The sequence below is a fragment of the Mesorhizobium sp. WSM3860 genome (genome assembly GCF_002294995.1).
Taxonomy (GTDB): Bacteria; Pseudomonadota; Alphaproteobacteria; order Rhizobiales; family Rhizobiaceae; genus Mesorhizobium.
On the sequence record NZ_NSGF01000014.1, the window covers coordinates 54,570 to 165,462 of the forward strand.

Genomic DNA, 110,893 nt, shown 5'->3' on the forward strand with positions numbered 1-110,893 from the left:
CGATCCCTTGGGCCAGATCCGGTCCGTTCGATTTAGAGTGGTCTTGAGCCATCTTCTTCTCCCTGCGCTGTTCGATTGGGGTCCGACCGAGCCAGACTGACTCCTGACGCTGGTTTGGGCAAATCAAGGATCGCCCGGCCTGCTTTGCGCCTGTCGATGAGCAAATGTTCGAGGCCTAGCGCGACATCGACACCCCATCCTTTGATGATGCCGGCCGACGAATGATTTGATGAAGTTTCGTCAGATCGGTTTCCAACGGACCGACAAATTTTCGCAAGCTCCGGCCACACCGGGTTAGATCGAAGCGCAGAAGGCAGCGTAGGGGACAGCCCATTCGGCTGGACTTGTGGACAGCCTCGACCCCGATGGGGAAGCGGGCGGACCGTCGCACCCGCCTATCCATAACCGATGCGCCGTAAGTCGCTGAAATCCTTAACGCGATTTTCATTCCGCTCGTTTAGTTCACTTGGCACATGAGAGATACCGACCAGCCTGGCCCTGGTGCAGCCCTTCAGGGGCAAAGCGACGCCGTGGAAGCGGGAATTCTGCGGGATCAGTTCGCTGACCTGAAGAAGGGCCTTTTCATCTCGATGCCCATCGGCACGGTTCTCTCGGCCCTGATCCTGGCCGTGCAGATGCTCTCGGGCGGTGGCCCGGTGGCGGTGCTGTGGTTTGCGGCGGTCACCATCATCAACGGCGCTCGCATAGGACTGGCGCTCGCCCAGCCGGAAATTGCCTTTAATGGGCCCGATAGCCGGTCGAAGCGGGTCGATGCGCGACTTTCCCTTTACGGGCAGTTGGCGTTGGCATCGGGCATCGCCTGGTCTTTTCTGGCCGTGCTGTCGGATGGATACACCACTCCCCAGGCGCCGCTCTATCTGATCGTCCTCGCCGGCCTGTCGGCCGGTTCGGTCACCTATGGTGCGTCATACGCGCCGGCTTCGATCAACTTCTTGACATTGCCGCTTCTGATCGCCGCAGGATGCGTGTTGGCGAAAGGCAATATCGAGAACTACGTCCTCGGCTTCACCGTCCTGCTTTTTCTTGGAGGCATGATTAGAACCTCGCTGCTCGGGCAGGCCCGCTTCAAGGAGACGAGCCGCCTCAAATACGAGGCGAGGGCGTTCGCAGCCCGGATGGAACGGAACTCCAGGTGCGATCCGCTGACGAACTTGCTCAACAGGCACGGGCTCGAGCACGCAATTGGCGAGATGGGTTTTTCCGACGGTCCGTTCGTGACCATGCTGATCGATCTCGACGGCTTCAAATCCGTCAACGACACCTATGGTCACAATATCGGCGACGACCTGCTGGTCAGGGTCGCGCGCAGGATAGAGAACCACGCGCCGCCGAGGGCAACGATCGCGCGCATCGGCGGCGACGAGTTCGTGCTGCTCTTTCCCGCCGCAAGCTCGCAGCACTCGATAGACGAGCTTGCGTCGTTGATCATCGCGGCCATCGCCAATCCGGATCCGGCATTGAAATCGGTGCGTGTCGGCGCGTCGATCGGTATCTACGCTTCGGAGACACCGCGACTGACGGAGATGCTGCTGCGCGCCGACTTCGCGCTTTACGCGGCCAAGCGCAGCGGCAGGAACGAATACTGTATCTTCGATGCCGAGCTCGATCACGGGCTCGAACGCAAGCACTGCATCGAGCGCGACCTGCGCGCAGCCATCGAGAGAGGCACGCTTTGCTCATGGTTCCAGCCCATCGTGCGGCTGGACACGCAGGCGGTGGTCGGCTTCGAAGCGCTGCTGCGGTGGCAGCACCCGGTCCACGGGGCCATTCCCCCGCCGGAGATCGTGACAGCGGCGCGTGAAACCGGTCTGCTTTCCCTGCTGACGGAGACGGTGTTTCTCAATTGCTGCTCCATGATCGAGGAACTGGCGAGAAAAGGGCGCCAGGATGTGCGTGTTGCGATGAATCTGTCGCCGCGTGAGCTCGAGGCAGGCAATGTCGACGATATGATGCTGGACATCCTGAAGACGAGGAATGTCCCCGCCTCCATGCTCGAGATAGAGATCACCGAAGAGGCGCCCGTGGATCGCGCCAGGGTCGACGAAAAGCTGGAACGCCTGGCGGACGCGGGCATATCGATCGTGCTGGACGATTTCGGCACCGGCTTTTCGACCCTGGTTTCGCTGAAGGACAGCCGGATCCGCAAGATCAAGATCGACAAGGACTTCGTTCGCGATCTGGCCAAGTCGGTGGAAGATCAGGCGCTGGTCAAGGCCGTCATCGATCTCGGGCGAACGCTTGGCATAGAGGTCATGGCGGAGGGGGTCGAAACGGACGCCGATCGCCTGATCCTGCGCTCGCTCGATTGCATGATCGCGCAGGGCTTCCTCTTCTCGGCAGCACTTCCCATGCAAGACGCGCTCGCCTTCGAGCCGACGCACTTCGAGAACTCTGGCAAAGCCCTATTCGATCCCGCAGGGCTGCGTCGCGCCGAACCGGCAGCGCTGCGTAGGAGGTGAGCGGCTGCGGCTGCCCAACTCCTACGTCAGCGAGCCTCGAAGACCACTGTCGGCGGCTTGGATATCAGACCGGCAAGCCGTTTTGCTTTCGCAGGCTCTTATCGAAGGCGGATTCGGGAACGAAACGGCGCAGGAAGCTGATCTGGCGAGCGATTTTTCCGGCCGCATAGCGCCTCCGTGGAACGGAGGCGGTCGCCGCTTGCAAGACCGTCTTGGCCACGACCTCGGGCGCATCGCCTGTCTCGATGGCTTTCCGCAGAACCACATCCATGCCGGCGCGCGCGGTGCTATAGATGTCCAGCAACTGATCGGGCCGGGCGAGATTTTCTTCAAACGACGTGCGGGTGTAGGCGGGCTCGACCAGCACCACGCGAATTCCGAACGAGCGCAGTTCATGGTCGAGCGATTCGGAATAGCCTTCGATCGCATGCTTGGTCGACGCATAGAGGGCGGAATAGGGAGCGGGAATCAGGCCCAGCACGGAACTCAAATTCACGATTCTGCCGCTGCGCTGGCGTCGCATTGTCGGCAGCACCGCGTTGGTCATTCGGATGACACCAAAGACATTGACATCGAAGAGCGCCTGAGCCTGCGCAGTCGAGGATTCTTCCGCGCCGCCAAGCAGGCCGATGCCGGCATTGTTGACGAGCAGATCTATGCGCCCTGTTTCGGCCAGCACCTCTTCGACCAGCTTCGATACGGACGCGTCATCGGTCACGTCGCCGGTCAGCATGGTAACGCCGTCGGACTGTTCGGAGACCGCGCGACGGCTGGTTCCGAACACGCGAAAGCCCGCGTTCCGGAGGGTTGCGGCCGTTGCACGCCCGATGCCCGAGGATGCCCCTGTGACGAGGGCGACGCCAGGATTGGTCTTGTTCATGAGATCACTTTCTTGCGGCTGGAGTGGGGAAACAGGAAGGCCGAAGCAGAAGCGTCAGCCAGCAGCGGCTCGACCGGTTCATCCCTGTCCGTCCCAGCGCCGGAACAGCGCGCTGGCGTTCACACCTCCGAAGCCAAAACCATTGGCGATCGCGTAGTTCATTTCCATTGGTCGGGCTTGGTTCGCGACGAAGTCTATCCCGTCGCCGGCCGGATCGGGCGCGCCCAGATTGAGGGTTGGCGGCGCCACCTGGTCCCTGAGCGCCAATATCGTGAAGATCGCGCCGAGCCCGCCGGCGGCGCCGAGCAGGTGTCCGGTCGCCGACTTGGTTCCGCTGACGGCGATGGAGAAATCCGCGCCGAAGACCTTTTTGATCACTTCGATTTCGCCCAGGTCGCCCACCGGCGTGGAGGTCGCATGCGCATTGAGGTGGCGGATCTCACGTGGCGAAATGCCGGCCTGGACAATCGCGATCTCCATGGCACGTCGCGCTCCATCGCCGTCCTCGGGACCGGAAGTGACGTGATAGGCATCCGCCGTGGTGCCGTAGCCGACGACCTCGGCGAGCGGTTTCGCGCCGCGAGCCAGCGCATGGCTCAATTCCTCGATGACCAGGATGCCGGCGCCTTCGCCCATGACGAAACCGTCCCGCGACATGTCGAACGGGCGAGAGGCCTGATCGGGGCGGTGATTGAAGGAGGTCGAAAGCGAGCGTGCCGCTGCGAAGCCGCCCAAGCTTACGGTGTTCATGCATGCTTCGGTGCCGCCGCACAAAGCGATATCGGCCTCGTTGGCGCGGATGATACGAGCCGCATCGCCGATCGCCTGGATGCCGGCGGCGCATGCGGTTACCGGTGCGCCGATGTGGCCTTTGAAGCCGTAGCGGATCGAGATGTGGCCAGCCGCGAGGTTCACCAGGAAAGACGGTACCGTGAACGGCGAAAGACGCCGAACGCCGCGCTGGTCGACGGTCCGCACCGCCTCGGTGATGGCGGGAAAACCTCCGATACCCGAAGCGATGATCGTCGCCGTGCGAACCCGATCGTTTTCCGAGGCCGGCTTCCATCCCGCCTGGGCAAGCGCCTCTTCCGCCGCGGCCAGCGCGAACAGGATGAACCGGTCGACCTTACGCTGATCCTTCGGCGCCAGGAACGCGTTCGGATCGAGGCCGGCTTCGGGATCTTCCTCCAGGGACGGAACCACGCCGCCGACCTTCGCCGGCAGGTCTCCCACCATTTCGTCGGGAAGCCTGCGAATGCCCGAGCGACCGGCCAGGAGACGCGACCAGGACGCCTCGACATCCGCGGCAAGCGGCGTGACCGCGCCCATGCCCGTTACAACAATCCGTCGCATCGATACTCCTGTTTGGTATTCAAGGCGCGGCCGGCGAGGCCGGCGCCGCAGCGTCCATTTCGTGTGGGCATCATTGCTTTTCGCGCAAGATCAGGCATGTCGACGTGCCATGAGCGTAGAGCCCGCCTTGCGAATTCTCGATCCTGCCCTCCAGCGTGATGATGGTCCGGCCGCGCGAAACGACATGGCCGATGACGCGCATTACGCCGGAATCGACGAATATCGGACGGACGAACTTGGCGGAGGTTTCGTGCGACGGGCACAATTCGCCAGGGGCGAGGGTCGTCTGCGCGGCAAGTGACATGGCAGTATCGAGCATCGTCATGATCCAGCCGCCATGGATGCTATTGGTCAAATTGCAAAAACGCGCCTCGGGGGTGACCAGAAGCTCGACCTTGCCTTCCTCCGGCGGAAGCAAGGTGAATGGGAGCGTCTCCGCCATTGATGGGCGGCGGATACTCCCGTCGGCCAGCCCGGCAACGAACTCGAACCCGGAGCACCTCGTCGACTCGATGATGGAGGTTGGAGGACCCATCGTCATTGGGGTGGCTCTTGTCGGAGATTGCCGGCGGACGACATCATGTGCACGCCGTTAGCGGCCGCTTGCAGGAACTGCTCCGACAGCTTCTCGTCGTTGACCGCTCGCGAGAGGATGACCGCGCCGACCATCGTCGAGAGAATGGCCTTGGCCTTGCCCTTGGATTCCTCGCCGTCGGCCTCGCCGACCCAAGGGCCTAGCATCTCGAGATATTCCCTGATGCCGGCTTCGAACGAGGCCTTCACCTCGATGCCCTGCCTCGCGGCGTCCGAGCCGAGCGCCACGACCGGGCAGCCGTCCATCCTCTCTTCGCGGTGCCCCGTGCTGAGATAGAAGTCGATCACCGCGCCAAGCGGATCCTCGGGTTTCGCCGCGACCGCGGCCGACCACCGGTTCGCGGCGCTTTCCAATGCCCGCCTGGACGCCTGTGCCACCAAGTCGTCCTTGGAGGCGAATTGTTTGTAGAACCCGCCTTGGGTGAGCCCGGCGCCCTCCATCAGATCCTTGACGCCGATGCCGTCGAATCCACGTTCGCGAAAAAGCCGGCTTGCCACATCGATCACGGTTTGCCGGTTTTGCTCTGCTTGACTGCGACTTAAGCGCATCGCCAGTCTCCTTTTTTAGATTGCATTCGTAATCAATAGCAGATATAGAGTGCGAACGCAATCTATTTCGACATGAGGCGATGGGCATGAAAAAGCGACTTGTCATTGGGCTGGGAAGCATCCTGGTCGCGGGGTTGGGGGTGGCCGCATTCGTCACGCTGCCCATTCGTACGCAGGCAGCAGCCGTGGCCGATCCCAGGCAGGAAGCGCCGATCGTCAGGCTGGTGACGGCGGCGGTGGTGGCCGGATCCGAACGCGGCTTTACGGGGACGATTGCCGCGCGGGTGCAGAGCAATCTTGGTTTTCGCGTACCCGGCAAGATCATCGAGCGCCTCGTGAATGTCGGTGAACGGGTCAAGGCGGGCCAACCGCTGCTGCGGATCGACGACACCGATCTGGCCCTTGCGCTAACCGCCAAGCGCAACGCTGTCGCTGCGGCACGCGCCGTCCTGGTTCAGGCGAGTGCGGACGAAAAGCGCTATGCCGTTCTGGTTCAGAAGGAATTGGCCGCAACCCCGCAACGCTACGAGCAGGCGAAGGCAGCACTTGATACCGCGACCGCACAGCTTGCCGCTTCGGAAGCGGAAGCGAAGGTCGCTGAGAACGAGGCGACCTACTCGGTCCTGGTGGCGGACGCGGATGGAACGGTGGTCGAAACGCTTGGCGAGCCGGGACAGGTCGTTTCCGCCGGCCAGACGGTGGTTCGGATCGCCCAGGCCGGCCCCCGCGAAGCTGTGGTTGCGCTTCCCGAAACGATCCGGCCGGCGATCGGTTCGCATGCCGAGGCAGGCGTATACGGGGTCGACAGGCGCTATACAGCGCATCTGCGGCAGTTGTCGGACGCCGCCGATCCCCAGACCCGCACCTATGAGGCCCGCTATGTGCTCGACGGGGAAGCCGCGGCAGCACCGCTGGGTGCGACCGTGACCATCCGGATTGCAAGCCAGGCGAGTGAGCCCGAAGTCCAGGTGCCGCTGGGAGCGGTGCTCGATGACGGTGGCAAGACCGGCGTTTGGGCCCTGGATCGCGCCGCCTCGACCGTGCACTTTCGGCCCGTCAGCCTTGTTCGTGTGACCAGCGAAACCGCCGTGATCTCCGGACTGAGTTCTGATCAACCGATTGTTTCACTTGGCGCTCATCTCCTGAAGGAAGGAGTTCGCGTCAGAACTGCTTCCGAAAGCGGGAGCAATTGACGATGAACCTCAATCTTTCAGCGCTCGCCGTTCGCGAACGCGCCGTCACCCTGTTCTTCATCCTCCTGCTGGTGGCCGCCGGCGCTTACGCCTTCCTTATGCTCGGCCGGGCGGAGGACCCCAACTTCACCATCAAGACCCTGACGGTCACGACGGCGTGGCCGGGCGCGACGGCGCGCGAGATGCAGGACCTTGTCGCCGAACCATTGGAGAAGCGCCTTCAGGAACTGACCTGGTACGACCGGGTGGAGACGACAACACGGCCGGGCTATGCGTATATGACGGTCACCCTGAAGGACAGCACGCCGCCATCCGCCGTCCAGGAAGAGTTCTACCAAGCCCGCAAGAAGCTCGGGGATGAAACCCGCAACCTACCTTCCGGCGTCTACGGCCCGTTCATCAACGACGAATATTCCGACGTCAGCTTCGCTCTCTACGCGCTCAAGGCCAAAGGCATGCCGATGCGAGAGCTGGCCAGGCAGGCCGAGGCGATCCGCCAGGACCTCCTGCACGTGCCCGGCGTCAAGAAGATCAACATTCTCGGTGAACGACCCGAACAGATTTTCGTCGAGTTCTCCTACGCCAAGCTGGCCACGCTCGGCGTGTCCGCCCAGGACATCGTCGCCGCCTTGCAGCGGCAGAACACCGTAACCCCGGCGGGCTCGATCGATACTGAGGGGCCGCAGGTCTTCATTCGAGTCGATGGCGCTTATGACAGTGTCCAGGCGATCGCCGACACGCCGATCGTCGCCTCGGGACGGACGCTGAAACTTTCCGACATCGCCGAGGTCCGTCGCGGCTACGAAGATCCTCCCACATACCTCATCCGACGCCAGGGCGAGCCCACCATCATGCTCGCGGCCGTTATGCAGCAGGGCTGGGACGGTCGCGCACTCGGCAAGGCGCTGGAGGACAGGACGGCGGGCATCGTCCGGACATTGCCGCTCGGGATGACGCTCGACAAGGTGTCCGACCAGGCCGTCAACATTACCTCGGCGGTCGACGAATTCATGATGAAGTTCGCGATGGCGCTCGGCGTGGTGTTGCTCATCAGCCTGCTCAGCATGGGTTGGCGCGTCGGCATCGTCGTGGCGGCCGCTGTTCCCCTGACGCTCGCCGCCGTGTTCCTCATCATGCTGGAGACCGGCCGGTTCTTCGACCGCATCACGCTCGGCGCCCCCATCCTGGCGCTCGGTCTTCTCGTGGACGACGCCATCATCGCCATCGAGGTAATGGTGGTGAAAATGGAAGAGGGCATGGACCGTATCGGTGCGGCGGCCTATGCGTGGAGCCACACCGCGGCGCCGATGCTGTCGGGGACGCTCGTGACGATCGCCGGCTTCCTGCCGGTAGGCTTCGCACGCTCGACCGCCGGCGAATATGCCGGCAACATCTTCTGGGTCGTGGGATTCGCGCTCATCGTCTCGTGGATCGTTGCCGTGGTCTTCACGCCCTATCTCGGCGTCAAGATGCTGCCCGAGATCAAACCGATCGAAGGCGGACACCACGCGATCTACGACACGCCGAACTATCGGCGTCTGCGGCGGCTCATCACCTTTGCCGTGCGCCACAAGTTCGCGACCTCCGGCATCGTCGCCATCGCCTTCGCGCTTTCCGTTGCAGGCATGGGCGCCGTCAAGCAGCAGTTCTTCCCGACATCCGACCGCCCGGAAGTGCTTGTCGAGGTTCGCCTGCCGGAAGGCACCAGCATCGAGACGACGACCGCCACGGTCGAGAAGCTCGAGCACTGGCTGAACGGCCAGCCCGAGGCCAAGATCGTCACAAGCTATGTCGGCCAGGGCGCTCCGCGCTTCTTCTTCGCGATGGCACCGGAACTGCCTGATCCTGCCTTTGCCAAGATCGTCGTGCTGACCCCGAACGCCGAGGCGCGCGAGGCGCTGAAACACCGGCTCAGGGAGGCCGTGGCACAGGGGGTCGCGCCGGAAGCCAACGTCCGGGTCACGCAGCTCGTGTTCGGCCCCTACACGCCGTTCCCCGTCGAGTTCCGGGTCATGGGGCCTGATCCCGCGCAGCTCTACGGCATCTCAGAAAAGGCCCTCGAGATCATGCGAAGCGTCCCGGACGTGCGGCAGGCCAGCCGCGACTGGGGCAACCGCACGCCTGTGCTTCGCTTCGTCCCCGATCAGGATCGGCTGAACCTCATCGGCCTGTCGCCGGCGGAGGTGGCTCAGCAGCTGCAGTTTCTCCTCACCGGCATCCCCGTCACGCAGGTCCGCGAGGACATTCGCAATGTCCCCGTCGTGGCTCGCAGCGCCGGCGCCGAGCGGCTGGATCCATCGCGGCTGGCGGATTTCTCGCTGATGAGCCGGGATGGCCGCCAGATTCCGCTCGACCAGATCGGTCACTCGGAAGTCCGCCTGGAAGAGCCGATCATGAAGCGACGCGATCGCACCCCCGTCATCACGATCCGCTCGGACATCAACGAGGCGACCCAGCCTCCGGAGGTCTCAAAGCAGATCACGAAAGCCCTTCAGCCGCTGATCGCGTCCCTTCCGGCCGGCTATAGCATCGAAATGGGCGGATCGATCGAGGAGGCTGAAAAGGCCAATACCGCGTTGGGTAAAATCTTTCCGGCCATGATCGCCGCCATGCTGATCGTCATCATTCTCCAGGTGCGATCTTTCTCGACGATGTTCATGGTCGTGCTGACGGCACCGCTCGGCCTCGTCGGTGTCGTGCCCATGCTGCTCACCTTCAACCAGCCCTTCGGGTTCAACGCCATTCTGGGCTTGATAGGGCTGGCCGGCATCCTGATGCGTAACACGCTGATCCTGACCGAACAGATCAAGGAGAACCGTGCAGCCGGCCTTGACGACTATCACGCCGTCATCGAAGCCACGGTGCAGCGCGCGCGGCCCGTGATCCTGACTGCGCTCGCAGCGGTGCTGGCCTTCATACCCCTCACGCACTCCGTCTTCTGGGGATCGATGGCCTATACCCTGATCGGCGGCACGGCGGTGGGCACGGTGCTGATCCTCCTCTTCCTTCCCGCGCTCTATACCGCGTGGTTCCGGATTAAACCGACAGCCGATGAGGTCCAGGAGGTTTCGACTGAGCAGCTGGAAGTGCCAACAGCAATGGCGGCCGAGTAGGGCTCTGTTGTCGAAAAAGAAGGTTCAAGGCTGTGGTGTCGGCTTTGCCTGACACAGGCAAGCCAACGGCTCGAACTTGCCGCTTACCGATGATCGCCCACGCGGGTCCGGCAGGTTCGCGCTTTCGTCAATGCTGGAGGCATCGATGAATCGTCCGGTCCGAACGCGCACGGATCCCGTCGAGATGCGCGCGCGAATCCTGGATGTGGCGGAGGCGCACTTTCGCCGTTTCGGTTCCCAAAAGACGTCGGTCGCCGACATTGCTTCCGAACTCCGCATGAGCCCGGCAAACGTCTACCGCTTTTTCCCCTCCAAGGGTGCGATCACCGCGTCAATCTGCGCGCTGGCCGTCAACGAACTCGCCGAGATCGCCTCCACGATCGCGCAGTCGAGCGCGCCGGCCCCGGAGAAACTCGTCCGTCTTCTCACTGCGGTTCATCACCACGGCAAGACGACCCTGGTCAAGGAAAAGCGCATGCACGACCTCATTGTCGCCGCCATGCGGGAGAACTGGGCGATCATCAAGGCGCACATAGAGCGGATGTTAACGATCTTCGAGGCGATCATCCGCGAGGGCATCGAAGCGGGCCAATTCAAGGTGGAAGATCCTGCGGAGGCGGCGCGTGTCGTAAATACCGCGTTCACGGCGTTCCTCCACCCGATTCTGATCGAGCACCGCGTCCAACACGGCGAAGACACCGAAGCGGGCCTGCGTGAGCAGATTCGCTTTAGCCTGAAAGCTCTCGGCAAGCCGGACTAAGCAACATATGACACGAGCTGCTTGGATCGACTTTAGGACCGAGCTACGCAAGGGGCTGTGCAGGCGCTCCTAAGCCAGCGCTGGAAGATGTTCCAGCTCTCATTCGATACCGCAGCGCGTCGACCGCCACCGGCTTGGATAGTAGAGATGATATCCCGGCTCCAGTCGCCGAGCACGAGCCTGAGCCGGCCCTCGGCCACGTGCTGGCTGACACGGTCTTCCCGCACATAGGCGATGTCGTAGCCGGCGAGCGCGGCATCGACCACGGGATGGTTGTGTTGAAGGTCAGATGGCCGTCCACCCGCACCCGAAGCTCGGGCCCTGCTGCCCTGCCTCGCTGCGACCGGAAAAGCGAATCTGTGCTCTCAAACCAGCATCGACTGCTGGGCGAAGATGCCCGCCATCGCGCCTTGCCATGATGCCGTGGTGACCGAGGGAATGAGGGGGTTGGTGAGGTCCCCCGCGGCGTAGATGCCGGGCATGCTGGTTTCACGGCGCTCGTCGACCTTGAGGACGATGCCGAGGGGTGTATCGAGCGTGGCGAGGCCCAGTGATTCATGCAGGCTTGCGGCCGGCTTGTTGCGCGGATGCGCGAACAGGATGTCGACAGCGACATCGGGGCCGATATCGAGCTTGAGGGTGGGATTATGGCCCCCATGACGGGCGATTTCAGTGATCCGGCCGTCGACGATAGGTGTGTTGCGACGCTCCAGATCGGCCCGGATATCGGGCGGAATGTCGTGACCATCGGCGAAGACCGTCAACCTGTCGGTCCAATCGTGGAACAGCCTGACCTGATTGTGCGACTGCGGGCCGGACCAGACGAGGCCCCAATGCTGGCCGGCGACTTCAAAGCCGTCGCAATAGGGACAGGGCACGATGGACGTGCCCCAGCCTTCGGCAAAGCCCGGCACATCAGGCATCTGGTCGATGATGCCATAGCTCAGGATCAGCCGGCGCGCCCCAAGGCTTTCGCCATCGCCAGTGAGGACGGAGAAATCATCGATGGCGCCGGAGACGCTGTCGGCCCGGGCACTGACCAGCCTGATCGCGGGATAACGCGCCAACTGCCGCCGCGCCTCGGCCAGGATGTCCAGCGGCGGCTTGTGATCGTGGCCGAGCAGGCCATGCGAGTGGCCGGCGAAGCGATTGCGCGGCAGGCCGGTATCGAGAACGGTGACCTTGCGGCGGGCACGGCCGAGCTGCAGGGCGGCTGCGAGACCGGCAAAGCTGCCGCCGATGATGATGACGTCATCCATGGTGATGGGCTCCGTGTTGTGGATGGAGGGGGTTGGGCTGGGCCTGGCGCGCTAATTTTCCTCTTGCGGTGAAGAGGTTTCCCAGGGCCGGTTCTCGACCGGGCCGCGGGACTCGGCTGGAGAAACCATCGTCATCGGAGCTGTCCTTTTTGGGCAGCACCGGCAGACAACCCGATCACGCTCTTGGCGGCCTCGTGCAAAAACTGCTTCGACAGCTGCTCGTCGTTGACGGCGCGCGAGAGGACCATCGCGCCGACCATTGTCGAAAGAATCGCCATGGCCTTGCCGCCGGGCTCCTTGCCCTCGGCTTCGTCAACCCAAAGGCCGAGCATATCGAGATATTCCCTGATCCCGGCTTCGAATGACGCCTTTACGTCGGCGCCCTGTCTGGCTGCGTCCGAACCGAGTGCTGCGACCGGGCAGCCGTCCATCCGCTCTTCGCGATGTTGCGTGCTGAGGTAGAGCGCGATTACCGCGCCAAGGGGATCGTCGGGATTTGCCGCGGCCGCGGCTGACAAGCGGTTGAAGGCGCTCGCCATCGCCCGCCTGGACGCCCGCGCGGCCAGGTCGTCCTTCGATGCGAACTGCTTGTAAAAGGCGCCCTGGGTCAGGCCGGCGCCCTTCATCAGGTCCTTGAGGCCGATGCCGTCAAACCCGTGCTTCCGAAAAAGCCGGCTTGCCACATTGATCACGGTTTGGCGGTTTTCCTCGGCCTGCACCCGGCTGACGCGCATGATCGACCTCCGTATTTAGATTGCGTACGAAATCTATATCTCATGTAGGGACTGACCGCAATCCATTCAAGCGGCATCCGGGAGAGGCGGCTCGCCTCGTCGGGGGCGTAGGTTTGCTGCAGGCCAAATGCGCCCCCGTTTTAGATTGCATATGAAATCTAAACGGTATAGAGTTCAATCGAAATCTATCCAGAGGAGAATGCAGATGATCCGCAGAACCCTTAGCGCATCGCTTCTGGCCGCGCTGTCCATGGCGACGCCGGCCCTCGCCGAGGAAGTCACCATCGGACGCCCCACCGAAGCGGGCAGCCTGCACAAGGGGCGTCTCGACATGGTGGTCTATTACGTCCCAATCGGCGGCGGCCTTCTGGAAGTCACCGCCACCTTCGCGCCGAAGGGCGGAGGCGATCCGCAGCGCGTAGTCATGGGTCTCGCCGACCGGGATTCCGTGACCTTCGCCATGCCGGGCTACCGCGAACAGCTCTACGCGTTCTCGAGATCCGGCGGGGAGGTGACGGTCTCGACCGAGGCCGACATGCATCTGCGCGCCAACACGCTGCCGGATTAACCCGCCACAGATGGCAGCCTGCAGCTGCCGGACAGGGGTGGATCTCAGTGCGTAGGCCAGGACCTAAGAAAAGACGCGTGAACCAGAGGACCTGTTCGAAGGCTCTTTCTCGAACTCAATTCCCCGGCCGCAGCGCCGGCGAACCACCGCCGTCGCCGGCAACTACGCCGGCGTTGGGCGTCACCGGCGTGCGAAGCTGAAGGCGAAATGGCTGCCGCGATGATAGACGGCGGCATAGACGACCGGGGTCCCGGTCGCATCGAAGCAGGTTTCCGTAATGAGCAGCGCCGGCCCAAAATCGCGCAGGTCGTTGCGCTGCACGATTTCGTCCGGCAGCGTCACGGCTGAAACCGAGGCGGCCGACATACGCGGCTGGTGGCGATGTTTTTCCAATAGCGCGAGCAGCGAACCACTCCATTCGATGTCGAAAAGGCGGCCGGGCAAAAGGCTGCGCGGCACGTAATCCAGCGAGTAGATGAGGGGCACGTCGTTGTGCAGGCGCAGCCGTTCCAGCCTAATGACGCGCTCTCCGTCCGCCAGCCGCAATTGCTGCTGGATCACCGGCTCGGGCGTTTCCTCGGCGATGGACAGAACCTTGTTGATGGTGTCATAGCCATAATGGCGTGACATGTCGGTCACGCTTTCGAACATCGTGATCGGCCGGTCGACCTGCACGGCAGAGCTGGCTGTGACGAAGCGGCCGAGCCCATGGGTGACGGAAATGACGCCGTCCTGTTCGAGAAGCTTCAGCGCTTCCCGCAGGGCAGGGCGCGAGATGCGGAAGCGCTGCGTCAATTGCGACTCGGTCGGCAGCCGGTCGCCGGGCTTGAGCCCCTCGCTCCTGATCAGGTCGGCAAGGCGGTCGCGGAGTTGGACCGCCAATGTGCGCGCATCCCGAAGCGGCTCGTCCAAGTCCCTCATCCCCATTGTGCCAACTCTCCTTTTGTTGTCGGACAATCGGGGCTAGGTCAAGCGGCGGTATGTCGAGGCGCCCCACATGCGGCATACGACAATTTATGGGAGCCGGTTCGCGAAATTTCCCTTGAAATGCGCCCGCCGGGATGTCAGTTGTCTTACAACTAAAAGCGATCGAGGAAACGATGCTCAATTTCGACGAAGCCCGGTTTGTGCGCATTCAATCGGGGGCGGTGGCTTTGCGGGAGCGCATTGAAACCGCCGTTGCGCAATGCCTTTCCTCCGGTGCACAAAACATCTTCTTCCTTGGCACCGGCGGCGCGGCGATCCTGATGCATCCGGCCGCGCAATTGCTGCAGCGCCGATCCGGCTTTCCCGCCTTCGTCGATATCACTGCCGAGCTGCAGCTTGCCCAGTCCGTGCACCTCACCGAGAAGTCGATCGTCGTGCTGCCTTCGCTCTCCGGCACCACCAAGGAAAGCGTGGCGCTGCTGGCCCGGATCAAGGAGATCGGAGCGACGGTGATCACGCTGGTCGGGCATGAGGAGACGCCGCTCGGCAGGGGCGGGGACCACGTCTTCGTCAACTTCGCTGAGGATGACACCTCCTGCGAGTCCTTCTACCTCCAGTCGCTGTTCATCGCGCTTTCGGTGCTGAAGCACCGCGGCGAGCTCGCCGAATCCGAACGCATTTTCGCCGAGCTGGCGCAGTTGCCGCAATTGCTGCTGGAGGTGAAGCGGAGCTATGAAAAGCAAGCCGCCGACTTCGCTCAAAAACTGGCCGCCTCCGACTATCACATCATAACCGGCGCCGGGAACGTCTGGCCGCAGGCCTGGTATTACGGCATGTGCATCCTGGAAGAGATGCAATGGATCCGGACCCGTCCCGTGCATGCCTCAGATTTTTTCCACGGCACGCTGGAGCTGGTGGAAAAAGATGTGAGCGTGGTTCTTTTCAAGGGCGAAGACAGCGCCCGGCCGCTGGCCGAGCGGGTCGAGAACTTCGCAGGTAACTACACGGACAAGACGACGGTGCTCGACACGGCCGCCTTCGAACTGCCCGGCATTTCTGCGGATGTGCGCGCGCTGGTTTCGCCGATCGTGCTGGCCACCGCCCTCGAACGCGTCAGCGCTCATCTCGAGGTGATCCGCAACCACCCGCTGACGACGCGCCGCTACTATAAGCGCGTAGCCTATTGAGCGCCTGCCTTCAGCGGCAGCGCTTCATGGCGTAGCAGTGGATATGACCCAATTTCGATTTGCCGCCGTCGGCGACAATTGCACTGACCGCCTCGGCTTGCCGATCGGACGCTCGCTGGTCGGCGGCAACGCGCTCAACGTCGCCGTCCAGCTCGCCCGGCTTGGCCACAGGAGCTTCTATTTCGGCGCCGTCGGCCGCGACGCCGAGGGTGAGCGCACCCGCGCCGAGCTCGAAGCCAATCGGGTCGTGGTCGACCACCTGCGCGTCGGCGAACGCACCACCGCCTGGACCGACATCAAAGTGTTGCCGTCCGGTGAGCGGCTGATTGCCGCCGAGGATTTCGGCGCCTGCGCCGGATACGCGCCGCACGAGGCCGAGCTTGCGATCCTGGCAGCGATGGATCACGTCCATATCGGCTGGCTGGATGACGGCGGCGACTTGCGCAGGCGCCTGTCGCGGGCAGGCGTCAGCGTCTCGCAGGACATTTCGGTCAACGCCGATCCGGCCAATCTGGGCGTCGAGGGGTTGAGCGTAGCCTTCTGCTCGACCGGCGAACCCCGTGATGCCGCGGCGGCAATGGCGGCGCATCTTCTGTCGCGCGGCGCGGGCTGCGCCGTCGTCATGCGCGGTGCCGAGGGATCTTTGGCGCTGACGGGCGGCGAACGCGCCGAGACCGGCATCCGTCCGGTCGAGGTCGTCGACACGACCGGCGCCGGCGACAGTTTCATTGCCGGCTTTCTCCACGCCTGGCTGGCCAAAAAGCCGCTGTTGCAATGCCTCGAAAGCGGCCGCGACCGCGCCGCGCTGACCTGCTGCCATCTCGGCGGCTTCCCCCAGGAGGGGATGCCGCACTGAAGTTCAGCGCTTCAGCGAGCGCCCGAACCGTTCCTCGATGCGGGACTGCAGGAATTCGAGCCCGATCGACAGCAGCCAGTAGATCATCGAGGCGGTGATCAGCATCTCGATGTGCCGGAACTCGGTCTGGCCCTGCGTGCGCGCCAGATACATGATCTCCCATACGCCGACCACCGAAACCAGCGAGGAATCCTTCAGCATCGCGATGAATTGGTTACCGGTCGGGGGCACGATGACGCGCATCGCCTGCGGCAGGATCACCAGGAACATCGTCTGGTTGGGGCTGAGGCCAAGCGCGGTGGCGCCCTCCGTCTGGCCGCGCGGAATGCTTTCGATGCCGGCCCGGAAAATCTCGGTCATGTAGGCGCCGTAGCAGAGCGACAGCGCCATGATGCCGGCGGGTACGGCCCCGATCACGTAACCGACCTGCGGCAGGCCGAGATAGATGAGATAGATCTGCATCAGCAATGGCAGCCCGCGAAACAGCGAGGTGTAGAACGTTGCCAGGCCATAGACGACGCCGTTCTTGGAGAGCTTGGCTATAGCGCCGATGAAGGCGATGACGGTGGCGATGGCGATCGAAATGGCGGAGATGTAGAGCGTCGTCACCACGCCCTGCGAGATGAGGAAGCCGATCTTCCTGGCAATGAAAGACAACGACAGGTCGAAGGAATAGAAGAACAGCATCAGCAGCGTGAACAGCTCGATCCATACGGCCACGATCTGCTGCTTGCGCCCGAGCTGCTGCAGGGCTTTCCAGTTGGCCGCCGCGATCAGCGCGATCAGCACCGCCGAAACGCCCCGCGCTGCCGTGGGATTGACGGCGAGCCATCCGAGGGAACTCGGGATCAGCTTGCCGATCCAGTCGGCTTTGATGCCAAGGCCGTAGAGGCCTGCGGCGAGCGCGGCGAGCGCCAGGCACACGCCGATGCGGCGCGCGGCGTCCGGATAATTGAGCAGCAATCTGCCGATCACCTGTCGATCTCCCTGTGGTCAGCGGGGGCGTTCGCGCCACCAGTCTTGCGCCTGTAGCTTCCAATAGGTGAGTTGCGCCGCGGCAAGCCCGACCGGCCCGCCCGCCCAGGTCAGCCCGAAGCGTTCGAACAGCCGGTACCGGTCCGACTGGCCGAGAATCGCCTCGGCCACCACCTTGCCGGCCATGGCGGTGGTGTTGATGCCGTGGCCGCCAAACGCGGTGAGATACCAGACGCCCGGCTGCAGCTGCCCGATCTGGGGCATCAGGTGCCGGGCGTAGGCCATCAGCCCCGACCAGGCGAGTTCGGTCTTGAGCGCAGCGAGCTGAGGGTAGGTTCCGACCATCTCCCGGCGCAATTCCCTGGCCAGCGCCGCCGGCGAAGCGGCCCGCGTGCTGATGCGCCCACCCCAGAGCAGCCGCCTCCCGTCTTCCACGACGCGGTAATAGTCGCCGGCGCGGCGGTTGTCGCCTATGCCATCGGTCGTCGCGATGGCGCTGGCGATGAGCTCCGGGGCCTCTTCGCTCAGCATCACATAGGTCGCAATCGGCAACATGGCCCGCCTCAACTGGCCGAGCAGCCGTCCTGTGTACCCGCCGGTGGCGAACACCGCCTGCCGCGCGCGTACTTCGCCGTTTGCGGCGCGTATGGTTTTTTGCGGGCCGTCGAGTCTCGCCTCGAGGGCACTCGACGCCTCGTGGATCCTGCCGCCCAGCCGCTCGATCTCGTGGGCGACAGCGCGCAGGTAGTTGAGCGGATGCATGTGGAAGGCGTTGGCGTCGCGCAGGCCCTGAAAGTAGCGATCGGAATGCAGCACCGCGCGCACCTGGTCACGCTCGAGATATTCGAGCGGATAGTCGAAATCCCGCGCCAGCCGTTCGGCGTGGGCCTTCAGTTCGGCGCCGCCCTCATGGCGCAGCACGCCGATAATTCCGGGGCGAGGCTTTGCCGCCTCGATGCCGAGATCCTTGATCGTCTGCCGCACGAATTCGACGCCTTCGATCGACAATCGGTGCAGCTTCTGTGCCGCCGCGGCGCCGGCCATCGAGGCGATATTGTCGCTGCCGGTGGCGAAGCCGGGGCTGACGAAGCCACCGTTGCGGCCCGAGGCGCCGAAGCCGACGCGCTCGGCTTCGAGCAGGACGATCTCGCGTCCGGCGCGGGCGAGCTGCAGCGCCGTCGTCAGACCGGCCAGTCCGCCACCGACAATGATTGTGTCGCATTCTGCCAGACCCGCCAATGGTGGTCTGACCTTCGCGTCGGCAAGCGTGCGGCGATAATAAGTATCGGGATAGGTCATGATGAATCGCATGAGAGCGGGCGGCCTTGAGGGCCGCCCGCGACGAGCGTCAGTCGGCGCTGTAGTTCTTGCCGTACCACTTGGTGGTCAGCGTGGCGAGCGTGCCGTCTTTTTTCATCTGGTCGATGATGCCGCCGATCTTGGTGGTCCACTCGGCGTCGCCCTTGTCCGCGATCACCACCAGCGGCTCGCGGAAGGCGTAGTCGCCCTCGAGGATGCGCAGCGGATACCCGTTCTTGATGGCGTTCTGGGCGGTCTGCTCGGGCGCGATGACTGCGTCGAGCCTCACGCCGTCCCCAAGTCTCAAATCGTCGAATGGCAGCATGGAATCGGCGAAGGTCCGGATCTCGCCCGGTTGCAGCTTGTATTCGACTGGCGGAAGGCCGGGAGCGTCGATCTCCAACTGACGCCGGATGAAATCTTCCGAAGTGGTGGCGGTTTCGACCCCGATTACCTTGCCGTTCAGGTCGTTTACGGACTTCGCCTTGCTGTCCTTGTGGACCACATAGACATAAGGGCTGTAATAATAGATGCCGGCGAAATCGATCACTTTGGCCCGGGCTTTGGTCGGCGTCACCGAGCCGACGCCGAGATCGTAACGGCCCTGCCAGTGGCCGCCGGTCATTGTGGCCCAATCGGGCGTCTCGAAGCTGACCTCCACGCCCAGGCGCTTGGCGATCTCTTTCGAGACGTCGATATCAAAGCCCACCAACTGATTGCTTTCGTCGAGAAAGCTCTGCGGCGGCCAGCCGCTGTTGGTCGCGACCACCATGGCCTTCTTGGATGTGACGCGATCCAGGGTTTCTCCCGCCCGCGCTGCCGACACAAATGCGAGCGCGCCGGCAGCCAGCGCGAAACAAGCGATCAATTTCCTCACGAAACCTCCCTCGTATGTAAGATGTCTGACAACGCAAATTGTCCCGAAGCGGCAGGGCGAGTCAAGCATCTTTTGTCGGGGCATTGCCGAGTTCAGCCTGTAGTGGGCGTCCAGCGCTGGGGGCTCGTGCCGCTCCCCGCCCCAGCCTCAGCTCCGTTGCCGCAGTGCCTCGACGACGACCGCCATCGCCGGCGAAAGCTGCCGTCGGCTCGGGTAGTAGAGGTGGTAGCCCGGGAAGGGCAGGCTCCAGTCGTCGAGCGCGAGCGTCAGCCGCCCCTCCGCGATGTGGCGGCTGACGAGGTTTTCGGGGACATAAGCGATGCCGTAGCCGCTTAGCGCCGCGTCGATCATCGGCAGGGTTGAGTTGAAGGTCAGCTGGCCATCGACCCGGACCCGAAGCTCGCGGCCTCGTTTCTCGAACTCCCAGGCATAGAGCCCGCCAAACGTCGCCTGCCGCAAGCCGATGCAGTCATGCCCGACCAGATCCTGCGGTATCCTCGGGGCGGAGCGGTGCGCGAAATACTCCGGCGAGGCGACGGCCACCAGCCGCCAGTCCGGACCGATCCGCACCGCGATCATGTCCCGGTCGACGCTCTCGCCAAGCCGCACGCCGGCGTCGAAGCGCTCCTCCACGATGTTGCGCATGCCGTTGTCGCTGTAGAGCTCGATGCGCAAGTCGGGATAGTCGCAGAGCACCGGCTCGAGCTTCGGCCAGACCGTCGTCTGCAGCGCATGGTCGGACAACGTGATGCGCACCGTGCCAGCGGGCTTGTCTCGGAAGGCGACCAGGCCCGCGAGATCGGCCTCGATCTCCTCGAAGCGCGGGGCGAGCGACTGATAGAGCCGCTCGCCGGCTTCCGTTGGCGCCACGCTTCGCGTGGTGCGGGTAAGCAGGCGCACGCCGAGGCGGGCTTCCAGCTGCTTGATGGTGTGGCTGAGCGTCGACTGTGATGTGCCGAGCTCCGCCGCGGCCCTGGTGAAGCTGCGCTCCCGGGCGACAGCCAGGAACCACAACAGATCTTTCATGTCGCCGCGCTGCATGCGGAACCTCCTGGCCAATTTATATCACAGATCGATAAGTCCATACGGATTATCTGCTCTATTCGAATTGGTTGCGCTGCAATATCTTCCGGGCAGGTCGCGGCGGCCGTGAGCGATTCCGGCGCCCCGCTTGCAAGGATGCCCCCGCCATCCCGGGTTGATCAGGCTCGGCCGCTTCGACCAGGGCCTGCACACGCGCGGCGAGTTCCCGCTGCGCATCGAACGCATGTGAGAACGCAAAGGAGATCACATGGACATTCTTCGCGCTGGCACGAGGCCGTCCGGCAAGGGTCCTTCGGACTGGTTCACCGGCCCGGTCCGGATCGATCCGCTCTTCAATCTCTTCGATGCCGCGCGGGTGCAGGGTGCGCAGGTCACCTTCGAGCCCGGCGCCCGCACGGCCTGGCACACGCATCCGCTCGGGCAGACGCTGATCGTCGTCTCCGGTCGTGGCCGCGTGCAGCGCGAGGGCGGGCCGGTCGAGGAGATCCGCCCCGGCGACGTCGTCTGGTTCGCGCCCGGCGAGAAGCATTGGCACGGCGCGTCGCCCGAGACCGCCATGACCCACATTGCCCTCCAGGAGGTCAAGGACGGCAAGGTCGTGGACTGGCTGGAACATGTCAGCGACGCCGACTACGGCGCCTGATCACCGATCGAACGAAAGGAAAGCAAAATGCTCGCAACTGTTCTTCATAAGCCCGGCGATATCCGCTGCGAGGAAATCGAGGACCCGAAGATCCTTCGCCCGACGGATGCCATCATAAAACTTTCCGCGAGCTGCATCTGCGGCTCGGATCTGTGGCCGTATCGCGGGCTGCAGCCGGTCGATCGCCCGATGCATATGGGCCACGAATATTGCGGCATCGTCGTCGAGGTCGGCGCAGAGGTACGCAACGTGCGCCCCGGCCAGTTCGTCGTCGGCTCCTTCTGCCTCTCCGACAACACCTGCCCGCATTGCCGCTTCGGCTTCCAGTCCTCCTGCGTCCAGCGCGAGTTCATGTCGGGCGCCCAGGCCCCTTACGCCCGTGTGCCGCTGGCCGACGGCACGCTGGTGGCGACGTCGGAGGTTCCGCCGGCAGACCTAGTGCCTGACCTGTTGGCCGTCTCGGATGTGCTCGGCACCGGCTGGTATGCCGCCGATGCGGCCGAGGTGCGCGAAGGATCGACGGTTGTCGTTGTCGGCGACGGTGCCGTCGGCCTGATGGGCGTCCTCGCGGCGAGCGAGATGGGCGCCGAGCGCATCATCGCTATGAGCCGGCACGAGAGCCGGCAGAAACTCGCGCGCGAGTTCGGCGCGACCGACATCGTGGCCGAGCGCGGCGAGGAAGGCATTGCCCGCATCAAGGAACTCACCGCGGGCGTCGGCGCGGATTCGGTGCTGGAATGCGTCGGCACGGCCGAATCCTTCGACCAGGCGCTGGCCTGCTCGCGGCCAGGCGGCACGATCGGCTATGTCGGCGTGCCGCATGGCGTGAGCTTCGACGGCCAGAAACTGTTCTTCGGCCAGAAGCGCATGCTCGGCGGCCCGGCGCCGGTGCGCCGCTTCCTGCCCGACCTGATGGAGCGCGTGCTCAAGGGCCGGATCAAGCCCGGCAAGGTCTTCGACCTCAAGCTGCCGCTGTCAGAGGTCGCCGAGGGCTACCGCGCCATGGATGAGCGCCGCGCCATCAAGGTCATGCTGTCGGTCTAGGTATTGACGATGGCCGCGACCGACACTGCACCCGTTCGAAGCGGGACGATGGCGAGATTGCTGCCCATCATGGCTGCGGTCTTCGCCGGCTTCCTGCTGATCGGCCTGGCGCTGCCCGTCCTGCCGCTGCACCTGCATGACAGGCTCGGCTTCGGCCCGTTCGCCGTCGGACTGGTGACGGGCAGCCAGTTCGTCGCCTCGCTGCTCTCGCGCATCGGTGCCGGAAACTATGCCGATCTGCGCGGCGGCAAGCGGGCCGTCGTGGTCGGCCTTGTCGCCGCCGCGCTGGCCGGGCTTGTCTATCTCGGCTCGCTGGCCTTTCTCGGTCAGCCGGCCGCGTCCGCGACGGCACTCTTCGTCGGCAGGGCGGTACTGGGCGCGGCCGAGAGCTTTATCATCACCGGCGGCGTGGCCTGGGGCCTGGCGCTTGCCGGCGGACAGAACTCCGGCAAGGTCATCGCCTGGATCGGCATGGCGATGTTCGCCGCGCTGGCGTTCGGCGCACCGATCGGGTCCGCGCTCTATGGAGCCGGCGGCTTCGCCGCGATCGCTCTCGCCACAATGGTCCTGCCCCTTGCAACGCTGCTTGCCACTCTGCCGATGCGCGGCGTCAAGGCCGCCGGCAGCGTCGCGCGGCAGTCCTGGACGCGCGTGGCGCAAGCGGTCTGGCTTCCGGGCGTCGGAGCGGCCCTCAGCAGCCTCGGCTATGGCGCAATCCTGTCCTTCGCAGCGCTGCTCTTTGCCGAGCGCGGCTGGCAGCCGGTCTGGCTTCCGTTCACCGCCTATGCGGCGGCGCTGATCGCGGCAAGGCTGTGCTTCGGCCACCTGCCGGACAGGCTCGGCGGCGCCGGCGTCGCCGCGATCTTCGTGGTCGTCGAGGCGGCGGGCCTTCTATCGATTTGGCTGGCCCCGGGGCCGCTCGTCGCAGCCATAGGAGCGGGCCTGACGGGGCTCGGCTACTCGCTGGTCTATCCCGGCCTCGGGGTAGAGGCAGTCGGCCATCTCCCCGCAAGCAGCCGCGGCCTTGCCATGGGGCTCTACACCGTCTTCCTCGATGTGGCGCTTGGCTTCGGCAGCCCGGCGCTCGGCCTGATCGCCGCGTCCGCCGGGCTGCGGTTCGTCTTCCTCGCCGCCGCCACGGCGGCCCTTCCGGCTTTGGCCATCGCGCTTTTGCTTCGCCGCAGGTCAGCCTCGGCAAGGATGTAACGGCAAGCGCCGCTGCGCCGTTTCTGCAGGCGTCGGATAGGCCTCAGTGCCGGGGCACGTCAGCCCACAAACGGACGGCAAAGCCGCGCTTGTCGAGCACCCAGGTCTCGCCGGTTACCATCGCCTTGCCGTCCAGGCATTTATAGGAATAGACCGCGTCGTGACCCGTCGCGAAGGCTGGCACGACGTCGTCATTCGGGTTGGCCTTGCAGAATTCGTCCGCGCCGGGATTGTCGCGCGCGGCGTTCATTTTGGCGCAGGGCAGGTTTGCCCCAATGAAGCAGGCCAGGACCTTGCCGTCCATGCAGCGGTAGCTAGCCTGCGTCTGCAGTTCCGATTCCGGCGGCGTGTCCTTGGCGTCCGGAAAGAGCTTCTTGAACGCCTTGGCCGTGCCGCCGTAAAGCTCGTGCGAGTAGGGGCGGATCGTATCGTCGTTCTTCACTTGGCGGCACAGTTGGTAGAGATTTTGGGCCTTTGCCACGCTGCCTGAAGCGAGGACCGGGAAGGCGGATGCCGAAAGCAGCACCGAAACGAAAACGCCGATGGTCGAAAGGCGGAATGCACGCATTTTGAACTCCTCGGGAAGGCGCGGCCATTGCTGGCGTCGCGCATACGACGCCGGCAACCTCCGGCAGCTTGAGCGCTGCGATGCCGGGAAGCAATCCGGGTCGCTAGTGCCGCGAGCGGGCGTCGGCACCTCTGGAACCAAGGCTGTCCCCAAGGGTTGAGTTCGGTCGGCCAAGGCCGCAAGGCGTTGCAAGCGGTACTTATGGAGGCCCGGCTTTGAGCATTGTCGAGAACATCAAGAAAGCAGCGGAGAAGCTGACCGGGATCGCAAGACCGGGCACGTCCAGGCTCGCGGATCTGGTAAGGCAGAGGAAAGCCAATGCCTTCCGCTTCAAGGACGACGGCCTTGTTCCGAGCCATCCGTCCTGGCCGCTGATCGTTTACCGCGGCGCCGTGACATTGCCGGACGGTCTCGATCCGGCAGCCGTCTTCGAGGAGCTTTTCAAGGCGAATGGCTGGGGCGACAGCTGGCGAAACGGCATCTACGACTATGTCCACTATCACTCGCGCATCCATGAGGTGCTGGGCATTGCGCGTGGCACGGCCAAGGTGCGCTTCGGCGGCGACAAGGGCCGCGCGCTCACGGTCAAGGCCGGCGACGTGGCGGTCCTGCCGGCTGGCACCGGTCACCAGCGGCTCTCGGCTTCCGACGATTTCCTCGTCGTCGGCGCCTACCCGCCCTCCGGCACCTATGACGAATGCACCAAGCCCGAGCAGCACGCGGAAGCGCTACGCACGATCCCGAAGGCGAGCCGGCCGCGCAAGGACCCGGTCTATGGCCGCGACGGACCGTTGCTGAAGGCGTGGGGCGAACGCTGAATGCAAGCGCCGTCGCCATCGAGCGTGGCCATCCCCACCTACGCCTTCAGCAAGGAAGCAGCGGCCGGCGATTTGAAAGCGTAGCGGCGGCGCTTCGCCTACGGGTACTGCGCCTTCTTCGGCGCGTAGATTGCCGGATCGAAATCCAGTTCCTTCGGCAACGGCTGGCTTGAGCACTGCAGATGCATCTGCCGGGCGAGAAGCCGTCGCTGCTGCTGCTCATGCTCCTTCACCGCTGCCACCATCCCCATGCTGTACGGTCCGAGCAGGACGCCAAAACCCCAGCCGGGGTGCTCCTTTTCGCGCGCCTCGTAGTCCGAGGCCGCAATGCGGGCCTGCTGGCAATCCGGCGAGGCCCATTTCGGGTCCTGCTGCGATAGCTTCGCTCCGTAATCGACCGGAGAGGTCACGCATCCAGCCAGCGCCGCGCCCAGCGCGAGGATCATTGCGATTCGCATCCACAAGCCTTTCCTAATGTGCGGGCGAGAAAACACAGAAGGAGGCTTCGGGCAAGCATCCGCCGGCGAGAACCAAAATCGCTTTCGAGCTGCAACCGGCCTGCGGGACGCGCGTTGTCCAAGCAGCCTACCTCATGGAGCCCACACCAATGCCCGCCAAGCGTTTCTCTCAGCCCGTCGCAATCTTCGTCGGGCTCGGCTTTCCGCGCGACATTAACACCGTCTTCGAAGCCTATCAGTTTCTCGACGATTGGGCGGGGAGCCGCAGCCCGACCTACGCGACGACCGTCGCGCTGTGCCGGGCGGCGCTCGCCGGTGAACAGGATGCCGAAGCCGCACGCGTCGCCTTCGAAGCGTTCGCGAGGTCGCGCGGCATTCTCGCTGCGGAAGCGATGGAACTCGCCGCGGCGCGCGCCGCGCAGGAATGGATGGCTGCGTGACCGATCGCTATCGATCTCTCAAAATTTCCGGCTGACATAAGGCGATCCGCCGAGGCCGAACCGCCACTGGGCCTCCACGCCCTTGGTGATGCCGATCCTGCGTCCGCTCAGGATGGCGGCCGCGTTGGTTTCCGAGGCGGCAAACTCGAAGGGCGGCGCGATGAGCGACAGGCCGTTATGCGAGCCGTCGACGCCCATCGCCTGGCAGAGCTTGCCCGGGCCGGAGCAGAGCAGCCTGTCATCGTCGGTTCCCCGCCTGTCGCGCATGGCGGCGATGCCGGATTGCGGCTGGATCGCGCGGATCAGCACCGCGCTGCCCGGCAGGCACACCGCATTCAAGCACCAATGCAGGCCGTAGGAGCGATAGACATAGGCCGTGCCGGGGGCGCCATACATCGGCGCGTTGCGCGGCGTGCGGCCGCGATAGCTGTGCGAGGCCGGATCGTCGGGGCGATAGGCCTCGGTTTCGACGATGATGCCGCCGACGCCGTTGAGGCCGAGCCGCGCGCCGATCAACGCGCGCGCCACAGTGACGGCTTCGCGCGCGAAGAAATTGTGGTGCTGGTCGGCGTGAGCGCTAGGCGGCATGGCGGTCAACGTTCGTCAGGTAGGCCATGATCATCCTGCGGCACTGATCCATCGCGTTCGCCGGCGACGCTGACCGGGTGCCGTTCGATGGCGCGGTGGACCACGTTCTCCAGGAGCGTCTCGATGAGCGCCGCCGCGTCGCCGAGATCGAGGTCGGGCGCGATCTCGCGCCGGTGTCGATCACGCGGTCATCGAGAAACCGGAGCACGTTCGGCCGGGCTATTGCCTGCGCTGCCGTGCTGAGATTCAAATCCTCGGACCTGCCGAACGATCGGCGGCCTGCTCGCGACGGCAAACACAATCCGCGCTAAGCCAATCCCTATGAGGCCGGCCGCCGCTTTCACGAGCGCATCCTGGAGCCGAGCGTGCCGGCCGGGATCGACCGCCTGCAGCAGTTCCAATACGCCGGCCGCGGCGCAGACAAGCAGCATTGTATGCATCAGGCGGGCGCGGAATCCGAACGCCAAGGCAAGGCCGAACAGGGCATAGGCCAGGGCGCGTTCCATGTTCGCCTCACCGAGGTGCGGCCGCATTTGGATAGGTGAGAGCGTGGCGAACGTGATGGCCGCCAGCAGCACGAGCGCGGTAAAACGGGAGATCGAGGTCATCTCCGCTCATACAAGCGAAAAGCCGACATAACAACAGGCGCCGTGCAAGGATGCGAATGAGGAGTGAGGACCGCCGCCTTCAGCTCGCTCACCCCAGCAAATTGCGCGCTGTGCGCATGAAGATCTTCGAGCCGATCGGGATCAGGTCGTCCGGGAAATCGTAGTCGGGGTTGTGGAGCGCCGGGTAACGCTCGCCGGCGCCGAGGAAGAACATCGCCGACTTGGCGCTGTGGCCGAAGATGCCGAAATCCTCCGAGGCGCGCATCGGCAAGGCTTCCTCGCCGCGCGAAACGCCTTCCTCGTCCAGCGCGCGCTCGAGATGCTCCACCGCGTCCGGCGCGTTGACGCTGGCCACAAAAATCTCGTGGTAGTCGTGGCGGACGGAAAGGCCGTGTTCGGCGGCGATCTTTGCCGCCAGCGCCTCCGCCGCTGCAACCAACGCCGCCATGCGCTCGTCGCGGCGGGTGCGCAGCGTCGCCCACACTTCGGCGTAGCCGGGCGCGATGCCGAACACCGCTTCACCCATCGAGCAATGGGTGACGGTGACCATAGCGAAATCGTCGTCGGCGAAGGTGCCGCACCCGAGCGCCGGCAGCTGCGGCATCAACTCACTCACCGCCAGCATCGGCGAGCTGCCGGTTTCGGGCATGGAGGAATGCGCGGTCTTGCCTTCAAGCACGATCCGCAGGCCGCGCGAGGCGCAATTCACCACGCCGGGTTTGAGCCTTACTTCGCCGAACGGCACGCCCGGCAGATTGTGCAGCGAGAAGGCGAAGTCAGGCTGGATCTCGGCAAAGCGCGGATCGGCGACGACGCCGGCCGCGCCATTGCCGGTCTCTTCCGCCGGCTGGAACATCAGCACCACGCGGCCACGCGCCGGCCTTTGGCGCCCGAACTGGCGACCGAGCGCAGCCAGGATCGCGGTATGCCCGTCATGGCCGCACATATGCGACTTGCCGGGCACCTGCGAGGCATGCGCGACGCCCGAAAGCTCATGGATCGGCAGCGCGTCGAGCTCGGAGCGAAACAGCACCGTCGGCCCGGCTAGCCCGCTGTCATAGACCGCCGCCACGCCGTGGCCGCCGAGCCCGATCAGCACCTTGTCCGGCCCGGTATCGGCGAGGAAGTCGACGACCTCCTTTGCCGTCTTCTCCTCCTCGTTGGAGATTTCCGGCTGCCGATGCAGCTTGCGCCGCCATTCCGTCAGCTCGACCAGGTCTCGATTGGTCAGGGTCACGTCCGTCTCCGCGCGATTTGCAGCTCACACAATCACAATAGGGTTCTGCTCGCGCCGTGCCATGCCGATCAATTCAAATAGTCCATGGGCGAATTCGCTGACGCAGTTTGACACCTCCAGCGACTATCCCGACGATTTTCCTTGCCAAAGCTGCAAGCGCCGCCGTCGTGGCGTCGGTTTTGGCGCGGGAAGCAGAAATGAGCGATGCGCAAGAACAGCTCGACCTAAAGGAAATTAACGTAATCCGCGCCTTGCTGGCGTCGAGGCCGCGGCCGGTGGGCTGGGACGAACGCCGGGCGCGGCTCGACGAGGTCGGCTCGTCCTGGCCGGTCGCGGACGACATTCGATGCGAGGCGGTGACTTTCAGCGGCCTCGCGGCCGAGTGGTCCTTGGCGCCCGGGTCCGACACGGACAAGGCACTGCTCTTCTTCCATGGTGGCGGTTACTGCTCCGGCTCGATCAAAAGCCATCGCCGGATGGTGACAGAGGCTGGCCGGGCAATGGGCATGCGCACGCTTGCGGTCGGCTACCGGCGCGCGCCGGAACATCCTTTCCCCGCCCAGCACGAAGACGCGCTCGCGGCGTGGCGCTTCCTCGCCGGGCAGGGGATCGCGCCGGATCGCATCGTTGTCGGCGGAGACAGTGCCGGCGGCAATCTCAGCCTGTCACTGGTCGGCCGGTTGCGCGCGGCGGGCGAGCAGTTGCCGGGCTGCCTTTGGGTTGTCTCACCCTGGACGGATCTTTCGATGTCCGGGGCGACATTGTCAGCCAAGGACGCGATCGACCCCATCATCCACCGCGCTTATCTGGAGGAACTGGCGGGCGCCTATGTTCCCCATGATGTGGACCGGCGCGATCCGCTGATCTCGCCCTTGTTTGCCGATCTGAGCGGATTTCCTCCGATGCTGATCCAGGTCGGTTCGGCCGAGACGCTGCTGTCGGATGCGACGCGGCTTGCCGAGGCGGCCGGGGTTGCGGACGTTAAGGCACGCCTCGAAATCTGGCCGCATATGATCCATGCCTGGCCGGTCTGGAATGCTGAGTTGAGCGCCGGGCGGCGCGCGCTTCTGAGCGCGGGCAGCTTTGCCCGTGAATTTGTGTAGTCTAACTGGCGGGCTGACAGGATCCGTTTATTCCGACTTGCCCGATTCGAGCAGCTCGATGAACGACATCTGTGGCCCGCGTCGCCTGGCCGGCCTGGCCGCTTGCGGACATTTGGGGGCGAGCCATACGATCGTCACCGGAGGAACGAACTGCGGTTTCCCGCTGCAGCTCGAGCCAATTCGCTTCGGAGAACCATGCCGCATTATCCAGACGCAATGCCTCTATCGAAAACCCTGTTCGAGCGAGCCAAAAAGGTGATGCCGGGCGGGAACACGCGCACCACGGTCTTTGTCGACCCGTTTCCGATCTATGCCTCGCGCGGCGAGGGGTGCAGGGTCTGGGATGTGGACGGCAACGTCTATTACGACTGCATCAACAATTTCACCTCGATGATCCATGGCTACACGCAACCCGATGTGGCCGCCGCGGTGATCGACCAGTTGCCGTTCGGCACGGCCTTCGGCACGCCGACGGTCAGCGAGATCGAGCTTGCCGAGCTGCTGGTCGGGCGCCTGCCCTCGGTCGAACGGATCCGCTTCGCCAACTCCGGCACCGAGGGCGTGATGATGGCCATCAAGGCCGCGCGCGCCTTCACCGGGCGGCCGAAAATCGTCAAGATCGAGGGCGCCTATCACGGCTCATACGACTTCGCCGAGGTCAGCCTGGACAGTTCTCCCGCCAATTGGGGAGACATGCCGAATTCGACGCCCTATGCGCGGGGCACGCCGCGCGGGGTGCTGGACGATGTGATCGCCGTGCCGTTCAACGACAGCGAAGCATTGCGCGCGGTCTTCGCCGCTGAGCGCGATACTATCGCCGGCGTGCTGATCGATCCCATGCCGAACCGCGCCGGTCTCATTCCGGCTCGGCAGGATTATCTGCGCGCCATGGTCGAGATCGCCCATGCTGCGGGTGCCCTGGTCATCTTCGACGAGGTGATTTCGTTCCGCCTCGGCTATTCGGGCGCGCAAGGGCTGTGGAGCATCACGCCTGACCTGACGGCGCTGGGCAAGATCATCGGGGGAGGCTTTCCCGTGGGCGCCGTCGGCGGCCGGGCCGACATCATGGCGGTGTTCGATCCGACCCAGGGCAAGCCCGCTTTGCCGCATGGCGGCACCTTCACCGCCAATCCGGTGACGATGCGCGCCGGGCTTGCCGCGATGCGGGCGCTGACCAAGGAAAGCTTTGCCCATCTCGATCGCCTCGGCGCGTTGTTGCGCGACGGGGTCGCCGCCTCATTGGGCAAGCATGGTCTTGCCGGCCAATGCGTCGGGCTGGGCTCGCTCTTCAAGGTCCATTTCACGTCGCATCCCGTCACGGATTACCGGTCCGTCTATCCCGGCCAGGCCGAACGCAGGAAGCTCGATGCCTTCCACAAGGGCTTGCTTGGCCGCGGTGTCTTGTCGGCCAGCTATGGCCTGTTCGCGCTGTCGACACCGATGACCGAGGCAGACGCCCGCAACATTCTGCAGGCGATCGACCAGACCCTGGGCGAGATCGCCCGCCGGTCCTGAGACAGGCGGGCAGGAGGACCACAGATGACAGCTTCTCCTCATGTGGTGGTGATCGGCGCCGGCACTTTAGGTTTGTGCTCGGCCCTCCACCTGGTCGAACAGGGCGCGCGCGTCACCGTGCTTGAAGGCCAGTCGATCGCCTCCGGGTCGAGCGGCAGGTCGGTCGGCGTGGTCGGGTCGCAATTCACCGATCCGTTCGAGATCATGCTTCGCGTTCATGCGCTGCGCCGCTTCCGCCGATGGGAGAGCCAGGGGCTTGGCTTCAACCATATCGGTTACCTGCGCCTGGCGCGCACGCAGAAGCAGATGGAGCTGTTTGCGAAGTCGGTGGAAATTCAGGAAGAGGCCGGCCTGCGCTCGCGACTCTATCGTGCGAACGAGCTCAAGGAACTCGTGCCGCATATCAACCCGGATGGGCTGGAGGGTGGGCTGTTCGGGCCCGACAATGGCTTTCTCGACCCTCACGAGATGTGCACCTTCCTGGCGCAGATGGTCCGCGCCCAGGGCGCCGAAATCCGCCAGTATCGCAAGCTGCTCGGGGTAAGGCGGCGGGCGCGCGGCTACACGCTGAAGACCAGCGGCGATCCGATCGATTGCGATGCCGTGGTCAATGCGGGAGGAGCTTGGGCGCCTCACGTGGCCGAACTCTTCGGCCAGCGCCTGCACATTTGGCCCGAGCGTCACGAGGCGGTCGTCATCCATCTCGACGAGCCGCTCGGCTACACGATGCCGATGGTCATGGATCTGGTGAACGGCGAGGGAAGCGGGCTCAATTTCCGCCACGAAAAAAGCACCGAACTGATCGCCGAGATCCACAAGGTGGACTCGCTCGCGCCGGCGGACCCCGACAACTACAACGACCAGTGCGAGGAACAATCGAAGGTCAGACTGGCGGAGCTTCTCCTCGAGCGGCTGCCCGATCTGCCGGGCGCGAGGCTTGGCCGCGGCTGGGCCGGCCTTTACCCGGTGACCGCCGACCATCGCCCCTTCGTCGGTCCGATCGATGCTTCCGAGCCGACACTGGTGACCGCTGCCGGCGCCGGCGGCTACGGCATCCAGCTGGCCCCGGTGATCGGGCAGATCGCGGCCGACTGGGTTCTTCACGGCGCCCCGGTTTCCGCGCCCGGCACGGAGAGCCTGCTGCCGTCGGCAGCGCGAAATATTGCTCTTAGGTGATTGAGCGGTGGAGCTTGGCAGGATGTCGAAGTCGGCGTCACGCGCCTAGGGAACGCGCCGGCGTCTTCTGAGCGTCGGGTCGCATGCTCGAAACACTTCTTAGGCCATCGGCGCTTCGCGCGGAACCATCGGATCGAGAGCAGGTTGGTTGTGCATCTCAGTTTGAGAGACAGTCACAGCTCAAGGGAGAACCCGATGAAACTTCCGTGCAGAACTACAGCCGCCGCTGCTGCCTTGCTATTCATGAGCGTCCCGGTCCTTGCCCAGACAAGTGCTGCGCCGGAGCCCACGCCGATTCCGCAGAAGCCTGGACCGGCCGCGACACCGGAACCCAACGCTCAACCCGCAGGTCCGACGCGCGAGATGATCCGCCAGATGATCGACGACGCGCTCCAGGAGAAGCTGCAGGAAGATCGTTCGGCTGAACAGGGAGCCCGGCATGGCGGACGTTGGCACCGCGAGGACAGACAAGCGCGGCGCGACGCCGACAGAATGGCCGGCAGGCCCGATCGGATGGGACCGCGCATGATGCACCGCGCCAGGATGCAGATCATGTTCGCGATAATGGATGCCGACGGCGACGGCGCACTCTCGCAGGGCGAAGTTCAGGATATCGTCGGCAGGATCTTCAGCGCTGCCGACGAGGATGGTGACGGCAGCCTCGACCTGGACGAGCTCCAGGGCTTCATGCATGGCCCCGGTGGTGGGCACATGCGCTAGCAGCTCCGAAGCAAGATATCGCAGCCCGAGGCAGGCCACCTTGGCGACCGCTATCCATGGGACGCGCATATATGTGACAGTCAGGGATTGAGATATATTGCCGCCACGTCCTTAGGTCGCTGACGTTCTTTGAACGGGGGCATGACATGCAGGCGGTGCCGATAGCTCATCCGGCGGAACAGTCCGCCGTCGCCTCGATACCTTCGATCTCCGGCTATCCGGCCGCGGTGCTGTGCTGGCTGCTGTCGGCCGGCGTCTATATCGCGGCGAAATGGGTGGCGCCGGAAATGCCGCCCTGGGGGCTCTGCTTCTGGCGGCTTGCGCTCGCCTGCGCCATTCTGCTGCCGATCGTGCATCGCCATCACGGCGCGATGATCGCGCTTGTCAAATCCCGGCCGCTGGAGATCGTCGCCGTCGGAGCGATCGGTCTGACGCTCTGCCAGGGCATGATCTACCGCGGCCTCGCCGATACCGACGCGACCACTGCCGGCATCATCATGGCGCTGTCTCCGGTCATGACGATGGTGCTCGCGCGTTTCGTGCTTGGCGAGCCGCTCGGGCTTTGGCAGGCGCTCGGCGCGCTGGCAGCGCTAGCCGGGATGCTGGTGATTGTCGCGCATGGCGACCTGACGGCGCTGCTCCAGCTCCAGTTCAATCTGGGTGAACTGTGGATCGTCGGCAGCGCGTTCTGCTGGGCGCTCTACACCGTGCTGGTGCGCCATTCCAAATTCGGCATCGAGCTGTTGCCGCTGGTCGTGCTTCTGCTCGGCGCCGGCGCTGTCGTCGCCCTGCCTTTCCATCTGTGGGAACTGGTCAACGACGAACGCTCCGCCTTGAACGTCCATGGCTGGCTGGCGCTCGCCTACCTGGCGGGCCCGGGCGGCGCCCTGATGTACTATCTCTACAATCGCAGCGTGGCGACGCTCGGCGCCAGCCGGGCGAGCATGCTGCTCTATCTGCAGACGATGTTCGTCGCCATCCTCGCCTATCTGCTGCTCGGCGAGAGCCTGCATGACTACGATCTCATCGGCGCCGCCTTCATCGTCGCCGGCATCGTGCTGGCGACGGTGTTGAAGCCGCACGCGGCTCGCGTCGCGTAGCCCAAGCCCCCGCCAGGAAAGCTCTTACTGCATCGGCGCGGTCAAACCGCAATGCCCGACGTCCATCGGGGTTCGAATGAAACGGTCCGCAGCCCTGCCTTGCGCACCCGATCCACGAACACATCGTTGACGAACACCAGCGACGCCCGCATCGGCAGCTTGAACACTTCGGCGCTGCCGATCTTGTCCGCATCGAACGCGTAGCGCTCGATCGCGAGAATGTCGCCGTCGTCGAAATAGACGATCTTCGACCGCTTTCGGTCCAGCGCGTCGATCACGTTGGTGACGTTGAAGAGCCAGACCTTCTCGCCGCGCAATGGGATTAGCTCGCCATAAGGGCGCAGCGAGGCCTGCAGCGCATCGACGGCCGGCTTGCGCAGGAGTGGCGCGTGTCCGCCGAGCCAGGGGAAGTCGGAATAGACCGGATCGCGGTCCGCCACGCGCTGCATGACCGCCGGCTCCCAGGCGCCCAGTGGTCTTCCGTCGAGGGCTAAGAAAACTCGTAGTAGCTGTCATCGACCGGGAGCACCCATTCCTGACCGTCCACGACCGCGAACTCATAGATGGTCGTCATCGCTCGACGCTCCCCCATTTTGGCGCCCGGGTGCTGCCGCGCGACGTTGATCTGCGGCAGGTCGCGGGTCAACCGGCGAAAGCCGACGCCGTAATGGACATGTACCCTTAATGCGACTTCCAATTCAGTAATCGCTAATATAATCTGCAGCGGTACGGGGCGATTTCAATGCATCAGCCACGAAGGCGTATGGCGTTGGCTTGGCTGGTTTTAGCCGGCAATGCGGACGCTCACGACTGGTACTCAAACAAGACTGATCCGATCCTTCATCTTCAGTGCTGCGGCAACAAAGACTGCCACCCGATCGATTCCAGCAATGTTAGTCCAACTAGAGACGGCTATCTCGTAAGGCAACCTCAACCCTACTATAGGAATGATCCGCCTACAGGAACGTGGTTTATCCCAAGGGATCGCGTACAGGCTGCGCCGGATGAACGGTATCATATCTGCGAGACTTTGATGCAAACGGCTCGCGTCGGCAGATACAGGATGACATGGACATGTTTCTTTGCGCCCATGAGCACGGGCTCCATCGCGCGGACGGACCAGTCGGTGCTTTACGGCTTGTCGACACCCTGACACGGGAGCGGCCCGGAGCCCTTGTGGGTTTGGTGGCGAAAGGCAAGGGCCACCGGGCCTAACCGGCGGGGACCTAGTACGGGGACTTCGCTAAGAGGGCACCGGCTGATAGAAATATGCGCTAATGCTAATACAATTGAAACGCATCCCTAAGGACGATGGCCGGACTGGCCACCTTAGGTAAATATTGGCCGTGCGCATCGCATGCTCGGCCATTCGGACGACGGCAAGGGGTCGACGCCTATCTGATCTGGAACCCATGCGCGAGCGGATCGCGATCGTCCACGAAGATCGTATTGTGGCCGATAATTTGCGCCCATCCGCCGACGCTTGGCCGAATGCCTTTGAAGGGGCCAACGTCAACCTCCGCCTCGACACGGCCCTCGAAGACAGTGCCGATCAGGCTTTCCTGGCGGAAGCTATCGCCGACGTTCAGGCGGCCCTTGCCGTGAAGTTGGGCCATGCGCGCCGACGTTCCCGTGCCGCCCGGCGAACGGTCGATCGCCTTGTCGCCATAGAACACCGCACCGCGGCCGTCGGCATCGCTGCCCGAGGGCTTGTCGCACCAGATGGCGTGGTGGACTCCGCTTATTCTCTCGTCCTCGGGATGGACCGGATTGCAGTCATGCTCCAACGCGTCACGCAGACGCCGGCTGAGGTCGACGATGTCGCTGGCCGAAATGCCGTCCAAACCCTGCCAGTTTTCCTGCGGCTCGACCACCGCGTAGAAATTGCCGCCATAGGCGATGTCGACGACGAGCCGGCCGAGCCCCGGAACATCGACGCCGACATCGGCTGTATGCAGATAGCTCGCGACATTGAACATCCGCACGGCATCCACGAATTCGCCCGGCTTCTCGTACTGGATATCCACTCTTCCCGCCGGCGTCTCGATCGACAGCCTGCCTGGAACCCGCGGCGTAACGAGCCCTTCTTCCAGCGCCGCCGTAACCAGGCCGATCGTGCCGGCGCCGCACATCGGCAGGCAGCCGCTGACCTCGATGAAGATGACGGCGAAATCGCAGTCCTCGCGGTAGGCGGGATAGATGATGGCGCCCGACATGATGTCGTGCCCGCGCGGCTCGAACATCAGCGCCCGCCGGATCCAGTCATGCTCGCGCACGAAGAGCTCGCGTCGCTCGGCGATCGGGGCGTGCGGCAGCAAAGGGCCGCCGCCGGCGACCAGCCGAACGGGATTGCCGCAGGTGTGGGCGTCGATGCAGAAGAAGCTGCGGCGCATGATCTCTCCGTTCAGGCAGGCTTGGCCGCGCCGGGTGCCCGGCTGCGCTGCAGCGCGCCCCTCGACAGCCGGTCAAGGAAGATGGCGATCGCCACGATCGACAGGCCGGCCCGCAGGCCGAGCCCCATCTCCATGCGGGTCAGCCCCCGCGTCACCTCCGCGCCCAGGCCTCCCGCTCCGACGAGGCCGGCCAGCACGACCATCGCTAGTGAGAGCAGAATGCACTGGTTGAGGCCGACCAGCAGGGTGGGCGTGGCGGAGGGGATTTCTATCTTGAACAGGATCGATCGCGGCGAAGCGCCGGTTGCCTGCCCGAGTTCCAAAAGGTCCTTCGGCACCTGGTTGAAGGCGAGCGTCGTCAGGCGCAGCATCGGCGGTATGCCGTAAACGATCGTGGCGATGATCGCCGGCACGCGGCCGAGGCTGAAGATCATGACGGCAGGGATGAGATAGACCCACGGTGGCACCGTTTGCATGATATCGAGCACCGGCCGGATCGCGGCCTCGAAACTCTTGTAGCGCGATGCCAGGATGCCGAGCGGGAACGCGATCGACACCGAGATGATCACCGCCACCGTCACCAGCGCCAGCGTCTGCATCGACGCGGCCCAGAAGCCGGCCAGCAGGCAAAAGAGAAGCGCTACGGCCGTCACGACGGCAACCCTGATGCCGACGAGAAAGAAGGCCAGAGCAACGGCCAAGACGATCGTCACATAGGCGGGCGGGTAGAGCAGGGCGGCTTCGATGGCGCTGAGCACCGCCTCGATCAGTCTGGCCACGGCATCGAAAAACGGATGGAAGTTGGTGTTCAGCCAATCCACGGCAGGGGCAAGGTAAGCCCCCGGCGAAAAGCGGAGCAGATCGAAGTTCATCTTACGCCTCCCTTGGCGCGGCTGGCCGCGCTTTGCGTGAGCCTGTCGAGCACCATGGTCAGGATGACGATGGCGATGGCGGCATTGATCGAGGTGGCAATGTCGAGCGTGCGCACGGCCGAATAGATCGTCTCGCCGAGACCGCCCGAACCGACGATGCCGGCGATGACCACCATGCCGAAGGCCATCATCAGGCTCTGGTTGATCCCCGCCATCACGCTCGGGATGGCGAAGGGGAGCCTGATCTTGACGAACATCTGCCATGGCGTCAGGCCGGTCGCGTGTCCCAGCTCCACGAATTCGCGCGGCGTCATGCGGATGCCCAGCGCAGTGAGCCGGATGGCAGGAGGCATCGCGACGATGAAGGTGGCCACGAGCGCGGTCGCCGGTCCGTAACCCAGGAGCGCGATCGCCGGAAGAAGATAGATGTAGGGCGGCAGCGTCTGGATAAGGTCGAGTATCGGCTCGAGGAACCGGTCGAACGCCCTGACGAAACCCGCCACGATGCCGATCGGAATGCCGAAGAGCAGCGCCAGTATGGTGGCGGTAATCACCAGGGCGAGCGTGCTCATGGTCTCGGCCCAGAGCCCCATGACCGCACAGAAGACCAGGGCAAGCCCGGCGAGAACGCCGGCGAGGGCGTTGATCAGCCGCCACGCGAGCAGCGCCGCGACGATCGCGATCACATAGAATGGCGCGAACTGCAGCAGCCAGAGGACGCCGTCATAGGTTCCTTCAAGCCCGGCTCTCAGCGTTTCGAACAGCCAGTCGCCATTGTCGCTGATCCAGCCGAGAGCCGTATCGGTCCAACTGTCGAACGTGTCGGTGATGGTCGAGATGTCCATGGTGCTCCTCCCGAGCTATGCCGCCACGAGTTCCCCCGCAGGCTTGCCGGCAACGCCGCGCAGCAGGCCGCGTATGGTGACGACGCCGACGACCGTTCCGCCCTCGACCACCGCGACGGCATCGCGATCGGACTGCGTGGTGAGGTCGATAAGCGCGCCGATGTCGGCCTCGGGCGACGTTTGGGGCAGGGCGTTCACGTCGCTATGCGGCTGCGCGCTCTTGTATTCGCTCACCGGCGTCATCACGGAGTGCGCCTTGACCAGATGAATCCTGGAAATGCCCGCCACGAAATCGGAGACGTAGTCGTCCGCGGGTTTTGTCACGATGTCCTCGGCCGTCCCGACCTGGACGATGACGCCGTCCTTCATGATGGCGATGCGGTCGCCGATGCGGATGGCTTCCTCGAGATCATGCGTGATGAAGACCGCCGACTTGCCGAGCGACTTCGTCAGCTGCCGGAACTCGTCCTGCAACTGCCGGCGGATGAGCGGGTCGAGCGCGCTGAACGGCTCGTCCATGAGGATGATTTCCGGGTCAGCCGCCAGGGCTCGGGCGAGGCCGACGCGCTGCTGCATTCCGCCGGAAAGCTCCGAGGGATAACGCGATGTCCAATCGGCGAGCCCGACCTTTTCGAGGGCAGCGCGGGCGATCTTGTTGCGTTCTTCCTTGGCGACGCCTCGCACTTCGAGGCCGAAGCCGGCGTTTTCGAGAACCGTGCGGTGCGGCAGAAGTGCCACGCTCTGGAACACCATGCCGATATTGCGGGCGCGCATGTCGCGCAGCTCGGCGGCATTGAGCTTGGCGATCTCCTTTCCCTTGACCGTGATCTTGCCGAGGCTGGGCTCGATCAGGCGATTAAGCAGCCGGATCAGCGTCGACTTGCCGCTCCCCGAGAGGCCCATGATGCAGAAGATCTCGCCGCGGCGGACCTGGAGCGTGGCGTCGGCAACACCGACCACGCAGTTGAACTCCTGCAGCACCTGCTTTTTGGAAAGCCCGCGCTCGGAGATCGCCTTGACGGCGGCCGAGGCGCGGCTCCCGAAAACCTTCCACACGGATTTGCAGTCGACCAAGACTTCGTTGGGGGCATTCACGGTCATGTTCATTGCCTTCCCCATGGGCCACCAAATGGCCATCGTGTTTGGAGGCGGGCAGCCGGTTGGGCGGCCCGCCGTTGGTGTGGTTACTCGGCCTTGATGTTTTCCCAGCGCTTCAGGAGGTCGGCGTGGGCGTCGGTCCAGGCCTTGACGGCTTCATCCATCTTCTTGCCGTCGCTGACCGCGCCGTTGATCGCGGTGATATCGGCGAGCGGCACATAGACCGAGGCGATCACCTCGCGGGCATGCGGATGGTCGGCCGAAAAGCCCTTCTTGGCGATCCAGTAGTAGCTCTGCGGCGGCGGGAAGATGCCCTTCGGATCCTTGAGGAATTTCACAGGATATTTCTGCATCATCCAGGACGGCTCCCAGATGGTGACGGCAATCCATTCCTTGCGGTCGACGGCCGACTTCAGCGCTGCGGTCATCGCGGCGGTGCTGCCTTCGACCAGCTGGAGCTTCAGGCCGTATTCCTTGACCGCATTGGCGGCGTCGCGCATCAGGCCCGAACCCGGTTCGATGCCGACGATCTTGCCGCCGAACTTGTCGGCGTTGTCGTTGAGCTGCTCGGTCGAATCGATGGTCACATAGTTCGGCACGGCAATCGCCTGGTAGAGGCCGTGCGAAACCGGAGAGATCTTCTCGAGGCGCTTCTTGTTCTTGTCCCAGTAATCCTGCGCGACATAGTCCGTCTGCGAGGCGAGCAGTTGAATATCGCCCTTGGTCAGCGCGGCGTAGGCGATGCCCCATTCGGAAAAATCGACCACCTTGACGGTGTAGCCGGCGTCCTCCAGCACCTTCTTGGTGATGCCGGTGATGGGGGTAAGATCCTCCCACGACATCGTGCCAACGGTGATTGTCTTTTCTTCCGCCTGAGCGGACAGCATGGTCATCCCGACCATCGCGGCAGCGCAGAGCGCTTTCCACAACGTCTTCATGTTTCCTCACTCCTTAGTTATCGTTTCCATTCCCGTTCGAAGACTTCGCGGTCTGCTCGGTCTTCACATTGCGCGGCGAGAGCTCATCCCTCGCGGCCAGCACGCAATTCCTGCAAGCGGATCACCGTGTTGATGCCCATCCACGCGAACGGCTCGGGAGGAAGCCGCGCGGGTTGGGGTTGATCCGCATATTTGTCGAGCATGTTCGAGCGGGTGCCGGTCGCGAGATCGGCGGCCATGACGCCCGCGAGCGTGCTTTTGACGGTCCCAAGGCCGTTCTCGCAGCACGCCGAGTAGAGGCCTTCTTCGATCTCGCCGAAGGCCGGCACGTGGTTGCGGCTGAGGCAAAGCCGTCCGGCCCAGACATATTCGAACGGCACGTTCTTGAGGTCCGGAAACCTGGCATCGAGTGACGACCGCTGCTCGGCGGCGATGCCGGCCAGGCGCCTCTCGCTGACCCGAACGGGCCAGTCATAGGTGAACCGCGTCCGGATCACGACCCGCGAGAGCCCGTCGCTGGTTATCTTCCTGACCGTGGCGCCCATCGGATCGGCCGGAAGCAAGGCCCACCGGTCCTTGCCCGTTGACTTCGCGGTGAAAGGGGCGGTCATGGACGCGTAGGTGAAGATGTGCATCAGGCGGCCGCGGAAATGGCCGAAATCGTCGATATGGCCGTTGACGCCGAGGATGACTCTCGGCGCGGTAACGCTTCCGGTGCGCGACACCGCCTTCCACGCTCCTGCGGCCCGGGTCAGCTTGAGCACCGGCGAGTGCTCGAAGATGTCGACTTTCGGTGCGAGCCCCGCGGCGAGCCCGCGGATATAGTCGGCCGGCTGGATCATCACCGCGCCGGGCGTGTAGAGGCCGGCGAGGTAGTAGGACGACCCGGTGATTTCCTTCATCTCGTCCGCGTCGAGGAAGCGATGCTTTTCGCCGATCGCCTTGAGCGAGCGGCCGTAATTGGCATTGAGCTTCAGCCCGCGCTCGGTCGCCGCAGCATTGATCTTGCCCGACGGATCGAAGGTGCGCGCGGACATGCCGTATTCCGCAGCCGCCTCGGCGGCGAAGGCGATCGCGAAGCGGTTCTCGGCAATCTCGGCCTTGGTTTCGGCCTCACCGGCGACCGAATATTCGCCCGAGGACAAATTGTGCGGGGTGTCGATCATATAGCCGGAATTCCGGCCGGCGGGGCCTTTGGCGACCTCTCCGGCTTCCAGCAGGACGATCCTGTCGCCAGGCCGCAACTGGGCGAGCCGCCGCGCGGCGGAGAGGCCGGCGAAGCCGCCGCCGATGATCAGCCAGTCGGCCTTGATGTCGCCGTCAAGCGTGCGGACGGGGAAGCAGCGTCTGCTGATCGCCTCCCAGCCAGAGATTCCGGATTCAGCCGGAAGCCGCTTGACGACGAGATCGCTCACCGGACGGTCTCGTCGACCGAACGGTCGGAGACGTCGATCCAGACCGTCTTCAACTCGCAGTAATTGTCATGCGCGAAGACCGACTTGTCGCGCCCGCCGAAGCCGGATTCCTTATAGCCGCCGAACGGTGTCGTCGCGTCGCCTTCGCCGAAGCAGTTGACGGTGACGACGCCGGCGCGGATCTCGCGCGAGAGCTTGATCGCCTTGCGCAGGCTCCCCGTATAGACGGACGCGGTCAGGCCGTAATTCGTGTCGTTGGCGAGCGCGATCGCCTCGGCCAGCGAGGTGAACGTCGTCACCGAAAGGATCGGCCCGAAAATCTCCTCCTGGAAGAGGCGGCTCGCAGGCGTGACGCCGTCGACGACGGTCGGCTCGATATAGGCGCCCTTATGCGTGGCGCCGCCATGGGCGACCGAGAGCTTCTCGGTCTTCACGTCGCCGAGGAAGGATTTCACCTTCTCGAAATGGGTCTTGCTGACCAGCGCGCCGATGCGGTTTTCCGGATCGAGCGGATCGCCGGTCTTCCATTCGCGCATGTAGGCGCCGATCCGCTGCAGCAGCTCGTCCTTGATCTTGGCGTCGACGATGAGGCGCGAGGTGGCCGAGCAGTTCTCGCCCATGTTCCAGAACGCGCCGTTGACCACCTGTTCGGCGACGAGGTCGAGGTCTTCGGCGTCGTCGAGAACCACGGCCGGGTTCTTGCCGCCGCATTCCAGCACGACGCGCTTGAGGTTGGAGTCGGCCGCGTAGCGCAGGAAACGGCGGCCGGTCGGCGTCGATCCGGTGAAGGCCACCATGTCGACGCCCATATGCATGCCGATCGGTTCGCCGACCTCGTTGCCGCCGCCCGGCACGACATTGAATACGCCGGCCGGGATGCCGGCCTCATGGGCGAGCTCCGCGACACGCAGCGTGGTCAGCGTCGTCTCCTGGGCAGGCTTCACGATGACCGAGCATCCGGCCGCAAGCGCCGGGCCGATCTTCCAGGCCAGCATCAGCAGCGGAAAGTTCCACGGCAGGACGCAGCCGACGACGCCGACCGGTTCGCGCACGACCATGGTCAGCGCCTTCGAGCCAACGGGCGCGGTGTTGTCGTAGAGCTTGTCGATCAGCTCGGCATGCCAGCGGATGGTATGGATCGTGTCCGGCACATCGACCGTCTGGCATTCCCGGATCGGCTTGCCGCTGTCGAGGCTTTCCATGACGGCAAGCTCGTGGCGGTTGCGCTCCAGAAGCTTGGCGAATTTGAGCAGGACGGCCTTTCGCTCGCCAGGCGCGAGATGCTGCCAGCGTCCGTCGTCGAAGGCTTCCCTGGCCTTGGCCACGGCGAAGTCGACATCGCTGGCGTCGCAAGCCGCGATCTCGGCAAGCACGTCGCCGGTCGCCGGATTCGTCGTCTTGAAGGTCTTGCCGGAATTCGCCGGGCGGAAGGCTCCGTCGATGAAGGCGTTGGTCGGGAATTGAATCTCGGCGGCGAGCGCCTTGTATTCGGCGGCGGTCAAAGGCTCATGCATTGGTTTGCTCCCGACGTGATCTGGGCGACCGTGCGCTTCAGCGTGGCGACGACAGTCTGGAGGGATCGCTTTTCTTCCGAATTGAGAGGCCGCAGTGGCGCGCGCACGCCGCCTGTCTTCAGGCCGATCAGCTCGCATCCATGCTTGATCGACTGGACGAACTTGCCGCATTCGAGAAAGTCCATCAGCGGCAGCATCGCGCTCATGATGGCGCGGCCCTTGTCGAAGTTCTTTTCGAGCACGCAGGCCTCGTAGAGCGCGACGTGCTCGCGCGGCAGGAAGTTCGAGCCGGCGCAGACCCAGCTCCTGGCGCCCCAGGCGAAGAATTCCAGCGCCTGGTCGTCCCAGCCGCAGGAGAGCGAGATGTGCGGGAACTTGCGGGCAAGCCGGTGCAAATTGCCCATGTCGCCGGAGCTTTCCTTGATGGCGACGACGTTGCGGGATTTGCCGACGCGGGAGAAATACTCCTCGCTCATCATCACGCCCATGCGGGCTGGATAGTTGTAGAGCATGATCGGCAGGTTGGCCGCGCGGTCGACGGTGAGCGCATGAACAGCATTCTCGCGCTCCGTCGGCAGGGCATATGGTGGCGACGAGACGAGGATCGCGTCGGCGCCGATCTCCTTCGCCGCCTTGGCGTATTCGACCGAATCTTCGGTCCTGGTAGCGCCTGTGCCGATGACCAGCGGAAGGCGGGTGCCGATCACCTGCTTGGCGTAAGCGCCGAGGTCGAAGCGCTCCTGGGCGCTCTGGGCGTAGTATTCGCCGGTCGATCCGCCGACGATGATGCCGTGCACCTTGGCTTCGATCAGTGACTCGAGAACGTCGGCAAAAGCGGCGTTGTCGATCTGACCGTCCGGACCGAGCGGCGTCACCGCCGGCGTGTAGATGCCCTCAAACTTCAAGACATTTCTCCATCGATGGAGTGGCCGTTTCGACCAATGCGTCATTCGGCAAAACGAAGGCCATCCGCGAATTCCCAAGCGGGAATTCGCAGCGCTCGAAACCGGTTGATCGCGTTTGATGACGCGGAAGATTGCACGTCAGCATCCGAGAGTCAACAGATTGTATAATTTGCGTACACATAAAAAATATGGCACGAGTACAATCCCGAGAGCGCGCCGCCACCCGGCCCGTGGCGCGGGGGGCGTTCGCTAGTTGGAGGACTCGCGGGACCAGCCGATCCGATAGATCCGCCCGGTCTGCGCCCCTTCGATGCTCTTGACGTATCCGAGGGCGGCTTCACTGGCCGGAACTGCTTTCGTGCCCCGGAAGTAAGGGGCATAGATTGGCAGCGACTCCTCGATCACCGTCGGACTGACAAGGTTGATCCGCAGCCCTCGCTTCATCTCTATGGCTGCGCCGCGAACGAACCCCTCGAGCGCTCCGTTCACCAATGCAGCCGACGATCCTTGAGGCACCGGGTCGTCGTTGGTCAGTCCCGACGTCAAGGTGAAGGACCCTCCATCGCGAATGTATTCGAGCCCGTAGGTCACCAGATTGACTTGGCCCATGAGTTTGCTTTGCAGGCCGATTTCGAACTGTTCTGGCGTGAACTGGTCCAGCGGAGCGAAGTGGACTTCCCCCGCCGTACAGACCAGCGCGTCGAAGCTGCCGATTTTCTCGTAAAGGTTCCTGATCGAGTCGGGCTTGGAGATATCGACGCGCAAGTCGCCCCTGGTGCGACCCACGCGAACCACTTCATGCCGGGAATCCAATTCGGCAGCGACTGCCGCGCCTATCGTGCCACCGGACCCGACAACGACGACTTTCATCACACGGCCTCTCGACAAAATGATGAGTTGGTTCGTGGCCCTGGGGCTGCGCCCGATTCCTGACTGACATCGCAGGCGACGATTGCCGTCGCCGCCTGCGCAGCCGAACTGGGCTATTTTTCAGCCATCACCGACCAGCGGTCGACCAGGTCCTTGTTCTGGTTCCACCAGTCGTCGACGGCCTGATCGAACGTCTTGCCGTCCTTCACCTCGCCATTGATGGCGGTGATGTCCTCGATCGGCACGTAGACGCTCGCCAGCGCCTCGCGGGCATGCGGATCCTTGGCGGAGAAGCCTCGCTTGCCGATCCAGTAATAGCTCTGCGGCGGAGCGAAAATGTGCTTGGGGTCCTTCAGGAACTTCACGTCGTACTTCATCACCATCCAGGATGGCTTCCACAGCATCGTGACGATGGGTTCCTTGCGTTGCATGGTCGACTGCAACTCCGCCGTCATGGCGGCGGTGCTTCCCTCGACGACCTTGTAGTTCAGGCCATAGGCCTTGACGGCTTCGCCGACCTCTCGCATGAGCCCCGAACCCGGCTCGATGCCGATGATCTTTCCGCCGACCTTGTCGCTGATCTGATTGAGCTGGTCGACCGAGTCGACGGGCACGTAGGACGGTACGACAAGGCCCTGGAACAGGCCGTGCGAGACGACAGAGATCTTCTCCAGCTTGGTCTTGTTCTTCTCCCAGTAGTCGGATGCGACATAGTTGATCTGCGAAACGAGAATGTCAGCGTCGCCCTTGCTGAGGGCGCCGAACGCAATGCCCCATTCGGAGAATTTCACGAGCTCGACCTTGTAGCCCTCTTTCTCCATGAATTTCTTGGTGATCAGGCTGACCGGAAGCAGATCTTCCCAGCCCATCGTTCCGATTGTGATGGTCTTTTCCTGCGCCTGCGCCTGCGCGGACGCGACGGCCACGAATGTGGCCACAACAAGTGTCAGTTTTCTTATTATGTTACGCATGCACGTTCCCTCCCATTAGGGCCGATGATAGGACCTCAGCCAAGCAGAGGCCCGAGCGAATGCCGCAGAGCCGCCTCTTGCTCGGACGAGAGCCTCCTTAGCGGCTTGCGGACGTTTCCGGTGCCGAAGCCGCGCAGCTGCGCTGCCCTCAGCACCGATGGTGTGTATGGCCCTCGCCAGATGAAAAGCAGCGACGGCAGCACCCGCTGCCAAAGCTGGAACGCCTCGTCATACTGTCTGGCGGTCACCAGCTCGTACAATCTGACTGCTTCGTAGGGCATGTAATTGGCTGCCCCCCAGATCACGCCGCGAGCACCGGCCAAGAGCGCGTAAAGCGTGGTCGTGTCGCAGCCGTTGAGGACAGCGCCTCGCGTGCGCAGGAACTCCTGGTGCACGGTGAAGTCGCCGGCGCTGTCTTTGATGTATCTGAAGTTCTTGAGCCCGCTGAGGCGGTCGAAAAGCCCCGCCGATACCGAAATCCCGGTCGCCTGCGGAATGTTGTAGCCGACGATGTCGATGCCGACAGCCGCATCGATTTCCTCGTAGAAGCTGAAAATGCCCTGCTCGTCGGATGGACCCTCGAAGTAGGGCGGCAGGATCATCAGGGCGTTCGCCCCGACGCACTCGGCTTGCCGAGACCGCCGGATCACCTCCTCCACGTTGAGCGCGGAGCTTTGGCAAATCACATTGCATCGGCCGGCCACGAGCTTGACGCCAACCTCATAGAGACGGTTGCATTCGCTTTCGGTCAGGTAGGGGTGCTGTCCGGTGCCGGATCCCAGCACCAGGCCGTGCACGCCGGCGGCAACATACTTTTCGACCAGTTCTTCGAAGATCGCGAAGTCGATCGCTCCATCCTCGTCGAATGGAGTCTGCATCGCCAGATTAATGCCCTTCAGGTCGCTCATTCCATTCCTCTTCGATTTGACTAAACCTCTGCGCCCGCCTGCTTGAAGCGAAGCGCCGTCACGAGGCGGACTCCCATGGCGGTGATCAGTCTTGGATAGGGTCTGCTTGGCTGGGCCCGGCCTTTCAGAATCTCGATCACCGGCGATGAAAGACCGGCAGCGACTTCGGCAACCGCCTTTCCGAACGCGGCGCCCCTGGCCACGCCCGTTCCGTTGCAGAAAGCGGCTCCATAGACGTTCTCTCCCAACTCGCCGAAGACCATGCCGCCGTTTTGCGCCAGCGTCAGGAGACCGCCCCAACTGGCCTCGAAACCGATGTGCGAAAGTTCGGGCCAGCGACGCTCGAACGCCACCTGCTGTTGAATTCGGGCCCTTTCGACGTCCTTCGCGGTCGTCTTGAAATCACGCGCGTAGGCGTAGACGTTCCGCAGGAAGAGCCTGTTGTCGCTGGTGCGCCGTACCGTCGTTCCGAAGCTGTTCGCCGGTATCAGTCCGTAAGCCTCTTTGTTGCCGACTAGCGAAAGCTCCCGCTCGGTTAGTTGCCTGGTCATGCTCGCGAAGGTGTAGAGCGGTATTGCGCGGTTTTCGAAAAAGCCGAACTTCGTGAGATAACCCGAGGCGCAGATAATTACCTTCGAGGCTCTTATCGTGCCGGTAAGGGTCTCGCAGACGTGCTTCGGAGTGCCAAACTGCACCGCCGTAATTGGGGTATTCTCGTGCACCGTCACGTTTGCCGGCAGTCGTTTTGTAGCGCTCTTCATATACTTGGCCGGCTGGACAAGTATCGTGCCGGGATGGTGTATCGCCTTGATGTAATGCCTGCTGCCGGTGATCGCGCGAATTTCCTCGCGCTCGGTCCAGCTGTACCTTTGTCCGAGCACGTCAAGGGCTTCGGAAAAGCGTCGTAGGTCCTCTACACCGTGGGCAGTGGCAGCACTATGGTACTTGCCCTGCGGATCCCAGTCGCAGTCGACGCCGTGGTCCTCAATGGCGCTTCGGATGTAGGCGATGCCGTCGAGGTTGACGAACAGTTCCTCCTTGTTGCCCTTGATGTCTTCGACGAAGTCCTGCTTGCGAGGGTTGTGGGCAAGGTCGATAACGAATCCCATGCATCGCCCTGACGCGTTGTTGCCGATGCGGCCAGCGTCAACCAAGATCACGGAGGCATCAGGGTTGAGTTCCGCAAAGCGGCGCGCCGCATGAAGCCCCATCCAGCCGCCGCCAATGACGAGACAGTCACAGACTGTATCGCCCTTTTGCGGGACAAGTGGGAGTTCGGGGCCTGATGCCAAGTACCACCCGGAATCGGTCGGTTCCGGATTGGGCAACTCGACGACCCTGCGTTCCTTCAACACTGTCCGATTGAGTGAATTCATGAGCAGCTCGCGACGAATGAGAGGACCTGAGCTTGTACGGTCCGCTCAAGCTCGCTTTGGATCGCCATTCGAATAGCCTAGCCAGCGCTCATCTCGTAGACGAAAAAGATAGCGTCTGATATCAATCAGCTTCATGTCGAAGCTCAGAAGCCTAGTTCCGTCCACACATTCCCTGTTTGTTTTTGAAGCAGCCGCTCGCACGTTGAGTTTCAAAAGCGCGGCTGCTGAATTGAACGTCACCCAGCCTAGCGTCTCTCACACGATCAAAACATTCGAGAGGCACTGCGGTACCGCGCTCTTCGCGCGAGACAATCGGGGCGTGCAGCTGACCGAGGCTGGGCGGCAACTCTATGACGAGGTTCGAACCAGCTTTCGTCGACTGGAGCAGAGGCTGGAGGCGATATCGGACGGGGGCACCAAATATATCACCTTCGCCGCATCCACGTCGCTTGCCGCTCACTGGCTGGCGCCGCAGCTCTATCATTTCCAAGAAGTGCATCCCGACGTCAGAATCAAGGTGGTGGCAACCGACCGTGACATCGAGCCCGACCATGAAGTCGACGTCACGGTGTGGGTTCGGCCCCGCGATTTCGAGCGAAGCAACAGCTGGTTCGTATGCGATGAGATCGTGTTCCCAGTCTGCTCTCCAGGATACCTGCTATCGCATCCCGCTCCCACCACAGTCGACGACTTGACCCATCACAAGCTGATCCACTCCTCGGACGCTTTTCGCAAGCGAATGAGCTGGGCCGAGTGGGTCGAGCTTGCCGGCGGCATCGGTAGTGAGATCAAGGAAGACATAGTTTTCAACGACTATCAGCTCACGCTGCAAGCGGCCCTCGCTGGCGAAGGGATATCGCTGGGCTGGTCTTTGACGGCCCAGCACCTCCTAAACAGGCGTCTTCTCGTTCGCCCGATCGAAAAGACGATTCAGACCGACAGAGCTTTTTTCCTGCTTTCTAGCGATGATGCCACGAGGAACAAACGGTGCAAGGTCCTGGTCGACTGGTTCCTGGCGCAATCGCGCGAACTTCGCACCGGGGACAAGCTGCCGCAGGCAATCGAATATCCCTCCCAGACATAAATTGGGTTTAAGGCCAACGCAAACTTTTGCGCATTCTCACAACCAGTTCCCACCCCTATCATTCCTTCCCATGAATTGAGGGCCGCTTCTGCGCCCCGCCCAGGGAAGCTACGAGAATGGATACTGATGCTCCGGTAGTCCGGCGCCGCGGAGGGCGATCTTCGGTCGTTGCTGCACGGGAGATGGAAAAGAGGCCTCGCGTTTCGACCATCAAGTACGGCATCAAACCGGTAGAGGCGGTCAGCGCCGAGCAGCTCGAACGGATCCACCAGGCTTCGCTGGCCATCCTGCGTGAAATCGGCATCGAATTTCGCGACGAGACCGCCATCCGGCAATGGAAGGATGCCGGCGCCGATGTCCGTGACCACCGCGTGCGCCTAGGGGGCGACATGGTCATGGACCTTCTCTCCAAGGCTCCGTCAAGCTTCGAAATGACGTCTCGGGATCCGTCGCAGCGCTTCACTATCGCGCCCGACACGATGACATTCGGAGCCATGCAGGGCGCTCCGAACATCCGTGACCTCCAAGGTGTCAGACGCGCCTCCACGATCGAAGATCTGCGGAACATGAATCGGCTGACGCAGATGCTTCCCGGTTTTCATATCGCCGGCGGCTTCACCTGCGAGCCGACCGATATAGCGGTGCCATGGCGCCACTTGCATATCAATCACTCGAGCCTGGTCGAGACCAACATGCCATTCTTCGGTCTCACAACCGGGCAGCAGCGCGCCGAGGACTCGATAGCGATGGGTCGCATCGTCCACGGCAAGGCGTTCATGGACGACAACGCTGTGATGATCGGACACGTCTCGGGAAACTCGCCGCTCGTCTGGGACGCGACGATGCTCGAAGGCCTGCGCGCTTTCGTCGAAGCGAACCAGGTGGTGCTGCTTTCCCCCTTCGTGCTTGGTGCGGCCAACACTCCGGCGGACATTCCAGCCACCATCGCACAGTTGAATGCAGAGGCGCTCGCCGCCCTCGCATACACTCAACTGGTCAAGCCCGGCGCCAAGATGATCTACGGGCAATACTCGGTTTCTGTGTCGATGCGTAGCGGAGCCCCGATGTCTGGCATGCCGGAGGTCACGCTGATCAACGCGGTGATCGGCCAGTTGGCGAGGCGGTACGGCGTGCCGTGGCGAACCACCGCGTCCCAGTCCTCGGCCAAGACTTTCGATGCGCAATCGGGCTATGAATCGGCGGTCGCCTATATGTCAGGCGCCAGCGCCAACGCAAATTTGATGATGCATGCGGGCGGCTGGGATGAGGCAGGGCTGGTCTGCTGCATGGCCAAGTTCGTCGCCGACGCCGAGCAGAATTTGCTGATCGAGAAGTACGCTCAAGGCATAACTTTCGATCATTTCGACGACGCGCTCGAAGCCGTGCGGCGCATCGGCCCCGGGGGGCACTATCTCGGCGACTCATTCACCCTAAAACGTTTCAAGGACGCCTTCATCGCACCCGAAATCCTCGACTACCTCAGCTACGAGCAGTGGAAGGTACAGGGATCGAAGGACATGGCGCAACGTTGCCGCGACAAAGCGAAGGCGATCATCGCGAGCTATGAACAGCCTTCGATGGACCCTGCGGTACGCGAGGAGCTCGACGCCTTTGTCGCGAAACGTCAGGAGGAGATTTCACCGAGCATCGCCTAGTCGCGGCGAGGGGATCGCGTTCGATTGGTCGCTGACGGCCCAATATCTTCTCGCAAACAAGCTTCTCCTGCGCCCGTTGCCGTCGGAAATAAGAACCGACAGGGCCTTTTTTCTGCTGACCAACGATCGTGCGGGCCAAGGCCGAAAATGGCGCGAGCTCGTGGATTGGCTCATGTCCCAGTCGAAAGAGCTTCGCGTGGAACGCGATTGACTCTCCGAGCTGTGCGACCGCCGCCGGACCGGATCATAGGCTCGATGAACGGCGAAAGCTTGCTTGGCGGCCGCCTGTCTCTCGGCCGGCCGCATCACGGCTTTCCGATCCGCCTGAACTGCTTGGGCGTCATCGAAAAGTGCTTCTTGAAGGTGCTGCAGAAATGTGCGCTGTCGCTGAACCCGGTTTCATAGGCGATCTCGGTGACGCTTCGCCGCCGGCTGGCCAGGAGCTCGCGCGCCGCGAGCAGGCGTATCCGACGCCAGAATACGGCTGGTGCGGATTGGAGATCGGCCAGGAAGGCCCGGTTCAGGCGCGCCTTGGAGGTGTTCAGGGAGCGCGCGAGCTCGTCGATCGAGCACGGCGCATCGATCCGCGTTTCCATCACTTTCACGGCCTCCACGGTCAGCCGCGACGCCGCCCCGAGCGCCTCCTCGTAAGGTTTCGTCCTGAGGACAATCCGAGGCTCCTCGGGTTTGAAGAGAAGATAGTTGAGGGCCTTTTGAGCCCTGCCGGCATTGCTGTAGTGGGCAATGAGGAACGCCGCGACCTCGATGGCCACGACGCTCCCCGGGCAAGTGACTATGTTGCCGTCGATGACATAGTTTTGGCTGGTGATCGGGCTGACATCCTGAAACCTGTCCACGAACTCGCCCAGAGTGTCGAAGTGCAAAGCGCATTCCCGATGCTTGAGAAGGCCGGCCTGCGCCAGCACGAAGCTGCCTGTGCATAAACCGACCATGGGAATGCCGCGCTTGCTCGCGGCCTGCAGATAATCATACGTCCCCGCCGCGATGTCTTTCATATCCCGCAGGAGCCCGCCGCACACGGCCAGGCAGTCATACGCGCCTGGATCGTCCAGATTTCCGTTCGGCACCATCTCGAGGCCGCAGCTCGCGCGCACCGGATGCTGCCCTGCCGAAATGAAATCCCACGCGAAATAGACCTGCCGGCTCTGATCCTCCCTGTCGGCGGCCAGCCGAAGCGCATCCACGAAGCTCGCCATCGGCGTCAGCGTGAAGCTCGGACAAAGGATGATGCCGATCTTCAGGTAGGGAAGTCCTACGCGATCCGGCGCTTTCAGCGCGGGTGTCAAGGCAAGCTCCTTCTCGCTTACGATAGCCTGCTCCAATTCTTATGAAAAACGTATCGAAATCGCAATTCGTGAATTTCGCGAACCGCTAATGTTCGGTCATCCCAATCAGGTGAGCGCTCACGGCGCGGAAACCAAAGATGACGCTGAAGCCGGCTTTCCCGAAAATCCTCGAGCCGCTTCAACTGCGCCACAAGACGCTGCGCAACCGGATCAATTTCGGGGCTCACACGGCCAACATGGCCGAGGACGGTCTGCCTGGAGCGCGGCACCTGGGCTACTACCTGGAGCGAGCCAGGGGAGGCGCGGCCATGATCGTGGTCGAGCCTATGCCGGTCCATCGCACGGCTCGGCTGACGCGCGGCAATTTCCGTCACGACGACGATGCGGTGATCCCCGGTTTCAGGGCCATCACCGATGCATGCAAGGCCGAAGGCGCGGTGATGGTTCACCAGCTTTACCATGTCGGCCAGCATGGGGATTACGACAATTCCTACTCGGCCAACTGGTCTCCATCCGGGCTGCCGTCTTACCACGATGGAGACGGTAGCCATCGGATGCGGCAAGCAGAGATCGAGGAGATCATCGAGAGCTTCGTTGGCGCCGCTGTCCGAGCCAGGGAATGCGGTTTCGATGGTGTGGAATTATTCGGCCCCTACAATTCGCTCATCGAACAGTTTTGGCTTCCATGGTCGAACCGGCGCGACGACCGCTGGGGCGGCTCGTTCGAAAACAGGATGCGATTCTCGACCGAGATCACCTCGCGCATTCGTGCGGCCGTCGGTGAAGAGTTCATTATCGGCCTCGCCTCGAGCATCGATACCTCTGTCGACGTGGGGATGAACACGGGACTGCTCCAGGAGATCGCCGCGTATCACGATACGCGGGCGCTGATCGATTACATCAGTTGCGGCACGGGCAGCTATTTCGACCACTCCTCGGTGATGCCGACCTTCCTGTTTGCCGACAAGCTTGGCGCTCCCAACGCCGAGGCGCTGAAACAAGTCTGCAAACACACCCGCGTCCAGGCGGAAAGCCATATCCGGACGCCAGAGAATGCCAACGAGGTCATCTCGTCGCGGCAGGCGGACATGATCAGCATCGTTCGCGGACAGATCGCCGATCCCTATTGGGTGAGAAAGGTGGAGAGCGGCAGGGACGCCGACATTCGCGGCTGCATCTCGTGCAACCAGATGTGCTGGGGAAGGCGGTCGAGAGACTATTGGATCTCGTGCCTCGTCAATCCTTCGGCCGGCCGCGAATTCGAGTGGAGCGGCGATCGCTTCGGCCCGGCCGAGTCGCCGAAGCGTGTGCTGGTGGTGGGAGGCGGCCCGGCCGGTCTTGAAGCGGCTCGCGTCGCCGCCGAGCGAGGTCACAGCGTGACGCTCGCGGAGGCCGGCTCTCAACTCGGCGGGCAGTTCAGGCTTGCGGGCTTGCAGCCTCGCCGGTCTCAAATCCTGGAGCTGATCGACTGGTACGAACGACAGTTGACCGGACTGGGCGTGACCGTTTTGTTCAATACCCCGCTCGATGCTGGGGAGATTGCCAGCCGCGACTTCGAGGAAATCGTCATTGCGACGGGCTCGCAGCCAGCAGGAACCGGTTTCCAGCGTGGACTGCCTGGGCAGGACCGCCTTCCGGGTGTGGACTTGCCCAACGTCTGGTCCGTCGAGGACGTCATGACCCGGACGGCACGGCTGGGCGACCATGTGCTCCTCATCGATGACACCGGTGATTGGCGGGGTCTCGGCACCGCTCTCGAAATCGCGGCGTCTGGCCATCGCGTCACAGTCGTCACCTCCTGGCCGGTGCTCGGACGTTACCTGCAGCGGACGGAAAGCGACGGCGTGGCGCGGGCCAAGCTCAGGAGCGCCGGCGGCGACTGGATAACCGACTCCGTAGTCAAGGAATGGCATGGCGACCGCGCGACGGTCAGGTGCCACCTCGACGGCGCCGAAACCGTCATCAGCGCCGACACACTGATCCTTGCGACCACCAACGTCTCGGACACGTGGGTGCTGGATGATCTCGAAGATCTGGCACCTGCGCTGAAGCCGAAGATCATCGGCGACGCCTTGGCGCCGCGGCTCGCAGTGGCTGCAATCTACGAGGGGAGGGTGCTTGGCCAATCCATCTAGGCCGCAGCCAACGGCCGGACAACGCCAGCAGTCGCCCCTCTTCGGCCAGCGACGCATCGAACTGGCTGGGCAACGCGTGAGAGACAAAAACCGTCAACAGGGAGCATTCGAAATGAAGTTTTTCAAAAGCGGAGGAACCCGCGTACCAAAAGCGATAACGCGCATGGCCAAGGACGCTCGTGAGGGCCTCATGGACCGGCGCGAATTCCTCGCGATTGCCAGTGCGTTCGGCGCATCGACCGCGGTCGCTTACGGCATGGTCGGCCTGGCCGCGCCGACACCGGCGCTCGCCGAGGAAGGCAAGAAGGGCGGAACGCTTCGCGTCGCCATGGTCGTGAAGCAACAGAAGGATCCGCGGACCTATGATTGGGTCGAGATGGCCAATATCAGCCGCACCTGGCTGGAGCCGCTGGTCAGGTATACCCGCGAATTCACCTTCGAGCCGGTTCTTCTGGAGAGCTGGGAGGTCAACGGCGACGCCACCGAATATCTGCTCCATGTCCGCAAAGGCGTAACCTGGAACAACGGCGACACCTTCAACGCCGACGATGTCGTCTACAACTTCAGCCGCTGGTGCGACAAGAACGCGCCGGGCAATTCCATGGCGGCACGGGTCAACAGCCTTGTCGACCCGAAGACCGGCAAGGTGCGCGAGGGCGCCGTTACCAAGGTCGATGACTACACCGTCAAGCTTTCGCCGAGCGACCCGGACATCGCCATCATCGCCAATATCACCGACTATCCGGGCCTGATCGTGCACCGGAATTTTGACGCCGACGGCGCCAATCCGGTCACGAAGCCGATCGGGACCGGTGCGTTCGAGCTCGTCTCCTACGACGTCGGCCAAAAGGCCGTCGTTAAGCGGCGCGAGAACGGCAAGTGGTGGGGTGGCGAGGCGTTGCTGGATGGGATCGAGTTCATCGACTACGGAACCGATCCAGCCGCGATGGTAAGCGCCTTTGAGGCCGGCGAGGTTGATCTCAACAATGAGACCGGAGCGGACTACGTCGAGATCCTAGACAAGATTGGGCTTCACCAGACGGAGATCCAGACCGCGACCACACTGGTTGCCCGTACCAATGTCACGCAAAAGCCCTATGACGACCAGCGTGTGCGCAACGCTCTCCAGATGGCGGTCGACAATAACGTCGTGCTTCAACTCGGCTATGCGGGGCGCGGCACGGTGGGCGAGAATCATTTTGTCAGCCCAATTCACCCCGAATACTATCCCTTGGCCAAGAAAGCGCGCGACCCGGCAGGAGCGAAAAAACTCATGGCGGAGGCGGGCCAGGCGGATTTCGAGCACGAATTGATCACCGTCGACGATGACTGGAACAAGAGCACGGGGGATGCGATCGCCGCTCAGCTTCGCGACGCGGGCATCAAGGTCAAGCGCACGGTGATGCCCGGCTCGACCTTCTGGAACGACTGGACGAAGTACCCTTACTCTCTGACCGTCTGGTACATGCGTCCCCTGGGCGTCCAGGTTCTGGCGCTGGCGTTTCGCACGGGCGAGGCCTGGAACGAGACGGGCTACTCCAATCCGGAGTTCGACAAGAAGCTCAAGGAGGCCTTGTCGGTGAGCGCGCCCGAAAAGCGGCGTGAGGTGATGAAGGATATCGAGACCATCATTCTGGACTCGGGGATCATCATCCAGCCTTATTGGCAGAAGCTCTACAATCACATGAGCAAGAAGGTGAAGAACTACTCCATTCACCCGACGTTCCAGATGGATCTGCAAACGGTCTGGCTGGAACAGGCCTGACCGATCGGTGCCCCGAGGTGGCGGCCGCGGAATCTGCTTCTTGAGAGGGAGGTTTCGCTGCCGGCACCGGGCTCGTCAGCCGGCGTTCTTGTCTCGGCCGCAAGCGCTTTCCTAAGCGGCCGTCAGTTATCGCCGACCAGGGCGTCCGCCTTCATACCCTGGGGTGCGATGAACATTTCCATGTTCTCGCGCGACAGTTCCCAGTGCTCGAACACCAGGTCGACGACGGCGTCCTCATTATGCGCGCCGATGGCTGAGATGAAGCCGTCATGGTGTTCGACCGCCGTCTGCAGCCGCTTGCGCATGTCGTCATTGCGCGGGCGAAAGAAGGTGTGGCCGATGCGGGCGTGGTCGATCAGCAGCCTGCCGAGGCTTGGCTGAAGATAGGCGTTGGCGGACATCTCGCCGATGATCTCGTGAAACCTGTTGTTCTCGACCACCATGGAAAGCGCGTCGCCCGACTTGCTCGCGGCACGGAAACGCTCCTGCGTGTCCTTCAGGTCAACCATCTGCGAAGGCTTGAAATTCTGCACGGCCAGCCGGCCGATGGCGGCGTAGACCATCGGAGCGACCAGGAAGAATTGCCGAAGGGTCGAATGGTTCATCGGAACGACCCTGGCGCCCCGGTTCGCGCGGATTTCAATATAACCTTCGCCTTCCAGCCGGCGGAAGATTTCCCTGACCGGGGTCCGCGACAGGCCATAGCGCTCGCTCAGCGCCACTTCGTCCAGATCCTCGTCGGGATCGAGCTCCATTGTCAGGATGCGACGCTTCAGATCGTCGTAGAGACTGCCCTTGCTTCCCTTCATGGCGCACCTTCGGAATCATCTCTGCCAATCGACATATCCGGCACGGTTGGAAGAGTCGCATGCACATGCAAGTGAGTCAACGGATTGTATTTTCTTGGTACACAATATATGACCGGATGGATCGGTGGCTCGCCCAAATGACAGCCAGGACGGCGATCTTGTCTGAATGAGCTTCGGATAACGCGAGGGTCGGCAAAGCATGGCCAAGAAGTTTGCGTTTCTCCTGGTGCGCGATTTCACTTTGTCGCCGCTGTCGCTGTTCATCGACACGCTGCGCCTGGCCGGCGACGAGGGCGATCGCAGCCGCAGGGTAGAGTTCGACTGGCAGATCGTCGGCGAGCGCGGCTTGCCGATCAGGGCGAGCTGCGGCGTCGAGCTATTGCCGACCAGGGCGATCGGCAATCCGGAGGATTTCGACAACGTCGTCGTGGTCGGCGGCCTGCTCGACACCAACCGCAACCTCAGCGCTGAAAAGGAGGCCTTCCTTGTCCGGGCCGCCGACAAGGGCGTGCCGATAACCGCGCTGTGCACGGGAAGCTTCGTGCTGGCGCGCTACGGCTTGCTGGACGGCTACAGCGCCGCCGTCAGCTGGTTCCACATCAAGGATTTCCGCGCCGAATTCCCCGATGTGAATGCGCATGCCGACAGCCTCTATTCCGTCGACCGCGGCCGCGCGACATGCGCCGGCGGCACGGGTGCTGCCGACCTCGCCGGCTATTTCGTGTCGCAATTCATCGGTCAGAAGGCGGCGGAAAAGGCCGCCAAGATCCTTGTGCTCGATCGCATCCGCAACATCCGGGACGTGCAGCCCGTCGGCGACCTGTTTCCCGAAGCGTCGAGCCGTGCGGTGAAGCGAGCCTTGCTGCTGATGGAAAGCAGCCTGCAGGAAAAGATATCGGTCACCGAGATCGCAAGCCGGTTGAATTGCTCCAGGCGCCAACTCGAGCGTCTTTTCGCGACCGAGCTGGGCACGAGCCCGATGGCCGCGTACCTGGCGCTCAGGGTTCACTACGCCAAGTCGCTGCTGGAAGGCAGCGACCTGCAGATAGGCGACATCGCCTACAGATGCGGCTTCGAAAATGCCGGGCACTTCAGCCGGGTATTCCGCCAGCACACCGGCATCACGCCGACCAATCTCAGGCATCCCGGCCGCTTGGCTGCTCAAGCGGCGAAGCAGTGAATTCCTGAAGGCCGGATGCGGACGAGGGGCATGGTACCTTACGAAATTCGCTGCCCGTTCTCGTCGAGCAAAACACAGCTGCTCGGATCGAACCCGACCTCGATGGTCTCGCCCTCTCGGACGATGCGGCCGTTGATCGGCGCGTTGGCACGGATGCTCGTCTTGCCGCCGATGTCGATTTCGTAGATGGCGCTGCCGCCGAGATACGAGGTCGAGACGACGCGGCCGGAGAGCCGGTTGGCGCCTCCTGCAGGACCGACCGACAGTTTCTGCGGCCGGACCACCACGGTGACCCTGCTGCCGGGCTTAAGCGGCCGCGGCGATGTCACATTGACCGTCTGGCCAGCGGCGAGCGCGACCGCCGTCGTCCCGTCGGATTTGCTGACGGTGCCGGCAAGCATGTTGGCCTTGCCAAGGAAATCGGCGACGAAGGCGGTGGCGGGCCGCTCATAGACCTCCTCCGGCGCGCCGATCTGCTCGACCGAGCCGCCGTTCATCACCACGATGCGGTCCGACATGGAGAGCGCTTCTTCCTGGTCGTGTGTGACGAAGATGGCGGTGATGCCGGTTGCCTTCTGGATCTTCTTGATCTCGACGCGCATCTCCTCGCGCATGTTGGCGTCGAGCGCCGACAACGGCTCGTCGAGCAGCAGCACCTGCGGCTCGAAGACGATGGCCCGCGCCAGCGCGATGCGTTGCTGCTGCCCGCCCGACAATTGCGAGGGCAGTTTCTTCTCGCTGCCCGGCAGCCGCACCATGTCGAGCGCCTGGCCGACCCTGCGCGCGATCTCGGGCTTCGGCACGCTGCGATATTTCAGGCCGAAGGCGACATTGTCGAACACGCTTTTGTGCGGGAACAGCGCGTAGCTCTGGAACACCAGGCCGATGTTGCGCTTGTAGATCGGCACGTCGTCGACCCGCCGCCCATCGATCATGATCTGGCCGCCCGAAATGTCGACCAGGCCGGCGATGGAGCGCAGGATCGTCGTCTTGCCGCAGCCCGACGGCCCGAGCAGCGTGACGAAGCTGCCCTTGCGGATCGACAGCGAGAAGTCGCGCACCGCGACGAACTTGCCGTAGGCGATGTCGATATCGCGGAACTCGACCGCCGGCTGCCCCGCATCCATGTTGGGGACGGTCCCGGGTGCCCCGGCCGAGACCGGCCGGGGGCTGAGTGACGCTTCGCTTCTGTCAGGCACCTTTCGCGATCCTGTCCCACTGCTTGGTCCAGGCGTCCTCGTTGGTCGCCCAGTAGACCGGATCGGCGAAGGTCAGCGCCTTCATCGAGCCGGTCTTGTCGAAAGCCGGCAGCTTCTCGATCTTCTCGCTGAGCTTGACCTTGGTCGGGTCGAGCGATGGCGGGTAGCTCTGGCCCTCGGCCACCGCGATCGAGGTTGCCGGGTCGAGCATGAAGTTGATCAGCTCTTCGCATTCGGTCATCGGCGAGCCTTTCAGGATCAGCATATCCTCCATCCAGGCATAGGAGCCCGCCGGATCCAGATAGCCGATCGGATGGCCCTGATCCTGCAAAGCGGCGACGCGGCCCGACCAGGCGTCGGTCACCACGATCTCGCCCTTGGACAACAGGTCCATCAGCTCCGCGCCGGAGCTCCAGAATTTTTTGGCGAGGTCGCGCGTCTCGCGCACCTTGGCCCATATCGTGTCCATGTCCTTGATGTTGTTGGGATCCTGTCCGGTGGCCAAAGCCGCGTACCAGACGCGCGTGGTCATGTCGGCATAGCCGCCGACCTTGCCGGCGTATTTCTTGTCGAGCAGCAGGCCGGCACCCTTTTCCTTCGCTTCCTCCGGCGAGATCACCTTGGTGTTGTAGGCGATGCCGGTGGTGCCGTAGTCGTAAGGCACGGCCGAGAGCTTTGGCGTCAGCTTGCGGAACGGCTCGATCATCGGCTGCAGCACATTCGCCATGTTGGGAATGTTGGCCTCGTTGATCTCCGAGTTCATGCCGGCATTCACATATTTGATGTAGTAGTTGACGCCGGACGAATGCACGATCTGGAAGTCGCCGGGCTTCGCCGTCTTGATCTTGGTGATGATCTCGTTCTCGTCGCCGAACGTGCCCTGGACCACCTTGATCTTGGTCTTGGCCGTGTAGGGCTGGAAGGCGTATTTGTCGATCGCCTCCTGCACCGTTCCGCCCCAGCCGTCGAAGCGCACCTGCTCGACTGCCGCGAGCGCGCGGCTCATCCACGGCATGGAGAGGCCGGCCGAGGCCGCAGCGGCAGCGGTCAGGCTCAGAAACGTGCGGCGGCTCAAGTCGCCGTTCACGTAGCGGTCGTGCAGCCGTTCCAGCCGCCTGGTGGTGGATAGTTTCATCGTGCTTCCTCCTTTGGTTCGCCTCGTCTTCTCAGTCTTGTCAGGCTTTGCATGACAACGCCGCCGATCAGCGGGATGCCGACGGTCACCAGGATCATGACCGTGCCGAGTGCATTGATCTCCGGGCTGATCGAAATCTTCAGCATCGAAAGGATTTGGGTGGGCATGGTCTCCACGCCGGCCGGCCGCCAGAACAGGCTGGCGGAAGTGTTGTCGAACGAGATGGTGAAGGCGAGCAGCGCGCCGGCAACGACCGCCGGGATGAGCAGCGGCAGCGTGATCTCGCGGAAGGACGAGAAGCGCGAGGCGCCGAGCGAAAGCGCGGCCTCCTCATAGACGCGCCGGATGCCGACCATGCGCGCCTGGGTAATCAGCACCACATAGGGCACGGCGAGCAGGATATGGCCGAGCACCAGGAGGAGAAGCGTACGCGGCTGGTCGACTGCCTTGATCAGCACCAGGAGGCCGACGCCCAGAATGGTTTCCGGCACAAGCGCCGGCAGGATCACCAGCGTGCTCAGCACCTGCTTGCCGGGGAAGTCGAAACGCACCAGCGCGAACGACGTGACGACGCCGATCGCGGTGGTGGCGGCCGCAGTGACCAGGGCGATCCACAGCGACGTGCGGAACGCGGCCAGCACCGCCTCATTGGCCATCAGCTTGCCGTACCATTGCAGCGAAAAGCCGGTCATCGGGAAGCCGCCGAACATCGAGGCGTTGAACGACAGGATGACGGTCGCCGCAATCGGCGCGAACATGAAGATGTAGACGCATAAAGTGACGAAGCCGGTCAGCCGCCAGGCCCATCTGCCTTCCTCTTTCCGGCGTGCAGGCTTCATCCGCCCAATCCCCTCATCCCCCAAGGCCTTTGACGATCTGCGACATGCCCATGTAGCGGGTGTAGATGGCGGCGAAGAAACCGAGCACGACGAACAGCACGATCGAAAGCGTGGCGCCCATCGGCCAGTTCAACTCGCTCATGATGGTGTCGTAGATCAGATTGCCGAACAGCGCGTCGCGCCCCGAGCCCAGAAGCTGCGGCGTCACATAGCTGCCGGCGGCGAGCACGAAGCAGAGCAGCAGGCCGGCCGCGAGGCCGGGCAGCGAGAGCGGCAGCGTGACCTCGCGGAACGCCTGTGCGCTGGTGCAGCCCATCGAGCGGGCCGCCGCAATCAGCGTGCGGTCGATGCTCTCCAGGCTGACATAGACGTTGAGGATCATGTAGGGCAGCAGGAAGTGCAGCAGCCCCATGATCACCGCGCCCTCGGTATAGAGCATCGGCAGCGGCTCGCTGATAATGCCCATTTTTATGAGCGCCACGTTGATGACGCCCTGTTCGCCGAGGATGTTGATCCAGGAAAAGGTGCGGATGGTGAAGCTGATCCAGAACGGCACGATGAGCAGGAGAAGCAGCAGCCACTTGTGCTTGAAGCTGGTCGCCCAGATGAAATAGGCCGGAAAATAGCCGAGCACGCCGCAGAGCAGGGCGGTGATGGCGCCGACCCGCAGCGTTTTCAGTAGGAAGCCGTGATAGTAGCTGTCGGTGAGGAATTCGTGCCAGTTGGCGCTCGTGAGCTGGCTGGTCTCCACGCCGGCGGTGACGAAGGTGAAGAAGGTATAGGCCGCCATCACGGCGATCGGCAGCACCAGGAAGAAGATCAAGAGCAGCAGCACCGGAGCGATCAGCATCCAGGCCAGCCGTGGATCATACAAGGTCCATCGATTTTTCATGCGCACCCGAAGGTCCGCGCTTTCTCTGAAGCGCTTCTTGTTCCCGGGGGTCAGATTGGGTGATTGGGAGCGCGATGTCTACAGGTGGCGATTGAGCCAGAGACATTCGCGTAATGGCGATTGCGTCGCGCCGTGCCTCCGCCCAAACACCCGGGCAAATAAGGGAGAGGGCCCGATATCTGCCCCTCTCCATCCTACCCCATACTCGGTTCAACTGGACGAGCTTCGCGCCCATTGGCGGACCGAATGGCCGTGGTCCGCCCCTTATTTCAGCCCGATGGTCATGCCGCTGAGATCGGCGTTGACCTGCAGGCCTACCTGCCGGCCTGTGAGCTGGAGTTCGGCGCCCTTGTCATTGGTCATGACGATCACCTGCGCCCCTCTGCCGAGCGCGCCGCCGCCGCCCGCCGCGCCGTACACTCCCGCGACGTCGCGGGCACGGCGAATGTGGCGCACCGTACCTTTGAAATAGGTCTTGGAGGCGCCGAAGGCGAGGCCACCCGAGATGCCGCCGATCGAGATGGGATAGTGGCGACCACGGAAGGTCAGCGTGCCTTCGCCGCCGGAGCCCCCGATGAAGAAGGCCGCCTTGTAGACGGAGAAGCGGATCGTGCCGCTGTCGGCGTGAGCTGCGCTGGCAAGGCTGACGCCGGCAGCGGCGATGACCGCAATCGCGGCTGAACGAATTCTGGACATGATGAGACTCCTCAAAAGCGCCGCTTGCCCAACCGGCAGGGCACGTCAGCGTTGTATCAAAAGTATAGCTGAACAGTCTCGCCGGTCTTTTGGTTCCAGGCTGGCGGATTGAATCCGGTTGCGGGAGGACGCCACGAAATCGCAGGCAGCCTGACGTCGTCTGCCTATCTTCGTCATCCGCCTCGGCCTGGTCAGCGCCTCCTCGGCCTCTGCGGCCTCAGGCGCCCAATTCTTGCCTGTGCGCCTTGACGAGGTCGGCCATGCTGTCGAAGCGGAAATCCACATTTGGCATGTCGCCGGGGTGCATCGTGGCGCCGAAGCCCTGGTCGGCGTGACGGCGATAGATCCAGCACGATGCCAGGCCGACGCGATTGGCGGGGGCGTGATCATGGAACATGCTTTCGGCCGTGTGCAGGACTTGGCTTTTCTCCACTCCGATCGTCGCTAGCTTTTCGAGCATATAGTCGAAGTTGCGAGCGGATGGTTTGTAGGAGCCGATGTCCTCCGCCGTGTATATCGCGTCGAAGTCGACGCCGAGCTTTTTGTTGCTGAATGAAAAGCTCTTGTTGTCGACGTTGGAAAGGATGATCAGCTTGTAGTGCTGCTTCAGATACCGCAAGGCTTCCGCCGAGTCGGCAAAGGCCGGCCAGTCCTTCACGCTTTCGCCATAGGCCGTGCATTGCTCTGCGGTGACGGTGACGCCCCATTCCTCGGCAAGCCGCTTGTAGACGATCGGCAGAAGGTCGCGGTAGCGTTTTGCCGGAGTCCATTTTTGCTGACTGGATTCGTGCCGGGCGTGCGCCTCGAGGATGTCGTCGCGGCCCAAACGGCGGCCGGCGCGCTCAGTCAGCGGCTTCAGGCCCTCGATCATGCCGGATTCCCAATCGATAAGCGTGCCGTAGCAGTCGAATGTCAGGGCCTTGAAATCGGTCAGCTTCATGGAATTACCCTTCCTGTTGGTGTCGCGTGATTATCCGGCAGGCTGCTCGCATGAGCTCAAACGCGCCTCGTCCTTCGATGCAGCGCTCCTCGATGACGTCAGCCAGACACCGAATAGCGTCACCGCCAGGCCGACGAACATCGCTCTCGACAGCGCTTCGCCGAAGATCAGCCACGCCCAGAGCATCGTCACCGGCGGGCTGAGATAGACCACGCTGCTGACCTGTGCGGCGGTGTAGTGGCGCAGGCTCATGTAGTAGACGCCGTAGCAGAAGAAGGTCGAAAACAGCACCAGCCACGCCATGCCGAACTGGAAACGCCCATCGAGAGGCGGCGTCAGGCCGCCGTTCCATTCGGCGCAGGCGGCAAAGAGGATCGCTGCCGTCAGGCATTGAATGCACAGGCTCTGATGGATGGGCGTATCGATCGTCCTGATCCGCTTCTGCACCACGGTGGCCAGGGCGAACACCAGCATGGAAGCGACGGTGAGGACATAGGCCCAGGCCGGTGCTTTGCCGAGACTGAAGCTGTCCAGCGAGACGATAAGAACGCCCGTCACGCCCAGGCCTGTTCCGAGCCATTGTCTTGCGCTCAGCCGGTGGCCGAGAATGGGCTGCGACAGCGCAGCGATGGCGAGAGGGACAAGATCGGAGATGAGCGCGACAAGGCCGGTCGGAACGCGCTGGCCGATGGCAAGGGCGAACCCGCCCAGATAGAGGAACATCGTCGCCACGCCGAACGCCAGCTGCTGGGCCAAGGCGCGCCCGCTGATGCGCTGCCCGATCAGGAGAGCAAATGGCAGAAGGACTAGGCCGGACAAAAAGGTCCGCCAGAACAGGACCAGCATGACGTCGGCGTTCTCGCTGGCGTAGCGGATGCCGACGAAACCGGAGCTCCAGCTTAGGATCAGGGCTGCCGCCACGGTCGGCCATATAAGCGAATGGGCTTTGTTCCTAGGAAGAGTCATGGCGGCCTTTGTTCGAGCGGTGCGCCATGCTCCCGAAGCGGATCGCCAGCGCTGTCTGGCGCAGACTTATGGCGACACACTGACGGCCTTGCACATGACAAATTTCGATAAGCTCATGAAATCGCCACGAATGATGACATATGAATTTGCCTGAAAGCCCGCACCATGGCAGAGGTTTGGCGGCGTTGCTTTCGTTGCAAGCGAGGATTGTCATGGCTGGAATTATGAGCCGCCGCCTGGATGTTGATGCCTTGCGGGCGCTGGTCGCGATCGAGAAACACGGCGGTGTCACCCGTGCGGCCGAGAGTCTGGGCTTGTCGCAATCGGCTGTCAGCCACAAGGTGAGGCGGCTGGAAGCGAGCCTCGACTGCGAAATCCTCAGCCGCAAGCCAAACGCGCCGCTGTTCACCACGGCCGGCCATGATCTCCTGGGTTATGCGCGGCGCATCCTGGGAATTCATGACGAAGCGATACTGAGCCTGTCGAAAAGCACGCTGCAAGGCAAGATCGCGCTGGGAATGACCGAGGACACGACCTGCACGGACCTCTCGCGCATTCTTGGCCGGTTCCGCAGGCTCCACCCCGAGGTGAGCGTCCGTACGCAAGTGCGCATGAGCCTCGTCTTGCGGGAGCAGCTCAGCCAGGGGGCCCTTGACGCCGCGATTGTCCAGTTGTTCCAGCACGAGGTTCGCCCTGCCGACATCGTCCTCTACCGCGAGACGCTGCACTGGGTGAAGTCTCCGGAACTCGTCCTGTCGAAGGAAAAGCCGATCCCGTTCCTGTCCTTCGACGAGAACTGCTTCTATCGGCGTTGGGGTCTCGATCTTGGGCAGGACGAGGGAACGGTGTTCGAGACCGTGTTCGAATGCTCCAGCGCAGCCGGCATCATCGCCGGCGTGACCTCCGGGCTCGGCGTCGCGCTCCTCAGTCAGCGGCACCTGCAACCCGGCATGGAGATCGTCGACAAGCACTTCCCCAAGCCGCCGGACCTGGCCTATGTGATCAGGCGCGCGCGCAACTCCCGAAATCCCGCGCTGGAAACTTTGGTCAGGGAGATCGAAGCCGAAGTCAAACGCTACGGGGCGCTTCAGATCGCCGTTTGACCGTGTCGTGCCGGCCAGGAGCGTGACAAGGCCGTCACCGATCACGAAGCGGCGCGATTCACTATATCCTGAAAGAAGGCTGGGATGGAATTACCATGGCCAAGCTCGTCTTCGGAATGAATCAGTCACTGGACGGCTATGTCGACCACGAGGCATTTGCACCCGATCCCGCGCTCTTTCGTCACTGGATCGAGCAAGTGCGCGGCCTGGCGGGCAGCGTGTACGGCCGTCGCATGTACGAGGTCATGCGCTATTGGGACGAAGACCGTGCCGAGTGGACCCCTGAGCTCCGCGAATTCGCGACGGCGTGGCGGAGCCAGCCGAAGTGGGTCGTGTCGAGCACGTTGCAGTCCGTTGGCCCCAACGCCACGCTGGTCGAAGGTGGCCTGGCCGAGGTGAAACGTGACCTGAAGGCTCAGCTCGCTGGGGAGATTGCCGTTTCCGGACCAGACCTGGCGCGAAGCCTGACCGAACTCGGGCTTATCGATGAGTATCGACTCTACTTCCATCCCGTCGTGCTTGGTCACGGAAAGCCATCCTTCGCCGGCCCCCGGCCGCCGCTCCGTCTCGTGGCCAGTGATTTGATCGGCGAGGAGGTGATCAGGTTGACTTATGTTCCTGCGTAGGCTCGCAACTCCGCGACGGACGGCGCCGTCGCGTCGGGCGGAGCGCCCGCTCACCGCTCCGCAAACGCCCGGGCGAACGAATCCACCATCGGCCGCGCCAGATACTCGAAGAAGGTCCGGTCGCCGGTGTTGATGAAGGCCTCGACCGGCGTTCCCGGATAGAGTTGCTCCGGCTTGACGCCGGGCGGGAGCGCGTCGGCGATCTTCAGCTTGGCGCGGAAATAGGGTTCGCGGGTCGCCTGGTCGATCAGCCGGTCGGCCGAGATCTGCGTCACGGTCGCCGATACTTCGGGGGTCAGGCGCGCGTTGAGCGCCGACAGCCTGAGCTTCGCCGGCTGGCCGACGCGCACCTGGTCGACGTCTTTCGGCCGCAGCTTTGCATCGACGTTGAGACCCGATGCGGTGGGCAGGATCTCCATGATCTTTTCGCCCGGCGCGATCACGCTGCCTTTGGAATTATAGGTAGACGACACCACGATGCCCGCCGCCGGCGCCTTGATCGTCGTGCGCTGAAGCACTGCTTCGGCTGCCCTGATCTGCTCCTCGATGTCGGCGAGGTTGGTGCGCACCTCGTCGAGCTTGGTCAGCGCTTCCTCCACGCGCTGCGTGGTCAGCCGCTCGACCTGCACCTGCGCCTCGACGATCTGGCTGTTGGCTGCGGCAAGATTGGCCTCCAGCGCGCCGGCCTGGCCGACGAGGTCGGCTTCTGAGCGCAGCAGCTGCGAATATTCGGTGCGGTTGGTGAGGCCCTTGTCGAGCAGGCCGGTCTTGATGCCGAGCTCCTTCTTCACCACATCGGCCTGCTGCTCGATGGCGAGTTTCTGGGCGTTCAAGCCCACGACCGACTCGCGATGCATGGCGACCCGCTGCGCCATGATCGATTGCTCCGACCGGAACCGGGCGAGCCGGGCGTCGAATTCCTTCTGCTGCTCGCGGATGAGGTTCTGGAAATCCTGCTGGAACGGCGCCGGTGCTGCCTCGGTGATCGGCGCCAGCCTGTCCAGCCCGTCGCGCTCGGCCTCCAGGCGTGCCATGCTCGCCTTGAGCGCGATCGACTGCCTGGTCAGACGGTTGAGCTCGGCTTGCGCGGCCGTCCGGTCGAGCAGGATGAGGTCCTGGCCCTGCTGCACGCGGTCGCCCTCGCGGACCAGCAGCTGCTGGATGATGCCGCCTTCGGGCTGCTGGATGAGGATGTTGCCGCCGGTCGCCGAGATCGTGCCTTGCGTGATCACCGCGCCGGACAGCGGCGCGCTCACCGCCCAATAGCCGAAGCCGCCCGCGAAGATCGCGATTGCCGCATACCCTATGAAGGCCACGCGCCGGAAGTCGGTGCGCGGCTGTCCATCCCAGGCAAGGCTCTCGATCGTCATCGTCTAGGATCCGAAGCGGATGCCATGGGTGCGGATCGTCGGCGCGAATGATCCGGTCACCACCGTGCCCTGCTGGGCGGCCGGGGCGTTGCCGGCGCCCTTGTCGACAGTGGACCGCCGCAGCACCTCGGCGCTGGGGCCGAACGCCTCGATCACACCACCGCGCAGAACCATCACGCGGTCGCAGGCCGTTGCGATGGACGGGCGATGCGTGATGACGAGGATCGTGACGCCGGCCGCACGCGCCGCGACAAGCACCGCCTCGAGCGCCGCCTCGCCGCTGCCGTCGAGATGGGAGCTGGGCTCGTCGAGCACGAGAATGCGCGGGTTGCCGTAGAAGGCGCGCGCCAGCCCGATCCTCTGGCGCTCGCCGCCCGAGAGCGTCCTGTCGGAAGGGCCGATGATCGTCTGGTAGCCGTCGCGCTGCGCCAGGATCAAATCATGCGCCTGGGCGCGCCTGGCGGCCTCGACGATCGCGGCGTCCTCCGCCTGCGCGTCGAAGCGGGCGACATTGTCGCCGATCGAGCCGGGAAAGAGCTCCACCTCCTGCGCCAGATAGCCGATCTGTCTCCCGAGCTGTTTTTCGTCCCAGGTCCTGAGGTCGGCGCCGTCGATCCTTACTGCGCCGCCCGTCGGCTGCGCGGCACCCACAAGCAGCCGCGCCAGCGTCGATTTGCCGGCGCCGCTCGGCCCGATGATCGCCACCGCCTCGCCGGCGCCGATCTGGAAATTCAGCCGCTTGAGGATAGGTTCGGTGCCGGGCTGCGCGTTCGGCGCCATGAAGAAAACGTCCTGCACAGAAATCGCGCCCAAGGGATCGGGGAGCGCCAGTTTCCGCTTCTCAGCCGGATGCGCAGCAAGCGCCGTCTCCAGCCGCTTCCAGGCCAGCTTTGCCTCGACCATCTGGCGCCAGGCGCCGATCAGCTGGTCGAGCGGCTGCAGCGCGCGCGACGACACCAGCGAGGAGGCGAAGATCATGCCCGCCGTCATCTGCCCCTCGAGCACCAGCCAGGCGCCGGCGCCGAGGATCGCCAGCTGCAGCATCATGCGCAGCGCCCGCGAGGCGCCGCTGAAGATCGCATTGGCGCTCGACGAACGGTCGTATAGCGTGAGCGCTGCCCCGACATGCCGTCCCCAGACCCGAGCGGCGTTCTCGACCATGCCCATGGCGCGCAGCGTTTCGGCATTGCGGGCAAAGACCTGTTCCGCATGGCTCGCCAAGGCCGAGCGCTCCGCGGACAAGGCATCGTTCCGGCCGATGGCGAGCTGGTTCGCGACCACAAGGACGAGCAGAAGCACCGCGCCGGCGACCGTCACCCAGAACAGCATCGGATGGATCAGGTAGAGCAACGCGAGGAAGACGGGCGCAAAGGGCAGGTCGAACAACACCGCCACGCCGCGCGACCGGACGAAGGCGCAGACCGAGGCGAGATCACGCAGCGGCGACAGGCCGCCGGCGTATTTGGGCGCCAGCGAAAGGGCGAATGTCCTCGCGCCGAGCTTCCTGTCCACGGCGGCCGCGACGCGCTGCGTGTAGACGGCGCGGATCGCGTCCAGCAGCCCAAGGAAAGCGAGCGCAAGAACCGCAATCGCCGACAAATAGACCAGCGTCTCGACGCTGGAGGAGGGCAGCACGCGGTCATAGACCTGCAGCAAATAGAGCGGGATCACCAGAAGCAGGATATTGATCAGCAGCGAGAAGACGCCGACATCGGCGATGGCGCGCAGGAGCACCGCCCGCAGGCTCGACTGTGCAGTCATATCGGCCGCCGTTGCATGATCCCGGGACATCGAACCGATCGCCTGAAAATCTTAAGCGTGGCCCCCAAACTCGGAACCGTGATGCAGCGTGCTGCTGCCGAAGCTGTGCGTGGCGGTGCTATGCGTTGTGGGGCTGGTGGTGCTGCTGCTGACGACCAGGGGGTTAGCCTGCACAGCGTCCAGCGTATAGGCGCGGACGTAGTCGACCTTCATCTCGGCCGGCGTGGCCAGATGATCCGGCGGCGCGCCGGCCTGGCCGCCGATCGCAAGATTGACCAGCATGTACATGGGCTTGTTCATGTCCGAAGGCGTCGCCGCTTCCGCGACCTGCACGCCGTCATAGGTCCAAACGAGCTTGTCCGGCGTCCACAGCAGGCCATAGGTGTGAAAACCGGCGGTATCCATGACATTCACGGTGGACCCGACCATGGTGTGCGTCCCCGTCTCCATCGTATGCGCGGTCATCAGAAGCGAGTTCGGGGTCTGGCCGTATCTTTCGACGACGTCCAGCTCCGGCGGCCAGGAGCCGTCCTCCGGCAGCAGCCAGAAGGCCGGCCAGGCGCCGGCGTTTTCCGGCAGGTCGGCGCGCATTTCGAAATAGCCGTAGGTCTGCGAGAAGCTGTCGTGCGTGGTCAGGATGCCGGACGTGTATTCGTAATTGTTGATCAGCGGCTTGATGTCCGCCGGCGCTTGCGCCGCGGTGATGGTGAGCACGCCGTTGTTCACACTGAACGGGTGGACCGAGCTCGTCGGCGCGTAATTGGCGTTGATGTACCACTGCAGCTCGTTGTTGCTGGTCAGCGTGCTGCCGTTCGGCGCGCCCCACCAGAAGTTGGTATCCCACGTGCCGCCCTGGCTGCTGTGGAGGTTCAGCGCGTTGAAGTCGTCGCTGAAGGACAGCGACATGCCGGACTTGTCGATCGGCAGTTGGAACTGGCTGGGCTGCAGCTTGTCGATGGTCGTGTCCTTGAACATGAGGATCTCGCCGGATCCGAGGTTCAAGATGACGTTCGATCCCGCCTGGATCATGTTCGAGTGGATGGCGTCGAAGGAAGTGAAACCATAGCCATCGAGACGAACGGTGTCAGTCGCGGCGAAATTGGCGATCAGGTCGCTTCCGTTGCCTTTCGCGATGATGAAAGTGTCGTAACCGCCGCCGCCGTCGATCAGCACATCATTGCCCTTGCCGCCGTCCAGCGTCTGGTTGCCGGCCTTGGCGGTGATGATGTTGTCCAGGTCGTTTCCGAAAGCGAAGTTCTTGGCATTGGTGACGATCAGGTTCTCGACATTGTTGGGAAGCTTGTAGCTCATCCATGTGCTGATCGTGTCGATGCCTGCCCCATAGCCCTCGGCCACCTTGTTGCCCGCGGCATAGAGGTAATAGATGTCATCGCCGTAGCTGCCGTGCATGGTGACATTGACACCGGAAGCTCCATAGAAGGTGTCGTTTCCGGAGGTGCCCCACAAGTCCGGTCCGGACCCTGCCGCCGAGTACCAATGGGTGGACGTGCCGCTATAGGGAAGGGGAACGCCTACGGCATTGACGAAGCTGCCCATCGACAACCCTCCTTGTGATACACGGCTTGCTTGAATCGGCGATACGAATTCAACCGATCGCTAGCGGGTCAACTTGTAATTCCGGGTATCGTTCCAAGGAATTGTCTAATAGTACAGAGAAAAATTGCCTTTCAGCGATCAATTATTCGCAAGAAAAGAGAGTAAGGATGCTCTAATACAATTTACACGCGAGCCTCATCCAGTTTTACACAATATTACTAATTTCTTTTATCAAAAATTAAGCATCGCGGCGGAAGGGTCGTATGCAGGCGACTCACCTGAGCGGCGAGCCCGATCGGGCGGATGCTCGCCTGATGCATGTCGCGCAAAAAAAATGCGCAGCGGTCCTGCGAAACGACACGCAAAAAAGTGAACCCGCTCAGCGCGACGCCCTTTCAGGGCGGCGTCGTCGGCTCAAGCCTTGCCCATTGCGATCGACCTCAGGAACGCCGCCGCCAGTCCCTTGGCGACGGCCTTGTCGAAGCCCGCTTCGCGCATCGTCTCGATCGCGGCCGCTGTCGTGCCGCGATAGCCGAGAAAGGCCTCGACCGTATCGGCCGGTGAAGCGTCGTTGAGCTCCAGCAGCCGGCCGGTTCCGGTGAGCACGGTGTTGACCGCGCGCCGTGCGACCTCCGGCGCGAGGCCGAAGGCCACGGCATCGCGCATCATCGCGTCGGCGAGCAGGGCTGGGAAGGCGGGACCCGAGCCCGTCAGGCCGGTGAGGTAGTCGATGTCGCGCTCGCTGCCGACCTCATCCTCAACGCCGCAGGCGCCGAAGATTGCGCGCACGGTCGCGCGGTCCAACTCGGTGGCGTCGCCGCTCGCGATCCACGGCGTAAAGGATTTGCCGACCTCGGCGGCCGCGTTGGGCAGCGTTCGCACCACGCGGCCGGTGCCGTGCTTCTCGCCGATCTCGGCCATACGGATGCCGGCCATCACCGAAATCACCAGCTTGCCCTTGGCATCCAGTTCGAGCGACGGCCAGTCCTGCGGCCGCACCGAAAGCATGATGACGTCCGAGCGGTCGGCGAGCGCCTGGTTGTCGTCGGTCCAGAAAACGCCTGGAAAACGATCCGGCTTCGTCCTCCGATAGGAGAGGGCGAGGTTCTCCGCCCGCACCAACTCGGCCGAAAGCGCGGCACCCGCGATGGCGCTGCCCAGCCAACCGGCGCCGCCGACAATGCCCAGCCTGAGTGAAGCGCTCATTCTTGTCTCCCTTCTAGGCTTGAAGGTGCGGGAGGCGGTGGCCGTTGTCCAGCGGTCAGACCGCAGCCGGCGTTGCGGAGCATGGGCCGGGAGAGCAGTGGATACGAACCTTTACGCCGGCTCGCTCCTGCCATCAGGTGGTCGTTCGCCGGCCACGCATTGCAGGCGAAACGACCGCTGTGCCTGCCGAAAACGAGCCTCAGTACCCCCGCATCAATCCACCATCGACGCGGATGTTCTCGCCGGTGATATAGGCCGCGCCGTCGGAAGCAAGGAAGGAGATCGTTGCCGCCACTTCCTTGGATGTGCCGTAGCGCTTCATCGGCACGCTCTGGCGGCGGTCCTTGACGGCGGGCAGGCTGTCGATCCAGCCCGGCAGCACGTTGTTGATGCGGATATTGTCGGCCGCATAGGTGTCGGCGAAGATCTTGGTGAAGGCGGCGAGCCCGGCGCGCGCCACCGCCGAGGTCGGGAAGGCGACGCTCGGCTCGAACGCCCAGGCGGTCGAGATGTTGATGATGACGCCCGCCTTCTGCTTCTGCATCACCGGCGTCACCAGCCGGGTCGGGCGCACGACGTTGAGGAAATAGGTGTCGATGCCCCTGTGCCAGTCCTCGTCGCTGATCTCGATGATTTGCGCCCGCGGCCCGTGGCCGGCGCTGTTGACCAGCACGTCGATGCGGCCCCAGCGTTGCAGCGCGCCGTCGGTCAGCCGCTTCAGATCTTCGTTCGACTGGTTGGAGCCGGTGACGCCGAAGCCGCCGAGTTCGTTGCCCAGCGCCTCGCCCTTGCCGGAGGAGGAGAGCACGCCGACCTTGAAGCCGTCGGCGGCCAGCCGCTTCGCCGCCGCCGCGCCCATGCCGCTGCCGCCCGCCGTCACCAGAGCTACTTTTTCTCCTGCCATGTCGCTGTCCATCCATTGTTGAAAGCGCCTCTGTTAGCACGAGGCGGTGCAGGGCACGAACCGGTTTGGATTGCGCCAAGCGCCGGTGGCGATTGGCGAAAGCAAGGAAGCGCGTAATCTCCCCCACTGGGGACCTAGTGGGGGGAGATTGGCAGTCGCGCGCCAGCTCAACGTTCGAGATTGGCGAAAGCCAGCGCGACATCTGATCTCCCCCCTTGCGGGGGAGATGGTCGGCAGACCAGAGGGGGGTGCTGTCCCGCCGGCATATCCAGCCCTTTGATGCAGGATCCCGGCGAAGCAAAATCGAGCGCCGAGATCCTTCACACCCCCCTCTGTCCTGCCGGACATCTCCCCCCGCAAGGGCCCCGCAAGGGGGAGATTGGCAGTTCAAGCGCATCGCTCAAACCTTGAACAGACTCATGACCGTCTTCGACACAACCGCGCAGCGTCCGGGCTTCACCGCGCCGGCCTGCAGCGGCACGCCCTTCCCAGCCGGCACCGCCGGCCTGTACCAGCTCCGCAGCGCCTGGTCGCTGGCGCAATAGCCCCAATTGACGAGATCGATCGTCTGCGACGTGCCGATATCGGCAGGCGCTGTTGCCGCGCTTTGCACGAAGCTCGGCTCGGCGGTGTCCGGCTTGCTGGCGATCGACCAGTAGACGCCGCGGGTGGCGGCATAGTCGGGCCGGGTCGCGTCGTTGGGCAGGCCCTGGTCGTCGGCATCCTTCGCCGCCTGGAAGCGGGCGATGAGGTCGCGCCGCCTGAGCGAGCGCACCTGGTTGTCTGTGGTGTCGAGCACGCGCTTCAACTGCGAGAACCAGTTCCAGTAGGCGGAGCCCGACGCCCGCCAGGGCGCGCCGGCGTCGCTGACCAAAAGCCAGCGGCAGCGCTTCAGCGCCGGCTCGATGCCGTGATTGTCATAGACGCCGCCATCGGTGAGCACGGCGCGGCCGGCGGGGACCGGCGGGCCGACGCTCGCGTCGAGCTTGTCGTTCTCCCACGCGAATTGCGTGAGGTCGAGCCTGAGCGGCGACAGAAACGGCGGGAAAGCGGACGACGCCGCGACCGCAGTCGCGACCGGCAGGTCCGCATGCTTGGCCATGCCGATCCGGTAATCGGCAATGTAGCGGTTGGACATGCGGAACAGCGAGCCGGTGCTGAGATTGCTCGAGCAGAACACGAACCACGGACGCGGGGTCAGGCTCTTCAGCGTCGGCGCCTTGCCGTCGAACAGATGGCGCTCGTAGCAGGCGGCGACTTCGCGCGCCGCGCTCGAAAACGGGTTGAACAGGCCCTTGAGGATCGACGGCGCGTCAAGGAAGACCTGCGAGAAAGCAAGGATTTTTTCGACGTAAACCTCGCGGAAATTCGTGGCGACGCCGTTAGCAAAGCTGAGGCGCGGCCAGAGGACCGCCAGCAGCCCGGCGGCGATCGAGCCGCCCGAGACCGAACTCACCATGTCGATTTTCTGAAGCAGGCCGGCCTCGTTCAGCCGGCAGAGCACGCCGGCATGGAACAGCATGGCGCGATAGCCGCCGCCCGACAGGCAGAGGCCGAGCTCGTAATGCTCGACCTTGTCGTCGGCCGGTGATGATCCGGCTGGAATCGGCTCCATAGCGGCCCCCTCTGCCTGTCTGTTCGGCATTCGAGCTCGGCATTGCTCAATCCAGCCTAGCGCAGCCATTCTGGCAAGCGGGGGAAATGTGTAACTTCACATATGGAAATCGGGCCGCTTGCCGGCCGCTTCGTCGCGGCCGGCCGCCTAGACCTTGCGATCGGTCTTACTGGTTGATCTCCGGCTCGACGAGCCTTGCCAGGTTCTTGAGCGACTCCTGCCAGCCGAGATAGCAGGCCTCGGCGGGAATGGCGTCCGGAATGCCGGCCTGGGTGATCTCCATCTCCGTGCCGACCGAGACCTTCTTCAACTTCACGGTCACCTGCATCTCGCCGGGCAGGTTGGGATCGTCGAATTTGTCAGTGTAGCGCACGAGCTCGCCCGGAACGAGCTCGACATAGTCGCCGCCGAAGGAATGGCTGTCGCCCGTGGTGAAATTGCGGAACGACATTTTGAAGTTGCCGCCGACCTTTGCATCGAAGTGATGCACCGTGCAGGTGAAGCCGTTCGGCGGCAGCCATTTCGCCAGCGCGTCCGCCTCGATGAAGGCGCGATAGACTTTCTCGGGCTTGGTTGCGAGCACGCGGTGCAGGCGGACAGTGCTGGGCATATCGTTTCTCCTCTTGATTGTCGGTCTATGCTCCTATGACGAACGTGGATTGGCCAGTCCGACATCGATGGTGAAGTTTTTTGAATGCTGCTGCCGATCTCTCAATGGAGAGATTATCCAAACCGGTTGCCTCGCACGCCGCGCATGCCGGGCCTAAGCGCGAACAGGCCGCCCTCGAAAGGGTTGGCGTCGAGATGCTCGGCGCTCATCGTGAAACGCGCGGACGTCACGAACAGCGTGTCGAGGCCGGGGCCGCCGAAAGCGCAACTCGTCGGCCAGCTGCAGGGCAATTCGACGATCCGGTCCAACCTGCCGTCGGGCGCGATGCGGGCGAGGCAGCTTCCGCCAACCACCCGGCAGTTCCAAACATAACCCTCGGCGTCGAGGCAGGAGCCGTCCGGCAGGCCGCGCTCGAAGCCGGTGAAGAAGGGAAGCGCCCGGCCGAGCCGTCCCGCCTCCTTGTCCCAGCCATAGCTGTAGAGCGCGTTCTTCGTCGTGTCGGCGGTGACGAAGCGTCCGTCGGGCAGCCACACCATCGTGTTGGTGATGCCGAACCGGTCTTCGCTGAGCGGCGTCACTTTGCCGTCCGGGCCGACCCGGTAGAGCCGACCATCATCGCTGGCGATGGGGACCGGCGTGTCGTCCGGGCCGATGTTGTTGGCCATCGTTCCGACCCAGAACGAACCGTCCGGCGCCACCACGCCCTCGTTGAGCCGCGTTCCCGGCCTGTCGGCCTCGATCGTCGCGAGCAACCGGAACGGCCCGTCGAAATCCCATAGCGCGATCTCCTTGCGCAACCCGACGACCGCGCCGCCATCATTGCGCAGGCCGACCGAGGTCACGAGATCCGGCGTCGGCCAGCTTTCATGCGCGCCGCTCAGCGGATCCAGCCGATGAAACCTGCGGCCGAGATGTCGACCCAGACCAGCCTTTCGCGGCGCTCGTCCCACACCAGGCTTTCGCCGACCACGTCGCGCGCATCGAAGATCAGGCCGGCTTGCGTCTCGTGCATGGGGCGCCTCGGGGCAGGGTGCCAGAAATCAGCTTGACATATATCTTTGAGCTGAAATATGAGCAATTCAATAATAACCTGTCATACAGGTTTTGAGGAGCGGATGCACGAGCAGACAGACCCGCCGGATGAACCGAGTCCTGGCCTGGTCAGCACGGCGATCCAGGCGATAACCCAGCACATCCGCTCGGAAGGCCTGGCGCCCGGCGATCCGCTGCCCAGCGAGGCCGCCATGACGCGCCAGCTCAACGTCTCCCGCACGGTGGTGCGCGAGGCCTTCCGCTCGCTGTCGGCGATGCGGCTGATCGACATGAGCGCCGGGCGCCGCGCCACCGTCGCCAAGCTCGACACCGGCGCCATGTCGATGGTGATCGAGCACGGCATCACCACCCAGCAGATCAGCGTGCAGCAGGTCTATGACGTCAGGCGCACCATCGAGATGCGCACGGTGGCGCTGGCAGCACTGCGCCGCACCAACGCGGAAGCCGCGGCGATTGCCCAGTCGGCCCGGCTGATGCGCGAGAGTTGCAAGAACCCCGAGACCGTCATGGAGCATGACATCGCCTTCCACGAGGCGATCGCGGCGGCCTCGCACAATCCGGTCTTTTCGCTGATCGTCACCGCCTTCAGCGGCGTGACGCGCCGCACCTGGGTCATCGGCTGGCGAACGCGTTCCTCGGACGAGGACCAGCTCAAGATGATCAAGGGCCATGAGGATATCGCCGACGCCATCCTCAAGGGTGATCCGAGGCTTGCGGCCGAGCATATGGCCGAGCATTTCGACAAGAGCGTCAAGGCGCTCATCGACGCGGGAATAGCCTGATGAAGATCCGCGCCATCGAGACCGTCCGCATCGAGGAACGGCCCAACCTGCTCTGGGTCGAGGTCCATACCGACGAGGGCATCACCGGACTCGGCGAGACGTTTTATCTATCGCGCACGGTCGAGGAATACCTGCACGAATATGTGGCGCCCAGGGTGATCGGCCGCGATCCGCTGGAGATCGATCTTTTGGCCGCCGATCTCGTCGGCTATCTCGGCTTCCGCTCCAGCGGCGCGGAGGTGCGCGGCAACTCCGCCTTCGACATCGCCCTGTGGGACATTTTCGGCAAGGCCACCGGCCAGCCGGTCGCGCAACTGCTCGGTGGCTTCAGCCGTCGCTCGATCCGCACGTACAACACCTGCGCCGGCACCGAGTACATCAAGGACGCCAAGGGCCAGACGACCGCCAATTACGGCATCGGCGCCGGGCGCGATTACGACGATCTCAACGCCTTCCTCACCCGCGCCGGCGAACTGGCCGAGGAATTGCTCGCCGACGGCATCACCGCCATGAAGATCTGGCCGTTCGACCACGCGGCGGAGAAGACGCGCGGCAACGACATCTCGGCGGCCGACCTGAAGGCGGCGCTCGAACCTTTTGAAAAGATTCGCAAGGCCGTCGGCGACAAGATCGACGTCATGGTCGAGTTCCATTCGATGTGGCAGCTCTTGCCCGCGATGAGGATCGCCGAGGCGCTCAGGCCCTACGCCACCTATTGGCACGAGGATCCGATCCGCATGGACAGTCTCGGCGACCTGAAGCGCTACGCCGCCGCCAGTCCGGCGCCGATCTCGGCCTCGGAGACGCTGGGCAGCCGCTGGGCTTTCCGCGACCTTCTGGAGACTGGAGCGGCCGGGATCGTCATGCTCGACATCTCCTGGTGCGGCGGCCTGTCGGAGGCGCGCAAGATCGCCTCGATGGCCGAGGCTTGGCGGCTGCCGGTGGCGCCGCACGACTGCACCGGTCCGGTGGTGCTCGCAGCGTCCACCCATTTGTCGCTCAACGCGCCCAACGCGCTCGTCCAGGAAAGCGTGCGCGCCTTCTACCGCACCTGGTACCGCGACCTGGTGACGGCGCTGCCCGAGGTGAAGGACGGCATGATCACCGTGCCGCCGGGGCCTGGGCTCGGGCTGGCGCTCAGTCCCGATCTCGGCAAGGCCTACACCGTCCACCGCCGCGTCTCAGACAAGGCGGACATCTAGAAAGATCCATAGGGAGGAACAGACATGAGAAAACGGACAGCAATGCTTCTGCTCGGCGCCGCCCTTATCGGCGGGCAATCGGCCGCCAAAGCCGACGGGCTCAACATCGTCTTCACCCATCATTCGTCGGCCTCGAACACGTTCTGGCAGGCGGTGAAGAAAGGTTTCGACGATGGCTGCGCCAAAGTCGAGGCCAACTGCAACATGGTCTTCACCCAGACCGAGGGATCGATCGAGCAGCAGGTCGCCAACATGCGCGCCGCCCTTGCCGCCAAGCCCGACGCGTTGCTCACCTCCATCGTCGACGACCATGCTTTCGACGATGTCATCAAGGAGGCGCGCGACGCCGGCGTGGTGGTGATCGCGGTCAATGTCGACGACACCGAAGGTGCCAAGGGCAATGCGCGCCAAGCCTTCATCGGCCAGGGCTTCAAGCCAGCCGGCTACTCGCTCGCCAAGGCGATTTCCGAGAGCTTCCCGAAGGATGGTCCGATCAAGGTGCTGGTCGGCATCTCGGCGCCAGGTCAGAACTGGTCGGAAACCCGCGGCGCCGGCGTCATGCAGTTCCTTGAGGAATACAAGGCCGCTCATAAGGACCGCGACGTTTCGTGGGAGCGCATCGACAGCGGCACCGACCTCGCCATCACCTCCGACCGCGTCGGCGCCTATCTCAACGCGCATCCCGACACCACGGCCTATTTCGACACCGGCTTCTGGTGCGCCGGTGTGGCGCGCGTGCTGGCCGATCGTGGCGTCACGCCCGGCAAGGTCCTGCTCGGCGGCTTCGATCTCGTTCCCGAAGTGCTGCAGCAGATGCAGAAGGGCTATGTCCAGGCGCTGGTCGACCAGCAGCCCTACATGCAGGGTTTCATGCCGGTGATGGAGGTCTATCTCAACAAAAAGCTCGGTCTTGCTCCTTCCGACATCGACACGGGGCAGGGCATCGTGCGCCAGAAGGACGCCGATGCGATCATGGCGCTGTCCGCGCAGGGCATGCGGTAAGCTCAGCGCAGACCGGTCGGATGCTGCCTACGTTGGCAAGTCGCATGCCTTGGAGATTGGCCGAGACGCCCATCGCTTCGTCATGCCAGGGTCTCCGCGACGGAGCTTCGCTCCTGCTTCGGCCTGTCTTCCGCCCGGAATTGCGTGGCACAAGAATTTCGAAGTTTGCATCGGCGGCGCCGGCGTCGCCGATGCGCCTCAAACCTTCAAATACCGGAGCCCCTCATTGAAGCGCCTGTTCAAGACCTATCTCGAGAAGCCGGAACTGGCCGGGCTGATCCTCCTGGTGCTGCTCGTCGTCCTGTTCCAGGTCCGCTCGCACGGCGTGTTCCTGAACCAGGACAATCTGCGCGGCATCCTCGGCATCCTGCCGGAGGCCGGCCTCGTCGCCATCGGCGTCACCATCCTGATGATCAGCGGCGAGTTCGACCTGTCGGTCGGCTCGGTCTTCGCGCTGATGCCGATGACGATGGCGGTGCTGATGGTGCATGGCTGGCCGTTCCCGCTGGCGCTGCTCGCCGGGCTGCTCGTCTCGGCGGCCATCGGCTTCATCAACGGCTATATCACCATCCGCTTCGCCATCCCGAGCTTCATCACCACGCTCGGCATGCTGTTCATGGCGCGCTCGCTCACCGTCGTCGTTTCCGGCGGCTTCCCGCCGCTGCTGCCCGCCGACCTGCCGACTTGGCTGTTCACGTCCTTCGTCGGGCCGGGCAACATGTTCCGCATGTCGTTCCTGTGGTTCGTGGCGGTCGCGGTGCTGACCTCGCTGATGCTGTCGCGCACCAATTTCGGCAACTGGATCAAGGCTACCGGCGGCTTCCTGCCGGCCGCCGCCGCGATGGGCATCCCGACCGCCAGGGTCAAGATCGTCTGCTTCATGCTGTGCTCGGTGCTCTCGGGCTTCGCCGGCATGCTGCAGGTGCTGCGGCTGGGGTCGCCGCTGCCCTCGATCGGCGAGGGGATGGAGTTGCAAGCGGTGGCATCCGCCGTCATCGGCGGCGCCTCGCTCGCCGGCGGCATCGGCACCGTCATGGGCGGCGTCGTCGGCACGACGCTCATCCGCGTCATCGACAACGGCCTTGTGCTCAGCCATGTCGACGCCAACTGGTTCAAATTCGCCATCGGCTTCCTCACCATCTTCGCCGTCGTCGCCAATGCCTGGATGCGCAAGCGTGCCAAGGCCATCAAGATGGAGGGCTGAGCCGTGAGCGACGCGATCATCTCGGTGCGCGATCTGCACAAATGGTATTCCGGCGTGCATGCCCTCAAAGGCGTCACGCTCGACTTCAAGCGCGGCGAGGCGCTCGGCCTGGTCGGCGACAACGGCGCCGGCAAGTCGACCTTGATCAACATCCTGTCCGGCGTTCACCGCGCCGACCAAGGCGAGATCAAGGTCGAGGGCAGGGACGTCAGCATCGCGACCCCGCGCGACTCGATGGATCTCGGCATTGAGACCATCTATCAGTACAATTCCATGGTCCCCACCATGTCGATCGCCCGCAACCTGTTCATCGGCCGTGAGCCGACACGGTTCTCGATCCTCGGCGTCGGCATCCTCGACCAGAAGAAGATGGCCGAGGAAAGCGTCCGCGCCATCGCCAATGTCGACCTGCATCTGCGCTCCCCCGATGCGCTCGTCGGCGAGCTCTCCGGCGGTCAGCGTCAGGGCGTCGCGATCGCGCGCGCCATGCACTTCAAGTCGAAGGTGATGATCCTCGACGAGCCGACCAACCACCTCTCGGTCAAGGAGACCAACAAGGTGATCGGCTTCGTGCGCGGCCTCAAGGAACAGGGGGTGACGGGCGTCTTCATCAGCCACAACATGCACCACGTCTTCGATTGCTGCGACCGTATCGTCGCGATGGCGCGCGGCGAGATCGTGCTGGACAAGCGGATCGGCGACACCTCGATCGACGAAGTCCATTCTGTCCTGTGAGGGTTAGGCAATGAAGGCGCTCGCTGATCGTAAAGTCCTTTTGACGGGCGGCCTCGGGTCGCTTGGCCGGGCGCAGGCGGTGACGCTGGCGCGTGCGGGCGCGCGCGTGCTGGTGCTCGACCGCCCCGACATCGGTGATGCCGAGCAGACGGTGGCGGGACTTGCCGGACAGGCCGGGGGCGACATCGCCTTCGTCGGCTGCGATCTCAACCGGCTGGCCGAGGCGGAAGCGGCTGTTGCCGCGCTGGCGGCGACGGAAGGCGGCATCGATATCCTGATCAACAACGCGGCGCTGATCATCAACCGGCCGTTCGAGCAGTTCTCGCTGGCCGAATATGAGGACCAGATCCGCGTCAACTCCTCGGCCGCCTTTGCGCTGGCGCGGGCCTGCGCCCCTGGCATGAAGGCGAAGGGCTACGGCAAGATCGTCAACTTCTGCTCGATTACGCTCAACGGCCGCTGGGACGGCTACGTGCCCTATGTCGCCTCGAAGGGCGCCATGCTCGGGCTCACCAAATCGCTGGCGCGCGAGCTCGGGCCGCATGGCATCCGCGTCAACGCCATATCGCCCGGCGCCGTGGTCTCGGAGGCGGAGGCGCGCGTCTTCGGCGACCGCTTGAAGCAGTACAATGACTGGATCCTCGAGAACCAAAGCCTCAAGAAGCGCATCGAGCCTGAGAATGTCGCCGAGCTCGTGCTGTTCCTCGTCTCACCCGCCTCCGACATGATCAGCGGCCAGAACATCGCCATCGATGGCGGTTGGTGAGGACATGGCCGCCGCGGTCGAGCTGAACGACGGGCAGGCGAGGCTGGTCGTGGCGCCGGAGAAGGGCGCGGCGATCGCACGCTATGACGCGCTGGTGATCGGCAGCGCGCCGGTTCCGCTGCTCAGGCCAGGCGATGGAACCGGCACGTCCGGCTGCCAGCTCCTGGTGCCGTGGTCGAACCGCATCTCCGGCGGCGGCTTCACTTTCGACGGCCGCTTCCACGCCGTCGCGCCGAACGTTCCGGGCGAAGCCTTTCCGATCCACGGCGACGGTTTCCAGAAGCCATGGCGGCTTGCCCGCCGCACGGGCACCGAGGCGGAGCTGGTGCTCGACGAGGGCGCTATCGAGCCTTACCGCTATGCGGCCACCGTGACCTATGCGCTGCAGGATGGCGCGCTGGCGGCGCGGCTGACGGTGGAGAACCGCGCCGGCATGCGCCTGCCTTACGGCCTCGGTTTCCATCCGTGGTTCCCGCGCCTCGATACAACCCTGCTCAAGGCCGAGGCCAGGCGAGTCTGGCTGGAGGACGAGCGCCATTTGCCGGTCGGCGTGGTGGCGTTGAGCGAGCGCCCGGCATGGGATTTCTCGCGCCCCATCCCGCTGCCGCCGGACTGGGTCAACAACGCCTTCGGCGGATGGGATCGTCGCGCCTCGATCACGCAGCTCGAGGAGGGGATCAGGATCACGCTCACCGCCTCGCCGGAGCTCGGCGTCTATATCCTCTATTCGCCGTCACCCGATGCTGGCTTCTTCTGCTTCGAGCCGGTCTCGCACCCCGTCGATGCGCATCACGGCGAGGGGCTGACGGTGCTTGAAGATGGGGAATCGATGAGCGCGACGATGCGGCTGGACTGGGCGGCGGCGGGTTGATCGCGAGACGGGGAAACAGCCAATCTCCCCCCTTGTGGGGGAGATGTCCGGCAGGACAGAGGGGGGCGCTGTCCTGCCGGCGTCTCAGATCGATTCAGCCAATCCCGCGGCAATAACAATATGCTGGCAGGCATTGTCGATGTCGCGGATGACATCGTCATTCCAGAAGCGCAGGACCATCCAGCCATCCTCCTCCAAGCGCTTGGTCCTAACCTCGTCGGCGTTAGCACGGCCCGCTTCGGCATGCTGTGAGCCATCGACCTCGACGATCAGCTTCTTCTGCGGGCAGGCAAAGTCGACAATGTAGCCTGCGATCGGAAACTGCCTGCGGAAGCCGAGGCCCATAAGTCGATGCGCACGGAGTTCGTTCCATAGCTTTAACTCGGCATCGGTCATGACTTTGCGCATCGATTTCGCATTGGCGCGATGTGTCGGTGGCAGAGGCGTATGTGGCATGGTCGAGCCTGAGCTGGCTTTAGGGGTTATGTCGCCGACGCTTCTACTCCACGGCGCCCCCCTCTGTCCTGCCGGACATCTCCCCCACAAGGGGGGAGATCGGCCGTCGCGTCGGCTTTCGCCAATCTCCAACGTTGGAAGACGGAGCAGTTCCTCACAACTCCTTCTCCGCCAGTTCCCGGAATGCATCCGGCACCGAGCGCGCCGCTTCCAGCGCGACGGTGCCGTAGCCGACGGCTTCCTTGCCGAAGCGCTGGCGGATCTTGTCTATGGCGCGGTCGGCGCCGAAGCGGGCGAGGCCCTGGCGGCTGCCGGGCTTCAGCTTCTCATCCGCCAGGCCGAGCGGCAGTTCGAGCTGCAACTCGGCATGCTCTTCCAGATGCGAGACCGAGATCGCCAGCAGCGAGATTTCCCGTTCGCCCGGGTGAGCGGCGAGCACGCCTCTCACCAGCTCTTCCGCGACTTCGGCGAGCATGGTGGTAGCCTGGATCGGCTGCTCCAGCGTCACCGAGCGGGTGACCGCGCGCATGTCGGCAAAGCGCACGCGCACCGTCACCGTGCGGCCCGGCCGGCCCTTGGCGCGCAGGCGGCTGGCGACGCGGTCGGCGAGATGCAGGAGCGTCGGCACGAAGACGCGCGGCAGCGCGGGTTTGCGGCCCAGCGCCGACTGCGCGCCTGCGGAATGCGCGCGGCGATGCGTCTCAAGCCGGCGCGGGTCGCGGTTCCAGGCCAGGGCCGCGAGCTTCTGGCCGGCGGCATGGCCGATCAGCCGCTCCAGCGCGCCGCTATGCGTTCGCGCCAATTGCCCGATGGTTTCGACGCCGATTTCGGCGAGCCGCGCTTTGTTCGCCGGACCGACGCCCCACATTAGCGAGACCGGCAAATCGTGCAGAAAGGAAAGCTCGGTGCCGGGCTCGACCACCACCAGGCCGTCGGGCTTGGCTACCTGCGAGGCGATCTTGGCGAGATGCTTCGTCCGGGCCACGCCGATCGAGATCGGCAGGCCGAGCTCGCTCTTCACGCGCCGGCGGATGGTTCGCGCAATTTCGTCCGGCGGCCCGAACAGATGCGTGCAGCCGGCGACATCGGCGAAAGCCTCGTCGATCGAGATGCGCTCGACCAGCGGCGTGAAATCGTCGAGCACCTTGATCGCGGCGTCGCCGAGACGCTGGTATTCGCCGAAGCGGCCGCCGACGAAGATGAGCTGCGGACAGAGCTCGCGCGCCTTGCGGCCGGGCATGCCGCCGCGCACGCCAAAAATCTTCGCCTCATAGGAGGCGGCAAGCACCACACCGCCGCCGACCGCGATCGGCTTGCCGCGCAGCGACGGGTCGAACAGTTGCTCGACCGAGGCGTAGAAGGCGTCGAGATCGGCATGCAGGATGGTAGCGGCTGAAGCGGCGTTCGTGGCGGGCATCGCGCTCCCGGCTCCATCCGTCCGCTTTGCGGCATCGCAGCATTAGCAGCGACTGTTGTAAGCGGTAATGCGTGTGAACATAAAGAGAACAAAAGCAGTTTCCTGTCAAGCCGGCGAGCGGGGGGATGAGAACATCTGCAACCAGTCACAACCATGGGGTTTGAACGGTTGCGGCGGCGTGCTCCCCTTGGGGGTTGGCCGCAAGACCAGGGGGAGGGGCGCGAAGGTTGTCGAAGCCGGGACCGAAGCGACGCGCGAAGACCCTGATTGATACGCCTTTCGATGAATGATTGATAATGTAATTGCCGGGCCCGGCGCGAAATCGATTTTGCGGTGCAGGGCCTATTGCAAGCCCGTTCTGCCGGTGATTTGCTGTTCCTTGCGCCTGGCACGACGGCGGTTGAGGGGCCGCCCCGTTTCTCGCTCCATGGGAGAATCCTGTGAACCCTCGGCAACTGAATTTCGCCAGTAGTGTCGGGGCAAAGCCAGTCCCCATCCACGAGATTCCTTCTTCATTTCCGCTCGCGGGCCCCCGCTCGCTGAGCCGATCGAAACCGCCATAGGCGAGGCGCAAGCCGGGTGGAAGGCGATGCTCGAAAAATCAAAAACAACTGGGAGGAATCGATGCTTCATCAGGTAGGGAAAACGGAAACCCGTCCGCCGGTCGGGGCAGTGCGCCGCACTCCGCCGGCGCTTCGCCAGTGCTGCGACAACTATATCTGTCCGACCTGCGACCAAGTCGTCGAACTGACGGATTTCCGCCAGGTCGTCTGGCATCAAAGGCCGGGCCACCGGCCGATGGAAATGGATGACTGAGCGGACCTGCCGGAAACAAAAAGGGCCCGCGCCTTCCAGAGGGGTGCGCGGGCCGAAGCTGGAGTAGCCATTCGATAAACGCGCAGCCGGCGCACCGGTTGCGCCTGGCAGATCAGCCGCCGTTGGCCGGAGCCGGGGCTGGAGCCGGTGCGGCCGGCGCGGGTGCCGGCGTCGTCGAGGGTGCCGCAGGCGTCTCCACCTTGGGCGCCTCGACCTTGGGCGCATCGACCTTCACGTTGACATCCGTCGATCCGCCACCGCCGGTGCGGCCACCGACATCGATGATGCCGGTAAAGAACAGCAGTGCCACGATCGCGATGATCGCAAGAACGATGGCCACGGCTGTGCCGGCGCCGCCCCCGCCACTGGTGTTTACAACTGTAGGTCTGTCGGCCATGGATTCCTCTCCTCTGCCGATTGTGATGTCGTGGCAACGGCGCCGAAGCTGGAATGTTCCTGCTTTCGGGCCACGGTCCCTTGTCAGGCGGGACCTGAGGCCGCACCTCTGAACGCAGAGGTCCGAATGGGCGATTTTTGGAAACAAGTAGGCCCACAACTCATTGGGGCACAACCGTCGAGTAACGTCCCTTCATCGGCGGTTTGAAAGTGGAGTTGCCCGCCATTTCCTGCGATGTGGCGGGCAACTCCCACAATCCTGCAGTCCGGCGACATCCTCGCGAACCTGTGCGCCGCGCTTCTGCTGACAGCATTGATCGCCGGCATCGTTCACAGGCGTGCGCGACGTCGTTTCAAACCTTGCCTGCCGCTCCGCTCCATCTCAGCGCGCGCCGCACGCTGTCGCCAAAACGATGATACAGGACTGCAGGCGGAACCCGGCCGCCGGTCACGCCGTTGACTTCCGCGAAGGGATCCTTTGGGCGGAGGCCGCCATGGACAGCTTCGAACTCATCGATCTTCTCTGCGTCGTCGACGCCTGCGCCAGCGATGGCGCGGCTGGGCGCCTTATCTCAATGTCGAGAGCCGTCGAGGAACTGCGCGTCTTGACGGGGGACTTCGTCTCGTCCGACGAAGCGGCGGCGAACGCGTTGAGCCAGGTGGCGCTGCAGCGCGGCTGCGCCGTGTTGTTCGACGAACAGCCGGGCGCCGATATCGTCGGCGAGTTCTGATTTCTTCTCGAGGAAGAGCGGCGCTATTTCACCAGGGTAATCATCCTGCCGGCATACATCTCGCGATTGCCGAGCTCGGCCGCGCAGTCGGATTTCACCGCCGAGTTTCCGGTCATCCCCACGGTATTGCCGACCAGCCGCAGGCAACTGCCCTGCGCATTCATGTCCGAATTGCCGGCATAGGAGATCGCCGCGTCGGGAGCATAGATGAAGCCGCTGACCACCGAGCCGGATCCGCCGTTGAGCGTCAGCGCCGAGGTGTTGCCCTTAGCCTGGAAGATGGTGATGCCCGCATAGGGGCCGCTGGTCGGCGGCGAGAGGTTCACCTGCTCATTGGCATTGATGTAAAGCTGCGAGCCTTCCATCAGGAAGATCGTCACGCCCTGGCCGGTGAGGATGCCATTGCCGCCGGGCTTTACGGTGACATTGCGCAGGATGTAGATGCCCGGACTAAGCGTGATCTTCCCTGACCAGGTCTTGTCGCAATAGGTGCCGGGCGAGAGCGTGATTGTCTTGCCGTTCGGCATCGGTTGGCACATGCCGTAGGCGGGCGGGGTGATATTGGCCAGCGGGTCGAAGGATGCGTACTGGTTTTCGAGCGGTGCGCCGCACGAGAGTGTTGCGTTGGGCGGCGTCAATCCCGAGGTCGAGCCGACCGTCGAGACGCATGCGGCGCTGACCACGGCCGAGCCGCCGCGGTTGACGGCGCCGGCCGCGTCAGAGTTTGCGGCGATCACGCAGCCGTTCATCGCGACATTGGTGGAGCCCTGCAGGTTGACGGCGGAGCCGACATGCGGATCGAGCGCCAGAACGCACGCCTGCGCCCCGGGTTTGACCTCGACGGAGGCGGAGCGGGTCGCCTGCCAGGCCGGCGCGCCGCTGATGAAAGCCGCATGGCTGATGCTCGACGACAGCGAGATGGTGTAGCCGCTCGGATCGCCGCTGGCCGCTGCCTGGAAGGCCCCGACGCTGCCCGCATATTCTCCGGCGTCGGCGACGCTCATATTGGCTGCGAAGAAAGTCAGGCCGAACTGGCGCAGATCGCCGGCCGACATGGTCGGTTGGTATTTGGTGCCCACCGCGAGCCCAGCCGCGTCCAGCGAGTTCTGCAGTTGCGCGGCGTCGTCGCTCGTGCCGGCCACGTCGACGGCGCCGGCCACGACAAGCATCAGCGGCACCATGGCGATTGCGGTCGCCAGCGCGAAATTGCCGCGCGTCGAAGCCCAGAACCGTCTGATCATGGCAGCACCCTCGCCGGAAACGGCAGAGAAACTACTCCAAGCCGTCTCTACGACCGATTTCCGAAAAAGATAAAATGCAGCAAAAGCTAAAATCGCTGGTTTATCCGCAGCTTGACCTTAGGTCTTATATTGTGTGGGACCTAAGTCTTAGTCGTGGCCGCGCAGGGCGGTAAATATGCATACAAGGGTCTGAAAATCGCAAGTCGAGGAATAAAATTAGCCATTCGTTTATCGCCGGGTGTTGAACGTGGTGGCTGGGATAGCTTGGGCGCGCTCGGCCATGAACACATTCGGTCGCATCTTCAGACAATTTGTCTCCCGCCGCCAGCGAAGCGGCGAGAGCGGCAATGTTGCGACGATCTTCGCGCTCACCCTGCCGATCGTCGTCGGCGGGGCGGGCCTCGGCGTCGAGACGTCCTACTGGTACTATTCGAGCCTGAAGCTGCAGGCGACGGCCGACGCCGCCGCCTATGCCGGCGCGCTGGAGAAGATCGCGGGATCCAACACCGCGGCGATCACGACGGCCGCCACCCAGTCGGCGACCGACAACGGGCTGGGCGGCGGCACCATCACCGTCCACACGCCGCCGACCTCGGGGCCGAACACGGCCAACAAGGCGGTCGAGGTGATCCTCAACCAGAACCTTGACCGGATGTTCACCGCCATTTTCTCGCAGAGCAAGGTGCCGGAGCAGGCGAGGGCGGTGGCGCTCATCACCGATGGCGCCTATGCCTGTAACACGGCGCTCAATCTGTCGGCCTCCCAGGCGGTGAGCATTTCCGGCAACACCAGCCTTAAGCAGGTCGGCTGCGTCATCAATGCGAATTCGACCGCCGCGGATGCCATCAAGGTCCAAGGGTCGGCAACTCTCCAGACCGACTGCCTGATCGCGGTTGGCGGCGTTTCGCTTAGCACGACGCCCACGATGGTCTGTAAGTCTCCGATCACAGGGGCCTTGCCTGCGGCCGATCCTTACGCTGACCTGCCGACGCCTGCAGCCTCGAGCCAGTGCTCGAAAGTGAACGGCAGCAAAACGTCGCAAACGCTCCAGCAGGGCACCTACTGCAACGGCATGGACCTCAAGGGCAACGTCACGCTTTCTCCTGGCGTCTATGTCGTCCAGGGCCCCTTGAAGATCAACGCCAACGCGGTCGTCTCCGGAACGGGCGTGACCATCTTCATGGCCGGCAGCAACACCGTCAGCATGAACGGCAACGCCACGGTGACGCTGAGCGCGCAGACATCGGGCACCTATTCCGGCGTGCTGTTCTACGGCGACAGGACCGGCACCAACGCGTCGAACACCTTCAACGGCACCGCGAACTCGCTCTTGACCGGCGCCATTTATTTCCCCAAGCAGCAGGTCAGCTATCTCGGCAACTTCTCGGGCACCGGCGGCTGCACTCAGGTGGTCGCGGACACGATCCAGTGGTCCGGCAGCACCACTATCAAGCAGGACTGTACGAGCCTTGGAATGAAGAACATACCGGCGGCGCAGTCGGTTGCGATCGTCGAGTAGCGGCATGGAGCCAACGGCTATCCGCTTCCGCAAAAACCGCTCCGGCTCGGCTGCGGTGGAATTCGCGCTCGTATTGCCGATGCTGTGCGCCGCGCTGTTCGGCATCGCCGATGGCTGGTCCTATGTCACCAACTCGATGGCGATGCGGGCCGGCGTGAAGACGGCGGCGAACCTGCTGCTGGCCGGCGCAACCGATGACAACGCCGTCCAGGCCGCCGCGCTCGCCAGCTGGCAGAAAAAACCCGCCGATGCGGCCATCGTTGTCACCCGCAGCTACAAGTGCGGGACGACCGTGGTCACTTCGACCACCGTCTGCGCGGGCTCGAAGCTGCCTTCGGTCTTCGTCCAGATCCAGGCGTCGGGCACCTGGGTTCCGCCGTTCACCTTCGGCGTCTTCCCGGGTAATAGCGCGCTCGGCCATCAGCAGGTGGTCCGTGTTCGCTAAACGAAAAGCCAGGGTATTTGCCAGCAACGCCTCTGGCGGCGCCGCGATCGAGTTCGCGCTGATCGTGCCCTTCCTGATCATGCTTCTGTTCGGCATTTTCGCCTTCGGCTGGTCGATGAACAACGAGTCCAGCGTGCGCTATGCGCTCGAGGCCTCAGCGCGATCCCTGCAACTCGACAGGACGCTGACCCAGGCCCAGATCCAGACGATCGCGACGCAGAAACTACAGGCGCTCGGCTTGCAGAACGTGACCGTCACCATCACCACCGACCCGCCGAGCGGCGGCTTCAAGATGGCGCATGTCAGCGCCAGCTATGCCTTCGTCATACAGTTTCCTTATTTCAGCGATTATCCGATCAACTATTCCACCACCGTCACCGTGCCGCTGATCAGCAGCTGAAGCACGTCCCCGAAACTTGGAATCCGCTTCGGGTCAAAGCACGCTAAGATTAACAAGCCGAGCGGTTCGAAAGATCGCGACACGCTTCAGGACGTGCCGGGGGAAGAATATATAAGTATATACATGGGATCCCCGTAGCCGGACTTCGCCAATCGCGCTCCAATCGCCGGTGCTGACGGCTCCCGTGCGCGGGCACCCGAACCATGCCACACAGCTACGAAAATCACATGTATAAACAAGGGCATTGTATCCCTCGACGGACGCTGGCCGCATAGCGTTGGGCCCATGGTCCGACGGGGGATAGGCCTTCATTGTTCCAGAGGACGGACCTAGCCTCGGCCCATTTATTTATTCAATGATTTCAGTATGTTAATAGATTTTCAGCCAGACGGACGGAGCTTCTTCTGCGGATACTCTCTTGCCGCGACCGAATTTGTCTAAAAGTTACTCCAAGCCGTTAGGGAAATCTCATATGACGCGATCTAGCGGTTGGGCATTGGTGGCGATTCACCTGCGGAGAAACATGATGACAATCCGGAAAACACTTTTGGCTTCGCTTGCCATTCTGGCGCTCGCGGCTGCTCCCGCGCTTGCCGGAGCCGGCGGCAATGGCGGCGGCAACGGCAATGGCGGCAGCCATGGCGGCGGCAATGGCAATGGGAATGGCGGCGGCAACGGCAACGGCGGCGGAAATGGCAACGGCAACGGCAAGGGCCAGAGCGGCAACAGCGGCGCCTCGCACGGCAAGTCCGCATCGGCGAAGGCCGCGAAGTCGCAGGTCGACGACGTCGCTGACGACACGACGGACGATACCAACACGGCCGCGACGCCGAAGGAAAAGAACATCCATGCCAAGCTCGGCCGGCTGAACTCGCTTCAGCGCAACATCAACGCCTACATGAATTCCAAGAGCAAGAAGTTCGCGGGCATTCAGGCTTATGTGACCCAGGCGGCCGTAGCCCAGAACGCGCAGGCCAAGCTTGACGCGGCAAACGCGAAGCTGGCCGCCGACCAGACCCAGCTCGGCACGCTGACCCAACAGCTCGCCGACCTCAATGCAACCGACACGACCAACATGACGACCGAGGAAAAGGCGGCTTTCGATGCGCAGGTCGCCGACGTTCAGGCGCAGATCGACGCCCAGAACGCCGCGATCGCCGCTGACACCCAGGCGGTCACGGATGCCCAGGCAGCGGTGACCGCCAACCCGGCCCCCGACGACGCCACGCTGGACGCCGCCCTGCAGGACATGGCCAACAAGCCGGTCGATCAGCAGGTGACGGACTGGGCCAAGGACGTGCTCGCCGACAAGATCGACCAGGCGGCCGCGGCGACGTCGACGCCGTAAGGCGCGCACGCGGCGAACCTGCCGGAGTGAAATGGCATGCCGCCGGGGCGACCCGGCGGCATTTTTGTTCGGCAATGCATTGGCTCGATGCCAACAGACCAGAGCGAATCCTGGTTGTCGCAATTGAGCGAGCGGAAACGCCACGCCGACGCACAGGCGGAATACAAAAAAGGGCTCGCCTTTGAGGCGAGCCCAAATAGCAAAAGCCGAGGTGGTCAGACGGCTTCTACCCGCGCCCGAAAGCTAACATGCGCGGTCTGCCGACCGAATAACATTAGTTAAGGAATGGCTAAAAATCCCTCGGCGTCTGCACCGCTGCAGCCGTTCGTCGGTTTTGGTCGGTGTTGTGCCAGGCGTCTGGAATGGTGGCAGAATCGACGCGGTAGCGCGACCCGGGTGGTGATCGAAAATCTAGCGCGCCGAACGAGTTCGCCGGGAGCTGCGTGGTCAGCTCCCGGCCCCCGGTTGCCACCCCCGAGATCTCGTTATAAATGTCGTATTACGATATAACAGCCGGCGTTGGAATGGGGCGCGAGCAATTTCTTTTGCAGCCGCATCTGCAGGCCCGGGGAAGGACTGCTCCGCCGGCGCCGACCCTTGCCGAGCCCTTTTGCCTCGCCTGACGCTGTGCGCAATGCACACCAAAACTTTGCTGCCTTGTGGCTAATATGCGTTGCGGTGTGTAGACTTAACGGGTGAGGGATTTCACAGGGCATTGGGAGGACAACAAAATGCCACGGGTTTCGGAGCTTTTCTTCAAGACGGCCATCGTCTTTCTCATCCTGGGCATAGCCGCCGGGCTGCAGATGGCGATTTCGGGCGACCACGGCGCCTTTCCGGCGCACGCCCACATCAACCTTCTCGGCTGGGTGACCAGCGCGATCTTCGGCGGTTACTACGCGCTCAATCCGGCCAAGGCCGAGCGCCGCATCGCCATGATCCATTATGGTCTCTACACGGTTGGCCTCGTGATCATGCTGCCGGCGCTCTACTGGATGCTGGCCGCAGGCCATCCGGAGATCGAGCCGGTCGTGGCGATCGGCTCGCTGATCGTCGCCGCCGCGGTGCTGACCTTTGCCTTCATCGTCTTCTCGTCCGCGGAGACGGTGCGCTCGGCCACGGTCGCTCCGGCGCGGTAACCTTGCACCAAGAGCGCGTCGCCTGAACCGGCCCAGTGCGACGCGCTCAATTGCTCGACATCCTGTGGCGGAGCAGGGAGCGAAGCGACACGGCGCAGACTCCAGGCCGGAGGCTCAGAGCGTTATCACGGTGCAGAATTCTGCCGCGCTGCGTTCCTCAGCGAGGTCACGGCATGGATTTTTGGCTCTTCGCTGCGCTTCGCGTCGCTACCCCAAAAAGATAACGGCGTTGGGGGCTTCGGCCGAACGCTGAGCCGACCTACGGCAGCAGACTCGGAAAGAGCCGCGAGATCAGCGCGTGGACGTGCCGTCGCGCTCGAACGGGCCGGGCAGCTTGGCGGGGGCGCCGGCGTCGCTCGCCTTGCTCTCGTCCGTGGCCCGGCTTTCGGCTTGCACGAGCCACAGCACGGCCACGAAATAGCCTGCCTGCAGCACCACGCCCGCCAGGAACGTCCAGCCAAGCGACTCCCAGACGGAGCCGGTGGACATGAAGGTCCATCCGAGAACCACCAGAAGCGTTGCCGTCATTCCCACAAGAAACTGCGGAAAATACATTTGCCCAACCGAGCGCCGCGACCAGTTAGGGTCTTCGACGATCTCGCCCCATTGCTCTACCCATTTTGACCCTTGCACCTTTTCCGCCAGGATCGCAAGACTTCACGCAGACCCCTTGCCATAGGTCTTAATTCTGGCCCGCCGAAGGACCTATGTCTCAGGAACCAAACCGAGGCCGATTCCGTTCCCTCGCGGCACGATGATCAGGAGTAGCTAATGGACCGCAGCGTCTGCCAGGCGCGGTGGCTCCTTGCGCCTGCCTTCGGGCAGTGCATCGCCTTCGCCGCCGCCGCAATGCTGCCGAGCTGAACCCCGCTGGGGTTGCCGCAGTGCCCCACCGCCGAGCACGTCCCATCATCGGCAGGAGGCCGCCGCTCCGCGTTTCCGCGAAAAAAGTGGAGGGTTAGCTTTGACAGCCCCATTCGCCGCGATGACGGCGCGGCCGGCTATGTGTTGGACGAATCGGCTATCGGGATTGGGGCCTTGGCTGCACCAGCCTTATGTCGAAAGCGTCGGGCAGGCTAACGTGCGCCAGCGCCTTGACTGATCCCGTTGTCATAGCATCCGGCGGCAAGAGAATGACCATCTTTGCCTCGCGATCCGGCCAGAGTGGCCTGCCGCCTGCGAAGAACACCAGCGCCACAACGCACATCAGAAGAAGGGCGGCGAACATGTTCGCAATGATCTCGCCGAGTTGCATGCGGCACCCCCAAAAGAAACACCCGCCGCATCGCAGGCAGCGGCGGGTGCAACAACAACCGACGATGAAGGGACCCATGCTCGCCAGTCGCGAGTCAAACAAGATAATCGCCTGTATGTTTCGGGCGCGGGACCAATGCGCTCCGAAACCGGACCTCAGTCCCACGGTTCTTGATGCGTGTTGCGGCGCGGGCGGGCGATAAAGCTTTGCGGCAACGGTTGGACGGGCTTCCCCGGCTTCGGGGAGGAGGTTCGGTTTGCGCCCGCGTTACCGATGTTCAGGCGTTGCCGACCAATCGCCTGCGGCTGAAGCGACCGCAGCATCATAAAGAAAAAGCCCGCCATGCCTTGGGGCACAGCAGGCCTCTTGTCGGAAAATGCTGTCTGGATCAGGCCTCCAGGATCACGACGATCCTATAGGTGTCCGGATCCACGATCACGATGCGCCCGTCGGCCAGCACGAAATACTCATAGGTTTCGTAAGCCGGGACGATCTTGACGATGCGGGCCGGCAGGCGATGCAGCCGGATCTTTTGCCGCGGAACCTCGACGCCGACCGAGATGTCGAAGCTGACATCGCGAACCGGCTGCACGTTGGTCTCGTGGATGATCTGCGTGATCTGCGTCCTCTGCTCGACCGTCACATTGGTGATCGAGGCCGTCTTGTCCTGGTCGGTCTGGACGGTGCCCTGAGCGTTCTGCTCAGTGGTGGTACCGGTCTTGCCCTGAGCGTTCTGCTCGGTCTGCAGCTTGGTGGTGCCCTGGGCGTTCTGCTCGGTGGTGGTGCCGGTCTTGCCCTGAGCGTTCTGCTCGGTCTGCAGCTTGGTGTTGCTCTCAGCATTCTGCTCCGTGCTGGTGCCGGTCTTCTCCTGGGCCTGCTGTTTCTTCTTCAGCGTGGTGTTGTCCTGAGCGTTCTGCTCAGTCTGCATCTTGGTGCTGCCCTGGGCATTCTGCTCAGTCTTGGTGCCGGTCTTGCCCTGCGCCTGCTGCTTCTTCTTCAACTGCGTATTGTCCTCGGCGTTCTGCTCGGTGCTGGCGCCTGCCTCACCCTGGGCATTCTGCTCGGTCTTCATCTTGGTGCTGCCCTGGGCATTCTGCTCGGTCTGAGACTTCATCTTGCCCTGGGCTTGCTCGCCAGCGTTGCCGCCCTTCGGGCAGTCGGCCTGGCCGGCGGCACAATTATCGCCGCCGCTCGGCTGCACGGATTCGGTCTGCGCCATCGCGGCGCCGCAACCGACGCCGAGCGCGATCATGCTCGTGATCAGAAGATGTTTCATCTGATTTCTCCTCGGAAAGTCGGTCCCTTCGCTGGTTAAACACGACTTGGAAGGCATTGTTCCGAGATTGTTTTGCCAAGCGGCGGCGGCGTTCTTGCGCCGGCGGATGCGCAGATTTTTGCAGGAACAAGCCTTGGTCCCCGGCGTTAGGACGTTGCCGATCGGCTGTGGAAAATCGCAGGCGCAGCAGAGGAGGCGATTGACCATACACAAGGAGACGACCATGAAAATGCACCTCACCACCGCCGCCGCGGCCCTTCTGCTTCTCGCCGGCGCTGGCGCCGTCGCTGCGCAGGACACCGTCGTGATCGCGCCCGAGCAGGAAACCGTCATCAAGGAATATGTTCAGAAGCAGCCGCTGGCTTCGGTGAAGGTTCCCGGCGTTGAGCTGAACATCGGCAGCACGCTTCCCGACACGGTCGAACTGCACGAAGTGCCGAACGTCAAATATCGCTATGTCGTGGTCGATAACCGAACCGTGATCGTCGACCCCGGCACGCGCAAGATCATCAAGGTGATGGATTAACCGATAGCGTAATCGGCCGAGCGGACGGCCCGTCGCCGGTCACGGCGGCGGGCCGTTAACGGAAAATTATTAATTTACGATATCCTAACGGAACCTTTGACCCACGCTCAAGTTGGGCGCTTTGGGTCAAACCTGTCTCATGGACAACACAAACCAGTGGCAAAGCAGATTCGGGCGGCGGCAAACAGGCATGGGCAGGGGCGAGGAGGACTAGTTAACATGTCGAAACGAGAAATCGGAACATCCCGCTCGCTCGGGATGCGCGTCGCCGAGTTGCGGGCCAGGATGGAAGACGCCCACATCACCGCACATGAAATAAAGACCTTCCAGAAGGTCGCAGCTATAATGGGGGGCGGCGATGGCTCCCTACGCATCGATGCGGACGATCTGATCGCCGCATCTTTCCTCACCGAGTCGTGCGAAGCTTCGCTGAACTGACAGCGCGTCCCGTCATCGATGTCGACTGGCTGCCGTCCAGCACTGGGCGGCAGTGAGCGGCGCTACGCCGCTTAGCGCCACAAAAGCCTTCGGCCGCGGGGCTTTTCGATAATGCTTGGTCCGATCAGACCGATGCCATAGGGCGTCGGACTTCAGCAGCCTGTCACGCCAGCGGCCATGGCCGGCGCTGCTGGCTTATGCTCCTGGCCTTGACGCGCCTGATCTTGGCTTCGCGTAGCGCGGTGATTGGGTCGACGCCGGTCCATAGAATGCCGGCCTTCTGAGCGAATGCCACGAAGGCCTGCCGCGCTTCCCCGAGTTTCCTCTCTCCTGTCCGCGCCGCCTCACAGGCCTGCACGGCCGCGGCATAACAGTCGCCGCGCATCGCCGGCGGCCATTCTTTGAGGAAATTCTGCATCGCCGCCAGGGAAGGGATCTCGCGCTTGAAACCGGCCCCGACCGCGATCGCCACCGGCGCCCGGAGCGGCATGTCGCTTGTGATGTGAACTGCCGTCATGGCGGGCCTTTGCTTGTCGAATTATTCAATTCAAACAATGCGAAGCCGCCCCGGCGGTTCCGCCGGCAAAAATCAATTAGGCGCCGCTGACGGAACAAGACCCTGATGCAGGCGTTTGCCCCGGGAGCTCCTATGTTCGACCTGCCAGGGTTTCCGCGACGGCGGAGGCGGGCGGAGCTCGCCAACACAACAGGAGACTTATGATGAAACACACCCTTATTCCTGCTGTTGCCGGCCTTGCTCTGATCGCCGGCATAGGCTTTGCCGCTGCGGACCAGATCATCGTCACGCCGGAGCAGCAGACTGTTGTCAAGGAATATGTCCACAAGCACCCGATCGCCTCGGTCAATATACTGGGGCTGGAACTGGGCGTCGGCTCGACGGTGCCTGACACGGTCGAGCTGCGCGAGGTGCCGGACGTTCAGTACAGATATGCCGTGGTCAATGATCGCACCGTTCTGATCGATCCTGGTACACGCAGGGTCATCCACGTCATCGAGTGATCTTACACGTGCTTACGAGCCCCGATCCTCCCGCCATGCCGGCGGGGGGATACCGGCTCCTAGAGAGGAGTCGCAGCCATGCATCACCCCCATGTCGAATCAGTCGACTGTGCAAAGGCGGTCGACCAGCTTCTGGCCGAACGTCGCACTGGCCTTTTATCGATGAAGGAAGCGATTGGCCTGTTGCGCAGGCGCACCGGAACCGAACGCTCTGACGCCGATTTAGCCGCGTTGATTACAAAGAAGGCGGCGTATCTGGGCGTCGCTATGGTCTCCGACGTGCACTGAAGAAAACGCTGCCGAAGTTCAGGCACCTACGCGTCGCTGCGCAAGACGCCACCGGAAAATTCAGCTAATGTTTCCGTAGGGGAGCGGCCCCACTCAAAGGAGGCGACAGTGACGGACGACAGGCAGGAACGCATTCGCCGGCGGGCGCACGAGATCTGGGAACAGGCCGGCCGGCCGGAAGGGGCGCATATGGAGCACTGGGATCAGGCGGCCGCCGAGATCGACGCCGAAGTAAAGCCGAAGTCCAAGGCCGCGCCGAAAAACACGGCCGCCGCCAAGCCGAAGGCGGCGAAGGCTGAAACACCCGCTAAAGCCCCCGCCAAGGCCCCCGCCAAGGCCAAGACTCCTGCCAAGCCCAAAGCCAAGGCCTGATTCCAGCGGCCGTTCCGCCGCTGCGATCCCGACAATCGACGAGGATGTGGCAAGCCCGCGCCCGAACGTTTTAGGGCGCGGAGGTTGAGGCTGAACGGCTATCGCCTTCCTTGCTTCCTGGCGTATTGCGCAACGGCGCAGAGGAAAGCGAGCGCGGCGGTATCGCAAGCTGCCCGCGACGGCGACGGACCCTTGGCAAAAAGCACTGCGTCGGCGATCGGAATCGTCAGCCCATGCTTCCGGGCGAATGAGGTGACTTCGTAAGGCTGATCGTCGGCTGGTGCGCCGATGTCGATTTGCTGGTCGATCAAACGAGTTCCTCCCTGGTACGCAACTATCCCTGCCTTCGCCCGAAAGGAATTAACTACCGGCCGCTCGCCCGCGTCCACCAATTGGCAATTGTGTGAAACGATACATTTGTCGAGGTGCATCCGAAAGTAGCAAAAGGGAGTTCTCTGCACCCGGCGCGGGCGGATACCGCTCCGTCGCCGCGCTCGTTCGCGGCTCCGCTGCTCGTCGCATTCGGTTGTCTTCCTCCGCGAGGAGGAAGTCACTCACTCCCAAGCATCGCTCGATTTTGCAAAGCGCACGCCCGCCGCAGTCATCGCGCACTCGCATTCGCTGATCAGCCTGAGGTTCCTCACATATCGCGCGATCGTTTCGGGCAGCCAGGCCGCGCAGGCCTCGACATAGGCGCGGCCGTGCACCAGCGTGCCGGTCGAAAGCCGGTCGTCCTTCTCGGCGATCACCTTCAGATATTGCCGGATGAAGCGGATGTCGTCGGCGATGTCCTGGCTGGCCATGCGCCAAGCGCCGGCCAGGCGTTCGCGCTCCGCGAGCGGCAATGGCCAGAGCAATGGGCGGGAGAGGTCGGCGAAAGCGGCATGGTTCGCGGTGTTCAAAGAATATCCCTCAACGAAGGGCAACATCGTACTTTATGTACGAAAAGTGGTCAAGCACGGTTCGTACAATTTGAACGATAACTTACTTGGACCGTCGCATGAAACCGTCGATCTCGATGCGCGCTTCGTCGAGCGCCTTGCCGAGGACCAGGTCCACCATCTCGCTTCTGTCCGGCTGAAGCAGTTGCAACCCTTTGCGCAGCGCCTCACGCCATGCTTCGCCCCGGTTCCACGCTTCCGCGAAGGCATGGGCGAGGTCGTCTTGCCGGCGCGTGGTCTCGAGCGCCTCGACCAGCAGGCTCGCCTGATGCAGGTCCTTCTCCCGCTTCGCAGCAGCGCTTCGCTCGCGTCGCGCCGCGACGATCAGCTTGTGGACCGCAAAGCGTTCGGGCGAGGGGACTAGGACCGGCACCCCGGAGCGGTGGAGCAGCACTGCCCGCACCGGGTCGCGGATCAGGAAATCGAGGAAGCGCAAGGGCTGCGCCGAGGCGCCGCCCAGCGACGGCATCGGGCTGGCATGGTCGGCATGCTCGTCGCTGCCTCGGTTCGGGGTAAGGAATTCTATCCGGTAGCGGGAAGCATTCTCGAACTGCGTCGTGCGCCCGGCATCCGTCCGGTGCGGGATTTCCCGGAACGTCGGGTCGACCGCCTTCAGCACCTCGATGAGCGGCGGCATGCTGTCGTCGACTTCGGCCGAGACGGAATGGAACTGGGCAAAGTCGGCATCGCCGGTCTGCAGCGCGGCTCCCGGCAGTTTGACGCCGAGATGTCCTGCATAGGTCTGGAAGGCGACGGTGCCGACGAGCACCGCGCGCAGGCGGAAGAGCCCGGCCTTTTCCAGCGCCTCCACGACGTCGCCACTGAAACGATCGGGCGCCGCCAGGCCGGCGTCGCGCACCAGCGTGGAGACCAGCCTGCGGCGAGCCCTGAGATCGTCCTTGATCTCCTTGAAGGCCGCGACCCTCTTGGCGATCTCGGGATCCTCGGCCGGGCCGACATAGCGCCTGGACTTTTGCGGCCGCGTCTCCTCGAAATACCAGTAGTCGCGCCCTTTTACCGGCACGCGCACGAAATTGCCCGCGGTCGAGAAATCGGTCTCGAAGGAGGCATCCAGGCTGCGCTGCACGAGCTCGGCATAGAGGGTGCGATAGGCGAGATCGATGGTCTTCATGGCCGCTCCCAGCGCGCCCGCAGCGTTATAAGAACTCTGCAGTTTTCTTATAACTGCGCCTCATTCGGCTGGATTTCAAGAGTGTTATAAGAAAATTGTGGAAATCTTATAACGGCGGCATCTCCTCGTCGACCGGCCAGCCGGCCGCGGCGCAGTTCTCGCTCTATGTGATGGGCACGGGCGACCACATGGACGAGATCTATGGCTGCATAGACTTTCTGAGGCAGTCCGGCGTCTTCGAGGGCTCCAAACATTTCTGCACCAAACTGCGCGGCCGGCGCCACCGGCACCATGGACAAGGCCAAGATGGAAGCCATGGGCGGGTATTTGCTTGCGTCGGGAATACTGCTCGACAGCAACGGCAAGGCGCTGAAGGAGAAGCCGGATTTCGCGGCCTATTTCAGCAACGACTATCTGGTGGGGTAGACGAGTCTACCAAGCCACAGGCCGCCAGGCCAGAGGAGCGCGAAGCGATGCAGCTTCGGTCCAACCACATGCGCGCCTCATATGTCGGTCACCAGGCGTTTCAGCGCCTAGTTCTTCGCAATCTCGTAAAGCAGGGCGGTTTTGATATGCCGCCCGGGCTCGCCATTGAGCGACAGGGCGGCGGTGTAGAGTTTCGCGACGGCCGGGCAGAGACCCTCGAAGTCCTGGTTGGCGCTTGCGATCGCATCTATCTCGGCCGTCGTGCCGCCGTTCCTGGTAAAGGCATCTGCCACCAGTGACCAGTCCTGATCCACGGGCGCGGCCGCCCGCAGGCCGCTGCCCTTGGCTGCGCCAAAGGCGTGGAACAGCGTCGCGCCGATCTTGTCCATGTGCATCAGGAAATCCTGTTCCGGCATGCTCAGCGCGACCGGCCCGTCGCGAAGGTAGCGGTTGCACGTGGCGGGCGTTTCCCGCTCCATGACGTGTTTAAGCATGTCGAGCTGCGCGGCGAGCGCCTCCGAGGCGTTGCCGTCTGGCGCGGATGCTAGCAGAGGGGCGTATTTGTGCCTGAGATCGGCAACCAAGACACGGCTTGTGTTGCGTACTTCGGACTCACCGCCCCCCGCGGATGCCACTGCTGTGATCTTCTGGACAACTCCGTCATAGTCGTCCGGAAACTCCTGCTTGATTGCCTTAAAGATCTGGAATCCCTGGCTCAGAAGCTGATCGCTGACCTGGAAGGTGGTCAGCTTTGCCGAGCCGTCATGCGAACCCATCACCGTCTCATAGAGATATTTGCCGCCGGCAAAGCCGAGTGCCCAAGGCACTGCCTTCACTGCAACGAATGACAAAACGGCGACCGCCGCCAGGCCCAAACCCCTCCAACGCGACATGTGCCGGCCCTCCCGATTACTCGGTTACTCCGCCCAGAGGCGCAGCGCCTTCTTGCGGTCGGCCTCGGCGCGCTTGTGGTCGCCCTTGGCTTCCCATACCTCGATGCGCGATCCGTACGCGGCAGCGAAATTTGGCCTTAACCTGATCGCCTGGTTGAGATCGGCGATGGCACCGTCATAGTCGGCGTTGCGGGCGCGGATTGTGCCGCGGCCGAAATAACCGAAAACATTGTTGCGATCGAGTCTAAGCACGGTCTCGAAATCGCTGAGTGCTCCCGTGTCTTCATGGCGCTTCATGCGGAACATGGCGCGACCGGCATAGGCCCTTGGGTTCGCAGGGTCGAGACGGACAGCTTTCTCGTAATCCGCTAGTGCTCCGTCATAGTCCCCCTGGTAGCTGAGGTTGCGGCCACGATCGCTGTAGGTCACACCAATGTTTGGATCGATTGCGATCGCTTGGCTGAGGTCGGCGACGGCATGGGCATAATCGCCCTTTATCTCCCAAGCGAAGGCGCGGGCCACATATGCGTCCCGATATGCGGGGAATAGGGCGATTGCCTTGCCATATTGCGCGATGGCGTCGTCATAGTCGTCTTTGTTGTCCAGCACCTGCCCCTTTTCGAAAGCCGCCCTGGCTGCTGGTGGAATGCTGCCCTCTGAGGTCTTCGCTTGGCTCGCGATCTCGCCTGACGTCTTTGCCTTGGCCGCCACTGCAAGCTTGCGGCCCTTGCGGGCAAGGCTCATTTTCGGATCGAGCTTCAGCGCCTGATCGTAGTCCGCGATCGCCTTGTCGAAATCGCCCTTGGCGAACCAGGCGCTGCCACGCCCGAAATAGGTCGGCGCGTAACCGGCGTCGATTTCGATGGCGCGGCTGAAATCGGCAATGGCGCGATTAGCCTCCTTCTTTTTGCTCCAGGCGACGGCGCGGCCGAAATAGGCGTCGTGATTGGTCGGATAAAGCGTGATAACCTTGCTGTAGTCGTCGATTGCGGCGTCGTATTTGCCTTTGTCGGCAAGCGATATGCCGCGTCCGATATAGGCGGACGCCCGCTTCGGATCGAGCGCGATCGCACGGCTGTATTCAGCTATGGCGCGATCATATTTCCCCTTCTTGTAAAAGGCATCGCCGCGATCAATGACGACCTGGACGTTCTTCGGATCCGAGCCGACGGCGGCGGGCGCCGCGTGACCTTTCTTCAACGCGGCCACCGCCGCCTTGCGGGCAGTCCCGAAGTCTGGATTGTCGGGATGCAGTCTTATCGCCTGGTCGAAGTCTGCAATGGCGCCTTCATAATCTTTGCTGTCGGCCCGCTCTACGCCGCGCCCGTAATAGTTGAGGGCATCTTTCGGATCGATTTCGATCGCCGTCGAATAGGCATTGATCGCTTGGCCAGCATCGCCTTTCGCGTGCCAGGCCATGCCCATGCAGAAATACGCATCCACCGCCTTCGGATCAAGTTCTGCGGCCAGCCTACAATCGACGAGAGCGCCGTCGGCAGCGCCTGATGTGGCCTTGGCCAAGCCACGGCGAATACGGGCCGAGACCAAATTCGGCAGGACCCGGATCACTCTGTCATAGTCCGCGATCGCCCGATCATAAACTTGCTTGGAGTCCCAGGCCTTGCCACGGCCGAAATAGGCGAGGGGATTGCCGGGATCGAGTGCGATGGCCTTACCATAGGCGTCGATTGCCTGGTCATATTGGCGCGCATCCCACAAGCTGTCACCGTTGCGCACTGCAGCTAAAACGCGCGAGTCGGTCGCCTGAATGAGCGCTGCCATCTCAGCGGTGGAGAGCTTGCTGTTGGAGTGTACTTGGTGTGGGTCGAAGTGCGAGGTAGCAGGTTCGGCGCGCGCCACGGCGGCCGCCATATCCGCCGCTACCTTGCGGGCAACGGGATAGTCGCCATTGTTCGGATCGAACTGTATCGCCTGGTCGAAATCGGCGGTGGCGCCGTCATAGTCCTTCCTGTCGGCCCGTGCCATGCCGCGCCCATAATAGCTGGCGGCGTCTTTCGGATCGATCGCGATCGCTAATGAATAGGCCGCGATCGCCCGCCCGCCGTCGCCCTTGGCGTGCCAGGCCATGCCCTTGCAGAAGAACGCGTCGCGCGCCTTCGGGTCAAGCGTGGCGGCATGGCCGCAATCGGCAAGCGCGCCCTCGACATCGCCCAACATGGTTTTGGCCATTCCCCGGCGAATATGGGCCGAGACCAGATCCGGAACGAGCTGGATCACCCGATCATAGTCGGCGATCGCTAGGTCGTAGGCGCGCTTGGCGGCCCAGGCCTTGCCGCGGCCGAAATAGGCGAATGGGCTACTGGGGTCGAGCGCGATCGCCTTCTCATATTCTGCGATGGCATGCTCATATTTGCCCGCGTCCGAAAAGGTGTCGCCGCTCTGCACCGCGCTCAGGACGCGTGGGTCGGTCGCCTGGGCCGCCTCCAGCATCTTTGAGGCGGACAGCGTTCGGGTTGGGCTCGCTTTGCCTTGGCCGAGTTGCTTGGCCAAGGTTTCAACGGCGGCCGCAACAGAGGGCTGCGACTGTTGCATGCCCACTGGCGGAGCCGGCCTGTTTTCGCCAACGGCAGCCTGCTCGTCACAGCTTCCAGTCCGCTTCAGGTCGAGTTCGATGGCGCGCCGGCAATCGGCCGCCGCGCCGACCCGGTCGCCCTTGAGCATCCGGGCGCGGCTGCGGCCGAAATAGGCGTCGGCATTGTCGGGATCGAGGCTGATGGCCTGGTCGAAATCGAGCAGCGCGCCGTCCACGCCATATTTCGACAGCCGCATCTGGGCGCGCTCGAGCAGGGTCCGCGCGGTCGCCGGACCCCTGCCTGGCTTCGCGGCGGTCGGCTTGCCTTGCTCGCCGGGCAGGTGTTCCCAGCACGTGCCTGCCCGCTTCGGGTCGAGCTCGACGGCTCGCCGGCAGTCGCCGACGGCGAGGTCCAAATTGCCAAGCAAGGCCTCCGCGATCGACCGGTTGTAATAGGCATCGGCATTGTAGGGATCGAGGCCGACGACAAAGCTGAATGTGTCTATCGCGCCCTTGGGGTCGACCTGCATCTTCTGCAACCCCGATTTCATATTCCAGTCGATGGCGGCGGAATTGTCGCGCTTGGCGTAGAGTTGCGGCGGCTCATACGTGGGAGGCGCGGTAGGCTTGGCCGTCTGCGGCTCAGCTGGGATTGGGACATGAGCCTGACTGGTCGTAGCGCCTGGTGACTGCAGCACGGGTTGGCCTTTGGCCCTTCGCTTGCCAATCTGGACGCTCAGCCTTTCCTTTCGGTAGCCGGCGTTGGCCGGATCGAGCGCGATTGCCTTGTCCAGGTCCGCTATTGCCTTGTCAGGATCGCTCGCCTCCCAGACAAGTGCCCTCTCGAAATACGATTTTGGATCGTCGGAACTGATGGAAATCGCTTTGTCGAGATCGGCAAGCGCCTCCTTCGAATTGCCGACTCGAGCCATAGTCATGCCGCGCACGCGGTAAGCCGGGGCGTTGGCCGGGTCGCGGCGTACGGCTTCATCTAGATCGGCGATGGCGCGGGCATAATTCTTCTTTAAGCCCCAGCTCTTGGCACGGTTGAAGTAGAAAGCGGAACTTGCTGGATTGAGCCGGATCGCCTCGTCGAATGCGGCTATGGCGCGGGTATGGTCGCCCTTTTCCTGCCATTCTATACCGACCGCATTTTGGGCGGTGGCGGTTTTCTCGCCACCCCCGTCGCGCGGCTCGCCAAAAGCCTCGGCGATCCGGCGTGAGCAATCACGCCCTTTGCCTGCATCGACGCCGGCGATGTGCTTGCAATCGGCTTCCGCGCGCTTGCGCTCGCCCTTGGCGATCCATGAAAGTGCGCGGTCATGGTAAGGCGCCATGGGGTCCGCGCGGACGCTCTCTGCTTTGTCGTAATCGGCTTGGGCCCGCGCGGCGTCGCCCTTGTCCTCCCAGGCGACGCCGCGCACGCCATAGGCCATCTCGTTGGCGGGATCGATGTCGATCGCCTTGTCGCAATCGACAATCGCGCGGTCGTGCTCGCCTTTCTTGTTGAGTGCCCTGGCGCGGTCGGCATAGAGGTTGGCATCGTCCGGCGTGAGCGCGATTGCGCGAGTGTAGTCCGCGACGGCTCGCTCGAAATCTGCCTTGCTCTCCCAGGCAATGGCGCGGTTGGTAGAGGCGGGCACGTATGTCGGATCAAGCGCGAGCACCTCGGTCATGTCGGCGATGACGCGGTCGATATCGTTCTTCTGCGTGTAAGCCAGGCCACGCGAGAAATAGGCATTCACGCGAAGATCGGGAATCTCCGCGCTGTCCTCGGCGATGGGGGTGCAGGCGGCAATCTGCTGGTCGGCTGAGACGGTGCCGTCGCTGAAGCAGGTAGCGTAATCCTTGCTCTCGGCGAGCGCCGGACTGCCCAGGCCGCCAACCGCCGCAATCCCCGCCAGCGCCGCCAAAAGCGGCCCAAATGAAAGCCATGCAACGAATGCGCGGGCGAACGCGCCGGTGCGGCGTGACATGGTTTTGATCCTCCCCCCGGAGTTGCCGCGGTGGCGGCTGCAATCGCCTATATAGTTCTGTTTTTGTTCCTAAATGCAAGCAGAAATTGCGGAAGCTTATTCTGGGCTCGCTCTCGGCCGAAGGACGCAACTCTCCAGCCTGGCAGCCTACTTCGTCCCGAGTGCGATCGCCGACATCCTGTCCGCCTCGGCGCGTTCGCGGTTTCCTTAGCCTTCCACGACACGCTTCGGGCGCCATAGAAATCGGCGAACTTCTGAAGAGTGCGATCGCCTGTCGTAGTCGACGATGGCTTGGTGGTGATCGCCCTTGTGCGCCTTGTCGCTGTCGGCGATGGCGCGGTTGTTATCGCCTTTTGCCGCCCACGCGTAAGCGCGCTTGAAGTAGGCTATCGCCCGTTTGTCGGGGCGCTCAGCCTTGTCCTCGATGATTTGCGTGCAGGCTCGAGCCGGCGGGTCGGATCGGCCGCATTGCCGATGCAGGCCGCACAGCTCAAATTGGCGGCGATCCCCATGGCGCCTCGCCGGTCGAGGACGACGAGGCCGGCCAGCAGCAGCAACAGCGGCATTCGCCATTTTCGCACCAGCCGTATCAACCGGCTCTCATCCGCCCGGCCTGCCATTTGCCGGCCTTCCGCGATCAGCTGCCCGCCTTATTCCGGCTGAACAGCCGCCTTAGCCAGACCAGCGGCAGCAACAGCAGGAAGGCGCCCTTCTTCAGCACCACCAGGGCGAGCGCGATGAGGCCGACGCCGGCGGCCTTGCCGAATTTGACGCCGAGCATCGCCGCCAGGACGCCGAGCGCGCCGTAACCGGCCACTTTGTCGCCGCTGGAATGTTCGAAATAGGAGGAGCCGGCCTTCGGCTTGTAGGCGGCCGCCGATGCCTCGACGATCTTCAGCACGGAGTTGGCCGCGATGTTGCCGTCCACCGGCACGATCTTCATCGGGACATAACCCTGCCGGTCGAAGATCGAGACGGAGATGTTGATCGTCCTGTCGCCGCCCCAGTTCAGGATGTTGGCGTAGTAGAGGATGTTCCTGGCCTTGTCGACTTGCGGATAGACCAGCCAGCCGTCGAGGCGGATCTCCTGTCCGATGCGCTCAGACTGCGCCTTCACCGATTCCTTGAAGCTTTCCTCGATGGCGCTGATCTCTTCGCCGCGGCCGGCGCTATCCCAGTCGGCCAGGCTGACATAGCCGTCCGAGACCGGCTGCTCGACGGTGAGGTTGTCGATCTCCGGCGTGAAGCCGAAGATCAGCTGGTCGATCGTGCCGCACTGGTCACGGTCCCAGCCGAACTCCTTCACCACCAGATTGCACCTGTCCTCCGGCTTCAGGTAGATGGCGCCGCCGCCGGCCGGATTGATCGTGCCCCTGGCGGCGTTGAGCGGCTGGGTGAAATTCTGCGGGTGATAGTCCGCATCCCCGGCATGCACGATCGCCGGCTCCGCCAGCATAAAGGCCTGCGCCAGCAGGATGAAACGCAGATTTTCCCTGATCGATTTGTACATGCTCCCCCTCCCGGCAACGGGACCCCAAACCCTCACGCCTTCGTGATCTAAGGGGATTTCGGCCGCAAGTACAAGTCCGAAAAGTTCTTTTTTTGTTCTTCGTTAAGATCGCAGCGCTACTGCTGCAGGTTCGCAGCGATATTGTCTCTCACATATCGATCATCGACCGCTTCACCCGCCCGATGATGGTGATCGCGCCTTCGAGCTCCGGCGGCGGAATATCGAGATAGGACGCCGGCTGGAACGGCGGATTATCGTTCGGCCGCCAGCGCTTGTAGGTGGCGCGGCCGGTTTCGTCGGCGATCACATAGCAGCCATTGGTCACCAGCCGCTTGTCGCGCAGGTTGACGAAGATGATCGAATCCGGCGGCGAGATCTTGTTCATCGACGGTCCGTCGACGCGCAGCGCAATCCACTCGCCTTCCTCGAGGTCGGCAGTGGGGATGGTCGGATAGTCGGAGAGGTTGACCACGCTGTCCTGGCTGCCGAGCTCGCCGGCGCTGATCCATGATACGATCGGCACGTCGATGGTGATAGGCGAGGGGGCGAGGTGCACAGGCGCGGCTTCGGCGCCGTCGCCGTCAAACAACAGCCAGCCGGGGTCGACGCCGAACAGCCGGCCGTATTTCTCCGCCGCCTTGCGCGACAGCGGCCGGTTGCCGTTCTCGTGGCTGATGAGTGTGTTCTTGTTGATGTCGCGCAAGGCGCGGGCCGCATCGCTGGGCGAGGCATAGCCGGCCTGGGCGCGCGCCTGCTGCAGTCTGTGCCGAGAATCCATCATCGTACAAAATGCCTGAAAATTATCGTCCAAACTGTACGATTTCGCTTGCGCGGCATTCGTACATAACGTACGCTTAGCGCATGAATGAGCATACCGCAAGCATTTCCGCATTCCCTGCGAACATCCAGCAACTGCCCACGAGCATCTCGGGGCTAATTGATTCCTGGCAGAGCATCGCCGCCTTCGCCGCCGATGTCGGCTGCGGCTATGAAGCCGCCCGCCAGATGCGCCGTCGCGGACGCATCGCGCCGCAGCACTGGCCGCATGTGGTGGCCGCGAGCCGCAGGCGCGGCATTGCCGGCGTCAGCTACGAATGGCTGGCGGGCCGTCGCGCCGCTGCCGCCATGCAAGGGGAGGCGGCATGAACGCGCTTGGCTCGCCTGTCGAATTCCAATCGTCCGGGCTGTCCTCCTCCCCGGCCCGGACGCTTTCCGGGGCTTCTGCCCCGGATCCGGCTGAACCGCCCGCACCCCGGTTCACCGGAACGGCCGGAGCCGCTCCTCCCCCGGCTCCGGCCCCCAATTCGGGCCGGCCCGTCTCCTGCATCCGCACCGAGGACGGCACCGTCATCCTCTTCGACCGCGCGGCGGGCCTGGCGGTGTCGGGGCTCACGCGGGCCGCCGCCGAGGCGACGCTTCTTCGCCTGCTTGGTGCGGCGCCGGAGCAATTCCAGGAAAAGTGCGAAGCGGTTTTCCGTCCGGAATTGCGTCAAAACAACGAGATGGAGCGCTTCGCCGTTTCCGCAAAACAGCGAAGCGCTCCAGGCGCCCCCTGATCCCAACTTTTTCCCTGACCTGACCAACGGCCTCGCGGCCGAACCCTGGCGCTTGGCCTCATGCCGAGCGCTTCGCAACCTTTCGCAAGCAACCGGAATGAGACATGGCCGCCTACACCGAAAAGGAAATCGACGAGATCGCCGCATGGCTGAAGGAGGGGCTTTCCGCCTCGCGCATTGCCGGCCGCTTCAGCGCGCTGCGCGGCAGCCCGGTCTCGCGCAACGCCATTATCGGCATCGTGCACCGCAACGCCGGCCTCTCCGCCATCGGCTTTGCCAACCCGAAGGGCGGCCGCTCCGGCGGCAGGCCGAGGAGGAACGCGCGGCCGGATCGTCCAGGCCGGCGGGGCAGGGCGGCGGCTGGAGGTGCCACGCTCTCCGAGCCGGCGGCGCTTTCGAAACGGGTCGAGGAAGCCGGCGCCGCAGCAGCCAGTCTCCCCCTTTTTGGGGAAGATATCCGGCAGGACAGAGGGGGGCGCTGTCCCGGCGACCTATCCGCCGTTGAGCTGTCCGCGCAGGCAGATGCGCGCACTCCACACAAGCCCAGAAGATCCAAAGCCCGCAAACCCGCGCGGACGCTGCCGCCCGCCTGGCTTTCCCCCGGCACCCGCGAAAAATCCGACGGCCAGCTCTACAAGCTTCCCGCGCCGCCGCCCCCGGTAAACCCCGGCCGCCAGCCGCATGTCGCGGCCATGCGCTTCCTCGATTGCCTGTTCGAGCGCTGCCGCGCGCCGATCGATTTCGCGCTGCGCGAGGAGGCGGACGACGATCCTATCGGCGTGCGGCCGGGACCGGACATGCTCTGCTGCGGCCTGCCGACCTCGGCCACGCGCTCCTACTGCGCGCATCATCATGCGCGGTTTCACGGCCATCGCGGGAGGGGGCAATGATCGCGCCGGCACTGAAACCGCCAATCTCCCCCCTTGCGGGGAAGATGTCGCCGAAGGCGACAGAGGGGGTCGCGGCGCGTGAAGCGCCAGCCTCTTCTTGCGGCATCTGCAAGGCGCTGGAGCTCTACGTGAGACGACCCCCTCTGGCCTGCCGGCCATCTCCCCCGCAAGGGGGGAGATCCGAGCTCCTCCGCCTTCGCGAGCCCACCTCATGAGCGGCACGGTCTGGTCGAGATTCTTCTGGTCGGACTGGGAGTCGGATCCGAACCTGCGCCTCTGCTCGCTGGCCGCCCAGGGCCTGTGGATGCGGATGCTCTGCATTGCCGCAGCGCATCAGCCGGTCGGCTATGTCGCGATCGCCGGCAAGGGGCTGGATGAGTCAGCGCTCGCCCGCCTCGCCGGCTGCTCCGAGGCGGAGCTAGCGGCGCTGCTTGCCGAGCTCGAGCAGAACGGTGTCTTCTCGCGCGACCGCCAGGGCCGGATTTATTCCCGGCGCATGATCGCCGATGCCCGCAAGGCCCGCGCGGCGCGCCGCAACGGCCTCAAGGGCGGCAATCCAAGTCTCTCGAAAGAAAGCGCTTTTTCACCTTCGGATAAGCCATGGGTAAAGGCCGAAGATAAGGGGGAGGATAAACCCCAGAGTCCAGAAGCCAAGAGTCCAGAATCCAAGAATCCAATAGCCATAGATCCATCGGGAGAAAACGCCCTGGCGTTTTCTTCCCGGGCTGCCGCTCCGCGGCAAAAGAACGAGAAATCAGTTTCGGGCCGTTCAGACGGAGCCGGACAGAACTGGCAGCGCCGCAAGACGCATGTCGATGCCGCCAACGCAATCATCGAGGAGATCAATGACCGCAGCCGAATTGCAGCAGGCGGCGAAGGCGCTGGCCGCGATGTTCAGTTGCTTCCCGCAATCCGCGCTCGCTGATGCCGAGATGCAGCTGCGCGGCTATCTCGCCGCCGTGCAGGATGCCGAGCTTCAAGACGTGCAAGCCGCGATCCAGCGCTTC

The 110,893-nt window shown here is 63.5% G+C and carries 114 protein-coding genes and 2 pseudogenes (2 of these 116 only partly in view); 50 read left to right on the forward strand and 66 right to left on the reverse strand.

Annotated features, from left to right (window positions below; all coding sequences use genetic code 11):
* Window positions 1-52, reverse strand: the start of a protein-coding gene (locus CK220_RS21170; RefSeq protein ID WP_095813399.1) for an FAD-dependent oxidoreductase. It extends 1,484 nt beyond the left edge of the window; 52 of the gene's 1,536 nt are visible here — the first part of the coding sequence; the start codon lies at window positions 50-52; its stop codon lies off the left edge, out of view.
* Window positions 53-530: 478 nt separating this feature from the next.
* Here CK220_RS21170 and CK220_RS21175 point away from each other — a divergent pair, with 478 nt between their 5' ends.
* Complete coding sequence (locus tag CK220_RS21175; protein ID WP_245429319.1) at window positions 531-2,480, forward strand: GGDEF domain-containing phosphodiesterase; 1,950 nt, start codon at window positions 531-533, stop codon at window positions 2,478-2,480.
* A 64-nt stretch (window positions 2,481-2,544) separates the two neighbouring features.
* Here the strand turns inward: CK220_RS21175 and CK220_RS21180 are convergent, their stop codons facing one another.
* The 4 genes from CK220_RS21180 to CK220_RS21195 form a co-directional block, all read right to left on the reverse strand.
* Window positions 2,545-3,360, reverse strand: coding sequence for an oxidoreductase (locus CK220_RS21180; protein WP_095813401.1), 816 nt, complete (start codon window positions 3,358-3,360; stop codon window positions 2,545-2,547).
* Window positions 3,361-3,438: 78 nt separating this feature from the next.
* A complete protein-coding gene (fabF, locus tag CK220_RS21185) occupies window positions 3,439-4,713 on the reverse strand; it encodes a beta-ketoacyl-ACP synthase II (protein ID WP_095813402.1) in 1,275 nt (424 codons plus the stop codon).
* Between the two features lie 70 nt (window positions 4,714-4,783).
* Entirely contained in the window at window positions 4,784-5,155 is a 372-nt protein-coding gene (locus tag CK220_RS21190) for a PaaI family thioesterase (RefSeq protein WP_245429321.1), read from the reverse strand.
* A 95-nt stretch (window positions 5,156-5,250) separates the two neighbouring features.
* On the reverse strand, window positions 5,251-5,856 hold the full coding sequence (locus tag CK220_RS21195) for a TetR/AcrR family transcriptional regulator (protein WP_095813403.1): 606 nt from the start codon (window positions 5,854-5,856) through the stop codon (window positions 5,251-5,253).
* A gap of 86 nt (window positions 5,857-5,942) precedes the next feature.
* Between CK220_RS21195 and CK220_RS21200 the strand changes: the two genes are divergently transcribed.
* The 3 genes from CK220_RS21200 to CK220_RS21210 all read left to right on the forward strand — a co-directional run bounded on the left by CK220_RS21200 (window position 5,943) and on the right by CK220_RS21210 (window position 10,922).
* Complete coding sequence (locus tag CK220_RS21200) at window positions 5,943-7,049, forward strand: efflux RND transporter periplasmic adaptor subunit (RefSeq protein ID WP_095813499.1); 1,107 nt, start codon at window positions 5,943-5,945, stop codon at window positions 7,047-7,049.
* A gap of 2 nt (window positions 7,050-7,051) precedes the next feature.
* Window positions 7,052-10,162 (forward strand): efflux RND transporter permease subunit, encoded by a 3,111-nt coding sequence (locus tag CK220_RS21205; RefSeq protein ID WP_095813404.1) that lies wholly within the window; start codon window positions 7,052-7,054, stop codon window positions 10,160-10,162.
* Window positions 10,163-10,307: 145 nt separating this feature from the next.
* Window positions 10,308-10,922 (forward strand): TetR family transcriptional regulator, encoded by a 615-nt coding sequence (locus tag CK220_RS21210; protein ID WP_095813500.1) that lies wholly within the window; start codon window positions 10,308-10,310, stop codon window positions 10,920-10,922.
* Between the two features lie 99 nt (window positions 10,923-11,021).
* Here CK220_RS21210 and CK220_RS32565 read toward each other — a convergent pair.
* The 3 genes and pseudogenes from CK220_RS32565 to CK220_RS21225 form a co-directional block, all read right to left on the reverse strand.
* A pseudogene (locus CK220_RS32565) lies at window positions 11,022-11,244 on the reverse strand (hypothetical protein); the annotation flags it as partial.
* Window positions 11,245-11,287: 43 nt separating this feature from the next.
* Window positions 11,288-12,181 carry an NAD(P)/FAD-dependent oxidoreductase gene (locus tag CK220_RS21220; RefSeq protein ID WP_095813406.1) on the reverse strand — a complete coding sequence of 298 codons (894 nt, stop codon included), beginning with the start codon at window positions 12,179-12,181 and terminating at the stop codon, window positions 11,288-11,290.
* Window positions 12,182-12,312: 131 nt separating this feature from the next.
* The gene (locus CK220_RS21225) at window positions 12,313-12,915 is read right to left on the reverse strand and encodes a TetR/AcrR family transcriptional regulator (RefSeq protein ID WP_095813407.1); all 603 of its coding nucleotides are present in this window, start codon (window positions 12,913-12,915) and stop codon (window positions 12,313-12,315) included.
* Window positions 12,916-13,120: 205 nt separating this feature from the next.
* On the opposite strand from CK220_RS21225, the gene CK220_RS21230 reads away from it, so the two are divergent.
* Window positions 13,121-13,483, forward strand: a complete 363-nt coding sequence (locus CK220_RS21230; RefSeq protein ID WP_095813501.1) for a hypothetical protein — start codon at window positions 13,121-13,123, stop codon at window positions 13,481-13,483.
* Between the two features lie 180 nt (window positions 13,484-13,663).
* Here the strand turns inward: CK220_RS21230 and CK220_RS21235 are convergent, their stop codons facing one another.
* Window positions 13,664-14,395, reverse strand: a complete 732-nt coding sequence (locus tag CK220_RS21235) for a GntR family transcriptional regulator (RefSeq protein ID WP_095813502.1) — start codon at window positions 14,393-14,395, stop codon at window positions 13,664-13,666.
* A 188-nt stretch (window positions 14,396-14,583) separates the two neighbouring features.
* Between CK220_RS21235 and CK220_RS21240 the strand changes: the two genes are divergently transcribed.
* Together CK220_RS21240 and CK220_RS21245 are read left to right on the forward strand one after the other, a co-directional pair.
* Window positions 14,584-15,597, forward strand: coding sequence for an SIS domain-containing protein (locus tag CK220_RS21240; protein WP_095813408.1), 1,014 nt, complete (start codon window positions 14,584-14,586; stop codon window positions 15,595-15,597).
* Window positions 15,598-15,640: 43 nt separating this feature from the next.
* Window positions 15,641-16,453 carry a PfkB family carbohydrate kinase gene (locus CK220_RS21245; RefSeq protein ID WP_095813409.1) on the forward strand — a complete coding sequence of 271 codons (813 nt, stop codon included), beginning with the start codon at window positions 15,641-15,643 and terminating at the stop codon, window positions 16,451-16,453.
* 3 nt (window positions 16,454-16,456) lie between these two features.
* Here CK220_RS21245 and CK220_RS21250 read toward each other — a convergent pair whose 3' ends face one another.
* The 4 genes from CK220_RS21250 to CK220_RS21265 all read right to left on the reverse strand — a co-directional run bounded on the left by CK220_RS21250 (window position 16,457) and on the right by CK220_RS21265 (window position 20,645).
* Window positions 16,457-17,428 (reverse strand): amino acid ABC transporter permease, encoded by a 972-nt coding sequence (locus tag CK220_RS21250; protein ID WP_095813410.1) that lies wholly within the window; start codon window positions 17,426-17,428, stop codon window positions 16,457-16,459.
* 18 nt (window positions 17,429-17,446) lie between these two features.
* Window positions 17,447-18,727 (reverse strand): FAD-binding oxidoreductase, encoded by a 1,281-nt coding sequence (locus CK220_RS21255; protein ID WP_095813503.1) that lies wholly within the window; start codon window positions 18,725-18,727, stop codon window positions 17,447-17,449.
* A gap of 49 nt (window positions 18,728-18,776) precedes the next feature.
* Window positions 18,777-19,604, reverse strand: a complete 828-nt coding sequence (locus CK220_RS21260; RefSeq protein WP_245429325.1) for a transporter substrate-binding domain-containing protein — start codon at window positions 19,602-19,604, stop codon at window positions 18,777-18,779.
* Between the two features lie 147 nt (window positions 19,605-19,751).
* The gene (locus CK220_RS21265; RefSeq protein ID WP_095813412.1) at window positions 19,752-20,645 is read right to left on the reverse strand and encodes a LysR family transcriptional regulator; all 894 of its coding nucleotides are present in this window, start codon (window positions 20,643-20,645) and stop codon (window positions 19,752-19,754) included.
* 250 nt (window positions 20,646-20,895) lie between these two features.
* On the opposite strand from CK220_RS21265, the gene CK220_RS21270 reads away from it, so the two are divergent.
* The 3 genes from CK220_RS21270 to CK220_RS21280 are packed head-to-tail and all read left to right on the forward strand — an operon-like array spanning window position 20,896 to window position 23,541.
* The gene (locus CK220_RS21270) at window positions 20,896-21,291 is read left to right on the forward strand and encodes a cupin domain-containing protein (RefSeq protein ID WP_095813413.1); all 396 of its coding nucleotides are present in this window, start codon (window positions 20,896-20,898) and stop codon (window positions 21,289-21,291) included.
* Between the two features lie 27 nt (window positions 21,292-21,318).
* Window positions 21,319-22,335 carry a zinc-dependent alcohol dehydrogenase family protein gene (locus CK220_RS21275; protein WP_095813414.1) on the forward strand — a complete coding sequence of 339 codons (1,017 nt, stop codon included), beginning with the start codon at window positions 21,319-21,321 and terminating at the stop codon, window positions 22,333-22,335.
* Between the two features lie 9 nt (window positions 22,336-22,344).
* Window positions 22,345-23,541 carry an arabinose transporter gene (locus CK220_RS21280; protein WP_095813415.1) on the forward strand — a complete coding sequence of 399 codons (1,197 nt, stop codon included), beginning with the start codon at window positions 22,345-22,347 and terminating at the stop codon, window positions 23,539-23,541.
* A 43-nt stretch (window positions 23,542-23,584) separates the two neighbouring features.
* Here the strand turns inward: CK220_RS21280 and CK220_RS21285 are convergent, their stop codons facing one another.
* Window positions 23,585-24,109 (reverse strand): hypothetical protein, encoded by a 525-nt coding sequence (locus tag CK220_RS21285; RefSeq protein WP_141245191.1) that lies wholly within the window; start codon window positions 24,107-24,109, stop codon window positions 23,585-23,587.
* A gap of 215 nt (window positions 24,110-24,324) precedes the next feature.
* On the opposite strand from CK220_RS21285, the gene CK220_RS21290 reads away from it, so the two are divergent.
* Window positions 24,325-24,927 (forward strand): cupin, encoded by a 603-nt coding sequence (locus CK220_RS21290; protein WP_095813417.1) that lies wholly within the window; start codon window positions 24,325-24,327, stop codon window positions 24,925-24,927.
* Window positions 24,928-25,025: 98 nt separating this feature from the next.
* On the opposite strand, the gene CK220_RS21295 is transcribed toward CK220_RS21290, so the two are convergent.
* A complete protein-coding gene (locus tag CK220_RS21295) occupies window positions 25,026-25,385 on the reverse strand; it encodes a hypothetical protein (protein WP_095813418.1) in 360 nt (119 codons plus the stop codon).
* Between the two features lie 149 nt (window positions 25,386-25,534).
* Between CK220_RS21295 and CK220_RS21300 the strand changes: the two genes are divergently transcribed.
* Entirely contained in the window at window positions 25,535-25,825 is a 291-nt protein-coding gene (locus tag CK220_RS21300) for a DUF982 domain-containing protein (RefSeq protein WP_095813419.1), read from the forward strand.
* Between the two features lie 18 nt (window positions 25,826-25,843).
* Here the strand turns inward: CK220_RS21300 and CK220_RS21305 are convergent, their stop codons facing one another.
* The 3 genes from CK220_RS21305 to CK220_RS21315 all read right to left on the reverse strand — a co-directional run bounded on the left by CK220_RS21305 (window position 25,844) and on the right by CK220_RS21315 (window position 28,258).
* On the reverse strand, window positions 25,844-26,413 hold the full coding sequence (locus tag CK220_RS21305; protein WP_095813420.1) for a DNA-3-methyladenine glycosylase: 570 nt from the start codon (window positions 26,411-26,413) through the stop codon (window positions 25,844-25,846).
* 188 nt (window positions 26,414-26,601) lie between these two features.
* Window positions 26,602-27,021, reverse strand: coding sequence for a VanZ family protein (locus CK220_RS21310; protein ID WP_141245192.1), 420 nt, complete (start codon window positions 27,019-27,021; stop codon window positions 26,602-26,604).
* Between the two features lie 88 nt (window positions 27,022-27,109).
* Window positions 27,110-28,258 (reverse strand): amidohydrolase, encoded by a 1,149-nt coding sequence (locus CK220_RS21315; RefSeq protein WP_095813421.1) that lies wholly within the window; start codon window positions 28,256-28,258, stop codon window positions 27,110-27,112.
* A 197-nt stretch (window positions 28,259-28,455) separates the two neighbouring features.
* On the opposite strand from CK220_RS21315, the gene CK220_RS21320 reads away from it, so the two are divergent.
* From CK220_RS21320 to CK220_RS21340, 5 genes are all read left to right on the forward strand, one after another.
* A complete protein-coding gene (locus tag CK220_RS21320) occupies window positions 28,456-29,361 on the forward strand; it encodes an alpha/beta hydrolase (protein ID WP_095813422.1) in 906 nt (301 codons plus the stop codon).
* Between the two features lie 195 nt (window positions 29,362-29,556).
* Window positions 29,557-30,876, forward strand: coding sequence for an aspartate aminotransferase family protein (locus tag CK220_RS21325; RefSeq protein WP_095813423.1), 1,320 nt, complete (start codon window positions 29,557-29,559; stop codon window positions 30,874-30,876).
* A gap of 24 nt (window positions 30,877-30,900) precedes the next feature.
* Window positions 30,901-32,052 (forward strand): FAD-binding oxidoreductase, encoded by a 1,152-nt coding sequence (locus CK220_RS21330; RefSeq protein ID WP_095813424.1) that lies wholly within the window; start codon window positions 30,901-30,903, stop codon window positions 32,050-32,052.
* Window positions 32,053-32,427: 375 nt separating this feature from the next.
* Window positions 32,428-32,772, forward strand: a complete 345-nt coding sequence (locus CK220_RS21335; protein WP_245429329.1) for an EF-hand domain-containing protein — start codon at window positions 32,428-32,430, stop codon at window positions 32,770-32,772.
* Window positions 32,773-32,918: 146 nt separating this feature from the next.
* Window positions 32,919-33,872: an EamA family transporter gene (locus CK220_RS21340; RefSeq protein WP_095813426.1), complete on the forward strand. Its 954-nt coding sequence runs from the start codon at window positions 32,919-32,921 to the stop codon at window positions 33,870-33,872.
* A gap of 41 nt (window positions 33,873-33,913) precedes the next feature.
* Here CK220_RS21340 and CK220_RS21345 read toward each other — a convergent pair whose 3' ends face one another.
* From CK220_RS21345 to CK220_RS21405, 14 genes are all read right to left on the reverse strand, one after another.
* Entirely contained in the window at window positions 33,914-34,312 is a 399-nt protein-coding gene (locus CK220_RS21345) for a DUF1629 domain-containing protein (protein WP_245429330.1), read from the reverse strand.
* 50 nt (window positions 34,313-34,362) lie between these two features.
* Entirely contained in the window at window positions 34,363-34,518 is a 156-nt protein-coding gene (locus CK220_RS32570; RefSeq protein WP_245429331.1) for a hypothetical protein, read from the reverse strand.
* Window positions 34,519-35,266: 748 nt separating this feature from the next.
* Complete coding sequence (locus CK220_RS21350) at window positions 35,267-36,265, reverse strand: 4-hydroxyproline epimerase (RefSeq protein ID WP_095813427.1); 999 nt, start codon at window positions 36,263-36,265, stop codon at window positions 35,267-35,269.
* Window positions 36,266-36,276: 11 nt separating this feature from the next.
* Window positions 36,277-37,137, reverse strand: a complete 861-nt coding sequence (locus CK220_RS21355; RefSeq protein ID WP_095813428.1) for an ABC transporter permease subunit — start codon at window positions 37,135-37,137, stop codon at window positions 36,277-36,279.
* Window positions 37,134-37,982 (reverse strand): ABC transporter permease subunit, encoded by an 849-nt coding sequence (locus tag CK220_RS21360; RefSeq protein WP_095813429.1) that lies wholly within the window; start codon window positions 37,980-37,982, stop codon window positions 37,134-37,136. The genes CK220_RS21355 and CK220_RS21360 overlap by 4 nt, the downstream gene beginning before the upstream one ends.
* A 15-nt stretch (window positions 37,983-37,997) precedes the next feature.
* Window positions 37,998-39,089 carry a glycine betaine/L-proline ABC transporter ATP-binding protein gene (locus tag CK220_RS21365; protein WP_095813430.1) on the reverse strand — a complete coding sequence of 364 codons (1,092 nt, stop codon included), beginning with the start codon at window positions 39,087-39,089 and terminating at the stop codon, window positions 37,998-38,000.
* A gap of 77 nt (window positions 39,090-39,166) precedes the next feature.
* Window positions 39,167-40,018: a glycine betaine ABC transporter substrate-binding protein gene (locus tag CK220_RS21370; RefSeq protein WP_095813431.1), complete on the reverse strand. Its 852-nt coding sequence runs from the start codon at window positions 40,016-40,018 to the stop codon at window positions 39,167-39,169.
* A gap of 83 nt (window positions 40,019-40,101) precedes the next feature.
* Window positions 40,102-41,433, reverse strand: a complete 1,332-nt coding sequence (locus CK220_RS21375) for an FAD-binding oxidoreductase (protein WP_095813432.1) — start codon at window positions 41,431-41,433, stop codon at window positions 40,102-40,104.
* Entirely contained in the window at window positions 41,430-42,947 is a 1,518-nt protein-coding gene (locus CK220_RS21380) for an aldehyde dehydrogenase (RefSeq protein WP_095813433.1), read from the reverse strand. The genes CK220_RS21375 and CK220_RS21380 overlap by 4 nt, the downstream gene beginning before the upstream one ends.
* Entirely contained in the window at window positions 42,932-43,852 is a 921-nt protein-coding gene (locus CK220_RS21385) for a dihydrodipicolinate synthase family protein (RefSeq protein ID WP_095813434.1), read from the reverse strand. The genes CK220_RS21380 and CK220_RS21385 overlap by 16 nt, the downstream gene beginning before the upstream one ends.
* A gap of 249 nt (window positions 43,853-44,101) precedes the next feature.
* Window positions 44,102-44,722, reverse strand: coding sequence for a short chain dehydrogenase (locus CK220_RS21390; RefSeq protein ID WP_095813435.1), 621 nt, complete (start codon window positions 44,720-44,722; stop codon window positions 44,102-44,104).
* 113 nt (window positions 44,723-44,835) lie between these two features.
* The gene (locus CK220_RS21395; RefSeq protein WP_095813436.1) at window positions 44,836-45,693 is read right to left on the reverse strand and encodes a glycine betaine ABC transporter substrate-binding protein; all 858 of its coding nucleotides are present in this window, start codon (window positions 45,691-45,693) and stop codon (window positions 44,836-44,838) included.
* A 35-nt stretch (window positions 45,694-45,728) separates the two neighbouring features.
* Complete coding sequence (locus CK220_RS21400) at window positions 45,729-46,601, reverse strand: dihydrodipicolinate synthase family protein (RefSeq protein ID WP_095813437.1); 873 nt, start codon at window positions 46,599-46,601, stop codon at window positions 45,729-45,731.
* 20 nt (window positions 46,602-46,621) lie between these two features.
* On the reverse strand, window positions 46,622-47,977 hold the full coding sequence (locus tag CK220_RS21405; protein WP_095813438.1) for an FAD-binding oxidoreductase: 1,356 nt from the start codon (window positions 47,975-47,977) through the stop codon (window positions 46,622-46,624).
* Between the two features lie 133 nt (window positions 47,978-48,110).
* Between CK220_RS21405 and CK220_RS21410 the strand changes: the two genes are divergently transcribed.
* Both CK220_RS21410 and CK220_RS21415 read left to right on the forward strand, forming a co-directional pair.
* A complete protein-coding gene (locus tag CK220_RS21410) occupies window positions 48,111-49,061 on the forward strand; it encodes a LysR substrate-binding domain-containing protein (protein ID WP_095813439.1) in 951 nt (316 codons plus the stop codon).
* 116 nt (window positions 49,062-49,177) lie between these two features.
* A complete protein-coding gene (locus CK220_RS21415; RefSeq protein ID WP_095813440.1) occupies window positions 49,178-50,716 on the forward strand; it encodes a trimethylamine methyltransferase family protein in 1,539 nt (512 codons plus the stop codon).
* 305 nt (window positions 50,717-51,021) lie between these two features.
* On the opposite strand, the gene CK220_RS21420 is transcribed toward CK220_RS21415, so the two are convergent.
* On the reverse strand, window positions 51,022-52,023 hold the full coding sequence (locus CK220_RS21420) for a helix-turn-helix domain-containing protein (RefSeq protein ID WP_141245193.1): 1,002 nt from the start codon (window positions 52,021-52,023) through the stop codon (window positions 51,022-51,024).
* Between the two features lie 137 nt (window positions 52,024-52,160).
* Here CK220_RS21420 and CK220_RS21425 point away from each other — a divergent pair, with 137 nt between their 5' ends.
* Together CK220_RS21425 and CK220_RS21430 are read left to right on the forward strand one after the other, a co-directional pair.
* Window positions 52,161-54,158: an FAD-dependent oxidoreductase gene (locus tag CK220_RS21425; protein WP_176479153.1), complete on the forward strand. Its 1,998-nt coding sequence runs from the start codon at window positions 52,161-52,163 to the stop codon at window positions 54,156-54,158.
* Window positions 54,159-54,270: 112 nt separating this feature from the next.
* Window positions 54,271-55,923, forward strand: a complete 1,653-nt coding sequence (locus CK220_RS21430; RefSeq protein WP_095813442.1) for an ABC transporter substrate-binding protein — start codon at window positions 54,271-54,273, stop codon at window positions 55,921-55,923.
* 122 nt (window positions 55,924-56,045) lie between these two features.
* Here the strand turns inward: CK220_RS21430 and CK220_RS21435 are convergent, their stop codons facing one another.
* The gene (locus CK220_RS21435) at window positions 56,046-56,732 is read right to left on the reverse strand and encodes a GntR family transcriptional regulator (RefSeq protein WP_095813443.1); all 687 of its coding nucleotides are present in this window, start codon (window positions 56,730-56,732) and stop codon (window positions 56,046-56,048) included.
* A 199-nt stretch (window positions 56,733-56,931) separates the two neighbouring features.
* Here CK220_RS21435 and CK220_RS21440 point away from each other — a divergent pair, with 199 nt between their 5' ends.
* A complete protein-coding gene (locus CK220_RS21440; RefSeq protein WP_095813444.1) occupies window positions 56,932-57,912 on the forward strand; it encodes a GlxA family transcriptional regulator in 981 nt (326 codons plus the stop codon).
* Between the two features lie 38 nt (window positions 57,913-57,950).
* Here CK220_RS21440 and CK220_RS21445 read toward each other — a convergent pair whose 3' ends face one another.
* The 7 genes from CK220_RS21445 to CK220_RS21475 all read right to left on the reverse strand — a co-directional run bounded on the left by CK220_RS21445 (window position 57,951) and on the right by CK220_RS21475 (window position 64,579).
* Complete coding sequence (locus CK220_RS21445) at window positions 57,951-59,111, reverse strand: ABC transporter ATP-binding protein (RefSeq protein ID WP_210201439.1); 1,161 nt, start codon at window positions 59,109-59,111, stop codon at window positions 57,951-57,953.
* Entirely contained in the window at window positions 59,104-60,246 is a 1,143-nt protein-coding gene (locus CK220_RS21450; protein ID WP_095813446.1) for an extracellular solute-binding protein, read from the reverse strand. The genes CK220_RS21445 and CK220_RS21450 overlap by 8 nt, the downstream gene beginning before the upstream one ends.
* Window positions 60,243-61,085: an ABC transporter permease gene (locus CK220_RS21455; RefSeq protein ID WP_095813447.1), complete on the reverse strand. Its 843-nt coding sequence runs from the start codon at window positions 61,083-61,085 to the stop codon at window positions 60,243-60,245. Before CK220_RS21455 ends, CK220_RS21450 begins: the two co-directional genes overlap by 4 nt.
* 13 nt (window positions 61,086-61,098) lie before the next feature.
* Window positions 61,099-61,959: an ABC transporter permease gene (locus CK220_RS21460; RefSeq protein ID WP_245429332.1), complete on the reverse strand. Its 861-nt coding sequence runs from the start codon at window positions 61,957-61,959 to the stop codon at window positions 61,099-61,101.
* Between the two features lie 282 nt (window positions 61,960-62,241).
* A complete protein-coding gene (locus CK220_RS21465; RefSeq protein ID WP_095813449.1) occupies window positions 62,242-62,673 on the reverse strand; it encodes a hypothetical protein in 432 nt (143 codons plus the stop codon).
* Between the two features lie 217 nt (window positions 62,674-62,890).
* Window positions 62,891-63,613 (reverse strand): haloacid dehalogenase type II, encoded by a 723-nt coding sequence (locus CK220_RS21470; RefSeq protein WP_095813450.1) that lies wholly within the window; start codon window positions 63,611-63,613, stop codon window positions 62,891-62,893.
* Between the two features lie 30 nt (window positions 63,614-63,643).
* The gene (locus CK220_RS21475; RefSeq protein WP_095813451.1) at window positions 63,644-64,579 is read right to left on the reverse strand and encodes a DMT family transporter; all 936 of its coding nucleotides are present in this window, start codon (window positions 64,577-64,579) and stop codon (window positions 63,644-63,646) included.
* On the opposite strand from CK220_RS21475, the gene CK220_RS32005 reads away from it, so the two are divergent.
* The 3 genes from CK220_RS32005 to CK220_RS21485 all read left to right on the forward strand — a co-directional run bounded on the left by CK220_RS32005 (window position 64,578) and on the right by CK220_RS21485 (window position 66,308).
* Entirely contained in the window at window positions 64,578-64,733 is a 156-nt protein-coding gene (locus CK220_RS32005; protein ID WP_176479154.1) for a hypothetical protein, read from the forward strand. The two genes, CK220_RS21475 and CK220_RS32005, sit on opposite strands and share 2 nt — an antisense overlap.
* A gap of 58 nt (window positions 64,734-64,791) precedes the next feature.
* Entirely contained in the window at window positions 64,792-65,682 is an 891-nt protein-coding gene (locus CK220_RS21480; protein ID WP_095813452.1) for a LysR family transcriptional regulator, read from the forward strand.
* 95 nt (window positions 65,683-65,777) lie between these two features.
* Window positions 65,778-66,308 (forward strand): dihydrofolate reductase family protein, encoded by a 531-nt coding sequence (locus CK220_RS21485; RefSeq protein ID WP_095813453.1) that lies wholly within the window; start codon window positions 65,778-65,780, stop codon window positions 66,306-66,308.
* Between the two features lie 50 nt (window positions 66,309-66,358).
* Here CK220_RS21485 and CK220_RS21490 read toward each other — a convergent pair whose 3' ends face one another.
* The 9 genes from CK220_RS21490 to CK220_RS32825 all read right to left on the reverse strand — a co-directional run bounded on the left by CK220_RS21490 (window position 66,359) and on the right by CK220_RS32825 (window position 76,343).
* On the reverse strand, window positions 66,359-67,678 hold the full coding sequence (locus tag CK220_RS21490) for an HlyD family type I secretion periplasmic adaptor subunit (RefSeq protein WP_095813454.1): 1,320 nt from the start codon (window positions 67,676-67,678) through the stop codon (window positions 66,359-66,361).
* Between the two features lie 3 nt (window positions 67,679-67,681).
* Window positions 67,682-69,439 (reverse strand): type I secretion system permease/ATPase, encoded by a 1,758-nt coding sequence (locus tag CK220_RS21495; protein WP_095813505.1) that lies wholly within the window; start codon window positions 69,437-69,439, stop codon window positions 67,682-67,684.
* A gap of 51 nt (window positions 69,440-69,490) precedes the next feature.
* The gene (locus tag CK220_RS21500; protein WP_095813455.1) at window positions 69,491-70,996 is read right to left on the reverse strand and encodes a family 16 glycosylhydrolase; all 1,506 of its coding nucleotides are present in this window, start codon (window positions 70,994-70,996) and stop codon (window positions 69,491-69,493) included.
* Window positions 70,997-71,410: 414 nt separating this feature from the next.
* On the reverse strand, window positions 71,411-72,202 hold the full coding sequence (locus CK220_RS21505) for a pyrroline-5-carboxylate reductase dimerization domain-containing protein (RefSeq protein ID WP_095813456.1): 792 nt from the start codon (window positions 72,200-72,202) through the stop codon (window positions 71,411-71,413).
* Between the two features lie 199 nt (window positions 72,203-72,401).
* Window positions 72,402-73,106: an SDR family oxidoreductase gene (locus tag CK220_RS21510; RefSeq protein ID WP_095813506.1), complete on the reverse strand. Its 705-nt coding sequence runs from the start codon at window positions 73,104-73,106 to the stop codon at window positions 72,402-72,404.
* Between the two features lie 400 nt (window positions 73,107-73,506).
* Window positions 73,507-74,721, reverse strand: a complete 1,215-nt coding sequence (locus CK220_RS21515; protein WP_095813457.1) for a patatin-like phospholipase family protein — start codon at window positions 74,719-74,721, stop codon at window positions 73,507-73,509.
* A gap of 166 nt (window positions 74,722-74,887) precedes the next feature.
* Complete coding sequence (locus CK220_RS21520; RefSeq protein WP_095813458.1) at window positions 74,888-75,331, reverse strand: SRPBCC family protein; 444 nt, start codon at window positions 75,329-75,331, stop codon at window positions 74,888-74,890.
* A 113-nt stretch (window positions 75,332-75,444) separates the two neighbouring features.
* On the reverse strand, window positions 75,445-76,254 hold the full coding sequence (locus CK220_RS21525; RefSeq protein ID WP_245429340.1) for an SMP-30/gluconolactonase/LRE family protein: 810 nt from the start codon (window positions 76,252-76,254) through the stop codon (window positions 75,445-75,447).
* On the reverse strand, window positions 76,209-76,343 hold the full coding sequence (locus tag CK220_RS32825) for a hypothetical protein (protein ID WP_280952745.1): 135 nt from the start codon (window positions 76,341-76,343) through the stop codon (window positions 76,209-76,211). The genes CK220_RS21525 and CK220_RS32825 overlap by 46 nt, the downstream gene beginning before the upstream one ends.
* A 103-nt stretch (window positions 76,344-76,446) precedes the next feature.
* Here CK220_RS32825 and CK220_RS21530 point away from each other — a divergent pair, with 103 nt between their 5' ends.
* The 7 genes from CK220_RS21530 (at window position 76,447) to CK220_RS21560 (ending at window position 82,946) form a co-directional block, all read left to right on the forward strand.
* On the forward strand, window positions 76,447-77,166 hold the full coding sequence (locus tag CK220_RS21530) for a FadR/GntR family transcriptional regulator (RefSeq protein WP_095813459.1): 720 nt from the start codon (window positions 76,447-76,449) through the stop codon (window positions 77,164-77,166).
* Complete coding sequence (locus CK220_RS21535) at window positions 77,166-78,368, forward strand: mandelate racemase/muconate lactonizing enzyme family protein (protein WP_095813460.1); 1,203 nt, start codon at window positions 77,166-77,168, stop codon at window positions 78,366-78,368. The genes CK220_RS21530 and CK220_RS21535 overlap by 1 nt, the downstream gene beginning before the upstream one ends.
* A 24-nt stretch (window positions 78,369-78,392) precedes the next feature.
* A complete protein-coding gene (locus CK220_RS21540; protein ID WP_095813461.1) occupies window positions 78,393-79,370 on the forward strand; it encodes a sugar ABC transporter substrate-binding protein in 978 nt (325 codons plus the stop codon).
* Window positions 79,371-79,596: 226 nt separating this feature from the next.
* Window positions 79,597-80,574, forward strand: coding sequence for an ABC transporter permease (locus CK220_RS21545; protein WP_095813462.1), 978 nt, complete (start codon window positions 79,597-79,599; stop codon window positions 80,572-80,574).
* A 3-nt stretch (window positions 80,575-80,577) separates the two neighbouring features.
* Complete coding sequence (locus CK220_RS21550; protein ID WP_095813463.1) at window positions 80,578-81,309, forward strand: ATP-binding cassette domain-containing protein; 732 nt, start codon at window positions 80,578-80,580, stop codon at window positions 81,307-81,309.
* A 10-nt stretch (window positions 81,310-81,319) separates the two neighbouring features.
* Window positions 81,320-82,075, forward strand: a complete 756-nt coding sequence (locus CK220_RS21555) for an SDR family oxidoreductase (protein ID WP_095813464.1) — start codon at window positions 81,320-81,322, stop codon at window positions 82,073-82,075.
* Window positions 82,062-82,946, forward strand: a complete 885-nt coding sequence (locus CK220_RS21560) for an aldose 1-epimerase (protein WP_245429333.1) — start codon at window positions 82,062-82,064, stop codon at window positions 82,944-82,946. The genes CK220_RS21555 and CK220_RS21560 overlap by 14 nt, the downstream gene beginning before the upstream one ends.
* An 84-nt stretch (window positions 82,947-83,030) precedes the next feature.
* Here the strand turns inward: CK220_RS21560 and CK220_RS21565 are convergent, their stop codons facing one another.
* Window positions 83,031-83,354, reverse strand: a complete 324-nt coding sequence (locus CK220_RS21565; RefSeq protein ID WP_245429335.1) for an endonuclease domain-containing protein — start codon at window positions 83,352-83,354, stop codon at window positions 83,031-83,033.
* A gap of 202 nt (window positions 83,355-83,556) precedes the next feature.
* The gene (dinB, locus tag CK220_RS21570) at window positions 83,557-84,819 is read right to left on the reverse strand and encodes a DNA polymerase IV (RefSeq protein ID WP_095813466.1); all 1,263 of its coding nucleotides are present in this window, start codon (window positions 84,817-84,819) and stop codon (window positions 83,557-83,559) included.
* 579 nt (window positions 84,820-85,398) lie between these two features.
* On the opposite strand from dinB, the gene CK220_RS21575 reads away from it, so the two are divergent.
* Window positions 85,399-85,635, forward strand: coding sequence for a hypothetical protein (locus tag CK220_RS21575; protein ID WP_095813467.1), 237 nt, complete (start codon window positions 85,399-85,401; stop codon window positions 85,633-85,635).
* Between the two features lie 112 nt (window positions 85,636-85,747).
* Here the strand turns inward: CK220_RS21575 and CK220_RS32280 are convergent, their stop codons facing one another.
* Window positions 85,748-86,032 carry a hypothetical protein gene (locus CK220_RS32280; protein ID WP_210201440.1) on the reverse strand — a complete coding sequence of 95 codons (285 nt, stop codon included), beginning with the start codon at window positions 86,030-86,032 and terminating at the stop codon, window positions 85,748-85,750.
* Window positions 86,033-86,525: 493 nt separating this feature from the next.
* Between CK220_RS32280 and CK220_RS21585 the strand changes: the two genes are divergently transcribed.
* Window positions 86,526-86,762, forward strand: a complete 237-nt coding sequence (locus CK220_RS21585; RefSeq protein ID WP_095813508.1) for a hypothetical protein — start codon at window positions 86,526-86,528, stop codon at window positions 86,760-86,762.
* A gap of 23 nt (window positions 86,763-86,785) precedes the next feature.
* Here CK220_RS21585 and CK220_RS21590 read toward each other — a convergent pair whose 3' ends face one another.
* Window positions 86,786-88,003 (reverse strand): TadE/TadG family type IV pilus assembly protein, encoded by a 1,218-nt coding sequence (locus CK220_RS21590; protein WP_095813468.1) that lies wholly within the window; start codon window positions 88,001-88,003, stop codon window positions 86,786-86,788.
* 280 nt (window positions 88,004-88,283) lie between these two features.
* Between CK220_RS21590 and CK220_RS21595 the strand changes: the two genes are divergently transcribed.
* The 5 genes from CK220_RS21595 (at window position 88,284) to CK220_RS21620 (ending at window position 92,854) form a co-directional block, all read left to right on the forward strand.
* The gene (locus CK220_RS21595; protein ID WP_095813469.1) at window positions 88,284-89,522 is read left to right on the forward strand and encodes a pilus assembly protein TadG-related protein; all 1,239 of its coding nucleotides are present in this window, start codon (window positions 88,284-88,286) and stop codon (window positions 89,520-89,522) included.
* Window positions 89,523-89,526: 4 nt separating this feature from the next.
* A complete protein-coding gene (locus tag CK220_RS21600) occupies window positions 89,527-89,967 on the forward strand; it encodes a TadE/TadG family type IV pilus assembly protein (protein WP_095813470.1) in 441 nt (146 codons plus the stop codon).
* Window positions 89,957-90,367, forward strand: a complete 411-nt coding sequence (locus tag CK220_RS21605) for a TadE/TadG family type IV pilus assembly protein (protein ID WP_095813471.1) — start codon at window positions 89,957-89,959, stop codon at window positions 90,365-90,367. Before CK220_RS21600 ends, CK220_RS21605 begins: the two co-directional genes overlap by 11 nt.
* Before the next feature lie 526 nt (window positions 90,368-90,893).
* On the forward strand, window positions 90,894-91,715 hold the full coding sequence (locus tag CK220_RS31545) for a hypothetical protein (RefSeq protein WP_141245194.1): 822 nt from the start codon (window positions 90,894-90,896) through the stop codon (window positions 91,713-91,715).
* A 731-nt stretch (window positions 91,716-92,446) separates the two neighbouring features.
* Window positions 92,447-92,854 carry a hypothetical protein gene (locus CK220_RS21620; RefSeq protein ID WP_095813473.1) on the forward strand — a complete coding sequence of 136 codons (408 nt, stop codon included), beginning with the start codon at window positions 92,447-92,449 and terminating at the stop codon, window positions 92,852-92,854.
* Window positions 92,855-93,145: 291 nt separating this feature from the next.
* On the opposite strand, the gene CK220_RS21625 is transcribed toward CK220_RS21620, so the two are convergent.
* The 3 genes from CK220_RS21625 to CK220_RS21640 all read right to left on the reverse strand — a co-directional run bounded on the left by CK220_RS21625 (window position 93,146) and on the right by CK220_RS21640 (window position 95,385).
* Complete coding sequence (locus CK220_RS21625; RefSeq protein WP_095813474.1) at window positions 93,146-93,409, reverse strand: hypothetical protein; 264 nt, start codon at window positions 93,407-93,409, stop codon at window positions 93,146-93,148.
* A gap of 466 nt (window positions 93,410-93,875) precedes the next feature.
* Window positions 93,876-94,109, reverse strand: a complete 234-nt coding sequence (locus CK220_RS21630; RefSeq protein WP_095813475.1) for a polymerase — start codon at window positions 94,107-94,109, stop codon at window positions 93,876-93,878.
* Between the two features lie 388 nt (window positions 94,110-94,497).
* Entirely contained in the window at window positions 94,498-95,385 is an 888-nt protein-coding gene (locus tag CK220_RS21640) for a DUF1236 domain-containing protein (protein WP_095813509.1), read from the reverse strand.
* 223 nt (window positions 95,386-95,608) lie between these two features.
* Between CK220_RS21640 and CK220_RS21645 the strand changes: the two genes are divergently transcribed.
* Complete coding sequence (locus CK220_RS21645) at window positions 95,609-95,911, forward strand: DUF1236 domain-containing protein (RefSeq protein ID WP_095813477.1); 303 nt, start codon at window positions 95,609-95,611, stop codon at window positions 95,909-95,911.
* 219 nt (window positions 95,912-96,130) lie between these two features.
* Window positions 96,131-96,349, forward strand: coding sequence for a hypothetical protein (locus tag CK220_RS21650; RefSeq protein WP_067001044.1), 219 nt, complete (start codon window positions 96,131-96,133; stop codon window positions 96,347-96,349).
* A gap of 163 nt (window positions 96,350-96,512) precedes the next feature.
* Here CK220_RS21650 and CK220_RS21655 read toward each other — a convergent pair whose 3' ends face one another.
* Complete coding sequence (locus CK220_RS21655) at window positions 96,513-96,866, reverse strand: DUF982 domain-containing protein (protein WP_095813478.1); 354 nt, start codon at window positions 96,864-96,866, stop codon at window positions 96,513-96,515.
* A 203-nt stretch (window positions 96,867-97,069) separates the two neighbouring features.
* On the opposite strand from CK220_RS21655, the gene CK220_RS21660 reads away from it, so the two are divergent.
* The 3 genes from CK220_RS21660 to CK220_RS21670 all read left to right on the forward strand — a co-directional run bounded on the left by CK220_RS21660 (window position 97,070) and on the right by CK220_RS21670 (window position 98,029).
* Window positions 97,070-97,369 (forward strand): DUF1236 domain-containing protein, encoded by a 300-nt coding sequence (locus CK220_RS21660; RefSeq protein WP_095813510.1) that lies wholly within the window; start codon window positions 97,070-97,072, stop codon window positions 97,367-97,369.
* Between the two features lie 78 nt (window positions 97,370-97,447).
* Window positions 97,448-97,657, forward strand: a complete 210-nt coding sequence (locus CK220_RS21665; RefSeq protein ID WP_095813479.1) for a hypothetical protein — start codon at window positions 97,448-97,450, stop codon at window positions 97,655-97,657.
* 108 nt (window positions 97,658-97,765) lie between these two features.
* The gene (locus CK220_RS21670; RefSeq protein WP_095813480.1) at window positions 97,766-98,029 is read left to right on the forward strand and encodes a DUF2934 domain-containing protein; all 264 of its coding nucleotides are present in this window, start codon (window positions 97,766-97,768) and stop codon (window positions 98,027-98,029) included.
* 98 nt (window positions 98,030-98,127) lie between these two features.
* Here CK220_RS21670 and CK220_RS21675 read toward each other — a convergent pair whose 3' ends face one another.
* The 3 genes from CK220_RS21675 to CK220_RS21685 all read right to left on the reverse strand — a co-directional run bounded on the left by CK220_RS21675 (window position 98,128) and on the right by CK220_RS21685 (window position 100,102).
* Window positions 98,128-98,340 (reverse strand): hypothetical protein, encoded by a 213-nt coding sequence (locus tag CK220_RS21675; RefSeq protein WP_067001092.1) that lies wholly within the window; start codon window positions 98,338-98,340, stop codon window positions 98,128-98,130.
* Between the two features lie 243 nt (window positions 98,341-98,583).
* A complete protein-coding gene (locus CK220_RS21680) occupies window positions 98,584-98,931 on the reverse strand; it encodes a hypothetical protein (RefSeq protein WP_141245195.1) in 348 nt (115 codons plus the stop codon).
* Window positions 98,932-99,013: 82 nt separating this feature from the next.
* Window positions 99,014-100,102, reverse strand: a complete 1,089-nt coding sequence (locus tag CK220_RS21685; protein ID WP_095813482.1) for a GSU2403 family nucleotidyltransferase fold protein — start codon at window positions 100,100-100,102, stop codon at window positions 99,014-99,016.
* Window positions 100,103-100,224: 122 nt separating this feature from the next.
* Here CK220_RS21685 and CK220_RS21690 point away from each other — a divergent pair.
* Window positions 100,225-100,374, forward strand: a pseudogene (locus CK220_RS21690) (YkoF family thiamine/hydroxymethylpyrimidine-binding protein); the annotation flags it as partial.
* A 261-nt stretch (window positions 100,375-100,635) separates the two neighbouring features.
* Here the strand turns inward: CK220_RS21690 and CK220_RS21695 are convergent.
* The 5 genes from CK220_RS21695 to CK220_RS21715 all read right to left on the reverse strand — a co-directional run bounded on the left by CK220_RS21695 (window position 100,636) and on the right by CK220_RS21715 (window position 108,221).
* Window positions 100,636-101,403 (reverse strand): hypothetical protein, encoded by a 768-nt coding sequence (locus tag CK220_RS21695; protein ID WP_245429336.1) that lies wholly within the window; start codon window positions 101,401-101,403, stop codon window positions 100,636-100,638.
* A 42-nt stretch (window positions 101,404-101,445) separates the two neighbouring features.
* Window positions 101,446-105,930: a tetratricopeptide repeat protein gene (locus CK220_RS21700; protein WP_095813484.1), complete on the reverse strand. Its 4,485-nt coding sequence runs from the start codon at window positions 105,928-105,930 to the stop codon at window positions 101,446-101,448.
* A gap of 207 nt (window positions 105,931-106,137) precedes the next feature.
* On the reverse strand, window positions 106,138-106,503 hold the full coding sequence (locus CK220_RS31550; protein ID WP_141245196.1) for a hypothetical protein: 366 nt from the start codon (window positions 106,501-106,503) through the stop codon (window positions 106,138-106,140).
* A 64-nt stretch (window positions 106,504-106,567) separates the two neighbouring features.
* Complete coding sequence (locus CK220_RS21710) at window positions 106,568-107,440, reverse strand: DUF2167 domain-containing protein (RefSeq protein WP_095813486.1); 873 nt, start codon at window positions 107,438-107,440, stop codon at window positions 106,568-106,570.
* 148 nt (window positions 107,441-107,588) lie between these two features.
* Complete coding sequence (locus CK220_RS21715; RefSeq protein ID WP_095813487.1) at window positions 107,589-108,221, reverse strand: S24 family peptidase; 633 nt, start codon at window positions 108,219-108,221, stop codon at window positions 107,589-107,591.
* Between the two features lie 80 nt (window positions 108,222-108,301).
* Here CK220_RS21715 and CK220_RS21720 point away from each other — a divergent pair, with 80 nt between their 5' ends.
* From CK220_RS21720 to CK220_RS21740, 5 genes are all read left to right on the forward strand, one after another.
* Window positions 108,302-108,586, forward strand: a complete 285-nt coding sequence (locus tag CK220_RS21720) for a hypothetical protein (RefSeq protein ID WP_245429337.1) — start codon at window positions 108,302-108,304, stop codon at window positions 108,584-108,586.
* Window positions 108,583-108,996 carry a hypothetical protein gene (locus CK220_RS21725; protein ID WP_245429338.1) on the forward strand — a complete coding sequence of 138 codons (414 nt, stop codon included), beginning with the start codon at window positions 108,583-108,585 and terminating at the stop codon, window positions 108,994-108,996. Before CK220_RS21720 ends, CK220_RS21725 begins: the two co-directional genes overlap by 4 nt.
* A 104-nt stretch (window positions 108,997-109,100) precedes the next feature.
* Entirely contained in the window at window positions 109,101-109,886 is a 786-nt protein-coding gene (locus CK220_RS21730) for a GcrA cell cycle regulator (protein WP_095813488.1), read from the forward strand.
* 211 nt (window positions 109,887-110,097) lie between these two features.
* On the forward strand, window positions 110,098-110,811 hold the full coding sequence (locus CK220_RS21735) for a hypothetical protein (protein ID WP_095813489.1): 714 nt from the start codon (window positions 110,098-110,100) through the stop codon (window positions 110,809-110,811).
* Window positions 110,732-110,893, forward strand: partial view of a hypothetical protein gene (locus CK220_RS21740; RefSeq protein WP_141245197.1) — the 5' portion only. The gene runs 144 nt beyond the window's last position; 162 of the gene's 306 nt are visible here — the first part of the coding sequence; its start codon is at window positions 110,732-110,734; the stop codon falls past the right edge of the window. Before CK220_RS21735 ends, CK220_RS21740 begins: the two co-directional genes overlap by 80 nt.

Bases quoted from the DNA above. Each gene is read 5' to 3' on its own strand.
- CK220_RS21180 (WP_095813401.1), bottom strand. From the start codon at position 3,360: ATGAACAAGACCAATCCTGGCGTCGCCCTCGTCACAGGGGCATCCTCG.
- fabF (WP_095813402.1), bottom strand. From the start codon at position 4,713: ATGCGACGGATTGTTGTAACGGGCATGGGCGCGGTCACGCCGCTTGCC.
- CK220_RS21190 (WP_245429321.1), bottom strand. From the start codon at position 5,155: ATGGCGGAGACGCTCCCATTCACCTTGCTTCCGCCGGAGGAAGGCAAG.
- CK220_RS21195 (WP_095813403.1), bottom strand. From the start codon at position 5,856: ATGCGCTTAAGTCGCAGTCAAGCAGAGCAAAACCGGCAAACCGTGATC.
- CK220_RS21200 (WP_095813499.1), top strand. From the start codon at position 5,943: ATGAAAAAGCGACTTGTCATTGGGCTGGGAAGCATCCTGGTCGCGGGG.
- CK220_RS21205 (WP_095813404.1), top strand. From the start codon at position 7,052: ATGAACCTCAATCTTTCAGCGCTCGCCGTTCGCGAACGCGCCGTCACC.
- CK220_RS21210 (WP_095813500.1), top strand. From the start codon at position 10,308: ATGAATCGTCCGGTCCGAACGCGCACGGATCCCGTCGAGATGCGCGCG.
- CK220_RS21220 (WP_095813406.1), bottom strand. From the start codon at position 12,181: ATGGATGACGTCATCATCATCGGCGGCAGCTTTGCCGGTCTCGCAGCC.
- CK220_RS21225 (WP_095813407.1), bottom strand. From the start codon at position 12,915: ATGCGCGTCAGCCGGGTGCAGGCCGAGGAAAACCGCCAAACCGTGATC.
- CK220_RS21230 (WP_095813501.1), top strand. From the start codon at position 13,121: ATGATCCGCAGAACCCTTAGCGCATCGCTTCTGGCCGCGCTGTCCATG.
- CK220_RS21240 (WP_095813408.1), top strand. From the start codon at position 14,584: ATGCTCAATTTCGACGAAGCCCGGTTTGTGCGCATTCAATCGGGGGCG.
- CK220_RS21245 (WP_095813409.1), top strand. From the start codon at position 15,641: ATGACCCAATTTCGATTTGCCGCCGTCGGCGACAATTGCACTGACCGC.
- CK220_RS21255 (WP_095813503.1), bottom strand. From the start codon at position 18,727: ATGACCTATCCCGATACTTATTATCGCCGCACGCTTGCCGACGCGAAG.
- CK220_RS21265 (WP_095813412.1), bottom strand. From the start codon at position 20,645: ATGCAGCGCGGCGACATGAAAGATCTGTTGTGGTTCCTGGCTGTCGCC.
- CK220_RS21270 (WP_095813413.1), top strand. From the start codon at position 20,896: ATGGACATTCTTCGCGCTGGCACGAGGCCGTCCGGCAAGGGTCCTTCG.
- CK220_RS21275 (WP_095813414.1), top strand. From the start codon at position 21,319: ATGCTCGCAACTGTTCTTCATAAGCCCGGCGATATCCGCTGCGAGGAA.
- CK220_RS21280 (WP_095813415.1), top strand. From the start codon at position 22,345: ATGGCCGCGACCGACACTGCACCCGTTCGAAGCGGGACGATGGCGAGA.
- CK220_RS21285 (WP_141245191.1), bottom strand. From the start codon at position 24,109: ATGCGTGCATTCCGCCTTTCGACCATCGGCGTTTTCGTTTCGGTGCTG.
- CK220_RS21295 (WP_095813418.1), bottom strand. From the start codon at position 25,385: ATGCGAATCGCAATGATCCTCGCGCTGGGCGCGGCGCTGGCTGGATGC.
- CK220_RS21300 (WP_095813419.1), top strand. From the start codon at position 25,535: ATGCCCGCCAAGCGTTTCTCTCAGCCCGTCGCAATCTTCGTCGGGCTC.
- CK220_RS21305 (WP_095813420.1), bottom strand. From the start codon at position 26,413: ATGCCGCCTAGCGCTCACGCCGACCAGCACCACAATTTCTTCGCGCGC.
- CK220_RS21310 (WP_141245192.1), bottom strand. From the start codon at position 27,021: ATGACCTCGATCTCCCGTTTTACCGCGCTCGTGCTGCTGGCGGCCATC.
- CK220_RS21320 (WP_095813422.1), top strand. From the start codon at position 28,456: ATGAGCGATGCGCAAGAACAGCTCGACCTAAAGGAAATTAACGTAATC.
- CK220_RS21325 (WP_095813423.1), top strand. From the start codon at position 29,557: ATGCCGCATTATCCAGACGCAATGCCTCTATCGAAAACCCTGTTCGAG.
- CK220_RS21330 (WP_095813424.1), top strand. From the start codon at position 30,901: ATGACAGCTTCTCCTCATGTGGTGGTGATCGGCGCCGGCACTTTAGGT.
- CK220_RS21335 (WP_245429329.1), top strand. From the start codon at position 32,428: ATGATCGACGACGCGCTCCAGGAGAAGCTGCAGGAAGATCGTTCGGCT.
- CK220_RS21340 (WP_095813426.1), top strand. From the start codon at position 32,919: ATGCAGGCGGTGCCGATAGCTCATCCGGCGGAACAGTCCGCCGTCGCC.
- CK220_RS21350 (WP_095813427.1), bottom strand. From the start codon at position 36,265: ATGCGCCGCAGCTTCTTCTGCATCGACGCCCACACCTGCGGCAATCCC.
- CK220_RS21355 (WP_095813428.1), bottom strand. From the start codon at position 37,137: ATGAACTTCGATCTGCTCCGCTTTTCGCCGGGGGCTTACCTTGCCCCT.
- CK220_RS21360 (WP_095813429.1), bottom strand. From the start codon at position 37,982: ATGGACATCTCGACCATCACCGACACGTTCGACAGTTGGACCGATACG.
- CK220_RS21365 (WP_095813430.1), bottom strand. From the start codon at position 39,089: ATGAACATGACCGTGAATGCCCCCAACGAAGTCTTGGTCGACTGCAAA.
- CK220_RS21370 (WP_095813431.1), bottom strand. From the start codon at position 40,018: ATGAAGACGTTGTGGAAAGCGCTCTGCGCTGCCGCGATGGTCGGGATG.
- CK220_RS21380 (WP_095813433.1), bottom strand. From the start codon at position 42,947: ATGCATGAGCCTTTGACCGCCGCCGAATACAAGGCGCTCGCCGCCGAG.
- CK220_RS21390 (WP_095813435.1), bottom strand. From the start codon at position 44,722: ATGAAAGTCGTCGTTGTCGGGTCCGGTGGCACGATAGGCGCGGCAGTC.
- CK220_RS21395 (WP_095813436.1), bottom strand. From the start codon at position 45,693: ATGCGTAACATAATAAGAAAACTGACACTTGTTGTGGCCACATTCGTG.
- CK220_RS21400 (WP_095813437.1), bottom strand. From the start codon at position 46,601: ATGAGCGACCTGAAGGGCATTAATCTGGCGATGCAGACTCCATTCGAC.
- CK220_RS21405 (WP_095813438.1), bottom strand. From the start codon at position 47,977: ATGAATTCACTCAATCGGACAGTGTTGAAGGAACGCAGGGTCGTCGAG.
- CK220_RS21410 (WP_095813439.1), top strand. From the start codon at position 48,111: ATGTCGAAGCTCAGAAGCCTAGTTCCGTCCACACATTCCCTGTTTGTT.
- CK220_RS21415 (WP_095813440.1), top strand. From the start codon at position 49,178: ATGGATACTGATGCTCCGGTAGTCCGGCGCCGCGGAGGGCGATCTTCG.
- CK220_RS21425 (WP_176479153.1), top strand. From the start codon at position 52,161: ATGACGCTGAAGCCGGCTTTCCCGAAAATCCTCGAGCCGCTTCAACTG.
- CK220_RS21430 (WP_095813442.1), top strand. From the start codon at position 54,271: ATGAAGTTTTTCAAAAGCGGAGGAACCCGCGTACCAAAAGCGATAACG.
- CK220_RS21435 (WP_095813443.1), bottom strand. From the start codon at position 56,732: ATGAAGGGAAGCAAGGGCAGTCTCTACGACGATCTGAAGCGTCGCATC.
- CK220_RS21440 (WP_095813444.1), top strand. From the start codon at position 56,932: ATGGCCAAGAAGTTTGCGTTTCTCCTGGTGCGCGATTTCACTTTGTCG.
- CK220_RS21450 (WP_095813446.1), bottom strand. From the start codon at position 60,246: ATGAAACTATCCACCACCAGGCGGCTGGAACGGCTGCACGACCGCTAC.
- CK220_RS21455 (WP_095813447.1), bottom strand. From the start codon at position 61,085: ATGAAGCCTGCACGCCGGAAAGAGGAAGGCAGATGGGCCTGGCGGCTG.
- CK220_RS21465 (WP_095813449.1), bottom strand. From the start codon at position 62,673: ATGTCCAGAATTCGTTCAGCCGCGATTGCGGTCATCGCCGCTGCCGGC.
- CK220_RS21470 (WP_095813450.1), bottom strand. From the start codon at position 63,613: ATGAAGCTGACCGATTTCAAGGCCCTGACATTCGACTGCTACGGCACG.
- CK220_RS32005 (WP_176479154.1), top strand. From the start codon at position 64,578: ATGGCGGCCTTTGTTCGAGCGGTGCGCCATGCTCCCGAAGCGGATCGC.
- CK220_RS21475 (WP_095813451.1), bottom strand. From the start codon at position 64,579: ATGACTCTTCCTAGGAACAAAGCCCATTCGCTTATATGGCCGACCGTG.
- CK220_RS21480 (WP_095813452.1), top strand. From the start codon at position 64,792: ATGGCTGGAATTATGAGCCGCCGCCTGGATGTTGATGCCTTGCGGGCG.
- CK220_RS21485 (WP_095813453.1), top strand. From the start codon at position 65,778: ATGGCCAAGCTCGTCTTCGGAATGAATCAGTCACTGGACGGCTATGTC.
- CK220_RS21490 (WP_095813454.1), bottom strand. From the start codon at position 67,678: ATGACGATCGAGAGCCTTGCCTGGGATGGACAGCCGCGCACCGACTTC.
- CK220_RS21495 (WP_095813505.1), bottom strand. From the start codon at position 69,439: ATGACTGCACAGTCGAGCCTGCGGGCGGTGCTCCTGCGCGCCATCGCC.
- CK220_RS21500 (WP_095813455.1), bottom strand. From the start codon at position 70,996: ATGGGCAGCTTCGTCAATGCCGTAGGCGTTCCCCTTCCCTATAGCGGC.
- CK220_RS21505 (WP_095813456.1), bottom strand. From the start codon at position 72,202: ATGAGCGCTTCACTCAGGCTGGGCATTGTCGGCGGCGCCGGTTGGCTG.
- CK220_RS21510 (WP_095813506.1), bottom strand. From the start codon at position 73,106: ATGGCAGGAGAAAAAGTAGCTCTGGTGACGGCGGGCGGCAGCGGCATG.
- CK220_RS21515 (WP_095813457.1), bottom strand. From the start codon at position 74,721: ATGGAGCCGATTCCAGCCGGATCATCACCGGCCGACGACAAGGTCGAG.
- CK220_RS21520 (WP_095813458.1), bottom strand. From the start codon at position 75,331: ATGCCCAGCACTGTCCGCCTGCACCGCGTGCTCGCAACCAAGCCCGAG.
- CK220_RS32825 (WP_280952745.1), bottom strand. From the start codon at position 76,343: ATGCACGAGACGCAAGCCGGCCTGATCTTCGATGCGCGCGACGTGGTC.
- CK220_RS21530 (WP_095813459.1), top strand. From the start codon at position 76,447: ATGCACGAGCAGACAGACCCGCCGGATGAACCGAGTCCTGGCCTGGTC.
- CK220_RS21535 (WP_095813460.1), top strand. From the start codon at position 77,166: ATGAAGATCCGCGCCATCGAGACCGTCCGCATCGAGGAACGGCCCAAC.
- CK220_RS21540 (WP_095813461.1), top strand. From the start codon at position 78,393: ATGAGAAAACGGACAGCAATGCTTCTGCTCGGCGCCGCCCTTATCGGC.
- CK220_RS21555 (WP_095813464.1), top strand. From the start codon at position 81,320: ATGAAGGCGCTCGCTGATCGTAAAGTCCTTTTGACGGGCGGCCTCGGG.
- CK220_RS21560 (WP_245429333.1), top strand. From the start codon at position 82,062: ATGGCGGTTGGTGAGGACATGGCCGCCGCGGTCGAGCTGAACGACGGG.
- CK220_RS21565 (WP_245429335.1), bottom strand. From the start codon at position 83,354: ATGCGCAAAGTCATGACCGATGCCGAGTTAAAGCTATGGAACGAACTC.
- dinB (WP_095813466.1), bottom strand. From the start codon at position 84,819: ATGCCCGCCACGAACGCCGCTTCAGCCGCTACCATCCTGCATGCCGAT.
- CK220_RS32280 (WP_210201440.1), bottom strand. From the start codon at position 86,032: ATGGCCGACAGACCTACAGTTGTAAACACCAGTGGCGGGGGCGGCGCC.
- CK220_RS21585 (WP_095813508.1), top strand. From the start codon at position 86,526: ATGGACAGCTTCGAACTCATCGATCTTCTCTGCGTCGTCGACGCCTGC.
- CK220_RS21590 (WP_095813468.1), bottom strand. From the start codon at position 88,003: ATGATCAGACGGTTCTGGGCTTCGACGCGCGGCAATTTCGCGCTGGCG.
- CK220_RS21595 (WP_095813469.1), top strand. From the start codon at position 88,284: ATGAACACATTCGGTCGCATCTTCAGACAATTTGTCTCCCGCCGCCAG.
- CK220_RS21600 (WP_095813470.1), top strand. From the start codon at position 89,527: ATGGAGCCAACGGCTATCCGCTTCCGCAAAAACCGCTCCGGCTCGGCT.
- CK220_RS31545 (WP_141245194.1), top strand. From the start codon at position 90,894: ATGACAATCCGGAAAACACTTTTGGCTTCGCTTGCCATTCTGGCGCTC.
- CK220_RS21620 (WP_095813473.1), top strand. From the start codon at position 92,447: ATGCCACGGGTTTCGGAGCTTTTCTTCAAGACGGCCATCGTCTTTCTC.
- CK220_RS21625 (WP_095813474.1), bottom strand. From the start codon at position 93,409: ATGTATTTTCCGCAGTTTCTTGTGGGAATGACGGCAACGCTTCTGGTG.
- CK220_RS21630 (WP_095813475.1), bottom strand. From the start codon at position 94,109: ATGCAACTCGGCGAGATCATTGCGAACATGTTCGCCGCCCTTCTTCTG.
- CK220_RS21640 (WP_095813509.1), bottom strand. From the start codon at position 95,385: ATGAAACATCTTCTGATCACGAGCATGATCGCGCTCGGCGTCGGTTGC.
- CK220_RS21645 (WP_095813477.1), top strand. From the start codon at position 95,609: ATGAAAATGCACCTCACCACCGCCGCCGCGGCCCTTCTGCTTCTCGCC.
- CK220_RS21650 (WP_067001044.1), top strand. From the start codon at position 96,131: ATGTCGAAACGAGAAATCGGAACATCCCGCTCGCTCGGGATGCGCGTC.
- CK220_RS21655 (WP_095813478.1), bottom strand. From the start codon at position 96,866: ATGACGGCAGTTCACATCACAAGCGACATGCCGCTCCGGGCGCCGGTG.
- CK220_RS21660 (WP_095813510.1), top strand. From the start codon at position 97,070: ATGAAACACACCCTTATTCCTGCTGTTGCCGGCCTTGCTCTGATCGCC.
- CK220_RS21665 (WP_095813479.1), top strand. From the start codon at position 97,448: ATGCATCACCCCCATGTCGAATCAGTCGACTGTGCAAAGGCGGTCGAC.
- CK220_RS21685 (WP_095813482.1), bottom strand. From the start codon at position 100,102: ATGAAGACCATCGATCTCGCCTATCGCACCCTCTATGCCGAGCTCGTG.
- CK220_RS21700 (WP_095813484.1), bottom strand. From the start codon at position 105,930: ATGTCACGCCGCACCGGCGCGTTCGCCCGCGCATTCGTTGCATGGCTT.
- CK220_RS31550 (WP_141245196.1), bottom strand. From the start codon at position 106,503: ATGGCGAATGCCGCTGTTGCTGCTGCTGGCCGGCCTCGTCGTCCTCGA.
- CK220_RS21710 (WP_095813486.1), bottom strand. From the start codon at position 107,440: ATGTACAAATCGATCAGGGAAAATCTGCGTTTCATCCTGCTGGCGCAG.
- CK220_RS21715 (WP_095813487.1), bottom strand. From the start codon at position 108,221: ATGATGGATTCTCGGCACAGACTGCAGCAGGCGCGCGCCCAGGCCGGC.
- CK220_RS21720 (WP_245429337.1), top strand. From the start codon at position 108,302: ATGAATGAGCATACCGCAAGCATTTCCGCATTCCCTGCGAACATCCAG.
- CK220_RS21725 (WP_245429338.1), top strand. From the start codon at position 108,583: ATGAACGCGCTTGGCTCGCCTGTCGAATTCCAATCGTCCGGGCTGTCC.
- CK220_RS21730 (WP_095813488.1), top strand. From the start codon at position 109,101: ATGGCCGCCTACACCGAAAAGGAAATCGACGAGATCGCCGCATGGCTG.
- CK220_RS21735 (WP_095813489.1), top strand. From the start codon at position 110,098: ATGAGCGGCACGGTCTGGTCGAGATTCTTCTGGTCGGACTGGGAGTCG.